The sequence below is a fragment of the Candidatus Bathyarchaeota archaeon genome, from assembly GCA_026014465.1.
In the GTDB taxonomy this organism is placed as follows: Archaea; Thermoproteota; Bathyarchaeia; order Bathyarchaeales; family Bathycorpusculaceae; genus JADGNF01.
Genome location: JAOZID010000010.1, coordinates 1420197 through 1535539 on the forward strand (window position 1 = coordinate 1420197; position 115343 = coordinate 1535539).

At 48.9% G+C, this 115343-nt stretch carries 110 protein-coding genes and 2 tRNA genes (1 of these 112 only partly in view); 63 read left to right on the forward strand and 49 right to left on the reverse strand.

Annotated features, from left to right (window positions below):
• On the forward strand, positions 1-248 hold the 3' end of the coding sequence (locus tag NWF04_09475; GenBank protein MCW4006801.1) for a hypothetical protein. 715 nt of this gene lie to the left of the window's left edge; 248 of the gene's 963 nt are visible here — the last part of the coding sequence; its start codon lies beyond the left edge, outside the window; its stop codon occupies positions 246-248.
• A 38-nt stretch (positions 249-286) separates the two neighbouring features.
• Here NWF04_09475 and NWF04_09480 read toward each other — a convergent pair whose 3' ends face one another.
• Positions 287-772, reverse strand: coding sequence for a ferritin-like domain-containing protein (locus NWF04_09480; protein MCW4006802.1), 486 nt, complete (start codon positions 770-772; stop codon positions 287-289).
• 27 nt (positions 773-799) lie between these two features.
• Positions 800-1243 (reverse strand): flavodoxin domain-containing protein, encoded by a 444-nt coding sequence (locus NWF04_09485; protein ID MCW4006803.1) that lies wholly within the window; start codon positions 1241-1243, stop codon positions 800-802.
• Positions 1244-1383: 140 nt separating this feature from the next.
• Here NWF04_09485 and NWF04_09490 point away from each other — a divergent pair, with 140 nt between their 5' ends.
• Positions 1384-2316 carry an FAD-dependent oxidoreductase gene (locus NWF04_09490; GenBank protein ID MCW4006804.1) on the forward strand — a complete coding sequence of 311 codons (933 nt, stop codon included), beginning with the start codon at positions 1384-1386 and terminating at the stop codon, positions 2314-2316.
• 21 nt (positions 2317-2337) lie between these two features.
• Here the strand turns inward: NWF04_09490 and NWF04_09495 are convergent, their stop codons facing one another.
• Both NWF04_09495 and NWF04_09500 read right to left on the reverse strand, forming a co-directional pair.
• Positions 2338-3939, reverse strand: coding sequence for a hypothetical protein (locus tag NWF04_09495; protein MCW4006805.1), 1602 nt, complete (start codon positions 3937-3939; stop codon positions 2338-2340).
• 104 nt (positions 3940-4043) lie between these two features.
• A complete protein-coding gene (locus tag NWF04_09500) occupies positions 4044-5336 on the reverse strand; it encodes an ATP-binding protein (GenBank protein ID MCW4006806.1) in 1293 nt (430 codons plus the stop codon).
• Between the two features lie 356 nt (positions 5337-5692).
• Here NWF04_09500 and NWF04_09505 point away from each other — a divergent pair, with 356 nt between their 5' ends.
• The 4 genes from NWF04_09505 to NWF04_09520 all read left to right on the forward strand — a co-directional run bounded on the left by NWF04_09505 (position 5693) and on the right by NWF04_09520 (position 10946).
• Positions 5693-6910, forward strand: a complete 1218-nt coding sequence (locus NWF04_09505) for a hydrogenase iron-sulfur subunit (protein MCW4006807.1) — start codon at positions 5693-5695, stop codon at positions 6908-6910.
• Positions 6907-7758 (forward strand): sulfide/dihydroorotate dehydrogenase-like FAD/NAD-binding protein, encoded by an 852-nt coding sequence (locus tag NWF04_09510; protein ID MCW4006808.1) that lies wholly within the window; start codon positions 6907-6909, stop codon positions 7756-7758. Before NWF04_09505 ends, NWF04_09510 begins: the two co-directional genes overlap by 4 nt.
• A 28-nt stretch (positions 7759-7786) precedes the next feature.
• The gene (gene gltA, locus NWF04_09515; protein ID MCW4006809.1) at positions 7787-9148 is read left to right on the forward strand and encodes an NADPH-dependent glutamate synthase; all 1362 of its coding nucleotides are present in this window, start codon (positions 7787-7789) and stop codon (positions 9146-9148) included.
• A 145-nt stretch (positions 9149-9293) separates the two neighbouring features.
• Positions 9294-10946: a long-chain fatty acid--CoA ligase gene (locus NWF04_09520; protein MCW4006810.1), complete on the forward strand. Its 1653-nt coding sequence runs from the start codon at positions 9294-9296 to the stop codon at positions 10944-10946.
• Between the two features lie 19 nt (positions 10947-10965).
• Here NWF04_09520 and NWF04_09525 read toward each other — a convergent pair whose 3' ends face one another.
• Positions 10966-11607, reverse strand: coding sequence for a class I SAM-dependent methyltransferase (locus NWF04_09525; protein ID MCW4006811.1), 642 nt, complete (start codon positions 11605-11607; stop codon positions 10966-10968).
• 142 nt (positions 11608-11749) lie between these two features.
• On the opposite strand from NWF04_09525, the gene hypF reads away from it, so the two are divergent.
• From hypF to NWF04_09550, 5 genes are all read left to right on the forward strand, one after another.
• Positions 11750-14029: a carbamoyltransferase HypF gene (gene hypF, locus NWF04_09530; GenBank protein MCW4006812.1), complete on the forward strand. Its 2280-nt coding sequence runs from the start codon at positions 11750-11752 to the stop codon at positions 14027-14029.
• A 49-nt stretch (positions 14030-14078) separates the two neighbouring features.
• Entirely contained in the window at positions 14079-14306 is a 228-nt protein-coding gene (locus NWF04_09535; GenBank protein ID MCW4006813.1) for a HypC/HybG/HupF family hydrogenase formation chaperone, read from the forward strand.
• The gene (gene hypD, locus NWF04_09540; GenBank protein MCW4006814.1) at positions 14270-15415 is read left to right on the forward strand and encodes a hydrogenase formation protein HypD; all 1146 of its coding nucleotides are present in this window, start codon (positions 14270-14272) and stop codon (positions 15413-15415) included. The genes NWF04_09535 and hypD overlap by 37 nt, the downstream gene beginning before the upstream one ends.
• A gap of 136 nt (positions 15416-15551) precedes the next feature.
• Positions 15552-16172, forward strand: coding sequence for a M48 family metallopeptidase (locus tag NWF04_09545; GenBank protein ID MCW4006815.1), 621 nt, complete (start codon positions 15552-15554; stop codon positions 16170-16172).
• Between the two features lie 104 nt (positions 16173-16276).
• Positions 16277-16353, forward strand: a tRNA-Thr gene (locus tag NWF04_09550).
• Between the two features lie 21 nt (positions 16354-16374).
• Here NWF04_09550 and NWF04_09555 read toward each other — a convergent pair.
• On the reverse strand, positions 16375-17148 hold the full coding sequence (locus NWF04_09555) for an ABC transporter ATP-binding protein (protein ID MCW4006816.1): 774 nt from the start codon (positions 17146-17148) through the stop codon (positions 16375-16377).
• A gap of 120 nt (positions 17149-17268) precedes the next feature.
• Here NWF04_09555 and NWF04_09560 point away from each other — a divergent pair, with 120 nt between their 5' ends.
• The 7 genes from NWF04_09560 to NWF04_09590 all read left to right on the forward strand — a co-directional run bounded on the left by NWF04_09560 (position 17269) and on the right by NWF04_09590 (position 24827).
• A complete protein-coding gene (locus NWF04_09560; protein MCW4006817.1) occupies positions 17269-18738 on the forward strand; it encodes an ABC transporter substrate-binding protein in 1470 nt (489 codons plus the stop codon).
• Positions 18739-18869: 131 nt separating this feature from the next.
• On the forward strand, positions 18870-19628 hold the full coding sequence (locus NWF04_09565) for a class I SAM-dependent methyltransferase (protein MCW4006818.1): 759 nt from the start codon (positions 18870-18872) through the stop codon (positions 19626-19628).
• On the forward strand, positions 19607-20707 hold the full coding sequence (locus NWF04_09570) for an iron ABC transporter permease (protein MCW4006819.1): 1101 nt from the start codon (positions 19607-19609) through the stop codon (positions 20705-20707). The genes NWF04_09565 and NWF04_09570 overlap by 22 nt, the downstream gene beginning before the upstream one ends.
• Positions 20708-20926: 219 nt before the next feature.
• Complete coding sequence (locus NWF04_09575) at positions 20927-23491, forward strand: hypothetical protein (GenBank protein MCW4006820.1); 2565 nt, start codon at positions 20927-20929, stop codon at positions 23489-23491.
• A 113-nt stretch (positions 23492-23604) separates the two neighbouring features.
• The gene (locus NWF04_09580; GenBank protein MCW4006821.1) at positions 23605-24198 is read left to right on the forward strand and encodes an Hsp20/alpha crystallin family protein; all 594 of its coding nucleotides are present in this window, start codon (positions 23605-23607) and stop codon (positions 24196-24198) included.
• A 42-nt stretch (positions 24199-24240) separates the two neighbouring features.
• Complete coding sequence (locus NWF04_09585) at positions 24241-24657, forward strand: hypothetical protein (protein MCW4006822.1); 417 nt, start codon at positions 24241-24243, stop codon at positions 24655-24657.
• A 44-nt stretch (positions 24658-24701) separates the two neighbouring features.
• Complete coding sequence (locus NWF04_09590) at positions 24702-24827, forward strand: hypothetical protein (GenBank protein ID MCW4006823.1); 126 nt, start codon at positions 24702-24704, stop codon at positions 24825-24827.
• Positions 24828-24841: 14 nt separating this feature from the next.
• On the opposite strand, the gene NWF04_09595 is transcribed toward NWF04_09590, so the two are convergent.
• Positions 24842-25150, reverse strand: coding sequence for a DUF131 domain-containing protein (locus NWF04_09595; GenBank protein ID MCW4006824.1), 309 nt, complete (start codon positions 25148-25150; stop codon positions 24842-24844).
• A gap of 10 nt (positions 25151-25160) precedes the next feature.
• Positions 25161-25421, reverse strand: a complete 261-nt coding sequence (locus NWF04_09600; protein ID MCW4006825.1) for a DUF131 domain-containing protein — start codon at positions 25419-25421, stop codon at positions 25161-25163.
• 144 nt (positions 25422-25565) lie between these two features.
• On the opposite strand from NWF04_09600, the gene NWF04_09605 reads away from it, so the two are divergent.
• On the forward strand, positions 25566-26726 hold the full coding sequence (locus NWF04_09605; GenBank protein ID MCW4006826.1) for an OB-fold nucleic acid binding domain-containing protein: 1161 nt from the start codon (positions 25566-25568) through the stop codon (positions 26724-26726).
• Here the strand turns inward: NWF04_09605 and NWF04_09610 are convergent.
• Positions 26719-27738: an isocitrate/isopropylmalate dehydrogenase family protein gene (locus tag NWF04_09610; protein ID MCW4006827.1), complete on the reverse strand. Its 1020-nt coding sequence runs from the start codon at positions 27736-27738 to the stop codon at positions 26719-26721. The genes NWF04_09605 and NWF04_09610 overlap by 8 nt on opposite strands.
• Positions 27739-28020: 282 nt before the next feature.
• On the opposite strand from NWF04_09610, the gene NWF04_09615 reads away from it, so the two are divergent.
• On the forward strand, positions 28021-29280 hold the full coding sequence (locus NWF04_09615) for an ATP-binding protein (GenBank protein ID MCW4006828.1): 1260 nt from the start codon (positions 28021-28023) through the stop codon (positions 29278-29280).
• 14 nt (positions 29281-29294) lie between these two features.
• Here NWF04_09615 and NWF04_09620 read toward each other — a convergent pair whose 3' ends face one another.
• The 5 genes from NWF04_09620 to NWF04_09640 all read right to left on the reverse strand — a co-directional run bounded on the left by NWF04_09620 (position 29295) and on the right by NWF04_09640 (position 32823).
• Complete coding sequence (locus tag NWF04_09620) at positions 29295-30140, reverse strand: metallophosphoesterase (GenBank protein MCW4006829.1); 846 nt, start codon at positions 30138-30140, stop codon at positions 29295-29297.
• 9 nt (positions 30141-30149) lie between these two features.
• The gene (locus NWF04_09625) at positions 30150-30986 is read right to left on the reverse strand and encodes a fructose 1,6-bisphosphatase (GenBank protein ID MCW4006830.1); all 837 of its coding nucleotides are present in this window, start codon (positions 30984-30986) and stop codon (positions 30150-30152) included.
• 64 nt (positions 30987-31050) lie between these two features.
• Positions 31051-31161 (reverse strand) — tRNA-Met (locus tag NWF04_09630).
• A 179-nt stretch (positions 31162-31340) separates the two neighbouring features.
• Positions 31341-32051, reverse strand: a complete 711-nt coding sequence (gene rpiA, locus NWF04_09635) for a ribose 5-phosphate isomerase A (GenBank protein ID MCW4006831.1) — start codon at positions 32049-32051, stop codon at positions 31341-31343.
• Positions 32041-32823 carry a hypothetical protein gene (locus NWF04_09640; protein MCW4006832.1) on the reverse strand — a complete coding sequence of 261 codons (783 nt, stop codon included), beginning with the start codon at positions 32821-32823 and terminating at the stop codon, positions 32041-32043. The genes rpiA and NWF04_09640 overlap by 11 nt, the downstream gene beginning before the upstream one ends.
• Positions 32824-33029: 206 nt before the next feature.
• Between NWF04_09640 and NWF04_09645 the strand changes: the two genes are divergently transcribed.
• On the forward strand, positions 33030-33338 hold the full coding sequence (locus NWF04_09645; protein ID MCW4006833.1) for a hypothetical protein: 309 nt from the start codon (positions 33030-33032) through the stop codon (positions 33336-33338).
• On the opposite strand, the gene NWF04_09650 is transcribed toward NWF04_09645, so the two are convergent.
• Positions 33335-33745, reverse strand: a complete 411-nt coding sequence (locus NWF04_09650; GenBank protein ID MCW4006834.1) for an Lrp/AsnC family transcriptional regulator — start codon at positions 33743-33745, stop codon at positions 33335-33337. The two genes, NWF04_09645 and NWF04_09650, sit on opposite strands and share 4 nt — an antisense overlap.
• 240 nt (positions 33746-33985) lie before the next feature.
• Here NWF04_09650 and NWF04_09655 point away from each other — a divergent pair, with 240 nt between their 5' ends.
• From NWF04_09655 to NWF04_09680, 6 genes are all read left to right on the forward strand, one after another.
• On the forward strand, positions 33986-34198 hold the full coding sequence (locus NWF04_09655; protein MCW4006835.1) for a lysine biosynthesis protein LysW: 213 nt from the start codon (positions 33986-33988) through the stop codon (positions 34196-34198).
• 105 nt (positions 34199-34303) lie between these two features.
• Entirely contained in the window at positions 34304-35476 is a 1173-nt protein-coding gene (locus tag NWF04_09660) for a hypothetical protein (protein MCW4006836.1), read from the forward strand.
• Positions 35477-35540: 64 nt separating this feature from the next.
• Positions 35541-36593, forward strand: a complete 1053-nt coding sequence (gene argC / locus NWF04_09665) for an N-acetyl-gamma-glutamyl-phosphate reductase (GenBank protein ID MCW4006837.1) — start codon at positions 35541-35543, stop codon at positions 36591-36593.
• A 13-nt stretch (positions 36594-36606) separates the two neighbouring features.
• Positions 36607-37416 (forward strand): [LysW]-aminoadipate/[LysW]-glutamate kinase, encoded by an 810-nt coding sequence (locus tag NWF04_09670; protein ID MCW4006838.1) that lies wholly within the window; start codon positions 36607-36609, stop codon positions 37414-37416.
• Positions 37409-38623, forward strand: a complete 1215-nt coding sequence (locus NWF04_09675; GenBank protein ID MCW4006839.1) for an aspartate aminotransferase family protein — start codon at positions 37409-37411, stop codon at positions 38621-38623. The genes NWF04_09670 and NWF04_09675 overlap by 8 nt, the downstream gene beginning before the upstream one ends.
• Positions 38589-39722: a M20/M25/M40 family metallo-hydrolase gene (locus tag NWF04_09680; GenBank protein ID MCW4006840.1), complete on the forward strand. Its 1134-nt coding sequence runs from the start codon at positions 38589-38591 to the stop codon at positions 39720-39722. Before NWF04_09675 ends, NWF04_09680 begins: the two co-directional genes overlap by 35 nt.
• A gap of 3 nt (positions 39723-39725) precedes the next feature.
• On the opposite strand, the gene NWF04_09685 is transcribed toward NWF04_09680, so the two are convergent.
• From NWF04_09685 to NWF04_09705, 5 genes are all read right to left on the reverse strand, one after another.
• Positions 39726-41135, reverse strand: coding sequence for an aspartate kinase (locus NWF04_09685; protein ID MCW4006841.1), 1410 nt, complete (start codon positions 41133-41135; stop codon positions 39726-39728).
• Between the two features lie 26 nt (positions 41136-41161).
• The gene (locus NWF04_09690; GenBank protein ID MCW4006842.1) at positions 41162-42193 is read right to left on the reverse strand and encodes a homoserine dehydrogenase; all 1032 of its coding nucleotides are present in this window, start codon (positions 42191-42193) and stop codon (positions 41162-41164) included.
• Entirely contained in the window at positions 42193-43446 is a 1254-nt protein-coding gene (thrC, locus tag NWF04_09695) for a threonine synthase (protein ID MCW4006843.1), read from the reverse strand. The genes NWF04_09690 and thrC overlap by 1 nt, the downstream gene beginning before the upstream one ends.
• Before the next feature lie 6 nt (positions 43447-43452).
• Positions 43453-44406, reverse strand: coding sequence for a homoserine kinase (locus tag NWF04_09700; protein MCW4006844.1), 954 nt, complete (start codon positions 44404-44406; stop codon positions 43453-43455).
• Between the two features lie 67 nt (positions 44407-44473).
• Complete coding sequence (locus tag NWF04_09705) at positions 44474-45055, reverse strand: ACT domain-containing protein (protein MCW4006845.1); 582 nt, start codon at positions 45053-45055, stop codon at positions 44474-44476.
• Positions 45056-45181: 126 nt separating this feature from the next.
• Here NWF04_09705 and NWF04_09710 point away from each other — a divergent pair, with 126 nt between their 5' ends.
• The 6 genes from NWF04_09710 to NWF04_09735 all read left to right on the forward strand — a co-directional run bounded on the left by NWF04_09710 (position 45182) and on the right by NWF04_09735 (position 54683).
• A complete protein-coding gene (locus NWF04_09710; GenBank protein ID MCW4006846.1) occupies positions 45182-46393 on the forward strand; it encodes an argininosuccinate synthase in 1212 nt (403 codons plus the stop codon).
• Between the two features lie 38 nt (positions 46394-46431).
• Positions 46432-47913 carry an argininosuccinate lyase gene (gene argH, locus NWF04_09715; protein MCW4006847.1) on the forward strand — a complete coding sequence of 494 codons (1482 nt, stop codon included), beginning with the start codon at positions 46432-46434 and terminating at the stop codon, positions 47911-47913.
• A 29-nt stretch (positions 47914-47942) separates the two neighbouring features.
• Positions 47943-49085 carry a glutamine-hydrolyzing carbamoyl-phosphate synthase small subunit gene (gene carA, locus NWF04_09720; protein MCW4006848.1) on the forward strand — a complete coding sequence of 381 codons (1143 nt, stop codon included), beginning with the start codon at positions 47943-47945 and terminating at the stop codon, positions 49083-49085.
• Positions 49085-52354, forward strand: coding sequence for a carbamoyl-phosphate synthase (glutamine-hydrolyzing) large subunit (carB, locus tag NWF04_09725; protein ID MCW4006849.1), 3270 nt, complete (start codon positions 49085-49087; stop codon positions 52352-52354). Before carA ends, carB begins: the two co-directional genes overlap by 1 nt.
• Before the next feature lie 161 nt (positions 52355-52515).
• Positions 52516-53727 (forward strand): cofactor-independent phosphoglycerate mutase, encoded by a 1212-nt coding sequence (locus NWF04_09730; protein MCW4006850.1) that lies wholly within the window; start codon positions 52516-52518, stop codon positions 53725-53727.
• A 65-nt stretch (positions 53728-53792) separates the two neighbouring features.
• Entirely contained in the window at positions 53793-54683 is an 891-nt protein-coding gene (locus tag NWF04_09735) for a hypothetical protein (protein MCW4006851.1), read from the forward strand.
• A gap of 10 nt (positions 54684-54693) precedes the next feature.
• On the opposite strand, the gene NWF04_09740 is transcribed toward NWF04_09735, so the two are convergent.
• From NWF04_09740 to NWF04_09760, 5 genes are all read right to left on the reverse strand, one after another.
• On the reverse strand, positions 54694-55434 hold the full coding sequence (locus tag NWF04_09740; protein MCW4006852.1) for a UPF0280 family protein: 741 nt from the start codon (positions 55432-55434) through the stop codon (positions 54694-54696).
• A gap of 30 nt (positions 55435-55464) precedes the next feature.
• The gene (locus NWF04_09745; GenBank protein MCW4006853.1) at positions 55465-55890 is read right to left on the reverse strand and encodes a 4Fe-4S dicluster domain-containing protein; all 426 of its coding nucleotides are present in this window, start codon (positions 55888-55890) and stop codon (positions 55465-55467) included.
• A gap of 16 nt (positions 55891-55906) precedes the next feature.
• Positions 55907-57382, reverse strand: a complete 1476-nt coding sequence (locus tag NWF04_09750; GenBank protein MCW4006854.1) for a homocysteine biosynthesis protein — start codon at positions 57380-57382, stop codon at positions 55907-55909.
• A 103-nt stretch (positions 57383-57485) separates the two neighbouring features.
• A complete protein-coding gene (locus NWF04_09755) occupies positions 57486-57791 on the reverse strand; it encodes a hypothetical protein (protein MCW4006855.1) in 306 nt (101 codons plus the stop codon).
• Positions 57778-58107: a hypothetical protein gene (locus NWF04_09760; GenBank protein MCW4006856.1), complete on the reverse strand. Its 330-nt coding sequence runs from the start codon at positions 58105-58107 to the stop codon at positions 57778-57780. The genes NWF04_09755 and NWF04_09760 overlap by 14 nt, the downstream gene beginning before the upstream one ends.
• A gap of 167 nt (positions 58108-58274) precedes the next feature.
• Here NWF04_09760 and NWF04_09765 point away from each other — a divergent pair, with 167 nt between their 5' ends.
• Positions 58275-59909 carry a hypothetical protein gene (locus tag NWF04_09765; GenBank protein ID MCW4006857.1) on the forward strand — a complete coding sequence of 545 codons (1635 nt, stop codon included), beginning with the start codon at positions 58275-58277 and terminating at the stop codon, positions 59907-59909.
• On the opposite strand, the gene NWF04_09770 is transcribed toward NWF04_09765, so the two are convergent.
• The 3 genes from NWF04_09770 to NWF04_09780 form a co-directional block, all read right to left on the reverse strand.
• Positions 59853-61427, reverse strand: a complete 1575-nt coding sequence (locus tag NWF04_09770; protein ID MCW4006858.1) for an APC family permease — start codon at positions 61425-61427, stop codon at positions 59853-59855. The genes NWF04_09765 and NWF04_09770 overlap by 57 nt on opposite strands.
• Before the next feature lie 16 nt (positions 61428-61443).
• Positions 61444-61677 (reverse strand): hypothetical protein, encoded by a 234-nt coding sequence (locus tag NWF04_09775; GenBank protein ID MCW4006859.1) that lies wholly within the window; start codon positions 61675-61677, stop codon positions 61444-61446.
• 123 nt (positions 61678-61800) lie between these two features.
• On the reverse strand, positions 61801-62712 hold the full coding sequence (locus NWF04_09780) for a hypothetical protein (GenBank protein MCW4006860.1): 912 nt from the start codon (positions 62710-62712) through the stop codon (positions 61801-61803).
• 516 nt (positions 62713-63228) lie between these two features.
• On the opposite strand from NWF04_09780, the gene NWF04_09785 reads away from it, so the two are divergent.
• From NWF04_09785 to NWF04_09840, 12 genes are all read left to right on the forward strand, one after another.
• Positions 63229-64602 (forward strand): hypothetical protein, encoded by a 1374-nt coding sequence (locus tag NWF04_09785; GenBank protein MCW4006861.1) that lies wholly within the window; start codon positions 63229-63231, stop codon positions 64600-64602.
• A gap of 9 nt (positions 64603-64611) precedes the next feature.
• Positions 64612-65763, forward strand: coding sequence for a hypothetical protein (locus NWF04_09790; GenBank protein MCW4006862.1), 1152 nt, complete (start codon positions 64612-64614; stop codon positions 65761-65763).
• A 263-nt stretch (positions 65764-66026) separates the two neighbouring features.
• Complete coding sequence (locus tag NWF04_09795; GenBank protein ID MCW4006863.1) at positions 66027-66818, forward strand: 2-amino-3,7-dideoxy-D-threo-hept-6-ulosonate synthase; 792 nt, start codon at positions 66027-66029, stop codon at positions 66816-66818.
• Positions 66815-67852, forward strand: a complete 1038-nt coding sequence (locus NWF04_09800; GenBank protein ID MCW4006864.1) for a 3-dehydroquinate synthase II — start codon at positions 66815-66817, stop codon at positions 67850-67852. Before NWF04_09795 ends, NWF04_09800 begins: the two co-directional genes overlap by 4 nt.
• Positions 67849-68511, forward strand: a complete 663-nt coding sequence (locus NWF04_09805) for a type I 3-dehydroquinate dehydratase (protein MCW4006865.1) — start codon at positions 67849-67851, stop codon at positions 68509-68511. Before NWF04_09800 ends, NWF04_09805 begins: the two co-directional genes overlap by 4 nt.
• A 3-nt stretch (positions 68512-68514) precedes the next feature.
• Positions 68515-69372: a shikimate dehydrogenase gene (locus NWF04_09810; GenBank protein ID MCW4006866.1), complete on the forward strand. Its 858-nt coding sequence runs from the start codon at positions 68515-68517 to the stop codon at positions 69370-69372.
• A 6-nt stretch (positions 69373-69378) separates the two neighbouring features.
• Positions 69379-70254 carry a shikimate kinase gene (locus NWF04_09815; protein ID MCW4006867.1) on the forward strand — a complete coding sequence of 292 codons (876 nt, stop codon included), beginning with the start codon at positions 69379-69381 and terminating at the stop codon, positions 70252-70254.
• A gap of 3 nt (positions 70255-70257) precedes the next feature.
• Positions 70258-71568 (forward strand): 3-phosphoshikimate 1-carboxyvinyltransferase, encoded by a 1311-nt coding sequence (gene aroA, locus NWF04_09820; GenBank protein ID MCW4006868.1) that lies wholly within the window; start codon positions 70258-70260, stop codon positions 71566-71568.
• A complete protein-coding gene (gene aroC, locus NWF04_09825; GenBank protein MCW4006869.1) occupies positions 71546-72655 on the forward strand; it encodes a chorismate synthase in 1110 nt (369 codons plus the stop codon). The genes aroA and aroC overlap by 23 nt, the downstream gene beginning before the upstream one ends.
• Entirely contained in the window at positions 72655-72915 is a 261-nt protein-coding gene (locus tag NWF04_09830; GenBank protein MCW4006870.1) for a chorismate mutase, read from the forward strand. The genes aroC and NWF04_09830 overlap by 1 nt, the downstream gene beginning before the upstream one ends.
• Positions 72916-72955: 40 nt before the next feature.
• Positions 72956-74026 carry a pyridoxal phosphate-dependent aminotransferase gene (locus NWF04_09835; GenBank protein MCW4006871.1) on the forward strand — a complete coding sequence of 357 codons (1071 nt, stop codon included), beginning with the start codon at positions 72956-72958 and terminating at the stop codon, positions 74024-74026.
• Positions 74026-74901 (forward strand): prephenate dehydrogenase/arogenate dehydrogenase family protein, encoded by an 876-nt coding sequence (locus NWF04_09840; GenBank protein MCW4006872.1) that lies wholly within the window; start codon positions 74026-74028, stop codon positions 74899-74901. The genes NWF04_09835 and NWF04_09840 overlap by 1 nt, the downstream gene beginning before the upstream one ends.
• 155 nt (positions 74902-75056) lie before the next feature.
• Here the strand turns inward: NWF04_09840 and pheA are convergent, their stop codons facing one another.
• From pheA to ilvB, 7 genes are all read right to left on the reverse strand, one after another.
• Positions 75057-75872 (reverse strand): prephenate dehydratase, encoded by an 816-nt coding sequence (gene pheA, locus NWF04_09845; protein ID MCW4006873.1) that lies wholly within the window; start codon positions 75870-75872, stop codon positions 75057-75059.
• Positions 75869-77395 (reverse strand): 2-isopropylmalate synthase, encoded by a 1527-nt coding sequence (locus NWF04_09850; protein MCW4006874.1) that lies wholly within the window; start codon positions 77393-77395, stop codon positions 75869-75871. The genes pheA and NWF04_09850 overlap by 4 nt, the downstream gene beginning before the upstream one ends.
• A gap of 7 nt (positions 77396-77402) precedes the next feature.
• Positions 77403-78440, reverse strand: coding sequence for an isocitrate/isopropylmalate dehydrogenase family protein (locus tag NWF04_09855; protein ID MCW4006875.1), 1038 nt, complete (start codon positions 78438-78440; stop codon positions 77403-77405).
• Positions 78437-78934 carry a 3-isopropylmalate dehydratase small subunit gene (locus NWF04_09860; protein MCW4006876.1) on the reverse strand — a complete coding sequence of 166 codons (498 nt, stop codon included), beginning with the start codon at positions 78932-78934 and terminating at the stop codon, positions 78437-78439. The genes NWF04_09855 and NWF04_09860 overlap by 4 nt, the downstream gene beginning before the upstream one ends.
• 3 nt (positions 78935-78937) lie before the next feature.
• Positions 78938-80203 carry a 3-isopropylmalate dehydratase large subunit gene (locus NWF04_09865; protein ID MCW4006877.1) on the reverse strand — a complete coding sequence of 422 codons (1266 nt, stop codon included), beginning with the start codon at positions 80201-80203 and terminating at the stop codon, positions 78938-78940.
• 224 nt (positions 80204-80427) lie between these two features.
• A complete protein-coding gene (gene ilvN, locus NWF04_09870) occupies positions 80428-80940 on the reverse strand; it encodes an acetolactate synthase small subunit (protein ID MCW4006878.1) in 513 nt (170 codons plus the stop codon).
• Positions 80941-82644: a biosynthetic-type acetolactate synthase large subunit gene (gene ilvB / locus NWF04_09875; GenBank protein MCW4006879.1), complete on the reverse strand. Its 1704-nt coding sequence runs from the start codon at positions 82642-82644 to the stop codon at positions 80941-80943.
• A 467-nt stretch (positions 82645-83111) separates the two neighbouring features.
• Here ilvB and NWF04_09880 point away from each other — a divergent pair, with 467 nt between their 5' ends.
• Entirely contained in the window at positions 83112-85727 is a 2616-nt protein-coding gene (locus tag NWF04_09880; GenBank protein ID MCW4006880.1) for a cation-transporting P-type ATPase, read from the forward strand.
• 26 nt (positions 85728-85753) lie between these two features.
• Here the strand turns inward: NWF04_09880 and NWF04_09885 are convergent, their stop codons facing one another.
• Positions 85754-87910 carry an ABC transporter substrate-binding protein gene (locus NWF04_09885; protein ID MCW4006881.1) on the reverse strand — a complete coding sequence of 719 codons (2157 nt, stop codon included), beginning with the start codon at positions 87908-87910 and terminating at the stop codon, positions 85754-85756.
• A 267-nt stretch (positions 87911-88177) separates the two neighbouring features.
• Here NWF04_09885 and NWF04_09890 point away from each other — a divergent pair, with 267 nt between their 5' ends.
• The 4 genes from NWF04_09890 (at position 88178) to NWF04_09905 (ending at position 91227) form a co-directional block, all read left to right on the forward strand.
• A complete protein-coding gene (locus NWF04_09890; GenBank protein ID MCW4006882.1) occupies positions 88178-88582 on the forward strand; it encodes a putative metallopeptidase in 405 nt (134 codons plus the stop codon).
• A 113-nt stretch (positions 88583-88695) separates the two neighbouring features.
• Entirely contained in the window at positions 88696-90324 is a 1629-nt protein-coding gene (locus tag NWF04_09895; protein ID MCW4006883.1) for a DNA topoisomerase I, read from the forward strand.
• Between the two features lie 5 nt (positions 90325-90329).
• Positions 90330-90614: a DUF167 family protein gene (locus tag NWF04_09900; GenBank protein MCW4006884.1), complete on the forward strand. Its 285-nt coding sequence runs from the start codon at positions 90330-90332 to the stop codon at positions 90612-90614.
• A gap of 79 nt (positions 90615-90693) precedes the next feature.
• Positions 90694-91227, forward strand: a complete 534-nt coding sequence (locus tag NWF04_09905; protein MCW4006885.1) for a hypothetical protein — start codon at positions 90694-90696, stop codon at positions 91225-91227.
• A gap of 97 nt (positions 91228-91324) precedes the next feature.
• Here NWF04_09905 and prf1 read toward each other — a convergent pair whose 3' ends face one another.
• The 4 genes from prf1 to NWF04_09925 all read right to left on the reverse strand — a co-directional run bounded on the left by prf1 (position 91325) and on the right by NWF04_09925 (position 96040).
• A complete protein-coding gene (gene prf1 / locus NWF04_09910; protein ID MCW4006886.1) occupies positions 91325-92602 on the reverse strand; it encodes a peptide chain release factor aRF-1 in 1278 nt (425 codons plus the stop codon).
• Between the two features lie 72 nt (positions 92603-92674).
• The gene (fhcD, locus tag NWF04_09915) at positions 92675-93646 is read right to left on the reverse strand and encodes a formylmethanofuran--tetrahydromethanopterin N-formyltransferase (GenBank protein MCW4006887.1); all 972 of its coding nucleotides are present in this window, start codon (positions 93644-93646) and stop codon (positions 92675-92677) included.
• Between the two features lie 153 nt (positions 93647-93799).
• Positions 93800-95563, reverse strand: coding sequence for a right-handed parallel beta-helix repeat-containing protein (locus NWF04_09920; GenBank protein MCW4006888.1), 1764 nt, complete (start codon positions 95561-95563; stop codon positions 93800-93802).
• A 249-nt stretch (positions 95564-95812) separates the two neighbouring features.
• The gene (locus tag NWF04_09925) at positions 95813-96040 is read right to left on the reverse strand and encodes a hypothetical protein (protein MCW4006889.1); all 228 of its coding nucleotides are present in this window, start codon (positions 96038-96040) and stop codon (positions 95813-95815) included.
• A 20-nt stretch (positions 96041-96060) separates the two neighbouring features.
• Here NWF04_09925 and NWF04_09930 point away from each other — a divergent pair, with 20 nt between their 5' ends.
• Genes NWF04_09930 through NWF04_09960 form a run of 7 tightly spaced genes read left to right on the forward strand, consistent with a single transcriptional unit; the run spans position 96061 to position 102546 of the window.
• Positions 96061-96222: a hypothetical protein gene (locus tag NWF04_09930; GenBank protein ID MCW4006890.1), complete on the forward strand. Its 162-nt coding sequence runs from the start codon at positions 96061-96063 to the stop codon at positions 96220-96222.
• 46 nt (positions 96223-96268) lie between these two features.
• On the forward strand, positions 96269-97309 hold the full coding sequence (dapA, locus tag NWF04_09935; protein MCW4006891.1) for a 4-hydroxy-tetrahydrodipicolinate synthase: 1041 nt from the start codon (positions 96269-96271) through the stop codon (positions 97307-97309).
• 28 nt (positions 97310-97337) lie between these two features.
• Positions 97338-98090: a 4-hydroxy-tetrahydrodipicolinate reductase gene (gene dapB, locus NWF04_09940; GenBank protein ID MCW4006892.1), complete on the forward strand. Its 753-nt coding sequence runs from the start codon at positions 97338-97340 to the stop codon at positions 98088-98090.
• A gap of 58 nt (positions 98091-98148) precedes the next feature.
• Positions 98149-99207 (forward strand): aspartate-semialdehyde dehydrogenase, encoded by a 1059-nt coding sequence (gene asd, locus NWF04_09945; protein MCW4006893.1) that lies wholly within the window; start codon positions 98149-98151, stop codon positions 99205-99207.
• A 52-nt stretch (positions 99208-99259) separates the two neighbouring features.
• Complete coding sequence (lysA, locus tag NWF04_09950) at positions 99260-100540, forward strand: diaminopimelate decarboxylase (GenBank protein ID MCW4006894.1); 1281 nt, start codon at positions 99260-99262, stop codon at positions 100538-100540.
• Positions 100540-101364, forward strand: a complete 825-nt coding sequence (dapF, locus tag NWF04_09955) for a diaminopimelate epimerase (GenBank protein ID MCW4006895.1) — start codon at positions 100540-100542, stop codon at positions 101362-101364. The genes lysA and dapF overlap by 1 nt, the downstream gene beginning before the upstream one ends.
• Before the next feature lie 18 nt (positions 101365-101382).
• On the forward strand, positions 101383-102546 hold the full coding sequence (locus NWF04_09960) for an aminotransferase class I/II-fold pyridoxal phosphate-dependent enzyme (protein MCW4006896.1): 1164 nt from the start codon (positions 101383-101385) through the stop codon (positions 102544-102546).
• A gap of 43 nt (positions 102547-102589) precedes the next feature.
• On the opposite strand, the gene NWF04_09965 is transcribed toward NWF04_09960, so the two are convergent.
• A complete protein-coding gene (locus NWF04_09965) occupies positions 102590-103027 on the reverse strand; it encodes a hypothetical protein (protein ID MCW4006897.1) in 438 nt (145 codons plus the stop codon).
• Between NWF04_09965 and NWF04_09970 the strand changes: the two genes are divergently transcribed.
• Positions 103020-103175: a hypothetical protein gene (locus tag NWF04_09970; protein MCW4006898.1), complete on the forward strand. Its 156-nt coding sequence runs from the start codon at positions 103020-103022 to the stop codon at positions 103173-103175. The genes NWF04_09965 and NWF04_09970 overlap by 8 nt on opposite strands.
• A gap of 424 nt (positions 103176-103599) precedes the next feature.
• Here the strand turns inward: NWF04_09970 and NWF04_09975 are convergent, their stop codons facing one another.
• From NWF04_09975 to NWF04_09995, 5 genes are all read right to left on the reverse strand, one after another.
• Entirely contained in the window at positions 103600-106200 is a 2601-nt protein-coding gene (locus NWF04_09975; protein ID MCW4006899.1) for a PQQ-binding-like beta-propeller repeat protein, read from the reverse strand.
• A gap of 136 nt (positions 106201-106336) precedes the next feature.
• The gene (locus NWF04_09980) at positions 106337-107245 is read right to left on the reverse strand and encodes a hypothetical protein (protein MCW4006900.1); all 909 of its coding nucleotides are present in this window, start codon (positions 107243-107245) and stop codon (positions 106337-106339) included.
• Positions 107246-107392: 147 nt separating this feature from the next.
• Positions 107393-107575 carry a hypothetical protein gene (locus NWF04_09985; protein ID MCW4006901.1) on the reverse strand — a complete coding sequence of 61 codons (183 nt, stop codon included), beginning with the start codon at positions 107573-107575 and terminating at the stop codon, positions 107393-107395.
• Positions 107576-107617: 42 nt separating this feature from the next.
• Positions 107618-109003: an RtcB family protein gene (locus NWF04_09990; protein MCW4006902.1), complete on the reverse strand. Its 1386-nt coding sequence runs from the start codon at positions 109001-109003 to the stop codon at positions 107618-107620.
• A 143-nt stretch (positions 109004-109146) separates the two neighbouring features.
• Positions 109147-110073 (reverse strand): MBL fold metallo-hydrolase, encoded by a 927-nt coding sequence (locus NWF04_09995; protein ID MCW4006903.1) that lies wholly within the window; start codon positions 110071-110073, stop codon positions 109147-109149.
• Positions 110074-110228: 155 nt separating this feature from the next.
• On the opposite strand from NWF04_09995, the gene NWF04_10000 reads away from it, so the two are divergent.
• Positions 110229-110882 carry a nucleoside monophosphate kinase gene (locus tag NWF04_10000; protein MCW4006904.1) on the forward strand — a complete coding sequence of 218 codons (654 nt, stop codon included), beginning with the start codon at positions 110229-110231 and terminating at the stop codon, positions 110880-110882.
• 5 nt (positions 110883-110887) lie between these two features.
• Here NWF04_10000 and NWF04_10005 read toward each other — a convergent pair whose 3' ends face one another.
• Both NWF04_10005 and NWF04_10010 read right to left on the reverse strand, forming a co-directional pair.
• A complete protein-coding gene (locus tag NWF04_10005) occupies positions 110888-111343 on the reverse strand; it encodes an archease (protein MCW4006905.1) in 456 nt (151 codons plus the stop codon).
• 105 nt (positions 111344-111448) lie between these two features.
• Positions 111449-112492 carry a M42 family metallopeptidase gene (locus tag NWF04_10010; GenBank protein ID MCW4006906.1) on the reverse strand — a complete coding sequence of 348 codons (1044 nt, stop codon included), beginning with the start codon at positions 112490-112492 and terminating at the stop codon, positions 111449-111451.
• Positions 112493-112619: 127 nt separating this feature from the next.
• Here NWF04_10010 and NWF04_10015 point away from each other — a divergent pair, with 127 nt between their 5' ends.
• The 3 genes from NWF04_10015 to NWF04_10025 all read left to right on the forward strand — a co-directional run bounded on the left by NWF04_10015 (position 112620) and on the right by NWF04_10025 (position 114775).
• Positions 112620-113552 carry a methylenetetrahydromethanopterin dehydrogenase gene (locus NWF04_10015; protein MCW4006907.1) on the forward strand — a complete coding sequence of 311 codons (933 nt, stop codon included), beginning with the start codon at positions 112620-112622 and terminating at the stop codon, positions 113550-113552.
• 168 nt (positions 113553-113720) lie between these two features.
• The gene (locus NWF04_10020) at positions 113721-114149 is read left to right on the forward strand and encodes a hypothetical protein (protein MCW4006908.1); all 429 of its coding nucleotides are present in this window, start codon (positions 113721-113723) and stop codon (positions 114147-114149) included.
• Positions 114150-114523: 374 nt separating this feature from the next.
• Positions 114524-114775 (forward strand): winged helix-turn-helix domain-containing protein, encoded by a 252-nt coding sequence (locus NWF04_10025; GenBank protein ID MCW4006909.1) that lies wholly within the window; start codon positions 114524-114526, stop codon positions 114773-114775.
• A 15-nt stretch (positions 114776-114790) separates the two neighbouring features.
• Here NWF04_10025 and NWF04_10030 read toward each other — a convergent pair whose 3' ends face one another.
• A complete protein-coding gene (locus NWF04_10030; protein MCW4006910.1) occupies positions 114791-115228 on the reverse strand; it encodes a hypothetical protein in 438 nt (145 codons plus the stop codon).
• Positions 115229-115343: the final 115 nt, after the last annotated feature.

Genomic DNA, 115343 nt, shown 5'->3' on the forward strand with positions numbered 1-115343 from the left:
ACATACCCGAGCAGGGTATCTCTGCAAAAAAACTCTCTGACGAAACCCAGCTTTCCCTAAGACGCACCTACAAGTACCTGCGCGGCTTAAAAGGCAAAAAACTAATCTTCACCCGAAAAACCCCCAAAACCTACAAGCTAACCCAAAAAGGCGAACGCACCGCCTGGCTGCTAAACGAAATAAACACCTTAGTCAACGAAACCATGTACTTCTCAGAACAATTCATCAAACACAAACAAAACACATAACAAAACACGTTAAAGCCAAAAACAAGATGTAGCGGGGTTTACCCGCCTGGGGCTCCGTGGAAAGGTGCGCCTTCCCATAGGACGCTCCACCATTCTTCTTCAGTTATGGTTTCGCCGTGTACGATGATTTCTAGTACTTTTTTGAGTAGTTCGTGGTGTCGGCGTTCGTCTTGGAGAATCGAGTTGAGTAGGAACGTGACTTTTTTGTTTTCGATGGCGGGGATTTCTTTTTCGAGTTTTTCGATGAGTTCAGTTTCCATGTCTATGTGTTTTTGTACGAGTTCTTTTTGTTTGTCAAGGTTTTCTTGGGTCATGGCTTGGGGGACGGTGGTTAGAAGTGCTAGGGCGGAGCCGTATAGTTGAGCGTGCTTGGTAGAATCCATCGAGATGCCTTTCAAAACTGCCCTCACTGGCGGGTTTTGAATGTCTTTTATGCCTTGGTTTACGGATTCCACAATTTTGTTTTCAGCTTCCATTTGCTGTTTGATGAAACCCAAAAGCTTACTGTCTGCTTGTTTGCTCATGAAATCTATTCCTCACCTAAATAGAGGCTATGCAGACTGAATAAGGGTTTCGGCGACCTTTTTGCCTAGTTCTTTGCATTGGTCAAGGGCTTTTTGGTCTGGTTTGTACTTGGCAAGCACGTGGGGTTCGATGAGTTTCATCTCGAACTTGTTTTTCATGATTTCCAGCACAAGTTTTGGGGCTTCTCCGCTCCAGCCAAACGAGCCAAACGCTGCGCCAACTTTGCCCTTCAAATCCACACCCTGCGCGGCTGCTTCCTCAAACAACGTCTTAATATCAACAGGCATGTCATGATGATACGTAGAAGTACCCACCACCACGCCATCATACAAACCCAACTCTTTCGCCGCCACATAATAATTCATCTCAACATCCACATCGCCCGCAGCTTTCGCGCCTTCCACAACAGCATTAGCCATCTTCTCCGTGTTTCCAGTTCGGCTATAATACAAAACAAGAATTCTCGTCATAACAACCACAAACTAGAACTAAACCACTACAAGAAAATATGAACTTTCCGCCACACCCCGACCCCAAAACATAACCCTGTTCACACCCGAATAGCTATAAACCGCTTAACCTAACCTTACTTTGGCGAGTTGAATTTATCATGGAACATTGGGACTTAATTATTGTAGGTGCAGGTCCTGCTGGTTTGGCGGCTGGAATCTATGGTGCCCGAAGCGGACTTCGAACCCTGCTCCTTGACGAAAAAATAGCTGGCGGAACCGCCGTAGAAGCGCCTCTTGTAGAAAATTATCTTGGCTTTCCTAGCATCAAAGGCTCAGAGTTAGCCGAGAAAATGGTGCTTCACTGCAAGCAAACTGGCGCAGTTATTCATGATTTGGAGGCGGTTTCGTCTTTGGAGCTTGAGGGCGAGAAAAAGATTGTGAAGACCTCGGTTTCTGAGTATTCGGCTGGCGCAGTTATTATCGCTACAGGCTCGAGCTACAAACAGCTTGGGGTAAAGGGCGAGAACGAGTTTCGCGGCAAGGGCGTTAGTTACTGTGGCGTGTGCGACGGCTTTTTCTTTAAGGGCAAACATGTGCTTGTGATTGGCGGCGGAAACTCTGCATGCGCCACCTCTTTGTATCTTTCTGGTTTAGCCTCCCACGTTACCGTTGTCCACCGCAGAGCGGCGTTTCGCGGCGAAAAAGCCCTCGTAAAAGACTTAACCTCCAAAACCAACACAACCGTCCTCTTCGACACCACCGTAAAAGAAATCAAAGGCGATAAAACCGTAAACACCGTTACGCTCTCTGACCTCAAAACCGGAGAAACCCGCGACATATCTGTGGACGGAGTTTTTGTGCAAATCGGCGAAGCCCCAAACAGCCAACTAGCCCAAGACTCAGGCATCCAAGTCAACGAAAGTACACATATAATCATTGATATCAAACAGCAAACCAGCATCCCAGGCGTCTACGCCGCAGGAGACGTAACCAGCCACCCCATCATGCAAATCGGAACCGCCGTCGGACAAGGCATAACCGCCGCCCTACAAGCCTACAGCTACCTAAAACGACCCTACTACAGAAAATAAAGAGTTTTTGGAGACGCCCAGTTAGCGTTTATCTTTTTTCTTCTTTTTTCTCCAAAAAACTAAAACGAGTACAATAATGACTGTTATTGTAGCGGTTAAAGCCGCAATTGTCAGGGTCGGGTCTGCTGGTTCTGTTTTGTTAGCGCCTGTGGGGGTTGGCGTGTTTGTAGGTTGAAGTGTCGGTGTTGAAGTTGCGGTGTTTGTTGGCGTGGCTGTATTGGCGGGTGTTTGTGTCGGATTCTCCGTTGCTGTAGCTGTTGACGTGACGGTTGCTGTCGGGGTAGGAGTTGCTGTAGGTGAGGTTGAGGGTGTGCTTGTCGAAGTGGCTGCGGTTTGGATTTTGCCCTCGTTTATTACGGTAATTGTTCCTTGTGGCTGGTTGAAGTTTGTGGGCGTTGCGGTTAACTCTGTTAGTTCTTGGCTAAGCACGCCTTCTATGAACGGGTCAACAAACGTGATGATACCTTGGTTTCTTAGCAGGGTCACCCCAGCGCCTTGGGTTTTTAGCATCCAACCGTCGCAGTATATATTTCCTTGATTAGTCACGTTCAGGCTGTTTTCTGATTTAAACTGGCTATCTTGTATTTGCATGTGCTGCGTATTTTCGATCCTAGTTGCTGCACTGCTTGTTTCTATATTGCAATTAGTGAACTCCAAGTTTCCCGCGTTTTGCAAAGTTTGCATATCTATCGCTTCACAAGCATCCACTGCGACGTTGCCCCTGTTGGAGTAGTTCCCGCCTGTCAAGGTGCAATGGGTGAGGGTTGTTTGTCCTGTTGTGGTGTGGTTTGAAACGTTGTTTAGGGTGCAGTTTTGCATGGTGCTGCCTGTCCCCGTGTCTGTTAGGCTAACGTTTCCTGCTGTGTTTTTTAGGGAAGTATTGACCCATGTGGCTTTGCTTGTTTGCACATTTATTGTGGAGAGTTTTCCATGGGATGCGGCGCTGCAATCCATGATGCTGTTTTCTACGTCCAAGTTTCCCTGCAGGCTGTCAAGGCTTATTAATCCGCCATAGTTGGCGTCGAAGATGCATCGAGTTAACTGCAGGTTTCCAGTGTTGACGATGATGTGCTGTGCTGCGGCGCCGTTTGCAACAAAAGTTGCGTTTGCCAAATCTGCGTTGCCGTTGTTGGTGAAGAAGGTTCCGTCGTTTTGGTCTTTAAGGTACCAGCTGTCTACGGTTAATGTGCCTTGGTTAGTGATGTATAGGTAGCCTGCGTAGACGCCTGCGGTTAAGTTTTGGGTTGTCATTGTTCCCTGGTTTACTATGGTTATGTTTGCCCAGCCACGTGCGTCAAATTTGGCATCTTGGAATGTGAGTTCTCCCCTGTTCTGTATCAGAAGCTCTGCGCTTTGGCAGTTCACCTCTGATTTTATCGTCAAGGAGCCATGATTGGTGATGGTAACAGTTGGCGTTGGCGGCGTCCCGCTTGAATGGATAAACATGTAGTTCTCTATGGTGACTACTTCGCCCGCGTTTACTGTGAACGAGGCGTGGTCTGTAATCTCTAAAGACCCTTGAAAATCACTCAGATTTAAAACATCGTCTGCATGAACTGGTAGTGCAAAGATTAACATAAACAAAATCAGCGTAAATGCATAAACAAGACTCTTTTTTCTCATTTTACTGCCTTCTCCAAAAACCTCTTTTCACTTTTTCTATATCTGTTTTTTGCCATAAAAATAGAAAATAACTTGTTGCCCTGTGCACAGTAACCTTGGAACGCCTAACTTCTTCTGTTTTGATATATTTCGTCAAGTTCTGTTCTTTTTATCTGTCTGTCCGAGCTTCCTCTTCTTATGAAGATGCCTCTGTTGTTAAGACTATATGGTTTATTTGCTCCCTCTGGTACTTCAACAATTGTAATGTGTTGGTGTACATCCAGTTTGACTTCTTTAATCTGAAATTCTACGGAGGGGTCACAGTTTCCATGAATCAAATCTTGAATGCGTGCTTTTACGTCTTGATTGAAATCCTTTACTCGGCAATGGTCATCTACGCCAATAATAATCCTTCCTCCCTTTGTGTTGGCAAAAGCTACTACTGATTCAAGAAACTCTCGACCGTTAACGTCTAATTTTTCCTTAAATTCAGTTGTTTCGTTTTCTCCCCTATTAATCATTTCAACTATTTGTTCTTGCGTGTTTTCTACGTAGATGTCTTCCTCAAATATTGAGTATCTGTAATTAAAACTTCTTTGATCTATACTGTCCCCCTCTATTGCAGACATTATGTGTACTTCAACTACGGAGGGTTCAATTTCAGACCTGAATTCTGTTGTTGTGCCTTGAAACGACAAATCTCCACTATTGACTGATTGGTTCTCCCCTCTGCAATAGACTTTTGCTCTCAATTCTTTTTCGGCTATCTCTTGCGTTTCAACAACAATTTTTATTCTGTTGCCTGACAACTGTAGTTTCTTGATTCTTGCCCTGAAATCAGGTATTAAGATTTCAATACGGTTATCTACATTGCGCCATCCATCTTCGGGTAAAGTAAGGTCAAAAAAGCCTTCAATTGCGTCTGTTCCATTTGGGAATAAAGGCAATCCAATTTTAGACAGAGGTTTCTGTGGAATGATTCTGTTTGTTTCTGAACTTATGGAGCTTTCAATATAGAGTGTAGGCCAATACGGCAATGTGTATCCATAACGTCTGCCACTTGGTAACACTTCTGTATGACCAAAACTGGCTTTTACTGGTGTTTCTTGGAAATTGCAAATTTTCAAAGCGTTTTTCTCAAAAATTGATCGTAATAATGTTATTGATTCGGGTATGTCGATAAAGTTTTTAATTAAAACAAAATTGCCATAGTCAAGCTTCTCGTTTATGTGCTTTTTTTCTCCTCTCCAAAGGAATGATATGCGACCAAAGTTGACTTTCCACTCCTCTTTTTCATCTTTAGATAATGCAAATGCTGTCATTACTTGACCATAATTGTTTTTCCGGTGTTCAATTGTCTTTATGGCGTCCTCCAGTTTTCTATTGGTGTTATTGGTCGACATTAATTTTACATCCAAACTAGACTCCACATTGTATTAGATATGTGTTGATTACTCCTGGCTATTTTGGCAATTTGTTGTGGGTGATTTGTATCTTATGCTTGTATGATGCTAGTTAACATCATGTATTTTATTGGGGGGGGGGGGAGTGGACTCAAAGAATTGTTTTTGTGTGGTATTTTTGAGTGTAGCGATAACTCTCAAGATGATGATCCTTTGGCGTCTTTGTGTTTGCTGGGATTGTATGGGATAATTCTTAAAGGTAACAGTAAACGTTATATCGTCCAAAGGCTCTCTTCATGCTTTCATAAGCACTAGCTGATATGCTTACGGTGCAAGAAGCATTAGGGAAATAAAATTAGAGGTCACTTAATATGAGTGAAAAGTGTCTCGCTGCAGTAAAAATCAATCAAGACCTGTGTAGTCGATGTGGAGTATGCTATTCTATATGCCCGTTTGAAGCCATAAACCGTGACGATGAAAGCGGTGAAGTGGCAATTGATGAACAAAAATGTCAAGTTTGCGGAATCTGTTACAGCGCTTGCCCCGTTTCTGCTATAGAAATGGCGTATTACGACTACAACCAATTATCTGACTACGTTAATTCTTTGAGAGAAAAAGTTAAAGGCGACACGCTTGTCGTGATGTGCCGCGGAAACTCTCCTTCCAACTGCGAAGTCGAAGAGATTCTGACCAACCACGGCTTAAGCATCGAAAACTATCTGCCTTTGCGTCTGCCCTGTGCAGGTAGAATCCCCACGGATTTTGTCTTTAACGTTCTCAACTCTGGCGTGAAAAACATTATTTCTGTTCAATGTGAAGACGCGTTTTGCCGCATGAAGGAAGGTACCAAAATCAACACGAAACGGTTCCTTCTAAGCAAGAACGTGCTTGAACAGTTAGGGTTTGACGAAAACGCCCTAAGCGTTGTCAAGTACTCACGCAAAGCCGTATGGGACACCGAAAAATGTGTTGGCTGCGACAAATGTGTCACCATCTGCCCCTACGACGCCATCGAAGCACAACCCTTCTCATCACCCAAAGTAATCGAGGACAAATGTGTCGGCTGCGGTGCCTGCCAGCTAGTCTGCCCACACCACGCCATACAAGTCAAAGGCTTCGAATTTGACAACGTCCTTAGCCGCTACACCCAAGCAGCACAAGCCCTCAAAGCCAAAAACAACGCACCCGCAGTTCTAGTCTTCAGCTGCCAATGGTCAGACTACTCCGCCTTGGACAACCCTGAAGATGTGCTCAAAGGCAAAAACGCAATCGTCCTTGAAGTACCCTGCTTCAAATCACTTGACCCCGCCCACGTCATAACCGCACTCAACTGTGGCTTTGACGGCGTCATGGGTGTCGTATGTGCTCCAGACGACTGCAAACTTGAAAAAGGCAGAGACACCGCCGAACGCAACCTTGGCGTCTTGCAAACTGCCCTCAAAAAACTAAACATGCTTGACCGCTTCGAACTCTTTGAACTCTCCCCCCGATGCGAAGGCGACTTCAAAACAAAGTTCGACGGCTTCTACCAAAAAATTTCTGCTCTGCCCCAGCAAAACTGTGCAGTAGCTAAAACCGGAGGCGAATAAACACGTACGAAATAGTAAAGAAAACCCAGCTTGGCCACAAAGAAACCCTCTTTGAAGTAAAGGCGCCCGACATTGCCGCTAAAGCTCAAGCAGGACAATTCATCATGGTGGTCCTTGCTGAAAAGAGCGAACGCATACCCCTAACCATCTGCGGATACGACCAAGAAAAAGGAACCATCTCCTTTGCTTTCCACGAAGTAGGCAAAAGCACCAAAGAGCTTGGCTTGCTAAAGGAAGGCGACAGCATCATGAGCATTACTGGTCCCTTGGGAAACCCCTCTGAAGTCAAAAAATTCGGCAAAGTCTTGTGCGTTGGCGGCAGCATCATGATTGCCCCCATCATGCTCCAAGTCAAAGCCATGAAAGAAGCTGGAAACCAAGTGACAACCGTGTTGGGTTGCCGCTCCAAAGAATTCCTGTTCATGGAAGACGAAGCCAAAGCATTAAGCGAGAAAGTCTACATCGCATCTGACGATGGCTCAACTGGCTACAAAGGCTTAGACTTCTTAGCGGACTTACTCAAAACCGAAAAGTTTGACCGCTGCGTCGTCATGGGTCCCGTAGTCATGATGAAACAAGTAAGCGAAATAACCAAACCCCACGGCATCCCCACAATCATCACCATGACCCCAATCATGATTGACGGCATGGGCATGTGCGGAGTATGCCGAGTAACCGTTGACGGCAAGATGCTCTTTGGCTGCGTTGACGGACCAGAATTTGATGGGCATCTAGTCGACTTTGACGAGTTAATCATGCGTCAACGTATGATGCTTCCTGAAGAACGATTAAGTTCAGTTTTGTGGGAAAACAGTGGAGGTTGTAAGTGTGGCAGAAACAAAGCCTAAACCCAAACTAAAGAAAGTAGCCGTTGATATGGCAAAACAAGAACCCGAGGTAAGAGCCAAAAACTTTGACGAAGTAGCCCTAGGCTATACTGAAGAAGAGGCGCTTGAAGAAGCCAGTCGCTGCTTGACATGTCCAAACCCGCAGTGCGTAAAAGGCTGCCCCGTCAGTGTTCCAATCCCAGACTTCATCAAATGCATCAAAGAAAAGAAATACGCCGAAGGCATCGCCACCATCAAAACCAAAAACGCCCTCCCAGCCGTCTGCGGACGTGTATGCCCACAAGAATCCCAATGTCAATCCAAATGTGTCATCGGCAAGATGGGCGACCCCGTAAGCATCGGACGCTTAGAACGCTTCCTTGCTGACTGGGAAAGAGACAACGGTTTCCAACTCCCACCCAAAGCACCCTCAACAGGCAAAAAAGTCGCAGTCGTCGGCGCAGGTCCCGCAGGCTTAACCGTCGCAGCAGACCTAGTCAAACGCGGACACGACATAACCATGTTCGAGGCGCTTCACTTAGGCGGCGGAGTGCTCAGCTACGGTATCCCAGAATTCCGTCTACCCAAAGCCATCGTGCAAAACGAAGTCAACTACGTCAAAAACCTTGGCGTTGACCTACGTTTAGGTAACCTGATTGGCAGAACCCACACCATTCCCGAACTCATGAAAGACGGCTACGACGCAGTCTTCATCGGAAGCGGCGCAGGCTTGCCCTCATTTACCGGCTGCCCCGGCGAAAACCTAGGCGGCGTCTACAGCGCAAACGAGTTCCTCATTCGCGTTAACCTCATGAAAGCCTTCGCGTACCCCGACTACGACACCCCCATACGCATCGGCAAACACGTAGTAGTCATCGGCGGCGGAAACGTAGCCATGGACTGCGCACGATGCTCAATGCGTCTAGGCGCAGACGTCTGCCTACTCTACAGACGCTCCCGCGACGAGCTGCCCGCAAGACTCGAAGAAATCGAAAACGCCGAAGAAGAAGGCCTAGTCTGCAAATTCCTCGCCGCCCCAATTGAATTCTACGGCGACGAACGCGGCTGGGTCAAAAGCATGAAATGCATCTGCATGGAACTAGGCGAACCCGACGAACGCGGCAGACGCAGCGTAAAGAAAATCCCTGGCTCCGAATTCACCATGGACGTTGACACAGTCATCATCGCCATCGGACAAACCCCCAACCCCATCATCCAACGCACCACCGACGGCTTAGAGAGCAACCCCAAACGCGGAACCATCACCGTTGATGACGTAGGCAAAACCAGCCTCGAAGGCGTCTACGCAGGCGGAGACGTAGCCACAGGAGCAGCAACAGTCATTAGCGCTATGGGCGCAGGCAAACGCGCAGCACAAGCAATGCACGAATACCTCGAAAGCAAAAAATAACCCCCTCCCCTATATTTAGCTTGAATTGCCCGTTTTGGGCTTTTCCTTTTTATCTAATTTAGCATTTGAGACTTTTTTGTTGTTGATTGTTTTCTGAAGGTTTATTATTTATCCTGTTGTTTTCTTGGTGAAAGGTTGAGTTCCCTTGACTGATGAAAAGGCATGGTTTAAGTTGTGGCCCTCCGATGTGCCCAAACAGTTGGATTACCCCCAAATTTCCCTACATGAAGTCTTAACCCAAACCGCCCAAAAACACCCCAAACAGGCAGCTATAGCTTTTCTGGGCGCTGAATACAGCTACGAACAGTTAGATGCGCTTTCTAGCCAGTTTTCTGCGGCGCTTGTTTCTTTGGGAGTAAAAAAGGGCGATTGCGTCGCGGTTTACCTGCCCAACGTGCCCCAATTCATAATCGCCTACTTTGGCATCCTAAAAGCTGGTGCTGCCCTAACCGCCATAAGCCCGCTACATCGCGAACGCGAAGTCGAACACCAACTCACAGACTCCAAAGCCAAAGCCCTAATCACACTTGACTCGCTTCTTCCAGTTGTCCAAGCCGTACAAAACAAAACCAGCCTCCAAAGCATAATACTCACCAACCTCACCCAATACGCCCAAAAACCCCCCACCCCAACAATACTCCCCCAAACCCCAAACATACAAGGCTTCCCCGAACTCCTCGCCAAAAACATCAACACAACCCCCACAAAAGTTCCCATAAACCCCGCTGAAGACTTAGCTGCGCTTCAGTACACAGGGGGAACTACGGGCACCGCCAAAGCCGCCATGCTCACCCACCAAAACCTAGTCGCCAACGCCTTCTCTTTTGCTTCTTGGATAAAAGGCGAAGTCACCAAAGAAACCTACCTCACCGCCCTGCCCCTGTTCCACATTTACGGCATGACAACTAGCATGACCTCCCCCATAGTTCAAGCGGCGAAGATGGTTTTGCTCCCCAAATTTGACCCCACAACCGCCCTGCAAACCATCCAAAAACACAAAGTAACCGTTTTCTGCGGCGTCCCAACAATGTACGCGATTTTGCTGAATAATCCTGAGCTTGGCAAGTATGATTTGACCTCTATTCGCGCCTGTATTTCGGGGGCTTCGCCGCTTCCACCTCAAGTGCAAAAAACGTTCATGGAAATCACAGGCGGCTTACTCGCAGAAGGCTACGGCTTAACCGAAGCGTCTCCTGTTACGCACTGCAGCCCTGTGGATAAAACCATGAAAACCGTCAAAGTCGGCTCCATCGGACTGCCCATACCTGGAACTGACGCCAAAATTGTTGATTTAGAAACGGGCACCCAAACGTTGCCGCCTACACAAACTGGCGAGCTCGCCGTTAAAGGGCCGCAAGTCATGAAGGGCTACTGGCAACGACCCGACGAAACCGCCCTAGTCCTGCGCGATGGCTGGCTGCTCACTGGCGATATAGCCCACATGGACGAATACGGCTACTTCTACATAACCGACCGCAAAAAAGACCTCATCAAATACAAAGACTACAGCGTCTACCCCCGAGAAATCGAAGACGTCCTCTACGAACACCCCGCCGTAAAACTCTGCACCGTAATTGGCAAACCCGACCCTATGGCCGGTGAAATCCCCAAAGCCTTCATAGTCCTAAAAGACAACACGCAAGCGACAGCCGACGAAATCAAGGCGTTTGTTAACCAAAAAGTCGCCCCCTACAAAGCCATCCGCGAAATCGAAATCCGCCCCGAACTCCCACTCAGTTCCGCAGGAAAAGTCTTACGACGAACCCTGCGCGACCAAGAAAAACAAAAACAACCTTAACCCTCTCTTTGTTGCGGCTTTAGGGTTTTTGGGCAAGAACCACATTCCACGCCGTCTCTTCTTTTTTGAAAACCTGAACTTTCACAAATCCCGCCGCTTCCAGCAGCCCCTTGATTTCCTCGAGCGCAACGAGGTGTACGTGGGCTTTTTTTATGGTTTCCGCGTTTTTCTTCTCGTAGGCGAGGTCTTTTATCATCTCGTTAATCAGGAGCAGTTTGCCCTGTGGCTTTAGTACCCTGTGGATTTGTTGGAAAGCGTCAAGCAGGCTGCTCCAGAAATAGTAGGTCTCAACCGCCGTGACCAAATCAAACGTGCCCTCTGGGAACTGTAGGTTTTCCACTGAACCTTCAATGATTTCTACGTGTCCCTGTTTAATTAGCTGTGCATTTACCGTTTTGGAGTACGTTACCATATCTTCTGAGTAATCTGTGCCTGCGATTTTTCCTTCGGGTGCCATGCGCGCTAAGCGGTTGACGGTTTTGCCGCCTCCACATCCCACGTCCAAGATTGTGGCGTCCTTAGGGATTTCTACGAACTGCAAGCCCCAAGTCGTAAGCGCCTCATGTTCCGTGTTCATTAAAGCCGCAACTTTCTTGCCCTGCTCTCCTTTTGGGCATCGGAACTGGCTCATGAACGCCGCGTCTTTCTCTTCAGGGTGCATCAAAAAACCACTCTTAAACAGCTTAATAACCGCTTGCCCACCAGACTTGCCAAAAAACTGTTCCTTGCCGCTTCTTTTGTGCTGTTTGGGTCATAATCTATATGAATTCTCTTTTTCCTAGAATAGCTTGAGTGTCTTAGGTTTGCGCGTCAAGCTTACTGTTACGGGGATTGTTCAGGGAGTTGGTTTTCGCCCATTTGTTTACCGCATTGCAGTCAAAAATGGTTTGGCGGGGTACGTTCTTAACCGTGGCGATGCGGGCGTAGAAATTCTTCTTGAAGGCGGTGAGAATGCGGTGGAGCGGTTTTTGGTTGACCTCCAAGAGTTGAAGCCGCCTTTATCTCAAATCCATAGTGTCATACAGACGCCTCTTGACGGAGGTAACCAGTACCGCGGATTTGAGATTCGCCACAGCTCGAGTGAATCTGAGCATTCCGGTTCCGTAGTTCCCCCCGATAGCGCTATCTGCAACGACTGCCTACGAGAACTGCGTGACCCAAAAAACCCGCGCCACGACTACTTTTTCATAACCTGCGTTAACTGTGGTCCACGCTTCACCATCATTGAGCAACTGCCTTATGACCGCGAAAACACCACCATGAAACAGTTCCCCATGTGCAGCTTTTGCCACAAAGAATACATTGACCCCCAAAACCGCCGATTTCACGCCCAAACTGTTGCCTGCCCCACATGTGGACCCAAAGCTTACCTAACCACCAACACAGGTGAACCCCTAAACGCTGCTGACCCCGTGCGCGAAGCAGGCAAACTACTTAGCGAAGGCAACATCCTCGCCGTCAAGGGCTACGGCGGTTTTCACATTGCAGCCTCAACCACAAAAGAGCCGCCCCTACGCAGACTTCGCACATCAAAGCATCGACGCGCCAAACCCTTCGCCGTCATGGCAAAAAACATACCCGCAATCCAATCCTTTGCCGACATTACCCCCAAAAAGCACGAACTGCTAACCTCACCCGCACGCCCCATCGTCCTGCTCAACAAAAACGACCATTACGGTTTGTCGGGGTTGGTGGCTCCTGAGCTGCACAACATCGGCGTTATGCTCCCCTACTCTGCCATGCATTACATGCTCTTTGACAACGTAGCTGACCAAGCTTTTGTCATGACCTCTGCTAATCCCCCTAATCAGCCCATAGTTAAGGATAATCAGGAAGCCCTCAAAATCTTGGGCGAAACCGTGGATTATTTTTTGTTCCATAACCGCGAGATTGCTTACCGCTGTGACGATTCAGTTATGCGAACCCACGGCAGCCGCAACGTGTTTTTGAGAAGAAGCCGCGGTTACGCCCCCGCCCCCGTGATGCTTAAGCAAAAAGCCAAGCGTTGCGTGGTGAGTTTGGGCGGCGAACTAAACAACACCTCCTGTGTCCTTAACGAAAACAAAGCTTTCATCAGCCAACACATAGGCGATGTAGAAAACGTTGAAACCAAACAGTTCCTTCAGCAAGCCACAGAGCATCTTATACGGTTAACAAACAGCCAACCCCAAGCCATCGCCTGCGATTTACACCCAAAATTCACCACCACCCAACTCGCCAAAGCCCTCGCAGAGCAAAACAACTGGCAACTAATCCCTGTACAGCACCACCACGCCCACATCGCCGCTCTAACCGCAGAGCACAACCTCCCCGAAATAGTCGGAGTTGCCTGCGACGGATACGGCTACGGCACCGACGGCACCGCATGGGGCGGAGAAATCCTGCTGTGCACCCAAAACTCAGCCAACTTCAAACGCCTAGCACACCTCGAACCCCAACCCCTCTTAGGCAGCGATCTAGCCACACGTTACCCCCTACGCATAGCCGCAGCCATACTCAACAAAACCACAGACATAACGTCTTGGCTCCAAAACCACGTTCAACATCTGCCCCACGGCGAAATGGAAGCAAACCTCATTTTGACCCAACTCAAAAACGGCAACTCAATTCCCCAAACCACTAGTGTTGGCAGGGTTTTAGATGCAGCCGCCGCCACGTTGGGAATATGCTACGAACGCACCTACGAAGGCGAAGCCGCCATGAAACTAGAAGCCGCCGCGGTAAACGGCAAGGACACCTTAGCGTTGGAGCCGCAAATCTACGGTGACCTGCTTAAGACCACGCCCCTAATCCAGAGCCTCCACGAAAACGCGGGTAAGCTGTCGGTTTCGGATTTGGCTTATAGTGCGCATAAGTATGTCGCGGGGGGGTTGGCGGTTTTGGCAGTGCAGTTTGCTCAAGAGCAGGGCGTTGGGGTGGTGGGTTTGTCTGGTGGCGCGGCGGTTAACGAGTTGCTTGCACGGATAATGCGCGAGGCAGTGGAGGCGGCGAGGTTGCGGTTTGTAGTTCACGAAGCAGTTCCCGCGGGTGATGGTGGCGTGTCTTTTGGGCAGGCGGTTGTTGGAGGCTTTACAGATTTTTAACCAATTGCTTTTTATCGCGGTTTTCGCCTCTTTTACGGGTTGATTTGTTATGTGTTTAGCTATTCCCGCGCGTGTTACAAGCGTTTCAGGCGACAAAGCTCAGGTGGATTTTGGAGAGGGCGTTTTGCGTGAAGTTAACATTGCCCTTGTAGACGCAAAAGTAGACGATTACGTTTTGGTTCACGCTGGCTATGCAATTCAAAAGATGGATCAAAAAGAAGCCCTTGAAACGCTTAGCGTATGGAACGAAGTCCTCGACGCCGCAGAAAACGAGTAGAGGCAAAAGTTTTGGAGCAACAAAACCTGTACCGCGACCCCACCATGGCAAAACGCATAGCCAAAAAAATCTCCGAGTTAACCCCAAAAACAGGCACCGTGAAAATCTGCCACGTCTGCGGCACCCACGAATGGACCATAACCCACTTCGGAATACGCAGCCTGCTCCCCAAAAACATCGAAGTCATTGCGGGTCCTGGTTGTCCTGTTTGTATTTTGCCTGCTTCTGAAGTGGATGCTGCTATAGAGTTGGCTAAACGCGGTGTGGTTGTGACATGCTTTGGTGATGTCCTGCGGGTTCCAGGCTCACATGGATCTTTGCTAGATGCCAAAGCCGACGGCATAGATGTGCGCATCGTGTACAGCACTAGCGACGCAGTGGATATGGCTAAACGTGAACCCGAAAAAGACTTCATGTTCTTCGCAGTCGGTTTTGAAACCACTACCCCTTCCACAGCTCTGGAAATAAACAAAAAACCCCCCAAGAACCTGAGTTTTCTGGTTTCGCACCGTGTGGTTCCACCTGCCATGGAGTTGCTTGCCAAAATGCCCGAACTAAACCTTAACGGCTTCATAGCCCCTGGGCACGTAAGCACCATCATCGGCTTAGAGCCCTACGCGGTTTTCCCCCAAAAGTACAGTTTGCCTACGGTAGTGGCGGGGTTTGAACCGTTGGATTTGCTTTTTGGCGTTTACATGATTGTCAAGCAAATGCGTGCGGGCAAGGCGCGGTTAGAAAACGAGTACTCAAGGGGCGTGAATTGGGAAGGCAACCCTAAAGCCCAAAAACTAATCGCTGACACATTTGATGTGGTGGATGGGAAATGGCGTGGACTACACACTATACCCGACTCTACTTTGGTTCTCAAGGAGAAGTATGGCGCGTATGATGCTTTGCGCAAGTACGGCGTTAAACTCAAAGATGGCATAGACTCACAACCTGGATGTCAGTGCCATTTGGTGGTGGTTGGGAAAATTAAGCCTGATGCTTGCCCCCTGTTTTTGAAGGCTTGCACTCCTCAGAATCCTGTTGGCGCCTGCATGGTCAGCATGGAAGGTACCTGCCGCGTGTGGGCAAAGACGGCTTCAGCAGATTTGCGAAAGAGTTAAACCTTTCATAGTGAATGAATGTTGGCTGTGGTCTGGCTTGGGGGCTTTGGCAGACAAAAAATAAAAGGTCAATATATAGAGGTATATCCGATGATGGCGGCAAATTTGTTTCAAATGTTTTGTGTGAGGTGCAAAATTGTATAGTTATGAATTGGCGTTTATACAGCGAAAACTTGGCGAGTTAGCTGTAAAAGCCAAACTGGAAACGCCGCCTCAACTGGAGATATCTCAAAATGAAAAACTGGCAAGCATCAGGGTTTTTCGCAGGCAGATAACGGTGGGTGAAAACTTTTTGCAGCACTGGCGCAGTGGCTCTTTTGACGAGAAAGATGTTGAAGCTACTTTGGCGCATGAACTTGGGCACATGATGGATTTTAGCCGCTTTTTCCGCTCCGCCAGTTTTTGGAGTTTGCTCTTAGAACGGTTCTATTTCGCTCTTGTCTTGGTTCCCGTGCTGGTCTGCTTCGCCTGTCCATCCATAACATCCCTGCTAGTTTCCTCGTTAATCTTCGTATGTTGGGCTTTGCTTTTGCCTTGGATAACACGCAACACTGGCATACTCATTGAAATAGAAGCCGACAAAAACGCTGCCACCTACCTAGTAGAACCCAAACAACTAGCAGATACCCTGCTGAAAATAAACGCGCTTGTTGTCCCCATCAAAAAATTCGGTTTAGCTGCCAGATTAGACTTTCTAGCAGGCATGCTAACCCAGCCTTCCTGTAGCGAACGACTAAAACACTTAGACACACTCTAACCTCCATGCAACCCTGCAGCGCCGTAAACCTGATTTTACAACCTGCAAACCGCAAGCGTTTTATGTCTAAGCACTTCTTTGTTCAAAGAAGAACCCACAAACATGCCTCGGTGGCCTAGCCTGGTGGGGCGTTACCTTGGTAAGGTAATGGTCGCGGGTCCAAATCCCGCTCGAGGCTCCATATTTCCTCAAAAACTCGTTTTTAGCAGAGGGCTTGTAGGGGTACGATGTAGGGGATTTTGTTGGTGTTGTTTATCATGACTTCGACGCCGTAGACTGTTTTTATGCTGTCGGTGGTTAGGACGGTTTGGGCGTCTCCTGCGGCGTAGATTTTGCCTTTTTCCATCATGACGATTTTGTCGCAGTATCTGTAGGCGAGGTTGAGGTCGTGTATTGCGACGACTGCTGCGAGGTTTTTTTGGGTAACGAGTTTGCGTGTTAGGTCCATGACTTCTAGTTGGTGTTTGATGTCTAGGCTGCTGGTGGGTTCGTCGAGGAGCAGGACTTGGGCTTCTTGGGCTATGCTGCGTGCAATGAGAACTCTTTGTTGTTCTCCACCGCTAAGTTCATAGAAGTCGCGTAGTGCAAGGTGTTCGATGTTTAGTTTTTTTAGGGCTGCCCAGACTTTTTCGTTGTCTTTTTCGCTGCTTTGCCACGTGAAGTGTGGTCTTCTGCCCATTAGCACTACTTCAAAAACTGGGAGCGCGTCGGAGTTGGCTACTGTGTTTTGGGGAACGTAGCCTATGTATTTGGCAACGTCTAAGCGGCTCATTTTTTTGATTTCTTTGCCGTCTACTGCGATTTTGCCTTGTTTGGGTTGGAGAATTTTGTTTATGCATTTGAGCAGGGTTGTTTTTCCTGAGCCGTTGGGGCCTATCATGCCTAAAACTTCGGATTCTTGGAGCGTTAGGGATACGTTTTGGAGTGAGGGGGTGCTGTTGTAGCTGAAGGTTAGGTCCTGTACGGTTATGTTCATTGCTTGGGCTTCTCCTGTAGTTTAACAGTGCGTTAGGGTATATGAGTGTTACTTTTTGCTAAAAAGTTAACACAACATATAAGTATTACTTTTCTGTAGAGGCGTAATACCGTGATTAGCATGAAAAAGTACATGTCTCTTGGCATAATCCTCATAATCATACTTGCATCCTCCATCGTGGTAGGCTATAGCCAAAACTGGTTCCAGCCCACACAAGAAACCCCCCAACCCTCCAAAAGCCCCACCCCAACCGCCACACCCGCTGCTACACCTTCCCCTTCACCAAGCACTTCGCCAACGCCCGTTGCCGTGGCTTCGATGGCTGTGGTTTTGGAAGTTTTTGGAAACGCCAACATGGATGATGCTGTAGACCAAGACGACGTAGATTATCTTGACCAGATAATTGCTGGTAGCGCAGATGCCACTGCCTTTGCCGACGCCAACAACGACGGCGCAGTTGATGAAGCTGACAAGACGCAGGTCACTGCCCTACTAAACGGGGAAGCATCTAGCATTGTCTTGCTTGACGGCAACGGCGCTACTATAACGGTTTCTTTGCCCGCAGAACGCATAGTCATCGAGTATATCCAAAACGCCGAGTTGATTCGAGTGTTGGAGCTTGAAGACAACATTGTCGGCATAGACTACTGCGTTGACGTGCTCAAGGACTTTTATTTCCCCGAGAACCCCGACATAACCTCTGTAGGTCAAATGTACACGCCCGACTACGAAGCCGTCCTAAACGTAGACCCCGACGTTCTGCTAACGTTCTCCTCAGCAACCGAAGAAAAAGCCCAAAAACTGCCTGGCGTTGACGTAATCTTCTTGGGCTTGTATTACCCCAACGTGACAAACCCTGAAACCTCCAGCTTCATCCAAGGCATACTCAAAGCAGGCTACATCTTCGATAGAGTTCCTCAAGCAAACGCGTATGCAAGCTGGCTTTTAGACCTAACCCACAGCATAAACTCCAAAACAAGCGACCTCGCCGACAAACCCTCCGTCTTCATGACCAACTATCCCTACGACCCCTCCTCGGCCACCGTCTCCGCCTACGCAACAATTGACACTCTAGGGCAAGTTTGCATCCTATCGGGAGGCGACAACATCGCAAGCGCCATCTCAGGATACGGCAACACCTCCTCCTTCAAAGTTGACGCCGAATGGATAATCTCGCAAAACCCCGAATACATCTTCCTGCACACCGTACGATACACCTTTAGCGGTGTCATGCGCGGCGACCCAGCTCAAGGCTTAAACGTTGACGACATAACCAGCATAAAAGACTGCCTAGAAACGTATCTTGCACGCCCAGAATTCGCAGAACTCGACGCATTCAAAAACGGCAACGTCCACATCATAGCAGGCGACTTTAGAAACAACGCCATGGGCGGCGTTTTAGGAGCTGTTTACTTGGCAAAGACGCTGCATCCTGACTTGTTTGCCGATTTGAACCCTGAAACCATACACCAGCAGTACCTAACAGAGTTCATGCACCTAAACTACGACTTGGATGAACACGGAGTCTTCCTGTACCCGCCCCTAACAATCGACAACGACACCGTGGGCATACCTAACGGTTCTGAGTAGAACCTTAGGCATCCCTTTTTTCCTCTTTGATATAACTATGCTTGAATAGTGCCTTGTTGGTTAATGGTTAAACAGGTGAGTGGTGAATGGCTGGTATAGTGAATTGGGTTGAGCTGTGGAAGTTTATGCTGTTGAGCACTCGCAGGCTCAAACTATGCAGCACTGATTACTGGGACAAACAAGCAAGCCGCTTCAACCAAAAAACGCTTCGCATGGATGAGTTAACCCAAGTCCAACTAAACAACCTGCCCCTACTCCCACAATATAGCGTCCTTGAAGTCGGCGCTGGAACAGGACGCATAACCCTGCCCGTAGCCAAACAAGTCAAACACGTAACCGCCTCCGAACCCGCAGTTAGCATGCTTGAATTACTAAAAACCGCCGCCAAAAAAGAGCATCTAAATAACATCACCTACCTCAACACAGACCTAGAAGCTCTCTCAACAAAAAAACTCCCCCTCCACGACATAGTTTTAGCTTCCTTCTCAGTTTTCATGCTTGACCTCAAAAAAGCCCTATCAACCATTGATGCCCTCGCCAAAAAAAGTGTCTACATCTTCTCCTCAGCTTCTGTTTGGCCTGACAAAGAAATGCAAAAAATCCTCTACGGCGACGTCGTCTCTTTACTTCCCGATTACCTCTACCTCTACAATATCCTTTTGGATTTAGAGATACTTGCCAACGTAAAAATCTTGGATTATACTTCCTCGCAAAGCTACGACAGTTTGGATGATGCTGTTTCACAGCTCACTGACCTGCACTGCATCTCTTCCTGGCAAGAAACGAAGCTGCGAAAATACTTGGATGCGACTTTGGTGGAATCTAACGGAAAGCTTTGGTCAAATCAGAAACGTAAGGCTGCGATGATATGGTGGACCAAAACCCAATAACCCCCTCGGGCAACCAGGGTTTTTTCGACGCTGAAGAAGAGAAGCGAAAATACAAAAAAATAGTTCTAAGAAGAGTTCTCTTCCTGATTTTCTGCGTGGTTTTGCTTTTTTTCATAGCGGGCATCTCTTTGGCTCTTGGCTCGGCTGACATGACTTTTCTGGACGCCTACGCCGCAATATTTGGCAGAGCCTTTCCCGACTGGTTCCAAGTAAGCACCATAGCTGACACTGTTGTTTGGCACCTACGCCTACCCCGTATCCTATTAGCCATCATGGCAGGTGCAACATTGGCAATGTCAGGCTCCACCACCCAAGCAATCCTAAGAAACCCCCTTGCAACCCCCTACACCTTAGGCGTTTCCGCAGGCGCAGGCTTAGGCGCAGCAATCGGCATCATCATGGGCAGCGGCATAACCGACGGGCCCTTCCTGATAATTGGCAACGCCTTCCTGTTCTCCCTAATCCCCGTCGCAGTAATCCTGCTGATGGTTAAACGCAAAGGCGCCGCACCTGAAACCATAATCCTAGCGGGCATAGCGGTTATGTACATTTTCTCTGCTTCCACCACGATACTGCAGTATTTTGCTGAAGCTAACGCCGTTAGCGCCACGGTGTTTTGGTTGGTTGGGGATTTGTCGCGAGCCGCATGGTGGCAGCTACCCTACATTCTAGCTGTACTGGTTATCTGCTTTACAATTAATTTCCGTTTGTCTTGGGACCTTAACACCATGAAAATGGGAGACGACTCCTCCAAGAGCCTAGGCGTAGAAGTAGACCGCGTCCGCACAATTACGCTGTTAACTGCCTGCTTCTCCACCGCCACCGTTGTTAGCTTCACAGGCGCCATAGGATTCATCTGCCTAGTTGCTCCTCACATCTGCCGCGCCATAATCGGCACTGACGAGCGGTTCTTGCTAGTTGCCTCCAGCCTCTTTGGAGCAGTTTTGCTGCTCTTCGCCGACATCGTAGCTAGACGCCTTCTTGCACCCATCGTGCTGCCCGTAGGTGCCATAACCGCGTTTCTAGGCGGACCACTGCTGCTGTATTTGCTCCTGAGAAAAAAACGAGCCGCTCGCTAAAGTGGTAAACCAAAGAGTACACCTACCCCTGCTCATTTTGCATTAAACTTGGCAATGTTTAGTTTGGCTTGGAGCCGTTTTTTCCTTGTTTTTTGGTGTGTTCGACCAGAAAAGGTCTGTTTTTCCACGTGTTTTTCAGTGAGTTTAAGTGTTTTTGGCAAAAATTTAAAAGCGTTTTTCGTGCAAATGAAATATTACGGCAAATAGGAGAATGAAATTGTGAGTTTTAATTTAGATAAGGGAACCCTACGTTTCAGTAAACTTTTCGCTGTTGCTGCTGCGCTTCTTTTGGTGTCTTCAATTTTTGCTGCTGTTTCCCCTGCTACGGCTCAGGATGGCGCTGATACCTATCTGGCTTTGGCTGTTTCTCCCGACCCTGTTGGCACTGGACAAACCCTCTACGTTGTCTTTTGGCTTACTGTCTATCCTCCGACTGCTGCAGGTGCTGGTGGTGACCGATGGCGAGGCATGGAAGTTACAATCTGGAAGCCTGATGGAAGCATGGAAACCCGTGGACCTTTCACATCTGACCCTGTTGGCGGCGCATACCTGCTCTACACTCCCGACCAAGTTGGCACCTACTCTTTCCAGGCTAGTTTTCCTGGTCAAACCTTAGAAGCTGGTGAGAATCCTCAACCCGCAGGATTGCCCTATGTTGGCACCTACTTTAAACCAAGCACAAGCGACGTTGTTGATGTAACAGTTCAATCCACGCCTGTCGAGTCGTGGCCCCAAGCTGATTTGCCCTCTGGATACTGGTCGCGTCCCATATCTGCAGATTTGCGTTCTTGGAGTCAAATCTCAGGTAACTGGCTTTTGGGCAGATCTAACTATGCTACCGCTGGACGCATCTACAACCCCTACACTACTGCTCCTGAGACCTCGCACGTGGTCTGGACAAAAGAGTTGTCCTTTGGCGGGTTAATAGGCGGCGATTTTGGCGAACAAAGCTACTACTCTGGCATAACCTACGAAAACAAGTTCTCGCCCCCCGTGATTATGCAGGGCAAACTATACTACAACATATACCCAGCTACGCCGCCCCTATCAGGTTTTGTTTGTGTAGACCTGAGAACTGGCGAGACCGTCTGGACGCAAAACGGCACGGGACCAAGCCCAGTTACGTTGTCGCTGGCTGGTTATGGACAAAATGAACCGCGGCTTGCTGAAGGCTACCCCAAACTATCTATGGGCCAAATCTTCAACCCTGACACACCCAACCAGCACGGAGGCATACCCTACCTGTGGACCAGCGGAGGAACAGGCGCAACCGCTAGATGGGACGCATACGACGCAGTTACAGGCGCATGGCTCTACAGCTTGTCAAACGTAAGCGGCTACACATCAACTTTTGGTCCTAAAGGCGAAATCTTAGGGTACTTGCTTGACGGCGCAGGACACTGGATAGCCATGTGGAACTCCTCCAAGGTTGAAGGTCTTTGGGGTGGAACACAAGGAACCGAAGCTTGGCAGTGGCGACCCCCAATAAACGAGATTCTTGACGCCAACACAGGCATCGAATGGAACACAACCGTAGCTGGTGTATCTGGACCTAGCGCGTTGAGCATACAACTTGTTGACCCTGAAACCAACATAGTCATAGCTGCAGGCGCTGAAGCACCCTTCATAGGCTTTGGCGACAAAGTCTGGTTCGTAGCTTACGACGGCGTAACAGGTGCTCAACTATGGACCCAAGAAGTCGACATACCCTTCTCGGCGACCCTAGGCGGTCCAGCTTATGGTGCTAACCTTGTTGCAGGCGAAGGCGTCTTTGCTATGTACGAGAAAGAGACCATGCGTTGGCACATATTTGATATACACAGCGGCGAACTGCTAAGAACCACTGATCCTCGCCCAGGCAGTGACTGGGGCAAATATGTTGAAGGTGGAAACATCGCGTATGGTAAGCTGTACTCTGCAGGTTATGACGGTTTGATGTGTTGCTGGGACTTGAACAGCGGCGACTTTTTGTGGAGCTACTCTGCAGGCGTTTCTGGTGAAGAAACCATCTATGGAACTTGGCCTTTGGTTACGGGTCCAATTGCTGACGGTAAAATCTACACCTACACCAACGAGCACTCCCCTGGTTCTCCGTTCTACCGCGGCGCTAAGCTACACTGCATAAACGCAGATAACGGCGATGGACTTTGGAGCTTAACAGGCTGGTGGGGACATAACCACTACAGCACAGGCACCCTTGCCATAGCCGACGGCTACTTGGTTGCCCCCAACTATTACGACGGCCAAATCTACTGCTTTGGCAAAGGACAAACAGTAACGACGGTTTTGGCTTCTCCCAAAGTTGCATCTAAAGACTCAGCAGTGCTAATCGAAGGCACCGTCCTGGATGATTCCCCTGGCGCTAAAGGCACTCCCGCAATTGCTGACGCATACATGGACGCTTGGATGGAGTATCTCTACCAGCAAAAAGCTTGCCCTGAAAACCTTGACGGCGTTCAAGTCAAGCTAACTGCTGTGGATTCAAACGGTAACTCGCAAGACATCGCAACCGTGACAAGTGATGCATACGGCAAATTCCAGACAATGTGGGCACCTCCAGCAGAAGATGCATACAGCATAGTTGCAACCTTTGAAGGCTCAGGCTCGTACTTTGGCTCTTACGACGAAACAGCACTTGGTGTATGCACAGCAACTGGACAACTTGCAGACAACAGTGACGCTGGATTCATGGACTTACCCACAGGCGCATGGGTGCTTGGCATAATCGTCATCATCCTGCTGCTCGTAGCCGTGGCAATGCTACTCCTAAAACGCAACAGCTAAACCCTCCCTTCTTTTTTGTTTTCTGTTCTCTTTTTTCGTTGCTGGGAATGCTTGTTTTTCATCATAAACCTTATTGGATTGGTTACCACACGTATTTGTGGTGATTTATAGAGATGTCTTCAGATGAAGATCCTGAATGGCGTAAACGACGGCGTTCTATGTTTGGCAATGACCCCTTCTTTGGTGATATCGACAGGGTTTTTCATGAGATGGAGAAGATGATGGAATCTGAGTTCAAGAATTTCACTGATAAGGTTCCAAAAGACTATGTTAAGGAACGTAAACTTCCTGATGGAAGCACTGCCAAAGAGTTTGGTCCTTTTGTGTATGGTTATAGCATGAAGATTGGTCCTGATGGTAAGCCTGAAATCAGCCAGTTTGGCAACATCAAAAAATCTTTGAAGGGTGCGCCGCAGGTTCGAGAAGAGCGAGAGCCTTTGGTGGATGTGGTTGATACCGAGCAGGCTATACGCGTGGTTGCTGAGCTTCCAGGCGTTGAGAAAACCGACATTAAACTGCACGGCACTGAGGATTCGCTAGAGATTACAGTGGACACTGAAGCTTACAAGTACCACAAAGAACTCGATTTGCCCGCCACCGTGAAGGTGAAAGAAGCCAAATCCACCTACAAAAACGGCGTGCTCGAAGTGGTTTTGCCTAAAACCCAAGCTTCCAAACCCAAAGGCGAAGAAATCGGCATAGAGTAAACAAACGTTTTTTTCTTTCTTTGCCCTTTTTTGTGCTGTGCCATGTCAAACAATAACGCTGCAGAGCTTGACACTTTAAACAGTATATGCCGCCAAGCCAAAGCCGAAGGCAAACTCAGCGGAACCAGCCTAACCGCGTTGTACGACCTTTTCGGAGCGCGCTTCACCAAAGCCTTAGAAGCCCTCAAAGAAAACCGCGTAAAAAAATACGTCTTCAAACCCAGCAACAAAACCGCATGGATAGTCATAGGCAGAGAACGCGAATACCTGCTCATGCCCGAAGCTGAATTTTGCACCTGCGACGACTTCTACTTTCGCGTACTAGACAAACAAGTCCACCTCTGCTACCACCTCATCGCACAAAAAATAGCCCGCAACCTAAACTGGTACCAAATCATAGACACACCCGACCAACTCTACCCCACCCTCATGAAAGAATGGAAAAAAGCATCAACTTAAATACCTAAACACCACATGATACTTCCTGATTAGGAGACAAACCAATGGAACTAGGAGCATATTTCCAGATTCTCATCGGCGTCTTGATGACTTGCACTTTTGCGTCTTTAGCCTTGATTTTCCTAAAAGCCCACTACAACAGCGAAGAAGAAAGCCAACGCGAAGACTAACCTCTTTTCCGTTTTCAGATTTTTCTGCGCAAAACCCCAAACATGACAGCCATAGCTACGGCTACCGCAACACCAATTAGGATTAGCCATGGCGCGTCAGGTCCACTGCCAAAAACCAAGGGTATGGGTCCTATGAAAATGACTGCTCCTGTGCTTACTGAGCTGCCTTCGCCACCGGCCATGCTTGAAGCAGCCAAAAGCGTTATGCCAACAAAGATTATAGCAAAACCCGCCATGAACAGTAGGGGCAGCTTGCTGTATTTTTCAAAGCCTTCTGGAGCTTGCTGGGTTCTTGCTGCTGTTGTTTGTTTGGGTGTTTGCATGTTTGTTTTTTCACCTCAAGAGGAAGTGGTAAATTATCATGGCGGCAATTGAAAGGGCGGTGAGGGCGACTGCGAGTTTTAGGATGGTTTGGGTGCTGGTTTTGTCTGAGCCAAAAACGATGGGTATGGGACCAATCATTATGACGCCTGCCGCTTTGGTTTTGTCCTCTCCTGTTTGCCTAACCGTCATCAGCACAGCCGCCACTACAACAACGGCGATGCCCACGAAAACCAGAAGCGTACCTAGACTCTGCAAAACCTCTGCTTCCACACTGTTTCCTCTCGCGTGTTCTTGTTACTTTATGTTAGGGGCGGTTTATAGGTTGAGCGAAACCTGTTGTTGTTTGATGGAATTTGTGTTTGGGGCTGCAAACAATTTTAAGTTAAGCTTTGTTTAGTTGTTGTGGCAATCTTGATGACTTTGGATGATATTATTGCGCTTATTCTTCAACAGCGTCCCGAGCTTACTGAAGAGCAAATCCGCAACCGACTCTCCGTGGCAAGGGACATGACAGGCGGCTTAATCGCCGACGAATCCTTAGGACGCATGATTGCCGCAGAACTAACCGTGGATATCCCACAAGAAAACGGCACCTTCAAACCCAAACTATCCATCGGGCACATGGTTGAAGGCTTATACAACGCCACCGTAACAGGACGCGTCGTCGCGGTTTATCCCGTGAAAACCTTTGATGGCGCACGTTCAGGCAAGCTGGCAAGCGTGGTCATCGTGGATAACGACGGCGTTTTACGCGTTGTTTTGTGGGGCGAAAAAACCGACCTAGTCGAGTCAGGCGATTTGCAGGTGGGCACTATTGCAAAGTTTGCTCATGGCTACACCAAAGCCGACCGATACACAAACGTGGAACTACACATGGGCGACCGCTCACGCGTAGACACCAACCTGGAACACATAAACCAAGACGACTACCCCGACATAACCAAATTCACCACCCCCCTTTCCGAGTTATCCGTTGACCAAAAAAACGTGCATCTAACAGGCACAGTTGTTGATGTTTTTGGTTCTTCAACGTTTGCTAAAAGTGACCAAAGCGAAGGCAAAGTCCTGCGCGCGAAAATTGCTGACGACTCAGGCGAGGTGGTGGTTGTTTTTTGGAACGAAAAAGCCCAAGAGTTAGAGTTATGCATCAAAAAAGACGCCAAACTGGTGTTGGTTAACGCGCGCCCAAAGCCCAGTCAAGACGGCGGCGTGGAAGTTCATGTTGACTCTTCCACTTGGGTAAGCATAATGGCAGTGCAAAAGCCCCCCCAAACAATAGTTAGCCTAACTGAAGGCGAAGACGACATCTGCGTTGAAGGCGAAGTCTCCACCCCGCCAGCCTGCAAAGAAGTAACCACCTCCAAAGGCGAAACCGTCAAACTCTGCACGTTTGATTTGCGAGATGAAACAGGAGAAATCACCGTCACCGCTTGGAGGCAACACGCAGAAACCGCCGACAACTTAGCAGCTGGAGACAAAATCCGCATAGACAACGTGTACGTCAAAAAAAGTTACATGGGAGAAAAGTTGGAGTTGTCGACGCGGTCAGCGACGACTATATTGTTGCTTAGCTAATTTTTGCAGCTATGGCATCTGCCATGTCGGTGGTGCTTGCTTCTCCGCCTAGGTCCTTTGTTTTGACTTTGCCTTCGCTTAGAACAGCTGTTACGGCGTCTTCGATTTTCTTTGCTGCGGTTTTTTCTCCAAGGTGGTCAAGCATCATGGAGGCTGCCATTATGATGGCGGTGGGGTTGACTTTGTTTTGTCCGGTGTATTTTGGTGCGGAGCCGTGGACGGGTTCGAACATGCTGTAGGTATCTCCGATGTTTGCACCTGCGGCTAAGCCTAAGCCGCCTGTGACTTGCGCTGCTTCATCTGAGAGGATGTCGCCAAAGAGGTTGGTGGTTACTATTACGTCAAAGTTTTCGGGTTTTTTGATGAGTTGCATGGCGGCGGCGTCGATGTGTTGGTCATCTACGGTTACGTCGGGGTACTTGGGGGCTAAGGCTTTGACTGCGTCTTTGAAAATGCCATCGGTGATGCGCAAGATGTTGCCCTTGTGGACGTATGTGAGGTGTTTTTTGCGTTTCTGGGCGAGTTTGAATGAGTATTCGGCTACGCGTGTGGAAGCTTCCGTCGTGATTATGCGGTACGCGACGCTAACGCCCTTGGCGGCAAGAAATTCTACGCCTGAGTACATGCCCTCAGTGTTTTCCCGCACCACCACAAAATCTAAGTCGGGCTTTAGGGATTCAAGGTTAGGGTAGCTTTTGCAGGGACGCACGTTCGCGTATAAGTTGAAGATTTTGCGGATTTTCACGGCTGCACTCACGGGCGCGCCGGGTTCTTCGGGGGTGGTCATGGGGCCTTTGAGGCATGTGTCGGTTTTTTTAAGCAAGTTGACTGTTTCGTCGGGCAAGTTGGTGCCATATTTTTCTATGCAGTGAAAACCTGCTTCTCCGTATTGGAGGTCTAGTTTGAAGTCGCTGGTTTCCTGTACTTTTTCAAGAACCTTCACGGTGGCTTGGGTAATTTCTGGTCCTATGCCATCGCCTTTGAGAACTGCTATACTGTAAGTTTTAGACATGGAAACGTTTCACCTCTGTTGTATTCTGCTGGCTTGTAGATATTTCTTTTTAGTAAAAACCGCCTGTTTGAAGCTAAGGCACGTTCGCGGTTTGGCTTTTTGTTGCAAGGTTCTATAGACCCCCCTCCCCCTATGGTTTCTGCATAGAATTAAAATTTGGAGCCTAATAGGCTGCTGATAGGTTGGTGTTTTTGGGTGGGTTTGTTGTTAGTCTGGATACATAAGTGTTTTATATTAATACATAATACTGCATCCTATGGTGCATGATGGAGAGCACATGAAATGATGGACAGTCAATCACAGGATCAACCAGACCTGCAGCCTGAGCATTCCAACTCAGCCTCATCCAACAGTTGCCCCCAATATCGTGCTCTCTTCGAAAGCATGACCAGCGGCTTTGTATACTGCAAAGTACTAACCGACGACAAAAACAACCCCACAGACTTCGTTTTCATGGAAGTCAACAACGCCTTCGAAAAAATAACCGGACTAAAAAAAACCGACGTCATAGGCAAGCGCGTCACCAAAGTAATTCCCGGCATCACAAAAGCCCACCCCGAACTATTCAAAATCTACGGAAAAGCCGCTTTACAAGGAAAAAACGCCTACTTCGAATCGTATTTGAAGCCTCTTAACGGCTGGTTTTCCATATCCGTTTACAGCCCCCAAAAAGGCTACTTCGCCGCATTATTCACCAACATCAGCGAACAAAAACGCAACCAGAAAAAACTTGAAGAATACTCTTTAGGTTTAGAGTTAACTGTTGCCGCTCGAACCCAAGAACTAAAAGAAGCCCAAAACAACCTGCTCAAAGCAGAACGCTTTGCGGCAATTGGCGAACTTGCAGGTATGATAGGGCACGACCTGCGCAATCCCCTAACTAGCATCAGAAACGCCGCCTACTACCTCCAAAGAAAACAACTCCCCAACGCCGACCCCACAAACCGCGAAATGTTCGAAATCATCGACAAATCCGTAATGTACGCAAACAAAATCGTAGATAACCTGCTTGAATACTCCAAAACCATCTACCTAGAAATCGAAGAATGCTCCCCTAAATCCCTCATTGACTACATCTTGCTAATGATAAGCATTCCAAGAACCATCAAAGTTGTAGACCACACCCATGACGAACCCACAATCTGGGTTGACGCCCACAAACTTGAACGCGTCTTCATGAACATCATCAAAAACGCCATAGACGCTATGCCTGAAAAGGGCATCCTAGAAATTAGTAGCCGACAAATCGGCGATACCGTCGAGTTCACTTTTGCAGACACCGGCATGGGCATGTCCGAGCAAACCATGTCCAAACTCTTCACGCCCTTATTTACCACCAAAGCACAGGGCATGGGTTTTGGCTTAGCCATCTGCAAACGCATCGTAGACGCCCACAACGGCAAAATCACCGTCGACAGCGCCCTAGGAAAAGGAACAACCTTCACCATCACTTTGCCCGTACAGCAAAAACTAAAAGTCAAAGCCGAAAACGAATGGCTACGCCTACGCGAAGACTCCCTCTCAACAATAATCAACACCTAACCTTTTTTGGTTAGCTAGCTAAAGCTTCGAAGCTGCTTTAAGGTTCCAACGTAGGTTCCGTCTAGCAAGTAAATTTCTGAATTCCCAATTTCTACAGCTTCAGAGCGCAGCACTGGTCCAAGTAGGCTGTCACGTTCAGCTTCCTTTTGCGCTTTAGCTTCATTTACTGGTCTGCCCCCAAGCAAATCGTTAAAGCTGGGCATCATAAAAATCTGCTTAACCCTAGCTTTTACCCCATACCGTTCAAAAAGCGTCTGCGCGGGGCTGCCTTGGATTTTAACGCGGTACTTACCCAGCAAAATCCTAGTTAACTCTTCAGCGTTGCAGTCTGCTTTCATCCACACCTGCTGTGTTACCTTAAAGCCTGCGGGGTCACGCAAAACCACCACTGGATGCAAATGCCCCATCACCAACGATTTGCAACCCAAAAGCTCAGGTGAAGGCCACTTATGCCCATGAAACAGCCCTACTTCACCCACAACTACCCCCGAGGCGGGAAACATCTGTACGCCTTCTGGCAGCATAGGCTCTAAATTCGCGTCATGATTACCCCGTACCACCCCAACCTTGGCTACGTGCTCTTTGGCTTGCGTAAAAAACCCCAAGATTTCACGCCACTCCCCTGGCTCAGCAGGAACCACCGTGTATTTTACATCACCTAAAACCAGCAACCTATCAGGTTTGTACTTTGCAAATAGGCGCAGTAGCTTGTCAAGCAGTTTGGGGCTTTGGCTTGGCGCATGAATCCCCCTTCTTTGCAAAGACATTTCCCAGCCCAGATGTGGGTCAGCAATAACCAAGGTTTTTTCCTTGGCATCTTCTATGATTGCTGCCGCGTGGGGAAACAGCAGCTTGAGCATTGTCTTTCGCTACTGCCCAGTGGCGGGTTTAACCAAACCCAGAAGTGTCTTGTGGATGGTTTGGTTTCCTGAAGCCACAAACTTGAGTTGCTGCTTAGGGTCTAAAGGCACATCTACTGCCTCGCCCGAAGGCGACGACACAATTCCGCCTGCCTCTTTGATAATGAGAAAGCCCGCTGCGATGTCGGTTGTGCGGATTTTTCCGCGTATGTCCAAGAAAGCGTCGGTTAAGCCGTCTGCAACAAAACATAGCTCCAAGGCGTTGGCGCCAAAATGTCGGATGTGACGTGCTACGGCGATTAAATCCGTCAGCTGCGGCGCAACTTCGCGGACTTTGTATGTGTTCAAGTCTAAGCCTATGACGGCTTCCTGCATCGACGTAACCGCAGACGTTACAATTTTCTTGCCGTCGCGAAAAGCACCTTTGTCCTTCACTGCAGTGTATGTCGTGCCATGATACAAATCCGTCACCATACCCGCAACAACCTGTGAGAGGACGGGTTTGCGTGAAACCGCTATGGATGAACAGTAAAACGGTAAGCCTCTTGTGAGGTTGGTGGTTCCGTCTATGGGGTCAACGGTTACGTAGTAGTCTTTGGGGGTGTCGCCGAATTCTTTGATGCCTGATTCTTCGCTAATTAGCGTGAAGGAGACTTGGTTTTTTTGCATGGTTTGTACGATGGCTTTTTCCGCGGCTAAATCCACCAGTTTCATGGCGTCTCCGCCTGCGCCCATGCCTAAATCGGGTTGAGGCGCCTTCAAAGTCTCTAGATGCGGCTCAACAGCAGCCTTCACCGCATCTCGGCACTCAACCAAAACCGCTACCCAATCAACCTCAAACGACAAACATCATCACATCAACGCCAATAATGCACAAACAACCTCATAAACCCACCCAAAAACCACATTGTGGTGCCGGGGGCGGGATTCGAGCCCGCGACTTCTGGACATGGGCGTTTGGCCGCTTTATGTTCTCCAGATTATGAGTCTGGCGCCCTAAGCCAGGCTAGGCTACCCCGGCAAACTGTTTCCCGTAGCCTATATCGGCGTCTCTTCGCGTCCAAACCGAGTTGACCGCGTTTTCTTGAGGCGTCATCTTTCAATGCACCGTAGTTTAATTAAAGTTTTCTTTAAAATCTCGCCGTCTGCTGTTGCGCTTAAACTGCGTCGAGCGGTTTTCCCAAAACGGGCGTTGGGTGGTTATTGTTTTCTTTGCAGCTTTTGTGTTTGGCTTTGGGTTCCCACGTAGACAAGGTCAGTTGTTCCTACGAACAGTCCTGTTTCAACTATTCCTGGTATCATCTTTAGTTTCTGTGCAAGCTTTGCGGGGTCGTCTATGGCTCCAAAGTTTACATCCATAACCGCGTTGCCGTTGTCTGAAATTACGGGTCCAAGTTTGCCCTTTACTTCACGCAGTACAGGTTTTACGCCCATCTCCAAAAGTTTGTGCTGCACCAGCCCGATGGCAAATGGCACGACTTCTGTGGGTACCGCTTGGTTGTTTTCGCCTAAAACTTTGACGATTTTTTTGTCGTCAGCTATGATAATGTTTACTTTGGCTGCGGTGGCTACGATTTTTTCACGTACTAAGGCGGCTCCCATGCCTTTGATGAGTTCAAGGTTGGGGTCTATTTGGTCGGCGCCGTCAATGTTTACGTCTACTTCTGGGTGTTCTTCGAGGGTGGTTAGGCTGATTTTGTTTTGTACGGCGAGTTGGAATGCTTGGTAGCTTGAGGGTATGCCCAGAACATGCAGGTTTTCCTGTTTGATTCTTTCGCCCAAAGCTTCAATCGCGTAAGCAGCGGTGCTTCCACTGCCCAAACCCACCACAAAATTATCCTCAACATGCTGTATCGCGGCTACGGCGGCTTCTTTTTTAGCTGCTTCAATCGGATTCAAATTAGCTTTCAACTTCCATCTGTCCTAGCTTGTTCATAACTTCGTCTATTTGGTTGCGTATGGCATCTATTCTTTGTTCTGCCTCAGTTTTAGAATGCTGCTTCTCTGAAGATGATTTGCGTTTGCGTTTGGGCTTCTCAGGAGCCTCTTCCGTAGCTTCGGTTTCCTCGGGCTCCTCTTCTTCGTATTCTTTTTCCATCTGCTCTGGAACCACGGGGATTTGCCGTTTGGGAACTTGTACTTTGATTTCTCTGACGGGTTTGATGTCGATTCTGCCCCTGAGCTCATCCACCTTGCTGCTTAACTCGCCAAAGCGGGAACTAAACATTTTCATGAGGTCTTCTTGCATGCTCTCCAGCTCGTGTAGCGCCACTATGGTTTCGTCTTTGGCTATGGATTCCTTCACCGACATCATGCGGTTCTTGTAGCTGCTTGCTAGGCGTTCTCTTTCCTGTTCGGTAATTTTTCCTTCTGCATGCGCCTCGTATAGGTGTCGTATGGCGTCGGCGAGAATTTCGCGTTCTAAATCTAAAATCCGCAGTTCATCCTTTGCGTTTGTGGCGTCATTGAACTTTATGCTCTTAGACAACCTAAACGGCAGCCCCGAAGAAAGCTGGGGGTCAAAATATGGGGGCGGGGGCTCGTTTTTTTCTGGAGTCGGCGCAGTTGCAACTGGTTTTGTTCTTTGCCGTCTTCTGGTGTAAATGACAATAACACAGCTCACAACGGCTATAGTCGCTGCTGCAGCTATCGCCATGATTGTTATGGGGTCGTCTAGAGCCATGTTATCCTCGGTAATCTGATAGCCTACGATGTATATAAAAATTAAACAACTCCGCTTAAGCTTTGAGTTTTTGCGTGGAACATGCTAGATTGCCCATTGCCTTTTGGCTTAGAACTCTGTTTTGTTCGGATTCTAAAGCCGCAAATGGTTTTATTTACTTCACTTTTTACCTGTGTTAGTCCATCAAAGGGTGTGTTGCTGTGCCTTTGTTTCAGACTAAAAAAGAAGTTTTCGGCTGGGTCAAAGAGGGCAAAAAAACCATAGACATACGCAAAGGACGCCCTTTTCGCGGTGACATGGCAGTTTTCCAGTGCGGAGCCCATCACCTGCGGTTGCCCATAATCAAAAAAGAAACCGGCAAACTAACCGACATCATCAACAAAGACAACTACCACCAAGTCATACCCCCAGCAAAAACCCTCCAACACGCGGTTGATTACCTGCGGGGCATTTACGGAGTTGAAAACGGCATCTTCACTGCTTACTATGTGGAGCCTTCAACGGTTTTGGTTTAGCAGTTGCGCAGGACAATCATGGTGTTAGTTTTTGTTATGCCTTCTACTCGGCGAATTTTCTCTATACACTCGTTAACTTCCACCACGTTCATGCCGCCTATAACCGCCACGATGTCATATTCGCCTGTGACTTCGTAGAGGGTTTCCACGTTGGGTATTTCCATTATCCGTTTGGAGACCTCTTGGGTAGGCAACGACGGATTCGTAGAAAGAAGTGCTATGGCTTCTGCGCCTTCTGATACGCCGATTTTGACGGTGAATTTACGTATGGCGCCTGTGTCTGTTAATGCTTTGATTCTTTTTCTTACGGCTCCTTCGGAGAGCCCGATTTGTTTGCCTATGTCTATGTAGCCTGCTCTTCCGTTTTCTTTGAGGATTTTGATTATTTCTCTGTCTTTGCCGTCCATTTGTTGTCCCTTATTATTTGGTGTTGTTTGGATTTAACGATTTCTAGAATCCGTGGCTTTGGTTGCGTTTTTCGTACCTTTTTGGGGTTATGCCTTCTGTTTTTGTTTTTCTTGCGCGGTTCTCTTTCCAGATTTGTTCTGTTTGAGACATTAGCAGTCCAAGATGTTACAGATAAGTCGCAATGTTTAAAAGAAAGGCGGCTCAATCAGGAAGTTATTTCGGATAAAAAAGTGATAACGATGAATAAAGAAAGTTTGGATATGCAAGAGGTGAAGGCGATGAAAGCTAAATGCCCTGATTGTGATGCTGACTTAGACGTTCCCAGCGACGCCGCCGCAGGAGAAATCGTAAGCTGCCCTGGATGCGGACTTGAGCTTGAAGTGAAACAGGTAAACGGCGACTGCGTTGACCTTCAAGAATTGACCCTTGAAGGCGAAGACTGGGGCGAATAAACGGTTTCCCCCAAAAACCCCACCTTTAACCTTCAAAACACTCAGTTTAAAACAATCCCCAACAAGTTTATTTAACCTAACTTTTGCACAGGAAGGCGGCTACACATGAGCATCGGTCTTTTGTATGAACGCTCTGAAAACGACGAAAACGGAATCAAACTAACCGCCCAAAACTTAGGCATAGACTTAACATTTATCCCGTTTCGCAAAATCGCCATAACCATAGGCAAAGACGCCTGCAACATCGCAAGCAAAGGAAAAAACTTCACCAACGCCCTCAAAGACGTCCCCGTCGTTTTGAACCGCGCCCAAAGCAAAAACCGACGCCTATATGCAGCCTACACCATAGAAGCCCTAGGCAAAAAAGTCATCAACCCCTCCATAATCGAAGCTACCTGCTACAGCAAATTCCGCACCCTCACGCACCTGTGGGCAACAGACCTACCCATACCCAAAACCACGTATGTCCCTTGTGACCCCACCGACACAACTAAGGACGGCAGAGTCATACACAACGAACCCGACATAGCCGACTTAATCGGGCAGCAACTTGGCAGCGAAGTTCTTGTCAAGCCTGACGCGGGAACCCACGGCAAAGGCATAGTTCTCTCCAAAAACCGCGATGAACTCATCAGCAACATCCAAAAAACCACGCCCTCCATCATCAACCCCATTGGCGTTGTCGCTCAAGAATTCATCCAGAAATGGTTCTACGACCTGCGCATAATCGTTAGCAAGGAGAAGGGCAAGGCGCCTGTTTGTTATCCTGTGGCGTTGGCTCGTGCGGGTTTTGATGATTTTCGAACTAACACTTACTTGGGTAACCTCGTATTTGACGTGAAGCTCCCTTTGCGGGTTCAGGAGTTGGCTGCTAAATGCGGCGTGGCTCTAAGCGGGGGCAGCGAGGCTTGGGTGTTTGCCATGGACGCCATGATAAATGTGGGCGAAAACAAAAACGCTTCAGACCAAGAGCTTAAAGCCGAGTTAGCCAAAGCCGCCGAGTCTTTTGCGCAGGTGCAAAAAGTCAAACGCGACCCTAATCGGCTGCGCGACTTCAAAGCATGGAACATTCAGCTTGAATCCGCAGTTAATAGTTATAAGGCAACCGCGCCCTATGCAAAAGTGAAAACCCTGATCGAGGAAAACGTGGACGCCAACCAACGCAGAGTCGTCTTCCACGAAGCCAACAGCTGCCCCGAATTCTGGGAGCAAACCCGCACCATAACAGGCATAAACGTGGCAATCCCCCTCCTAAAAGGCGCCCAAAGCCTCCTCTAACTAACAATCATAAAACAAGAATAACCAAACAAAAGACAACCCCTAGGAGAAAAAGAAGAGTATGATGCGAATTGGAATAATTGGCGGTTCTGGATATGTGGGCGGCGAGCTTTTACGTTTGCTGCTTATGCATCCTGAGGTAGAGGTGACTATGGTTACTAGTCGCCAAAGCGCAGGCGAATACGTTTTCAACTTGCACCCGAACCTGCGTGGGCTCACTCAGCTAAAGTTTGTGCCCCAAGACATATCTGAACTGCAAAACAACTGCGACTTAATCTTCACTGCCACGCCCCACGGCGGCTCAGTTAACTTGGTTCCTAAACTGCTCGAAGCCGGCTTAAAAGTCATAGACATGAGCGCTGACTTTCGCATGAAAAACCCTGCCGACTACGAGACGTGGTACGGCTGGAAACACGCTCACCCCGAACTGCTCAAAGAAGCTGCGTATGGCATGCCCGAGCTGCACCGTGAAGAAATCAAAAAAGCCCGCCTCATCGCGTGCCCAGGATGCATGGCAAGCTCCGCCATCTTCGCCCTGGTTCCTCTTATCAAAGCGGATTTGGTTGAGAAAAAACGCATTGTAGTAGACCTCAAAGTTGGTTCAAGCGGAGGCGGCAGCAAACCCACCCCAGCCTCGCATCATCCTGAACGTTTCGGAGGCGTGCGCCCCTACAAAGTCACCAACCACCGCCACATAGGCGAAGTCGAACAAGAACTCAACGCCTTCTCAGATGAACCCGTAACCGTCTCGTTCACGCCCCACGCAGTCAACATGGTACGCGGCATCTTAGCAACCGTTCACGCTTTTCCCACAAAACCCATAGCTGCCAAGGATGTCTGGAAAGCTTTGCGCTCCACCTACGTTGACGAGCCTTTCATACGCTTTGTCAAATACCAAAAAGGCATGTACCAGCTCCCCGACCCCAAAGTCACCATAGGCACCAACTTCTGTGACATAGGCTTTGAAATTGACCCCCGAACCAAACGCGTGCTCATGTTCTGCGCCATAGACAACATGGTAAAGGGCGCGTCAGGCCAAGGCGTACAATGCCTCAACGTCCTAATGGGCATAGACGAAACCACAGGGCTGAAAAGTACAGGTTTTCATCCGATGTGAGGTAATAACTATGTTGTTTGTAATCAAGATGGGTGGAAGCATACTCAAACAGGGCGCATCTGCTGATTTGGTCACCGACCTCAAAGAATTGTTGGGTGAGGGGCACAAGGTTGTTTTGGTTCACGGCGGCGGCGTTGAAGTTACTGAAATCGCGTCTAAGCTGGGTAAGGAGCAGCAGTTTATTGTGTCTCCTGATGGTTTTCGCAGCCGATACACCGACAAAGAAACCATAGAAATCTACTCCATGGTCATGGCGGGCAAGCTCAACAAGCAAATTGTTTTGGCACTGCAAAGCCAAGGCATCAACGCAGTTGGACTCTCGGGGCTTGACGGCAAAATCTTGCAGGCGGAACGCAAAAAACGTCTCATAACCGTGGATGCCCGGGGACGCAAACGCGTCATAGACGGCGGCTACACAGGCAAAATCCAGCAAGTGAACACGCAGCTACTCCAGCTTCTGCTAGAGCAAGGCTACACGCCCATAGTAACTCCCGTGGCGCTAAGCGAAGAATGCGAACCCCTAAACGTAGACGGCGACCGAACCGCCGCAACAGTCGCGGGCGCGCTTGGGGCTGATAAGCTGATTTTACTCACCGACGTAGAAGGCTTACTGCTCAACGGTGAATGCATAGGCAAAATCTGCGCCTTAGAAGTCAAGGAGGTTCTTGGCGGCATCGGAGCAGGCATGAGTACCAAAGTCCACGCAGCCCTAAAAGCTTTAGACAGCGGCGTAGACGAAGCCCTCATAACCGCAGGCGCAGGCAAATCCCCAATAACCCGAGCGTTAGCGCATGAAACAGGCACTGTGATTACCCATGAATGAGCAGCAAATAATTGATTTGGAAAACCAGTTGATGGCGAACGTTTTTGGAAAACGTCCCATAGCCATAGCCAAAGGCGAGGGTGCCCTGCTTTGGGATGTTAACGGCAAAGAATACATTGACTGTATGAGTAGCTACGGCGTAGCCCTTCTGGGTCATTGCCACCCCAAAGTCGTTGAGGCGGTTTGTGAGCAAGCAAAAACCCTGATTTCTTGCCACGGCAGCCTCTACAACCAAAAACGAACCGCGTTCCTACAAAAACTAACCAGCATGACCCCCAAAGGGCTCAATAAGGCTTTTCTCTCCAACAGCGGAGCCGAAGCCGTCGAATGCGCCCTAAAACTCGCCCGCAAACACACAGGCAAACCCGAAATCATCGCCTTCATGGGAGCCTACCACGGCAAAACCTTCGGAGCCCTCTCAGCTACATGGGACAAAAAATACCGCCAACCCTTCATGCCCCTAGTACCCGACATCAACCACGTGCCACCCGACAACCTTGAAAAACTTGAAGCCGCCATATCCGACAAAACCGCTGCAGTGCTTGTCGAACCTATACGTGGCGAAGGCGGAGTTCGAGTGCCTCCCGCAGGTTTCTTGCAGGGGCTGCGCAAGCTGTGCGACGAAAAAGGCGTTTTGCTGATGTTTGATGAAGTGCAAACCAGCTTTGGACGAACAGGCAAACTGTTTGGGTGCCAACACTGGGATGTTACTCCTGACGTTATGTGCCTTGCCAAACCCTTCGCAGGCGGCTTACCCATAGGCATAACCGTCGCCAAAGAAAACATCATGTCCTCCTTCAAAATCGGCGAGCATTCAACAACGTTTAGCGGAAGCCCCCTTGTCTGCGCTGCAGGCTGCGCCGCCATAGATGCCCTGCTTGAGGAGAACCTAACTGAACAAGCCCAAAAGAAAGGCGAATACTTCAAAGAGCGCCTTGAAGAGTTGCAGGGCAAATACTCGATAGTTAAGGAAGTGCGCGGCAAAGGCCTAATGCTGGGTATGGAGCTGCGCTTTGAAGTCATAAACGTCCTACTCAAATCCGCGCAAAAAGGCGTGCTCCTCTTAGACGCAGGACGCAACGTGCTACGCTTCCTACCGCCCCTAGTAATTACCACCGAGCAACTTGACAAAGCCATAGCCGTGCTTGACGCGGTTTTGGAGGAAGAACAAAATGCAAGAACAAACAGCAGTACGGTTCCTAACTAACCTGCTAGGCATCTACAGTCCCTCAGGCAACGAAGAAGAAATCGCGCTTTTCATAGCCAAAAAAATGAGTCAATTCGGCTTTCAAGTCGGCGTAGACACAGTAGGCAACGTCATAGGCGTTGTAGGCGAAGGCGAACCCGTGATTTTGCTGTGTGGGCACATGGACACGGTTGCGGGTTACTTGCCGCTGCGCGTGGAAGAAGGCAAAATCTATGCTCGCGGCGCCGTGGACGCAAAAGGTCCCCTAGCCTCTATGATTGTGGCTGCTGCTGAAGCCGCTAAAGACCCCGAATTTGAAGGAAGAGTCTTAGTTGCAAGCGTCATAGAAGAAGAAGCCACCAGCCGCGGTATACGCCACCTCATACACGAAGGCATAGAAGCCGACTACGCAATCTTTGGAGAACCCAGCGGCGTAGAAAACGTCACCATCGGCTACAAAGGACAAATCCAACTCAAAATCATCTGCAAAACCCTGCCCGGGCACTCTTCATCACCGTGGCTATACCAAAACGCCCTAGACGAAGCATACAAGCTGTGGACTCAGATAAACAGCAGCTACAAAGAAAAAGAAAACCCCGACAGCCACTTCTACTCAGTAACCGCCTGCCTAACCAAGCTCAGCGGAGGAAACGCAACCTCAGTTATCCCCTTTGAAGCGGAGATGTTCATCGACATACGCGTACCGCCACCCCTAACCACCACAGAGGTTTTTGAGCAGACCCAAAAAATCATCAACCAATACCAAAACACTCACCCGCAAGTCGCCATAAAAGCTTCCGTGCAAGATACCGTGGAGCCATTTGAAATTCATAAAGCCAACCCCTTAGTGCATACTCTGGCGTCTTCTATACGTCAAGCCACAGGTAAACCCGCCACGCTACTGCGCAAAACAGGAACAGGCGACATGAACATTTTAGGACTTACCATGAATTTGCCCATCGTAACCTACGGACCAGGCGACTCGCACCTTGACCACACCGTAGACGAGCACATCGACATCAAAGACTACCTAGACGCCATACAAATCTACAAACAAACCATACTCAAACTAGCAAAACTCTACAAAAGAAACAAGGAAAACGGCGAAGATAAAAAGTAACGGCTAGATTTTGTCTAGCTCGAATTCTTTGTGGATGGCTTTGACGACGGCTTCTCCGTCTTTTTCTTTGACTACAAAGCTGATGTTAAGCTCTGAGCTGCCCTGCGCTATCATGCGAATATTGATGCCCGCTTGGGCTACGACAGCAAAGATTTTTGAGGCAACGCCTAATGTGCCTTTCATGTTTGCGCCCATGACTGCGACTACGGCTACGTCGTCTTCGGCGGTGACTTCGTTTATGGTGCTTCTGCCAAGCAACGCTATCTCCAACGTACTAAGTGCCCTGCCAACGAGGCTTCGGCGCATAACCATCGAAATATTCGCTTCGGAGACGGCGGTTGAGACCATCATGATGTTTATGCCGTTTTTGCCTAGAATTTCGAAGACTTTTGCGTAGCTGCCTGGAGCGCCGACCATGCCTGCGCCATTAACATTAACCATCGCGACGTCCTTGATGAGCGCGACAGCTTTGACTGCTCCTGTGATTTTGGAGCCGTTCATGTCGGTGATGAGGGTGCCTTGGTTGTTTGGGTGAGCGGTGTTTCTAATCCTCACGGGGATTTTGGCTTCGATAATGGGTTCTAAGGCTCGGGGGTGCATGGCTTTGGCGCCAAAAATCGCCATTTCCGCGGCTTCCTGATATGAGAGTTTGGGGAGGGTTTTGGCTTGGGGCACAATTTTGGGGTCGGTGGTCATGATGCCGTCTACGTCAGTCCATATCCAGACCTCAGCAGCGCATAAGGCGACACCGATGATGGTTGCGGTGTAGTCTGAGCCGCCTCTGCCGATGGTTGTGACTATGCCGTCTTGGGTTGCGGCGATGTAGCCTGTGACTACGGGGACGATGTTTTGTTTGAGTAGGGGTTCGAGGCGTTCTTTGAGTTGATGTGTGGTGACGTTGAGCAGAGGGCTGGCTTCTCCAAAGTTTGCGTCTGTTACTATGCCTGCGTCTTTGCCTGTGAACCACTGCGTTTTAACTTGCAAATCCTTTAGGGCGCCGCAGACGATGGGGGCGCAGAGGCGTTCACCAAAGGAGACGATGAAGTCTTTGGATTTGGCTGTTAATTCGCCTACGTAGCTTACGCCGATGAGGACTTTTTCGAGTTCGGCGACTGCGGTTTTGGTTGTTTGTTCGGCTTCTTTTTGCAGCGATTTGTCGGTTATGGCGCCTTGTATGGCTTTGACGTGCTCATGTACAAGCTGCTTGGTAAACTGCTTAATCTCCTGCTCAGATGCCTTCTTAGCCTGCTCTGCAACGTCCAAAAGCTGATTAGTCACGCCTCCAATAGCCGAAACCACCACAACAACACGGTTCTCTTTAGCATTTGATTTGACTAACTCAGCAACGTGACGTATACTCTTGCCTGACCCAACGCTGGTTCCGCCAAACTTCATAACTACAGTTTTAGCCATCTCGATTTTCTCTCCAAGCTCTCTTTTTATTGTTTGGTGAGTAGTTGCTGTGCTAGACTACGTCTTATGTCTAATAAGTCTCTTAAAACTGCACTGGCAGTTTCCATGCCGCCCGCGCCCCTGCCTACTATGGTTTCTTCGCCTGCAAATTCCGAGGCAAACGTGACCGCGTTTAGGACGCCGCTAACGCACAGCGGATTGCGTTTGGAAACCTCAGTTGGTTCAACCTTGGCGTCCCCGTTAACTGCGCCTACGAGTTTGATAATGTTGCCCCTCTTCGTGGCAGCTTCCTGCTCCTTAGGCTTGACATCTCGGATTCCCTTCACTTTGACGTCTTTGAGCGTGATTTTGCGTTTCATTATCCAGTTAGCCAATATGACAACTTTGCAGGCAGTATCCAAACCCTCTACATCCATGGTTGGGTCAGTCTCCGCGTAACCCAGCTTCTGAGCATTCGCCAACGCCTCCTCAAACGTGGTCTGGTTTTCCGCCATCTCAGTTAGGATGTAGTTGGTGGTTCCGTTAAGTATGCCCTGTATGCCTAAGATTTTGTCACCTACTAAGCATTTTTTGGCAAAGTCCAAAACTGGGGTGCCTCCGCCTACGGTGCCGCTGAATTTGAGGAAGACGTTGTTGTGGTCGGCAAGCTCTGTTAATGCGGTAAAGGCGAGAGCGAGGGGACCTTTGTTGGTGGTGACGACGTGTTTGCCTGTTTTGAATGCTTTGGTTATGTAGGACAAGCCTGGTTCACCGTCTTTGACGTTTGTAGAGGTAGCTTCCACCATGACCTCAGCCTCCACTGACTCAATAACCTCCAACGGCGACATGTTGTGATGACCCGCAGCCGAGTCAAACGAGACTGAGCCCTTGCTTTTCTTCAATGTGAGCATCCGCTCCAAATCCAAACCCTTAGCATCCACTGCAGCGCCGCCCTTATCCACGATAGCAACGATGCGGGGGTTAAATCCGTACTCCTTGATGGTTTCCAGACGCCTGCGTAGCAAAATATCGGTTAAGCCCTGCCCGACGACGCCGTAGCCAACAAGAATTATCCTCATTAACTCACCCGTGCTGATGCAACTTGTTTTTGCAGACCCAAAGCCCGCTCAATAGCCTCAGTTTCGGCATCCACTTCCAAGGGTTTCTCGCTCATCTTCACTGCCGTATCAGGATCTTTAAGCCCATGTCCCGTGGTTACGCATACGACGCGTTCGTCTTTGTCTATGACGCCGTTGTTTACGAGTTTGATTAAGCCTGCAATGGAGGATGCGCTGGCGGGTTCGACGAATATGCCTTCTTGCCGGGCAAGCATTTTCTGGGCAGCTAAAATTTCCTCGTCGGTTACGGTTTCTGCGGTTCCGCCGCTGTTGCGTATGGCGTTGACGGCTTTTTTCCAGCTTACAGGTGCGCCGATGCGTATGGCGGTGGCGACGGTTTCGGGGGCTTTGACAGGTTCCATGGTGGTGCTTCCCGTTTTTATCATCTGCGCAATGGGTGCAGAACCCGCGGCTTGAATGCCTGTCATCTTGGGCAACTTGTCGATAAAGCCCAGCTTGTAGTATTCGCTAACGCCCTTCCATATCGCGCTGATGTTGCCTGCGTTTCCCACGGGCACAATTATCCTATCAGGCGCTTTGCCGTCAAGTTGGTCGCAGATTTCAAAACCCAACGATTTTTGACCTTCGACGCGGAACGGGTTAATTGAGTTTAGCAGGTAGATGCTTGGGTGTTTCTCGGCAAGCTGCAGTACCATGTCTAGGGATTGGTCAAAGTTGCCGCGGATTTGCAAGACTTTGGCGCCGTATATCATGGCTTGGGAGAGTTTGCCGTAAGCGATTTTGCCTGAAGGGATAAGGACGGTGCATTGCATGCCTGCTTTTGCCGCGTAAGCCGCCAGAGACGCGGAGGTGTTGCCTGTGGAGGCGCATATTACGTTTTTGGCGCCTAGCTCGTTGGCTTTGGAGACGCCTACGGTCATGCCGCGGTCTTTGAAGCTGCCTGTTGGGTTTTCACCCTCGTTTTTTACGCAAAGTTGCACGAGTCCGAGTTTTTTGCCTAGTTTGTGGCAGGAATGTAGTCCTGTGCCGCCTTCGTTGAGCGAGACAATTTTGCTGATGTCGTCTATGGGCATGAACTCTTTGTAGCGCCACACCGAAAGCGGGACATCTCGCCACTGGCTCTTCTCCAACTTGGCTTTAAGCTCGTCAAAGTCGTATTTAACCTCAAGCAGGTCTCTACATTTTCTGCAGAAATACACAATATCGTTTACGTCATACTTGGTTCCACAGTTTATACACTCTTGATGCGTCAAGTCAAACTACTCCTCTATTACTATACTAACTCCGCTGCCTGGCTTTGTCGCAAACGCTGTTGCATCAAAACCCGCAGACCTAAAACCTTCTTTCATGGCAACCGCCACGTTTTGTGCGTCCGCGTTTTCCTTGTTGACTACTGCTAACACGGCAGGTCCCGCACCGCTAATTGTTACGCCACAAGCTCCCGCGTTAACTGCGCCTTCTTTGACTGCTGCAAACCCGGGGATAAGTCCTGCTCGGGCGGGCTCCACTACTGCATCTGACATGGCTCTTCCAATCAAATCCACATCGCCCCTGGCAAATCCGCTAACCATCGCCGCCGCGTTTCCCACGTTATGCACCAGCTTCTTGGTGGAAACCATTTGGGGCACTACTAAGCGTGCTTTTTTGGTTTTGTGTGCAGGTGTTATCATGTGCGGGAACGCTACTGATAGTTCCATGTTTGCGGGCGCTTTCAAGCTGATGACTTCCAGCGGATTATACGAACGGATGATTATGAAACCTCCGCATATCGCGGCGGAAACGTTGTCGGCGTGTTCCCATCCTGCTGAGGCGACTTCTCCTTTGGCGGCTAATCGGATAAGCTGTTTGGTGTCTAGTTTGAGGTCAAACATGTGGTTGATGCCAACTGCCGCGGCTGCCGCTGAAGCTGCGCTGCTGCCCATTCCCCTGCTCGGGCAAATTCCCTTGGAAATATCTATGCTAATGCCTTCTTTGAGGGAGAACTCTTGGATCATGTGGGTTGCCACTATGCCTGCTGTGTTTCTGTGGGGGTCTTGGGCTATGGTTTCGGGTTTGAAGTTGGAAACTTGGATTTTTACGCCCTTCTCAGGAACCGCCGTTAATGTGACTGTGTCGTGGGGCTGCTCTAGTGCCAAGCCGAAAACGTCAAAGCCTGGACCCAAGTTGGCGCTTGTGGCGGGGGCTTTTACAGTGACTTGGCTAATTGGCGGCATAGTTTCATCTCACGTTTGCACAGACTATTCTTATAGGATTATTAATATTCTTGCGGTTGAGCATGGTTTAGCCTACTATGTTGCTTAGAGTTTCGTATGCTTTGAAGCTGTCAACTTTCTCCACAACGATGACGGTTTCTGTCCAGCACGAAATGAACTCGACAATGTTCACGTTCTGCTCCGCCAAAAGCGTTGTTAGGAACGCGACAACTCCTGGCGTTGCTTCGAGCTCCTCAGGAGAATTCACCACAATCATGGTGCAGTTATCATGCTTAACTAACGTGCTGATGCGTTCGGGCAAATCCGCTCGGTCAAGCAAATACACAAACTTTCCAGGCAAATCCACTTTCATGCCGCTTTTTGTGGCGATTTCTTTGGCGGTTATGATGACGCTTTTGCGGTCGTAGACGGCTATGCCGCTTCGTTTGAGCAGTTGCAGGACTTTTTCTTCTCTTTTCTGTTTGTGTTTTTGCAGTTCTTCGGCGTATCGGCGCAGCGCGGCTTTGGTGGCGGTTGTGTTTCCTGTTTGCAGTTCTTGCTGTATTTGCCGTGAGAGTTCGCTAAGGTTAACTATGCCCTTCTCAAGCGCTTCAAGCAGGTACGGCTTGTTTTTTAAGTAATCACGCACGTTTTTGGCGGTGGTCGTCATGATTCACCGATGTATCATTTGGTACATTTAAAGATTCTTATGTTACAAAAAAGTCGTAAAGTTTAAAAACACAGCCCTGAAGGTAAGGGGAATAATTTCCGTTTCAAAAATGGGGGAGCAACGTGCATGGCTGAAAAATATGTCTTAGCATACAGCGGCGGACTAGATACGTCAGTTCTGGTCAAGTACCTGCAAGAAAAATTCAACGCCCAAGTCATAACTGTAACTGTGGATGTAGGGCAGCAAGAAGACCTCAAAGCAGCAGAGGAAAAAGCTCACAAACTTGGTGTTCTCAAACATTACTCCATAGACGCCAAAGAAGAATTTGTTACCCACTACATCTACCAAGCCATAAAAGCCAACGCGCTTTATGAAGGCAAATACCCCATAAGCACAACCCTTAGCCGTCCCCTCATAGCGAAAAAGATGGTTGAAATCGCCCAAGCTGAAGGCGCCACAGGCTTAGTTCACGGCTGCACGGGCAGAGGAAACGACCAAGTTCGCTTTGACATTACCATGAGCGCTTTAGCTCCCAACAAGCAGGTTCTTGCACCCATACGCGACTGGAGCCTAACGCGCGACGAAGAAATCGAATACGCCAAATCACAGGGTATTCACGTTTCTGATTCGGCAAAGAAATACAGCATTGACGCAAGCGTTTGGGGCAGAGCCATAGAATGCGGTTTGCTCGAGGACGCCAGTGCCGAGCCGCCTGAGGACGCCTACGAATGGACAGTTGCGCCCGAAAAAGCCCCCGACAAACCCGAATACGTAACCATCCAGTTCGAATCAGGCATACCCGTAGCCGTCAACGGCAACAAACTTACACCCCTAAACCTCATCGAAACCCTAAACGAAATCGCGGGCAAAAACGGTGTAGGACGCATAGACCATATCGAAGACCGCTTAGTGGGCATCAAATCCCGCGAAGTTTACGAGTGCCCCGCCGCCGTCGTCATCTTGGAAGCCCACAAGGACTTGGAGAAGATGGTTATGACCCGCCACGAAGTCCTCTTCAAACAAACTGTAGATGCTGAATGGGTTTTCCTTGCCTACGCTGGGTTGTGGGTTGACCCCTTAAAAGATGACCTTGACGCTTTCATTAACAAATCCCAAGAAAACGTGACAGGCGAGGTTCGCTTAAAGCTCTACAAAGGCGCCGTCCAAGTAGTCGGTCGCTCCTCTCCGCTGTCACTGTATGATAAGAACTTGGCGAACTATAACATCAAAACCTCATTTAACCAGTGTTCTTCAAAAGGCTTTATTGAACTGTGGGGCCTGCAATCACGAATGCACAAAGCCCTAAAAAATTCAGTAAAGCAATCTGAGGACACATAAAAACCAAAGTTTGGAGTGAACAGAAAACGTCTAAACTACTGCGCGGTGGAAGACTTGGATCAATGCGAGAAGACGTCGCCCAGTTCACTTCATCAATCAAAGACGACACCCGACTACTCAACGCCGTTTTAGCCATAAACAAAGCCCACATCATCATGCTCACTGAACAAAAAATCATAACCCAAAATGACGGCGCACAAATCCTAGCTGCTTTGGATAAGCAGTCTGATATGGTTTTGGATTCTTCTATGGAGGATGCGCATTTAGCGGTAGAAGAAGCTGTTCTTAAGGAAGCAGGCGCAGACGTCGGTGGTAACTTGCACATTGCCAAGAGCCGAAACGACCAAGTCGCAACCGCCATACGCATGGAACTGCGCACCGAAATCCTCAACCTCATGCGCGCCGCCTCTCATGTGCAGTCTCACTTAGCCGAGGTCGCAGAAGAAAACCTAAACACCGTCGTTCTCGAATACACCCACCTGCAGCCTGCACAACCCGTAACGTTTGCTCATTATCTTCTCTCTTACATTCAAGCTTTAGAGCGTGACTTGCAACGGCTCCAAGACCTCTACAAACGCGTCAACCAGTCACCTTTAGGCGCGTGTGCTTTGGCTACAACGAGTTTTCCAATAAACCGTGAACGCACAGCCGAGCTTTTAGGCTTTGAAGGCTTAGTCGAGAACTCGTTAGACGCCGTGGGCAGCCGCGACTTCATAACCGAAACCCTAGCCGCCCTGACACTTATCGCGGTTGATTTAAGCCGCTTAGCTGAAGACCTAATCATCTGGAGTTCTCCCGCGTTTGGCGTCGTGGAGCTTCCTGACGAATTCACCAGCACAAGCAGCATCATGCCCCAAAAGAAAAACGCTGAAGTCCTCGAAGTCATCCGAGCCCGAGCCAGCGACATTTTAGGCAACTTTGCCGCCTGCATCGCCACAGTAAAAAACCTGCCCTCCACCTACAACTTGGACTTTCAAGAACTCACCCCCAAACTCTGGGCATCCACAGCCAGCGTACGCGCCTCCTTAGACATGTTCCACAAGCTTATCCCAAAAATCAAGGTAACCAGCGACGTTTCCAAGCAAGCTTCAGAGAGCTTTGTAGCCGCCACTGAACTGGCAAATCTGCTGGTACGCAAATGCAACGTCTCGTTTAGGTTAGCCCACAAAATCGTAGGCGCCTACGTTAAGTCCCTTGTAGAAAACAAGCAAACGTTTGCTGATGGCACCCCCCAGTTGCTCCAAAAAGCTGCCCAAGAAGCCGCAGACCTTGCCCTAACCGTTAACGCCAAGGATCTTTCGGGTTTATCTGACCCGCTCACACTCGTTAAAGCCTGCAACGTCGTAGGTGGTCCTGCGCCTGAAGTGGTTTTGGGGGCGTTGGCGGCACATGAAAAGCAGCGGTTTGTAACCAAATCCAATATATCTCAGATGGACAAGAAACTTGAGGAGGCTGAAAGTGAACTGGAAACTCTTCTTCAGTCATATTTACCCGCGAGCAATCGCAACGGCACATCATAGTAATTCAACTTTGTAGGTAGAGTAGAGCTTTGGTTCAAGAAAAAGACGGTACAAGTAAAAAAGCGGTTTTAGTTTTAGAAGACGGCACCCTCTTTGTGGGAAAAGGATTTGGCGCTCCAACAAAAATAAGCGGAGAAGTAGTTTTTTCAACTTCCATGGTGGGGTATCCTGAATCACTCACGGACTCTTCATACCGCGGACAAATCCTCGCGTTAACTTATCCGATGGTGGGCAACTACGGCGTTCCCCCCTACGAAAAAAACCTTGGCATCCCAATTTATTTTGAGTCTGACTGCATCCAAGCAAAAGGATTGGCAATTCACGAGTTATGCACTGCGCCCTCACATTGGGCATCCACGCGCACCTTGGACAAATGGCTCGCCGACGAAAACATCCCTGGCATCAGCGCAGTTGATACGCGCCGCTTAACTAAGAAACTGCGAACCCACGGTGTCATGCTTGGCATCCAGCAAGTCTGCAAAGAAGGCGAAGAACCCAACCTTGACACGTTGCTCCAAGAAGCCAAAAACATAGCTGACCCAAACCTCACCGACCTTGTCAAAGAAGCCACCGTAGCTGAACCCGTAACCTACAACGTGGACGGCAACAAAACTGTAGTTCTTATCGACTGCGGCGTAAAATATAACATCATGCGCAACTTGCTAAAACGCGGCGTAAACGTGATTCGTGTACCGTATGATTTCTCTGCCAAGGAGGTCATGGAGTATAAGCCTGACGGCGTTTTCTTAAGCAACGGACCAGGTGACCCCAAACGATGCATCAAAACCATCGAGAGTGCCCGCGAGTTAGTTGATAGGATTCCTGTTATGGGTATTTGTTTGGGCGCTCAGATTCTGGCTCTTTCTCAGGGCGGCGATACGTACAAGATGAAGTTTGGTCACCGCAGCCAAAACCAGCCCGCCTTGGACTTGAAAACTAACCGTTGCTACATAACCACCCAAAACCACGGGTACGCCATAGATAACCAATGCTTTGAGAAGACCGCTTTGGAGCCTTGGTTCATAAACGCTAACGACAAATCCGTCGAAGGCGTCAAACACAAAACCAAACCCGCATTTGCGGTGCAGTGGCATCCTGAAGCCTCACCTGGACCCTACGACACCGAATTCCTCTTCGAACACTTCATACACAACATGGAGGCAAAACAGTAATGCCAAAGCTTGACTGGATAAAAAAAGTCCTCGTTCTGGGAAGCGGCGCCATCAAAATCGGAGAAGCCGCAGAATTTGACTACTCAGGCAGCCAATGCCTAAAAGCCCTCAAAGAAGAAGGCATAGAAACCGTCCTAATTAACCCCAACATAGCCACCATCCAAACCGACCCACGACTCTCAGGCAAAGTCTACCTGCTGCCCGTAACGCCCGAATACGTCGAGAAAGTCATCCAAAAAGAACGTCCCGACGGCGTACTTTTGGGTTTTGGGGGACAAACTGCACTTAACTGCGGCATCGAACTGGAAAAAACTGGGATACTGGCGAAGTATAACGTGAAGATTTTGGGTACTTCGATGGAGGCAATTGAGAACACGGGTGATCGTCAGCGTTTCCGAGAAGAAATGCTCAAAGCAGGAGTTCCGCCTCTGCGCAGCAAAGCAGCCATTACAGTATCTGCCGCGTTGGAGATTGCCCACGAAATTGGCTACCCCGTAATCGTGCGTGTTGCTTATACGTTGGGCGGCAAGGGTGCCGGCGTAGCTCATGATGATTCTGAACTTGAAGAAATCGTAACTTTAGGGTTGGCTCAAAGCCGCATACACCAGGTCCTTGTTGAAGAGTATGTGGGTCACTGGAAAGAAATAGAATACGAAGTCATGCGCGACTACAACGACAACTGCCTAACTGTCTGTAACATGGAAAACTTTGACCCCATGGGCATACACACAGGCGACTCCATAGTCGTTGCCCCCTCACAGACCCTAACCAACCGCGAATACCACCTAATCCGCGCCAAATCCATAGACGCCATCCGCCACCTAGGCATCGTGGGCGAATGCAACATCCAATGGGCACTCAACCCCCAATCTGAAGAGTTTCGCGTCATAGAAGTCAACTCACGCCTGTCACGCAGTTCAGCGCTTGCAAGCAAAGTCACCGGTTACCCCCTCGCGTACATAGCCACCAAACTAACCATCGGCTACACGCTAACAGAGCTCATAAACAAAGTCACCGAAGTCACCACCGCCTGCTTCGAACCCGCCCTAGACTACATAACCGTAAAGATTCCCCGTTGGGACTTGCAGAAATTCAAGAACGCCGACCGCCACGTTGGACCCCAAATGCGCTCTGTAGGCGAGGTCATGGCTATTGGGCGCTGTATGGAAGAAGCCCTGCAAAAAGCGGTTCGCATGCTCGATACGGGCAAGATTGGTTTGGTCTGTAACCCTGAAGACTCCGAGCATGAATCCATAGTTCACATCAAATCTGTACTGGCTAAACCCACGGATGCACGGCTTTTCAAAATCGTCAAAGCCCTAAAAATGGGGCTTAGCATTGACGAGATTTACCACATCAGCGGCGTGGACCCGTTCTTCCTAAACAAAATCCAAAACATACTTGATATGGAAACAAAACTCCGTAGCTTAGAACTTAAAGACAGCACCGCCAAAGAAACAGTGCGCGAAGCCAAACGCTTAGGCTTTTGCGACGAACAAATCGCCATATGCACCGACAACACTGAACTTGAAGTGCGCCAGTTCCGCAAAACCGCAGGCATCATTCCCGTCATCAAACAAATAGACACACTAGCCGCAGAATACCCCGCCAAAACCAACTACCTCTACCTCACCTACGGCGGAGACGAAGACGACATTGAATTAAGCAGTAGCAACAGCAAAGTTCTAGTTTTGGGCGCAGGAGTTTTCCGCATCGGCTCAAGCGTAGAATTCGACTGGTGCGGAGTCAACACCGTTTTAGCACTCAAAAAATACGGCATCCAAGAAGCCATCATGGTCAACTACAACCCCGAAACCGTCTCCACCGACTACGACGTCTCCGACAAACTATACTTCGAAGAACTCACGCCAGAGCGCATCCTTGACATCTACGAAAAAGAGCACCCACAAGGGCTAATCGCTAGCGTCGGCGGACAAATCCCCAACACGTTAGCCATGAAACTCGCGCATTCAGGCGTCAAACTTTTAGGAACCACAGCCGAAGACATAGACCGCGCCGAAGACCGCTCCAAATTCAGCGCGCTCCTTGACGATTTGGATATTCCCCAGCCAGCATGGAGCACCCTAGGCTCAATTGAAGGCGCTAAACTCTTCGCCGAAAAAATCGGGTACCCCGTTATCGTGCGCCCCAGTTATGTGCTCTCGGGTTCTGCTATGCGCGTTGCCCACGACGAAGCTACGTTGGAGAACTTTCTGAAGTTAGCCGCTAAGGTTTCGCGTGATCAGCCTGTGGTTATTTCCAAGTTTGTGGAGGGCGCCAAAGAAGTTGAGGCTGACGGGGTTTCTGACGGAGACACCTGCCTAATTGGCGCAGTAATTGAGCATGTTGAAAACGCGGGGGTACACAGCGGTGATGCGACCATGACCATACCGCCCCAGACCCTCTCAAAGGACGTACTCAAAAAAGTCGAGGATGCAACGCGCAAAATCGTCAAAGCCCTCAACATCAAAGGACCCTACAACATCCAGTACCTCGTCAAAGACGAAGTAGTCAACGTTATCGAATGCAACCTGCGCGCGTCGCGCTCCATGCCCTTTGTAAGCAAGACTCGTGGCGTAAACCTTATCGAACTTGCCACTTTGGCTATGCTGGGCAAAAAATTCACTGCGTACCTTAAATCCTGTGATTTGCCCCCTATTCGCCACGTGGGCGTAAAGGTTCCCCAGTTTAGCTTCATGCGTCTAAGCGGGGCTGACCCTGTTTTAGGCGTAGAAATGCTTAGCACCGGAGAGGTCGCGTGTTTGGGCGAAAACTTTGCCGACGCATTCTCAAAAGCCCTAAAATCCGCAGAATTTCGTATGCCCCCTGTGGGCGGTTCGGTTCTTATAACTGTGGGCGGTGAAAAACCCAAACGCCGCGCCGTAGCCCTAGGCAAAGCCTTCGAAGAAATGGGCTTTAAAATCTACGCCACCAAACACACCGCACAAGTCATGCAATCCCAAGGCGTAAACGTAACCACCCTACACAAAATCAAAGAAACCAACGCCGACCCAAACATCCTAGAATACCTGCAAAACCGCAAAATCGACCTCGTCATCAACGTCCCATTGCCCAACAAGAAAACCACCTACGCCGATGTCCTAACTGACGGCTACATAATACGCCGCCAAGCCGTAGAATTCAACATACCCGTCATCGTCAACCTAGAACTCGCCTCCACCTTAGTCAAAGTCCTCAAACAACACAACGGCACAACCATCCACTCCCTAAACGAATACATGGCCGCCCTACCATGGAAATTCTGGTAAATTCCGTCTTTTCTTTTAGGTGTCTCTTTTTGTTTTCTTGGAAATTCTGGGTTGGAAAACGGTAGATAGATATGTTTGTTGTAAATCCTCTTTACTTTAACCGTGGCAGTTGCCTGTTGGCTTAACTGCTTGGCTGTTTGAAACTAATTTGGGTGTTGCATGTGAAGTATGTCTTGCTGGTGGGTGATGGCATGGCTGATTACCCCGTTCCTGAACTTGGCGACAAAACACCGTTGCAGGTAGCATACAAGCCAAACATGGATACCCTCGCTGCTAAAGGACAAAGCGGACTCATAAAAACCGTACCCGACACATTAAACCCGGGCTCTGAAACCGCAATTCTCTCCGTTTTAGGCTACGACCCCACCTTGTACTGCACAGGCAGAGGACCATTAGAAGCTCCCGCCCGTGGCATTCACTTAAACGAAAACGACGCCGCGTTTAGATGCAACTTGATAACTGAAAAAGACGGCTTGCTAAATGATTACTCGGCAGGGCACGTGACCACTGCAGAAGCCCAAAAACTCATCGCCGCCGTTGACCAAGCCTTTGGAAAACCTGGCGAGCTGGAGTTTTATTCGGGACTGGATTATCGGCATTTTCTGGTTCTGCGCAACGCTCCCGATTGTCGCCTCATAAAATCCACGCCGCCCCATGACGCCTCAGGAGTCGCCGTTTCCACGGTCATGCCCCAAGCCAAAGCTCTCCAAACCCAACAAGCCGCTAAACGACTCCAAGAAGTTACCCTAAAATCCAAAACGGTCTTGGAAAACCATCCCGTAAACCTCGCCCGCATAGCAGCAGGCAAAAACCCCGCCAACATGATCTGGCCATGGGGAGGCGGAAAAAAACCCTCTATGCCTTTGTTCAAGGAAAAGTATGGTTTGGCTGCGGCGGTTATTTCGGCGGTGGATTTGGTTAAGGGCATTGGCGTGTATGCGGGTATGGAGGTTGTTGAGGTTCCAGGCGTGACGGGTTTGCATGATACTAACTACGAGGGCAAAGCCGACTACGCGCTTAAGGCGCTGGAGCGTAGTGATTTTGTGTTTGTGCATGTGGAAGCCCCCGACGAAGCAGGACACGTTCAAGACGCCCAGTTAAAAGTCAAAACCATAGAAGACCTCGACAAACGCCTCTTAGGCAGGCTGCTTGCAGGACTTAACGAACCCTACACCATAGCCATACTACCCGACCACCCAACCCCAATCACCGTCGGAACCCACACCCGCGACCCCGTCCCCTTCACCATCTACCACCCAAACGCCAAACCCGACAACGTCACAAAATACGACGAAACCTCGGCAAAAAACGGCGTCCACAAAACCATAACAAACCAGTACCTGCTGCCTATATTCCTTAGTTATGTCCGTTAGCGGTGCAAACTTGGTTGTTTTAGCTTGTTTTAAAACTTAAATTGTGGCTTTAAGATTAATCGTATATGAATAGAAAAGTTCTGCTGTTGTTACTCCTCATGACAATGTCCTTGTCTATCCTTTTGCATTTTTCTACGAATATTTCTAGGTTACCTTGGACTCTTATGTTTCTTGAGAGTGGTTATTCTTTTGGGTTAATCCCTTTTGAGCTTTTTTTGGGACGTATTGATTGTATTTTTTTGATAATTTTGGGCATATCCAGCTTATTATTTTCAATTGGTTTTTATTTATCTTTCAGAAACAAAATAAGCACAGAACATTTTTTAGTTAAATTAAATAAGTCAATCCCTGATGTTTTTTCGGTGTTTTGTCTATCAATACTGATTTGTGCTGTGTTGTATTTAGCACCTTTAATCGTTTTCCTTCCACAAGTTACCGCGGTTGGAGCTAACATTGATCAATTTGTAACTGAAAACGAGAAAACTAACTTGCCAGATATAATTACTCATCTGCGTAACTTTTTGACTGATAATAATTATCAATGTTCTTGGGAAAAGAATGAAAGTGTTTTTGAAATAGATAGATTTGTTTTTACCAACTATGTGGATAAACTATTGGTTGAGAGTTTTGGGATTAGTCGAGGAGATTTAATATTGTTTCAAGGTTGGGGTGCATGTGGACAGACAGCAATTCTGACAGAGGAAATATTATCCAAATGCGGCTATGAGACAAGACGTGCCTCCTTTCTCGGTCTTGACCATTCATGGGCAGAAGTTATGTATAATGGAAACTGGACAATAGTTGACCCTGGGTGGTCCAAAAGTGTTGTGGATATACATAATTTAGGCGAATATTACCCCGAATATCGACTTGCAACAGGCGTTAAAATAATTTTTGCAAACGGCACAATAATTAACGAATATCTCGAATATGGGTACACACAAGTTCAACCATGAAATCTACCTGTTATGCCCCGCGATTCTTCGTATTTTCATGCTTTATGCTATTTGGATTGATTTTAATTATTTCTGGGATTTTGCCCCATGTGCCTACGGTTCCTTTGTAGACGATGAGTGCGCCTTCTACGCCTTGGATGGTTTTGGCTGTTTTTATGCCCCGTGCTATGGCTGCGTTGATGTCGTCTCCTTTTATGGTGTTTGCAACTGCCGTGGCTGCTGCGTCTGCCAGTCCCGCGTTTTTGCAGAAAACCGTTGCGGCTTCAGCATCTCCAAAACTAAAGGCACGGCTAAAGCACCCTGAACTCGTAGCCACCGCCACTGGAAATTCTGTAAGCCGAAAACCAAAACGCCGCGACAATGGCTCATCACCAAACCCAACTGCCACATCGATTGGTATGTCTGAAATAACTGCGATTTCACCGCCGTCTTCTACAACTGCGACTTTGCAGCCCGCCGTGGTCATGTCTGCTGCTGCTAAATCGGCTAAAACGCCTGCGACGGCTGCCATGGGTCCAACTTGGGCTTTTTGTGCTGCCTGCGCCATGAGCTTGGCAACCAAAGGTTCCTCGGGGGTGGTTGTGGGTTTTAGGGTGTGCTCAAAAATTGGGTGTTTTTGGATGTAGTTTTCGAGTTGGGTGTAGTGGTTTTTGAGGGATTGTTTGGCGGTTTCTATGCCTTCTTTGCGGTCACAAATTATGGTGCATTGTGAATCTTTGTAGCTGAATTGCTCTTTGAACAGCTTGTTCATGGCTTCTCCTACCCGTGAAAAAGAGGTGGGTTAGTTGGGGTTGCCGTTGAGTTCGTGGTTGGTTTGCTTTATGGATTTGATGGCTTGCATGGGGCATGCGTCAACGCAGGCACTGCAGGTGCTGCCTACGCATTTGTCTTGGTCAAATATGACTTTGCTGTCTTCGTCGAGGGTGATGGCTTCTACGGGGCATAGTGAAACGCATGAACCGCAGCTGATGCATTTATCCGCGTCCACTTCGATAAGCTTTGGCAAACTTACCCGAACGCCTTTTTCGCGAAACGCCCTAACCACGGTATCCAACGCTTCCTGCGGGACCTCGGCTAAGACTTCGCCGCCCTTATTGTTCACGTGCGCAGTTAGGATGTTCGCGGGAATTTTCAAATCCAAGATTATCTGGGAGACGATGGGGTCTTCAACGATTTCTTCTGAGAACCTAAGCAGTATACGTACCATACCTTGTTTCCTCCTTTTACCTCCCCAGCAGTTTGGATACGTCCTCTGACGTGACGATTCCTAACACTTTGTTTTCGTTGTCAATGACGGGCAGTGCGGATATGTTGTGCTGCGCCATTCTTTTGGAGGCTACGTCTAAGGGTTCGTTGGGTTTGGCGGTGAATACTTTGCGGGTCATGATGTCTGAGAGGACATGTTTGCCTTCTGCCATGGCGCGTGTGATGTCCCATGAGGTTACTATGCCGTTTAGTTTGCCTGCGTGGTTGGTGACTACTATGTGGTTTACGGATTTGGTTACTATGCGCTCTGCGATGGCTTGCACTTCCTCGTTGGCGGTGCAGGTAACTGCGTTGTGCATGACGTTAACCACAAAAGGCGTGACCTGCGTTTGCCGCATGGGCTTGCATGTGGTCTCTAAGGGCAACCGCTCCACGGGTGCTGACAAGAAGAACTGTCCCTGCTCAATCCACGTTTTCAAGGTAGCAGAGATTTCCCGTGCTTTTTTGAGGCTTGAGAGCGAGCTGACCCGTATGCGTTTGCCATCCACCGTTATCGCGCCTGACTTGAGGTCTTTGTAGCTAACCTTAGCTAACTTGGGGCGGTCTCTGCGTGGAACCCCATAATCCACCACGTTGGTGAACAGGTCTTCGTCGCGAACCGCAGTTTTCCTTGCCAAGCCTTCATTTAGGATGGGAATTGGAACACCTAAGCCTACGTATAGGGTTGCGCCGTATTTGGTGAATGTTGCGCCGCGTAGGAACTCGGGTGTCATGTTTTTGGCGTTGCCTCTAACCATTAAGGTGCCGTCTTGGCTGCTGGGTTGATGTTGGGTGCCTTCCCCAATGATGTAGCCTTGACCGCCGCCTAGGAAGATGCGGGTTCCGATGCCTATGGTTTCGTAGTCGGGGTCGTTCATTAGCGGGTTTAGTTCGCCTGCGCCTGAGTATGTAGCGTTTTTTAGTCTTGGGAGTAGTTTGCCCATGTAGGTGTGGATGATTTCGTCGCGGCTGTTCACGGCGCAGTTGTATTTTTGGTAGCAGTTGCGGAAGTTAAGCAGATAGAACTGGTTGAGGTCGTCTTTGCTTAGGCGTGTGTGCAGGTGCGTTCGGGGGTAACAGTCGGTTCCGGGACTGCTGGCTTCAAAATCTACTTCCTTGCCCGCTACTAAATCTTCGATGAGGTGTCCGCCGCCGTACTCGTAGGGTTTGGTTTCAGACATTGTGGTTGCGCCGATGTAAGCGTCCACCGCGGCTCCAGGATGACAAAGAGGCACATTGTTCATTGATGCCTTATCGATTTTGATTGGTGGATCTGAGTGTCCCAGGTTTATGATAGCTCCTGAAGAACACATGGCTCCAAACGTGCCCGTGGTGACAACATCGACTTCTTTAAAAGCAACTTCTACGCCGCTGCTCTCCACGAGCCGCTTCATTTCCTCGGCGGTTAAAATTTGGGCATCGCCCTTTCTAATTTTCGAGTTTATTTCTTCGATTGTTCGGGTATTTTTTTGGTGGTTTAGCGTTTATACCTCCAGCCAATGGCACTTGAGACACCGAACAATTATTAATAGCTTTTGCTTGAACCCCAAAAACTGCCTATTTGCCGTTTGCCTGCTTGACGCAACAGTTATCTCTAACCTTTATCCTTGTACGTATGAGGTATATGCCGACTTTCTCGACAAGGCAACGGTTAAAGATTGCGCTTGGAGGCTTTGTTTCCTTCACAGGATTTGTTGTTTTGGTATCGGCAATTATGACGGCAACGGGAGCTGTAGACCTTAGTGTTGTTTTCACAAACGAGTTCATGATGGTTTTTGTGGCTGCTATTGGCGCCTTAACTTTGCTTGGCGGGGTTGTTTTGGCGTTTGGTAACAAGGAGATTCGTTTATCATTCGCTTCCAATCAGGAGAAAACCCGTGAGGATGCTGATTCCTCCGATGACAAACCAAATCCCTAAACTCCAAAGTGGCGTTTCTGCGGACAAAAATAGCCAGTTAGCCTGGAATATGCTTGTGTAGAACAAAAGCGCCATCAAAACAGCACCTACAGCCGCCGCGCAGGCTCCCATATACTTCCCAATTCTCTTGGGCACCTGAAGTATGCCATAACGTTCTTCTTCTAGGGCTTTTTGCGTGGTTTTCTCTGCTTTCTTTTTTGGAGATACAACCGGTTTAGACGGTGCTTTGACTGTTATTTCCTTGTTTTCTTTCTTGGTCAACCACGGTTTCCCTCCACGTCCGACTGTTGTACACCCATTAGTATTGTCTTGATTGTTAAATTACTTTTTATATAACCTCTGTTTCTCTTTGGCTGAGCAGTCGTAATTTATAAATCTGCTACTGCTCTAATAAGCAGTTAAGCCTATTCAAACTGGAGATGAAAACTTTGTCTAGTAAAAAACCAAAAACGCTGCTTCCGTTCTCCTCATTCCAGCAAGGCGAAAACGGCAAAATAACTGAGATTGAAGAAGCCACAGTTTTCTGCCTAGCCGAGATTGAACGAAAGAAAGCTAAAGGCTTTCTAAGGAAGCATCCTCCAGAAAAAACAGTTTTCATTTCCAAAGTATACTACCCTTTTTGGGTAATGCCCTGCAGAGACCTTACCTGCGTTTTTGACGGCTTGAATTTGTCTTCTCACAAGTTGACGTATCTGACTTTTCCTGACCCCGAACCTTTCAAGTCTGGCATAGAGGATAGCTCTTCAACACGCCACACCTTCGCAAGCTTTCTTTCAAACAACCTTAACTATTTTGAAAAACCCGAAGGCGAGCAAACCAAAGATATCGAGGGTTTAATATCTGACCGCGATTTTCTTGCAGAATTCATTGCGTATTTGAAGGAAGCGAAAACTACTGAGTCATCCGTAACTGGAAGCGTGCTGGTTTCCCCTGCGTATTCGGAAACGCAGATGAAGTCAACCATGGCTGATTTAGAAAGCTTCTATGACCAACTCGTCAAAGAATCCAAAGAACTAAGCGCCATAATCAAACTTGTAAACCAGAAAAGTCAGCATTCCCTATCCTGCCTCAAAAAAGAAATCAAATCCTCCGAAGACGAATTCAGCCTACAACTCGACGAAGCCAAAAAAATCCTCGAATACAAAAAAGCACAAATAAACAAAGAGTACTCCGACAAGGTCGTTGAGGTATCAAACAAGTTTGAAGATGAAATCGTTGCTATCCGAAAAGAGATTATCAAGCTAGAAAAGCTAAAAGAGCTCATTTCTGCTGAAATCGTGAAGGTTGAAAACGAAATAAAATCTTCTGTAGTTAACAAAGATGAAGCCGCTGAGCAGAAATGGAAAGAAAAACGCACTGAACTCAAACGAGACCTCCCTGACATAGTTGGGAAAATAAAGACTTTGGAAGAGCAAATCCAAGGGATTGAGGAAAACAAGAAAAAAGAGCTTTTCCAGCTAAAAGAAGACGCTGACGTCAAAGTCAAAGAAGCCTCCTCGGGTCTAATGGAAATTGAATCCTCCCGCGACGCCGAAACCAAAATCTGCCAAGACGAGATGGAAAAAATCGAAGAAATGGCTTCTGTTATAATCGGCAAGATCGATAATCTGGCAAAGATGCGTGATGAAACTATAGAAGGTTTTGATAAAGTGGGGGTTAAAAAGGAGCAGTCCTCGCCGTTGCTGGTTTATTTGCCGTTTTATCTAATTTGCTATCAGCAGGGATCAAATCGCCGTTACACGTATGTGGCTCCTTCAATTATAAACAGCGGTGGAATTGGCTTACGGCTAAAAATCATGGGTAAAAAACGAATCACGCAGCTTCTTCAAACGCGTTCTCAAAAGATAATCTCTTTACTGAACCGTTTTATTACTTTGCTAGAGGAGAACGTGGCGTTTAGCCGTGAAATAAGCGAAGCCTGCGTTGACGCTAATTTGTTGCAAACAAAGAAATCCCTCAAAGAAATCAAAAGCGGATTAGACACCTTAACGTTAGAGGACTGGCTTTCAGAAAGCGAATTTGAACTTTTTACTCAACGCCTCAACCAGTTTACTAACCCTTGATTCTTTTTGTTCTTCCTGTTTTTTCTGGGAACCCGCTTTGAGATTAAAGTAGCCCGTAACAATTAAGACAACGCCAAAAAGCGCCTGTGCATAATTAGGGATAAACGGTATTATAGACCCAACAAGACCTGCTATGTTCATTACCGAAAGCAGCCCTAAAACGATGCCTACGCCCATTCCGATGCCGCCTACTGCTATTTGTAGCCTGAACCGTCCTGCCATTCTCAAATAGTACGACCCTAAGACTATGGCTATGATGCCTGCGCCTGAAGTTAAGGCGTCTGTGGCGTTTCCGTCTCCAAAGAACACGGGGAAAACAAGCAAGAACACTGATAGTATGAAGCCTAAAATTGGGATTATGGGGAAAAGCGGGGTTTTGAAGGGGCGGTCCATGTGTGGCTTGGTTTTTCTTAGTTTGATAAGCGACAAGTTGACAAGGGCGAAGACTATTAGGGAGCCAAAGCTGGCGGCGTATCCAAGAAACGGCACATCTCCTAAGGTGCTTAACCCCATTATGAAAACTGAACCTACGATAACTGCTATGTAGTGGGTTCCAAAGCGAGAATGCACTGCCGTTAACAGTTTGGGGAAGTATCCGTCGCGGCTCATGCCTCGTGAGATGCTGGACTGCACCGAAAGCGATGTTCCCAAAGCTGATAAGCAAGCTACCATGCCTGCAAGCGCGAAGACAATACCTCCGTACCCGCCAAATATAGAATCCGCCGCAAAGTTCAACAAAGAAACCTGCTCCGTTGTCCCCGAAGCCGCCACCGTCGACATCGCAACCACCGCCAACAAAACATACAGCGGAATAACAAAAAGAGCCGACAAAATCAAGCCCCTAGGCACATTCTTCTCTGGATTCTCAGCCGTAGTAGCCGTAGCAATCAACGATTTTGTCCCTATAAACATAGGAAAAGTATAGACCACCGCCGCCAAAACTCCTGGTAACCCTTGCGGAGAGGGGAAATCAAACATGCCCGATGGGTTTACGCCTTGGACAAAGCCGCCTATGATGAAGACCGCGAATAAGGCGATGAAGGCAATGACCACTATGCTTCCTACTTTTTGGCTGCCGCGTATCTCAAATGCGCTCATGACCACTATTATTAGGATGGATAGGAGCCATGCCCAGTTTACAACTGTTGCTTGAAGCTGCGGCGAGAAAATTGAAAGCAAAAACGCAAGCTGCAAAACAAACGTAACCGCCGCTAGGGACGCTGCAAAGATGCTGGCAAGCCACCTAAAACAGCCCGCTATAAAGCCGATGTAGCCGCCGTACGCCGTTTTGATGTAAGTGTATTCTCCGCCTACAAGAGGCATGGCTGCGCTTAACTCGCAGTAACTAAGCATAATTAGAAAGTTTATGCCGCCGCCCAACAGCAAAGCAAAGACCAAGTATGGTCCTGAAAGGTTAAAGTAAGCATAGTTGAGCAGGACAAAGATTTCAAAGCCTATAGAGCCGCTAAGACCCGCAATAACTATATCAAAAAGACCTGAACGCCTGATTCTCTTCATACGGCTTCACTTCCCCTCATCGCAGACTCTCCCACGAATCATACAACACAAACAAGCCGCCAATTAACAAAACCACGCCAACCCCCAACAAAACTACCACGTAAAAATCCAGTGCATCCTGCGAAATACTCCACACTTGGGGGTCAAAAAATCCAAACTGAAGCGCCAAAGCCAACGCTATCGTAGAACAAGCAAGCAAAGCCTGCGCCGACCCAAACAGAAACTTAATTGTTCTTGTCTCGTTAACCATCAGACGCCAACACTTTGTTTCAACAACTTAGATATATAATCAATTCGGCACAAACCCCGCCTTACCGCACCCGCAAGGCACCACAAAAAAAGCAGGAAATTTGGGCGGGGTTAAAAGGTGGGTTTACTTGACGGTTTTTTCCCAGCTTGCGATTTTGTCGAGGTATTCTTGGACAGGTTTTCCGCCGAAGTTTCTTAGGCGCTGGCGCAGTTGGGTTTGGTTGACGGCTTCTTTTTGGAAGGCCTGCATTTCTTTGGCTCCATTTGCCATGTACAAGACGCCTTCGACGCCGCCAACTCGCAGTGCCCGCGTGCTAACCGTGAGCAACTCTGCGGCTGTGGGGGTGTCTTTGGGGTCGTCTCCTGGACCAAAAACGTAGAGGCTGATGTAGAAGGGTTTTTTGAGCAGTTTCTTAAAGCCCCTGGTTAGCATTTCCCAGTACCACGGCGTCGCATAGTTTTTGCTAAACATAACCACGTTGAAAGCGTCGGCGTACTGGGCAAGGTCGTCAAAGTCCACACCATAACGCTCCAGCGAGTTTATAGGGTCAGGCTGAATGCACATAACCAAATCCTTTTTCACGCGTTCACGCATCTGTGCAACGTAGCCTGTGACTTCTTTTCTGCGCCACTCTATCCAACCCAAACCGCTTCTCTTCCAACGCTCAATACACCGCGGACAAGTACAGTGCCCATGATCCGCAAAATACTGGCTATTAGGCCAAACCCCAAGAGACTTCTTATCCAGCATCTCTATGTACTCGAGTTGCTCGGCGCGGTGCTCAGGCTGCGTAGCACACACGATATTCCAGTAAATGTTAAAGTTGCTATTGCCCAGCTTGGCAGGACCCAACGCCGACTGACTAATCCAGTCTGGGTTATCTCGAACCGCAACGTTATCCCCAAAAATCGACAAATTACTGTACATATCAGGCTGCGGCTCAATTCTGTTACCCAACTCAGTTTTCACACGCAACAAATGAAAATCAAAACCCGCAATCTTCTGCGGCTCATACACATAAGCACCAAACTTCACACAATACACCTTCAACTACTCACAAAAAGCGAGACTGGAAAATTATAATGTTTCGCAAAGCAGTTCACTGTGGTTTGGTTTGCTGCTTTTGTTGTGTTGTTAGCTTGTGGTGTGTTTGCCTTCTTTGTCTGTGAGTTGTGTGGTTTTCTTTTGTTTTTTTAGGTTTGAATTTGGATTTGGTTTTTGACTTGTTTTAGTCACTTTGATGTTTGCTTTTTGTGTTTTAAATGGTAAGGTTGCGTTTTCGATTTGGGAAAAAATATATTCGGGTTTCTTAAGATGCCTGTTTAGAGCTTTAGTTAAGCTCTTAAACATTGGGAGAGAAAAAAAGTGCATAAAAAACTTGTAACTACAGGTTTGCTTTTACTTTCGCTTCTATTTTTTTCGCTTTTCATTAGCATTAATCCTGTTGCAGCGGCTCCCACTGATTTGTACGATGTATTTGCAGTGAAGGAATACAAACAATGGAGTTCTTACAATCCTTCCTATTCTTTTAGTAAAGCTTCTGGTACTGTTATGCAGGCAATGTCTACTCAGTCTGGTCTTGGTGACGCATACGTGTACTTGCATATTGACAAGGACTATCTTGATGGAAAGAAACTGCGTGTTTACTGGCAGTGGTACTTAGACCGTTCTGGTACATCTCACACCCTCAATCAACTTTACGTTGTGGATCATGAACATGACCGAAAGCTGATAAACTCTGGAGAGTTCCGTACGCAAAGTGACGCTGAACATCCCGTTACCGATTACACATACATAACTGCTTGTAGCTATACTGCAACCTGCAATGGCGGCTGGGTAGGCTGGAGAAGTGACACATCTGGTGTTTTAGATTTGTCTGGTTTCTCTAGTGATGTCGTTAGCGTTATGATCAAAAATGTTGACCCTTGGGTAGCTTACACTGCTGGGCTTCAAGTATACTACGTTCAAGTTCTGGATTCAGGCAACAACGTGCTTAAAGACTACCGTTTCACCGGTAACGTTTTCATGGAAGAAACAGGCACCTACTACGATTACGGGTTGATACGCGAGCCTAACATGATATCTTGGGGAACCACAGATTACCCTAATGCCTCTGGTGGTGCTGATGAACTGAACCTGTCTGGGAACGTTTCAGAATATGTTTGTGGTCTTTTTGACTCCACAGGCGTGTATGATGTTGAAGACAATTGGGGTGCAAGCACTCAGCCAGGCACCGTTTACAGCAGCATAGAAGACAGCGAAGCCGACTATGACTACTCTGTTATCCTCTACAAAGGGCACTTTTGGCAAGCATCAAGTCCTGGCGACTGTGGAACTTATGGCTGCGATATTTATCACTGGGGCGTAGCTGACAATGAAGGCTACACAGGTGGCACATGGGAATTCATCAAAGACTACAACGTTTACAGTAGCGTAGTAGATGGCAAAGACGACGCAGACAAAACTAGAGGAACCCACGACTTCATCTTTCTGTGGTCCTGTCTTGAAGGAGACAGTAGCCGTGCAGGTGAAATATCAGGTTCCCACAGTTGGGGCATGTTAGCCTCTTGGATGGATATCGATGACCCAAATAGTCAACTCGAAGATTACGGCTATGCTGACCCTGATGACCGTGATCATGTCTTTATGAGTTTCAGTTGGATTTCGCCTTGTTACCTTTACTATGGTCAAGCTCCTGACCGCTATCTGTCTCAGTTCCTTTATCAATTCTTCAACTACGCCTTGCAAGGAATCACTGTAAACGACGCTCTTGACGACGCATCAGAATTCATAAACGGCTTTGGCGTATCCTTTGGCAGCAGCGACCTGTACAACAACCAACTAGTCTGGAACCCTCAAACAGACGAATGGGATTACACCCAGATGCGTGTTTGGGGTGATGGAGACCACGTAATGCCTGGGTAGGTGAATTTGGTGAACAAACTTGTTTCAAAAAACCTTTCTTTGGTCTTTCTTTTTGTAGCTTTGGCTGCGCTTTTGGTTTGTGCTTTGCCCTGTGTTGCGGTTGCAGGCTTGGATGATTCACCCGCTGAAGTCGATGAAGTTCTGGTTTTCCTAAATGACGTCGTTGGGTTAGACATGGAAAAATATGAGGCTACACTGAAAACAAGCTTCATACAAAACTACTCTGACATAGCCTTCATCGGTGATGTTGGGTATGTTGAAACCTCTGGTAAATACACTTTGCAGTACTGGGACGTGAAAGAGGAAAGCTACAGCCTCATCGATGCCGATTTTACTTTTGCTGACGACAAATTGGTCTCATGCCGTTTGAAGTTGCGTTCTGGTGAACCTTTGTATGCTAAACCCTTAGCTGTTGACCTGCCTGATGCTGCCTCCACGTTTTTAGACCGCTACGAAACATTCACTGCTGACGCCAACCTGCTCGACATGCAGAACATGCTAGACGGCATTGAAGCAAAAACAAACAAAACAACAACAAGCGATAATCTGCAGCTAGACATTGCTGTAACAGATTCTTCAACATCTTTTAGCTGGAACCCCTTCTTCAACGGCGTTACGTATCCTGGGCTTATCCTAAACTTTGAAGATAACATGTTCAAGTCCTTTGGCGATAACCGCTACACATACGAAATCGGAGACCCCACAGTAAACGTGCAAGAAAAACAGGCGATAGAAACCGCGTTAAACTGCGCCGCAGAATACTCATACATGTACGACGGCAAAGAAGTCACTGACTTTGAAATAGTTGAAAAACAAATCCTATCTGAACTGCGTACTCAAAGCCGCTATGCTGTGAATGATCTGTATCCGTTCTGGGCAATTTATCTGCCTTTGGCTGATATGTACCCCGGATTTGTCAGTGTGCTGCGCGTTGAAATTTGGGCTAACAACGGAGAAGTCATCACTTGCCAAGCACTAAGCTACGGCGGTCCAATTCCAGACAACTCCACCTCTGATCCTTCCGCTTCAACTGCGCCCTCGCCAACGAGCAATCAAACCAGCGCACCTGTTCCTTATGCAGTTTACATTGCAGCAGTTGTTGCCTTGCTCGCAATCCCCATAGCTCTCATCGCATTTGTCCTCAAAAAGAAAAGCCGATAGCATCACATCCCCCTCTTTTTATCTCTTCTCACGGCTTTCTAAATGCAGCAGTTGACATGGGGTCGGTGCGAGTCATTGTTTGAGCTGGTTGGGGCATTGTTTTTTCCGAAATGCTTTTCTTCAACGACATGTACAGGTCGTTTTGGGCGCGTGGTTGGGCTGAACGTGGAAAAGCGCTTGGTTTATCAGAAACTCCTTAAGGAGCCAAATGGATGAACACACGTCAACCCTTAAAGTAATGGATGTTAGGAGATTGGATTGCTATGAATGAGGGCAAGAAACGCCGTTTAAAACGAATCTTTAGGCAAGATAGCCGCACTGTCGTAGTGCCCATGGATCACGGTGTCACTATTGGACCTATAAAAGGTATAGAGGATATGCCGCGTATTGTTAAGTGTCTGTTGGAGGGTGGAACTGACGCTATTGTGGTGCATAAGGGTATAGCTAAGTCTGTGGATGCGGGCGCTGCAGGGCTTATTGTGCAGCTTTCAGGCGCATCTAACTTGAGTCCTAACTCTAACAACAAAGTACAAGTCTGCAGTGTGCAGGAAGCTGTGCGGCTTGGCGCAGACGCGGTTTCAGTACACGTTAACGTAGGCGCGCAAGACGAAGATAAAATGCTTGTGACATTAGGCAAAGTCGCCGAGGAATGCGACCTCTACGGCATGCCCCTGTTGGCTATGATGTACCCCCGTGGGCAACGAATCGCAAGCGAACACGCTCATGACGTGGTAGCTCACGCCGCGCGGCTAGGCGCAGAACTGGGCGCAGACATCATTAAAACCAACTACACAGGCGATGTTGAAACCTTCAAAACCGTCATCGAATGCTGCCCTGTTCCCGTTGTCATAGCAGGCGGAGCCAAAGCCACAACCCCAACTGACATCTTGGACATAACTTTCGAGTCTATTCAAGCAGGCGGCGCTGGCCTTTCCATTGGGCGTAACGTGTTCCAGCACGAAGACCCAACCGCCATGGTCAAAGCGCTCTCAGCAATTGTCCATGAGGACATGCCTGTGGCGAAAGCCAAAAAACTGCTCGGTGAAGAAGAATGAAAGAACTTTGGAGTCAAATCCCCCAAGACGCAACCGACAAAGACAAACTGCAAAAACTAGCCCAGCAAGTAAGCAACGTCATCGTCGACGGAGCGCAAGCAACAAACACGCAGACCTTTGAGGTTATCGCGGTTCTTGACGGTTTTGACCCCGAAGCAATTGTTGGGCTTAAACGTGACGGCAAACAAGTCGCCCTCAAAATCACCATAAAAGGCAAAGAAGACGAAAACAACGCCGTCAAAGCAGCAGACCTCAACGCGGATTACATCATCATAGACTGCATGGACTGGCGAGTTATCCCCTTAGAGAACCTTATCGCCAAAACCCGCGGTAAAAGCCAACTCATCGCCCAAGTTTCCAACGCCCAAGACGCCCAACTCGTCCTAGAAACCTTAGAGCTAGGAACCGACGGCGTCTTACTAGTTACCTCTGACCCTGAAGAGCTAAACAAAACCGCCGCTGCCATACAAAACCAAACCCCCACCCTAGAGATGGCAACCGCCAAAATCATATTATCCAAACCCATCGGCACGGGCGCGCGGGTCTGCGTGGACACCTGTGACCTCATGGTGCAAGGCGAAGGCATGCTAATTGGTTCACAATCGGCGGGGCTGTTCTTGGTAGAAGCTGAAGTCCACGAAAACCCCTACGTGGCGTCGCGTCCCTTCCGCGTGAATGCTGGCTCGATTTCAATGTACACGTTGGGGTCGCTTCAAAACACGCGTTACCTCTCCGAACTCAAAGCGGGTGATGAAGTCATCATCGTAAACCGCGAAGGCAGCACCCGAACCGCCAACGTTGGACGAATAAAAATCGAATTCCGCCCCCTCATGCTCATCGAAGCCCAAACCCCAGACGGCAAAGTAATCAAAACCATACTGCAAAACGCCGAAACCATCCGCGCCGTAACCCCAAACGGCTCCACCCCAGTCACCCAACTCAAAGCGGGTGATGAAGTCATTGTCCACTTAGCCGCAAAAGGCGGCAGACACTTTGGCATATCCGTTCCCGACGAAACGGTGATAGAAAAGTGAAACCTCAAATCTGCGTGTCGACTCTTCCCAAAACCATAGCTCAAGCCCTAGCGGCAGTTGAGGCGGCAGAAGAAAACGGCGCAGATTTCGTGGAAATCCGATTAGATAACCTGCAAACCTTAGATGGGCTGCCTGATATTGTGGCGTGTGGCAAGTTGCCCAAGATAGCAACCGACAAAAACGCTGACCTCACCCCTGAGCAGTGGCAGAAGCGTTTGTTTGCGGCGGCTAAAGCTGGCTTTGACTACGTTGACGTGGAACTATCCACCCCAGAACCCGCAGAAACCGTCAAGCAGCTCAAGACGTTGGGCGCAAAATGCATAGTCTCGTCCCACAACAACCACGCCTCATTTCCAGTTAACCAGCTAAACAGCATCCTCGAAAAACAACTCTTGGCGGGCGCGGATGTATGCAAAATCGTAACCACCGCAACCCACACAAACGACAACCTCGAGTTGCTCCAGTTCACCTCAGAAGCCTCCAAAAACGCCAAGGTCGTCTGCTTCGCGATGGGCGAGTTGGGCAAGATTTCGCGTTTGCTCTCCCCCGTGTTTGGCGGCTACTTCACGTTCGCAGCGTTGGAGGGGGGTAGCCAAACGGCTCCTGGGCAAATGTCCCTGCAAGAGATGCGGTCTGCTTACTGTTTGCTGGGTCTTTAGCTTATGAATTTCACTGGGAAAACCCGTTTGTACGGCGTTATAGGCGACCCCATAGAGCACTCGCTAAGCCCTGCCCTGCAAAACGCCGCCTTCCACGCCCTGCAGCTCGACAGCGTCTTTTTAGCCTTCAAAGTCGCCCCAAACCAAGTCTCGGAGGCTCTTAACGGAATGCGCGCCCTAAACCTTGGCGGCTTAAACGTAACTATGCCCCACAAAAACGCGGTCATACCCTGCCTTGACGAGGTGGATGCTACCGCCGAGTTTCTTGGTTCCGTAAACACGATACGAAACGAAGCGGGCAGGCTTAAGGGTTTTAGCACCGACGGCGAAGGAGCTAAGCGGGCGCTTTTGGAAAACGGCGTGGAGCTTGACGGCAAAAAAGTGGTGCTGCTTGGAGGGGGCGGCGCAACCAAAGCCATAGCTTACGAGCTTGCCAAAGTCGTTGACCAACTCGTCGTGCTTAACCGAACTGCCCAAAAAGCCCAAGCCATAGCCCAAAACATCACCAACGCCTCAGGCAAACAAATCACAGCCAACTCACTAACAAATAGCAGCATCAAAACTGCCCTCCAAGACGCCCACATCCTAATCAACGCAACCTCCATAGGCATGCACCCCAACCCAAACCAAACCCCCGTTCCCCCCGAGATACTCAGGTCAGATTTGGCAGTCATGGACATTGTTTATAATCCTGTGGAAACCCAGCTTGCCAAAGCGGCTAAGGCGGCGGGCGCGAAGGTGGTTAGTGGAGTGGAGATGCTTTTGTATCAGGGCGCGGCAGCCTTTGAAATCTGGACTGGCAAGACAGCACCCGTTGAAGTTATGAGGCAGGCTGCGTATCTTCAACTTAACAGTAGGTGACACAACGTGGGGGCAAAACAAGCTAAAGCTGTAGCGCATGGCGCCGCAACCATAATCAACGCCATAGCAACAGGGTCAGGTGCAGCTTTTGGCGTAGATTTGTGGACACAGGCAACAGTCAAACTCACAGACGAGCCCCATGTCGTTACGGGAAAAATTCTCTCTGACGCCAACGAAAACACCGCGCTAATTGAACACGCTACGCGCAGAGCCCTAAAACACTTTGGCGCGCAAGAGCAGTTTGGAGCCAAAATCGTCACGGAGTCAAACATTCCTGTAGCGCGTGGACTAAAAAGCAGCAGCGCAGCCGCCAACGCCACCGTCCTAGCCACCATCGCCGCTTTGGGTGAGGAGTTGGATGATTTGTCGGTTGTACGTTTAGGCGTAGACGCCGCGTTTGACGCGAAGGTTACGGTGACGGGCGCGTTTGATGATGCTTGTGCGTCGTATTTTGGCGGCGCAGTCGTAACCGATAATTTAGCTCGCGAGCTGGTTTCGCGTGTGGAGTTGCCAGAGGATTTGCAGGTTTTGTTTTATGTGCCCGCCAAGAAAGCTTACACCATCAATTCTGATGTTGCTAAACTCAAAACCGTTGCGCCCCTCGTCCAAGTTGCCTACAAAGAAGCCCTCAACGGTAACTTTTGGACTGCACTCTCACTTAACGGGTTAATCTATTCTTCTGCGTTGGGTTTTGATGTTTCTGTTGCGTTGGCTGCTCTTGACGCTGGAGCTGTCGCTGCTGGGCTTTGTGGCAAGGGTCCTTCGGTAACTGCGGTGGTCTCCAAAGATACGTGCGGTGCGGTGCGGTCTGCTTTTGAGGGTTTTGATGGTGAAGTTGTTTTGGCGGGGCTAAACAGTAAAAAAGCACAGGTTGTTGGTTAGTTTATGACTGATATGATTGTTAGGCGTACTGAGGCTTTGCGTGGTGAAGTTTGTGCGTCTGCTTCGAAGGCTTATACGCAGCGTATGCTCATAGCGGCGGCGCTTTCACAGGGAACCTCCAAAATCTCTAATCCCTTGCTCTCCGAGGATACCCAAGCAGCTATACGCGCCGTTACGGCTTTAGGCGCTAAGGTGAAGACTTCTCAGGCGGACTGCTGGACAGTAGAAGGCGCCAAAGAACTCAAAGGAGCCTCCAAACCCATTAACTGCGGCGAATCAGGCGCAACACTGCGTTTCATGATACCCGTAGCCGCACTAGCACCTACGCCTTCCACCTTTAGTCTAGGCAAGGGCTTATCCAAACGTCCCGTTGAGCCGTTGTTGGATTGCCTCAAACAACTTGGCGTCAAATCCGAAGTCAAAACCGTGCGCGGCAGAGTCTCTATTCACGTTGAAGGCGGCGGCATACAAGGCGGCAAAGCAACCCTGCCTGGCGATGTTAGCAGTCAATTTGTTTCAGGCTTAATGTTTGCCTGCCCCCTAGCAAAAGCCGACACCGCCCTTACGCTTTCCACGCCTCTTGAATCCAAGAGCTACGTGCTCATGACAGAAAACGTGCTCTCCAAACATCAAATCACTGCCGACATAGCTGAGGACTTTAGCAAAGTAAAAATCCCCGCAAATCAAACCTACAAGCCCCAAGACGCAAGGGTGCCAGGTGATTTTTCTTCCGCAGCTTTTCTGCTCTGCGCAGCCGCAGTAACCAACTCAACTGTTACCGTGAAGAACCTGGATTTTGCCTCCGTGCAGGGTGATAAGGCTATTATGCGTATACTGCAGCTTATGGGCGTTAACGGCAAAGTCTGCCAAGACTCTATCGAGATAACTGGGCAAGGAGAAGAGGGCTTGAAAGTTTTAGATGTAGACGCTCGTGATATTCCCGACCTCGTACCCGTATGCGCGGCTTTAGCTTGCTACGCCAACGGCGTCTCTAAAATTCATGATGCGCAGCGTCTGCGCCTAAAAGAGTCCGACCGCCTCAACTCTTTGTTTGTGGAGCTGCAAAAAATGGGTGCCGTCATCGAAATGGACGAGAGCAGCCTAACCATCAAAGGTCCCTGCAAGCTTCACGGCGCAACCCTAGACCCCCACAACGACCACCGCATAGCCATGGCGTGCGCAGTCGCCGCTTTAGGCGCAAAAGGCGAAACCGTAATCCAAAACGCCCAATGCGTTAGAAAATCTTATCCGCAGTTCTTCACAGATTTACGGTCATTAGGAGCTGATGTTGATGGCGGGGAATTCGATAGGTAAAGAATTCGTGGTTTCTTCTTTTGGGGAAAGCCACGGCAAACAAGTAGGCGTCCTTATAGACGGCTGCCCAGCGGGACTCGCGTTTGCTGCTACGGATGTTCAGGCAGATTTAGACCTGCGAATCCCAAAGCAAAACCCCAACCTCTTCTCTAGCCGCGTAGAAAAAGACACCGCGCAGATTCACTCAGGCATTTTTAACGGCTTCACCACAGGCGCCCCCATCTGCATAACGGTTGAGAATCGGCAAACTAACTCCCAAGACTACAGCCAACTTAAAACTCTGCCCCGACCCGCCCACTCCGACTACCCTGCAAGCATCCGCTACGGCGGCTTCAACGACTACTGCGGCGGAGGAAGATTCTCAGGCAGACTCACCGTAGCCCTAATCATGGCAGGCTCTCTAGCTAAAAAACTGCTCAACCAACACGGCATACAGGTTTTAGCTTACACAAAAGCTATCGGCAAAACCGAGTTAACCCAATCAGCAACGCCCGAACAAATCAAAGCTGGAAAGTTTGATTCTGCGGTTAGGTGTCCTGACTTGACTGTTTCAAAGCAGATGGAAGAGCAGATTCTGCAAGCGCGTGAAGCTGGCGATAGTGTGGGTGGCGTGGTTGAGTGCGTGGCGGTGGGTGTTCCTGCTGGCGTGGGTGAGCCTTTGTGTGATGCGTTGGATGCTGATTTGGCAAAAGCGTTGTTTGCAGTTCCAGCCATAAAGGGCGTTGAGTTTGGCGCGGGGTTTGCAGCCGCAAAAATGCTTGGCTCACAGCACAACGACAACTACACCGTTGCAGACGGAAAAGTCTCAACGGTTACCAATAATGCAGGCGGCATCCTTGGCGGCTTGTCTTCGGGCATGCCTATTGTGGTTCGAGTCGCGGTTAAGCCTACGCCTTCAATTGCCAAAGAGCAGCAGACCGTGGATTTATCAAACCTAAAACCGTCAACGTTGCGAGTTGGAGGACGCCATGACCCTTGTGTGGTGCCTAAAGCCGTGCCCGCAGTGGAAGCGGTTGTGGCAGTAACCTTAGTTGACCACCTAATCCGCGCAGGAGTTATGCCTAAAGTTGTGGGGGCAAAGCCGTAATGGCTGACCTCAAGCAGTTGCGCATTAGAATTGACGCAGTGGATAAGCAGCTTTTGGATTTGTTGTGCGAAAGAGTAAAAATCTGCCGTGATATAGGTTGTGTGAAGAAAGAGCAGGGTATACCCGTGAGGGATGCTGAGCGTGAACGTAACGTTTATCTGCGCATCCGCGAGCAAGCCGAGGTTTTGGGTTTAGACCCCATGCGGGTTGAAGCGATGTACCGCGAAATAGTTAATATGTGCAGTTCTGTTCAGGAATAAAGAACCTGCAAATTTACTCTTAACGGAGAATCAGCCAAGAATGTTGTATGAAATAAATGAGAAAGCCCTAAAACTTGAAAGTGAAGGAAAAAAGATAATCCGACTAAACTTGGGCGACCCCGACATGCAAACGCCCCCCCAAATCGTAGAAGCCGCCTACGACGCCATGAAACAAGGCAAAACCAAGTACTCCTCCTCGTTTGGCGAAAAAAAACTACGCGAAGCAATTGCTCAAATCCACGGTGTCTCAGCCGACAACGTGGTGATTATGCCTGGTTCGAAAATGGGTATCTTCTCTACCATGTACTTGACCATGAAAAGCGGCGGAAACATTGTTGTTCCCACTCCTTACTGGACAGCTTATGCTTTGATGGCGAAAACCTTGGGTGCAAAAACCAAGCTGCTGCGCGCTGAGATGCAAGATGGCTGGAACGTGGATTTAGAGAAACTCAAAGAAACAATTGACAGCGAAACCCGCATGATCATACTAAACAACCCAAACAACCCCACCAGCAAAGTCATGGACACCAAAGTTTTAGACGGCATCGTAGACATCGCCAACGATAAGGGCGTTACGGTTCTCTCCGATGAGGTTTACAGTTCTATAGCTTTCACCCAAACCAAAAGCATCACAGAGTATGAGGGTAACCACGTGCTTTCCAGCGGCTTTTCCAAAGCCTTCTCCATGACCGGCTGGCGAATTGGCTATATCATAGCAGACAAAGACCTCGTAGGCAAAATCACCAAACTCAACCAGATAACCATAAACAACGTGCCCCTATTCATCCAAGAAGCCGCCATGAAAGGTTTAGAGTTGCGTGAGCAAATCGCCGCAGACATCAGAAACGAATACAAACAACGAGCCGACCTAGCCGCCCAAACCTTATCCAAAGCAGGCTTCTCATTCACACAACCCGACGCGCCCTTCTACGTGTTCCCCAAACGCGACGGCTTAAACTCAGAAAAATTCGTCTTCAGCTTACTTGACAAAGGCGTAGCCATAGCCCCAGGAACCTCCTTTGGCGACTATCCTGAGCACTTTCGCATCTCGCTAACCGCCCCCATTGACGAGCTCAAAGTGGCGTTAGACAAAATCTGCGAGGCGCCTTGATGAAAACCGCGGTTTTAGGCGCGGGAAAGATGGGTGCTTGGTTCGCTAACTACTGTAAACAAGCTGGAGATAGCGTCGTTTTGGCTGACCGCAAACAAACCAAACTCGACGCGCTTCCCCAAGACCTTGGCGTGGAGTTGGAAACCGACTTTACCCAAGCCATCCAAGGTGCTGACCGCATCCTCATCTGCGTTTCCATTAGCGCGTTTGAGGAAGTCATAAAAAAAATCAGCCCCGCCCTAAAACCAAACCAAGTCGTCATGGACATCTGCTCGATTAAAGATTACCCCGTCAAAGTGATGCATGAAAACATCCAAACCGCCCTTACCCTTGGTACGCATCCCGTTTTTGGACCTGGCAGCCACGGCTTAAAACACAAAGCCTACATCCTAACACCCACCAACGATGCTGAGGCACAGTACGCAGAAAAATTCAAGAACTGGCTACAGAAAGAGGGCGCCAACGTTTTTGTCATGTCCCCCAAAAAACACGATGAACTCATGTCCATGGTTTTGGGGTTGCCGCATTTTCTGGGGTTAGTTGCCTGCGAGACATTGTTGGAGCAACCAGCGTTTTCGGAAACCAAGCAGGTCGCGGGAACCACTTACCGCATGCTCTTCACCTTAGCCGAAGCAACTGCCATGGAAACCCCCGACGTCTACGCCAGCTTGCAAACCAAACTCCCCGAACTTAGCGCTTTAGAAGACCAGTTCATAGCCAAAGCCCAAGCATGGCTAGACATACTCAAACAAAAAAACCCAAAAGCCATAACCGAGCACATCGAACAAATCAAAGCTAAACTGCTCCAAACCGACCCCGAATTCGCAAAATCCTACCAAACCATGTACAAAATGCTCGAATCCACCGAAAACTAACCGCCGCAAACAAGACTTTTTACGACTTTCTACACCTTTTTGCGCCTTTTAGAGACGCAACTAAACCCCAAAACAGGCTTAAAAACAAAAACACAGCCCAAAACGAGTGGTTCTGAAAACGGGGGGAGGGGCTATAGAAACGCGGGAAAGAAGGGTTAGGTGGCTTTGGGGTAGGAGCCTAGGATTTTGATGAAGGCGCTGTGTTGTTTGAGGGCTTGGAGGGCTTGTGCGCATTGGGGTTCTGTGTGGTGTCCGTTGAGGTCGAGGTAGAAGTTGTATTGCCAGGGGGTTTGTTTGGTGGGGCGGGATTCGATTTTGGTTAGGTTGATGTCGCGTTTGGCGAATTCTCCTAGGGCGTGGTAGAGGGAGCCTGGGGTGTCGGAGGCTGAAAATATGATGGAGGTTTTGTCTTTGCCTGTGGCGGGTGCGTCTTTTTGGGAGAGTACGAAGAAGCGGGTATAGTTTTCTTTGTTGTCGGCTATGTCGCATTTGAGGATTTTCATGTTGTAGAGTTGGGCGGCTCTTTGGCTGGCGACTGCGGCGGCGTTTTGTAGTTTGTTTTCTTTGAGCATTTTTACGCTGCCTGCGGTGTCGTAGGTGGGGACGAGTTCGCGTCCAAGCTGTTCAAGGTACTTGCGGCACTGCGCTAAGGCTTGGGGATGAGAAAAAACCGTCGCTACCGCGTCAATTTCTACGGTGGGGTTAGTTATGAGGCAATGGTCGATTTTGACGATGACTTCGCCGCAGACCTTCAAATCGTAATCCAAGAACAAATCATAGTTTTGGTTTACGCTGCCTTCCAAACTGTTCTCCACAGGAACCACGCCAAAGTCTGTTTGCTGTTTTTGGACGTTTTCGAACACGTCGCGAAATTCGCGGCACGGTTTCGCCTCTGCTTGGGCACCGAAGAACTGGTAAACTGCGCTTTCACTGTATGCGCCTTGTTCACCTTGGAAGGCTACCTTTGTCACTTTTTGTTTCCCTGCTTACGATTTTTAATCAGGCACTTGTTTATCCCGTTAATCATTGCTTCTACGCTTGCCATAACGATGTCTTCTCGGGCGGCGCGCGCCGAAACTACTCTGCCATGTTCGTCTTCAACTTTGATAACGACCTCTGCAACGGCGTTAGAGCCTCCTGTTATGGCTTCTATACGGTACTCGTTTAAGCGGATTTTTTCCATGCTCTGCGTGACTTTAGTTATGGATTTTAACACGGCGTCTACGGGACCAACACCTGTTTCTGCTGCTACGTACTCTTTACCATCAAGCGACAGCCGAACCGACGCGGTGGGCAAGACTTTCACGCCTGTCATGACCGCCAAATCGCATAGGTCAACGATTTTTTCTTCAGCTATAACCTCACCCATGACTGCGGACGTTAGTGCGAGTAAGTCAGCGTCAGTAACCATCTTGCCTTTATCGCCTAGGTCTTTGACGCGTTTGACAATTTCTTTGAGTTGCTCTTCGGTGGGGCGAATGCCAACTTCTTCTAGCTCCGCTTTGATGCCCCGCGTGCCTGCCAGTTTGCCTGCAACGAGTTTTCGGGTGCGTCCTACGACTTCGGGTGCGATGGGTTCAAACGTTAGGGGTTTTTCGGTTACTCCGCGGGTGTGGATGCCTGATTCATGCGCGAAAGCGTTTTCGCCTACTATGGCTTTGTTGGCTTGTACCATCATGCCTGTTAGGGCAGCGACCATGCGAGAGGTGCTGTAGAGCAGCTTCATGTTGATGCCTGTTTTGTACTTGTAGAGCAAGTTCAGGGCAACGGCGACTTCTTCTAGCGAGGCATTTCCTGCGCGTTCGCCTAATCCGTTTATGGTGCAGTGAACTTGGGTTGCGCCTACCTCCACCGCAGCTAAGGAATTCGCGACTGCCATGCCAAAGTCGTCGTGGCAGTGAACGCTAATGGGAACAGACGTGACGGTTTTGATGTCCTCAATGAGTTGGCTCATGGTTTTGGGTCGCATGGTTCCGACGGTGTCGGGCACATTTAGCCTATCCATGCCTGCGTCTTGCGCGGCTTTGCAGACCTGTTTGAGGAACGGTAGTCCGGAGCGGGTGGCATCCATGGGGGAGAACTCGCAGGTTAAGCCGTGGTCTTTAACGTACTGCACAGAATCTGCCGTTGCGTCTAGCACCTGCTGTGGTGTCATGTTTATTGCGTACTGCATCTGCACAGGAGAAGTTGAAATAAACACGTGAACCGTATCCACGTCGCAGTCAAGCGCCGCGTCAATGTCTTTTCGGTTACATCTGGAAAGCCCACAAACTTCAGAATCCAACTTGGCTTTCATAATCTCTTTGATGACCTTTTTTTCACCATCAGATGAACCTGGAAAACCCGCTTCTATAGCATCCACGCCAAGCAAACTTAGCTGCCGTGCAATTTCGATTTTATCTTCAATGGTAAGCGAAACCCCCGGGGTTTGCTCGCCGTCTCTTAAGGTTGTGTCAAAAATTCGGATATAAGGGGGGGAGGTTTTGGGATTCATTGTTTATTCAACCGGTCTTTTGCACTATCGCTGCGGCGATTGCTTCTGCCATGCCCACGGTGGTCTTGTTTCCACCTAAGTCGGGAACGGTGTTGCCGCTGCGTAGTGTTTCAACTACTGCATCTTCTATAGCGTTCGCTGCGTTTATGCATTTAGCATCACTATGTTTCTTGCCTAGCCACTGTAGCATCATTTTGGCGGCTAGAATCATGGATAGCGGGTTTGCGGTTTGTTTGCCTGCGCGGTTGGGTGCGGAGCCGTGGATGGGTTCAAAGAGTGCGAAGTCGTCGCCTACGTTGGCGCCTGGAGCCATGCCTAAGCCGCCGACTAGCTGGGCTGCTTCATCGCTGAGTATATCGCCAAACATGTTACAGGTGCACAGCACATCGAAGGTTTGGGGTTCTTTGATTAGGCGCATGGAGGCAGCGTCGACGTATAGTTCGTTGAAGGTTATGTCGGGGTACTGTTTTGCGACTTCACGGCATACACTGGCGAAGAGGCCGTCGGTTACGCGCATGACGTTGGCTTTGTGGATGGCGGTGACTTTCTTTTTGCCGTTGCGTAGCTTGGCGGTTTCAAATGCTTTCTTAGCGATGCGTTCGCAGTTTTTGCGGGTAATAACCCTAAGGCACAAGGTAGTGTCGTTGCCTATGGTGGTTTCTAAGCCCTTGTAGACGTCCTCAGTGTTTTCCCTAACAAACATCATGTCGATGTCGGGTCGGGCTGCGGCTGCGGCGGGGTATGTTTTGATGGGACGCAAGTTAGCGTAGAGGTCAAACATTAACCGTAGTTTGACGATGACGTCTGCTGCGGTTTCGCCTACGGGGCCTTTGAGGCATGCGTGGGATTCTTTGATTTTCTGTACGCTGTCCTCAGGTAGGGGAACGCCTCTTTTTTCGTTGCAAATGTCGCCTGCTTCGGCGTAGATGACTTCAAGTTTTAAGCCGAATTTTTGTTCTACGGCGTTTAGGATTTTTAGGGTGGCTTCGGTTAATTCTGGTCCGATGCCGTCGCCTTCGATTACGGATATTTTGTATTCATTCATTGCTTGTTCAACCTCTTTCGTAGATTTTCAATTAAGCCTCCGTCAGTTAGAATCGTCATGATGAACGGAGGAAGCTTTGTTCCTGAAAGACTCTTATTTTGGGTCACGTTTTGGATTTTGCCTTCTTCTAAGTCCACAACTAAAACGTCGCCCTCTGCTACCGCCTCTGAGATGCCTTGGCATTCAATCACGGGCAAGCCGATGTTTATGCTGTTTCGGAAGAATATGCGCGCAAACGACTCTGCTAACACACATTTGACGCCTGAGTGCTTCAAAGCTATGGGCGCTTGCTCTCTGCTTGAGCCACACCCAAAGTTTTTGCCGCCCACAACTATAACGCCTTCCTTGGCTTTTGCGGGAAACTCCGCGTCCAAACCTTCCATGGCGTGCTGGGCTAACTCGGCAGGGTCAATTAGTGAGAGCCATTTGCCTGGCAAAATCACGTCTGTGTCAATGTTAACTCCGAATTTTATGGCTTTTCCTTTAACTTGCACCTTTTATGCCTCCAATTTGCGCGGGTCAGATATTTTTCCTGTTAACGCTGAAGCGGCAACGGTTGCGGGCGAGGCTAAGTAGACGCTGGCGTCTTTGCTGCCCATTCTGCCAATAAAGTTCCTGTTCGACGTGCTCACGCAAGCTTCGCCTGCTGCTAACAAGCCGATGTGACCGCCTAGGCAAGGTCCACAGGTTGCGCCACAAACCAGTGCGCCTGATTCCGTGAAGGTTTCAACTAGGCCTTCTTTGATTGCTTGGGCGTAGACTTCTTGGGACGCGGGAATTATCAGTGCCCTGACGCCTGATTTGACTTTTTTGCCCTTCATGATTTGCGCGGCTGCTCGTAGGTCTTCTATGCGTCCGTTGGTGCAGGAGCCGATGAATGCTTGGTTAACTTCTATGTTGCCAACTTCCGAGACAGGCTTGACGTTGTCTACTGAACTTGGACAGGCAACTTGAGGCTCCAAATCTGCTACGTTGATTTCCACGGTTTTCTCGTAAACCGCATCCGCGTCGCTTTGCAGAGATTTGATGGTTTCTTGTGCATCTGGGATTCTGCCATTTAGGAACTCGACGGTTTTTTGGTCGGGTGCTACGATGCCGTTTTTAGCGCCCATCTCTACTGCCATGTTGCACACAGTCATCCTGCCTGCTACGCTCATGTCTTGCATGGTTTGCCCTGTGAATTCTGCACTTCGGTAAATGCATCCGTCTACGCCGACTTTGCCAATAATGCTTAGGATGAGGTCTTTGGCTGTGACGTATTTGGGGAATTGTCCTTCTACGTTAAATTTGATGGTTGGAGGAACTTTGAGCCAGATTTTTCCTGTAGCAAATACGGCGGCTGCTTCTGTGGAGCCTATGCCTGTTGCGAATGCACCAAATGCGCCGTAAGTGCAAGTGTGTGAATCTGCGCCCACCAGTAAATCGCCTGGTTTTACGTGTCCTTTCTCGGGCATGACTTGGTGGCATATGCCGCCTTCGCCTACGTCGTACATGCGTATGTTTTGCTCTTTTGCGAACTTGCGTAGCATCTTGTGCAACTCTGCCATCTTTACCGATTCAGCAGGGATCTGATGATCTAGGATTATGACTACTTTTTTGTTATCCCAAACTTTGCTTACGCCTATCTTCTTGAAGGATTCAATGGCTAAGGGTCCTGTCAGGTCGTGAACCATGATGACGTCGACGTTTGCGTCTACGATTTCATCTGGCTGCACCAAGGTTTTGCCTGCAGCTTTAGCCAAAATCTTCTCGGTTATGTTCATTTGTTTTCCTCTTTGGTTTTTTCTAAAGTGAGTGTTCACTTTCTCTCTCTGTGTTTTTCTTTGTTCTTACGCCGTGGAATTAAGTGTTTCTCTGAATAATAGCATGTTGAGATGTTGTATTCGCTAATCTTACGACAAACACGCTGCCGTAATGACCGCGCCTGCTCAACGCCTAAGAAATAGTGGAAACAAAGGAAAGAGATGTTGGGTGTTGTTTTGGTGGCTTAGATGTTGTTTTTGATGGGTTTGGGTCCTCGTGACAGTGCGGTTATGCCTGTTCTTGCGAGTTCGATGACGCCAAAGCTGCTCATGAGGTTTAGGAAGGCGTCGATTTTGTCTGGGGTTCCTGTGATTTCCACCATCAAGCTTTCGCGGGCAACGTCTACGACGCGTCCTCTAAAGACGTCTACGCAGCTGGTTATGTTGGGTATTTCTTTGATGTCAGGCACGTGGACTTTGACGAGAGCTAACTCGCGGATGACGATGTTGCTTAAGTCTAACTCGGCGACTTTGACTACGCACACGAGTTTGTCAAGTTGTTTTACGACTTGTTCAAGGGTTTTCTCGTCGGCGTTGACTGTTATGGTAATTCGCGAAAGCTCGGTGTCTTCGGTTACGCCAACTGTTATGCTTTCAATGTTAAAGTTGCGTCTTCTAAACAGGTTCGCGATGCTGTGAAGAACGCCTGGCTTGTTTTCCACAAGCGCTGAAACTACTCGGTTTTGTGTGCTTTCCATTTAGTAGTCCCCCATCTGTTGTGGCAAACCGCAGCCCGGAGGCACAAATGGCACCACGTCCTCTTCAGAGCCAATGGGTACATCAATTACTGTGCTGACTTTGCTTTTTAGTGCTTCCTTAACCGCTTTCTGGAACTCGCTAATGGAACCCACGCGGATGCCCTGTGCGCCGTAAGCTTGAGCTAGTTTGACAAAGTCGGGTGTTTTGCCTAGGTTAACTGCCATGTAGCGTTTCTTGTAGAGCATTCGTTGCCACTGCGCGACCATGCCCAGCACTGAGTTGTTTAGGACTATGACGGTTACGGGTATGTCTTCTGCAACTGAACAGGCAAGCTCTTGCTGAGTCATCAGGAAACTACCATCGCCCGCGATGTCCACTACCTGCCTGTTTGGGCAAGCTACTTTTGCGCCCAAAGCTGCGGGGAAACCAAAACCCATAGTTCCCAAACCGCCAGAGCTAATGAACGTGCGCGGCTGTAGCGATTTGAAGTACAGCGCAGACCACATCTGGTTTTGCCCTACCTCAGTTGTGATGATGGCGTCGTCAGGCAACAAACTGCGTAGCTTGGTTAGCAAAGCTTTGGGCGTTACGTCTTTGGGTATGTCAACTAGCAAGGGGCTAAGCTGCTCTTTAGCTTCTTTCACGCGCTTAGACCATGCAGTGCCCGCTGTTTTCTTTAGCTTCTTAGATAACGCCGCATGTATCATCTGCATGACTACTTTTGCATCTCCAACCACAGGCACATCAACATCTATGTTCTTGTTAACCTCTGCGGGGTCTATCTCTACGTGGATTTTCTTTGCGTCAGGCATAAACGTGTCTAAGTTCGTGGTGGCTCTGTCGGAGAAGCGGGTTCCAACTGCCAAGAGCAAGTCGGCTTCGCACAGGAGCTTGTTTGCAGCTGGGTTTCCATGCATACCTATTGAACCTACCGAAAGTGGATGGATTTCAGGGAAACTGCTTTTGCCCATGAACGTCGTGGCCACAGGCGACATCAGGAGCTCTGCCATCTGCAAGAGTTCATTTGAGGCTTCAGAGCTTATAACTCCTCCTCCCGCAAGTATGATGGGTCTTTCGGCGTTTAGTAGCAGGTCTACGGCTTGGCTGATTTGCGCCATGTCAGGTTCAACTTTGGGGTTGTAGCCTTGTGTGTCAATCTTGTTGGTGAACTCAACCTCTGCGGTTTCTGCCTGCGTATTCTTTGGCAAATCAATCAGCACCGGTCCTGGCCTGCCAGTGGTTGCTATGTAATAAGCGGTGTTTACGATTTTGGGAATTTCCGCGGCTGCTCGGACTTGGTAGTTGTATTTGGTTATTGGGGTTGTTATGCCGATGATGTCTGCTTCTTGGAAGGCGTCTTTGCCTATCATGTAGGTGGTGTTTACTCCTTTGGAGGGGACTTGACCTGTGAGTGCAATGACGGGGGAGGAGTCCATGTGGGCGTTGGCTATGCCCGTGACCAAGTTGGTTGCTCCGGGTCCTGAGGTTGCCATGCAGACGCCTACTTTTCCGCTGGCTCGGGCATATCCTTCGGCGGCGTGAACTGCGCCTTGCTCATGCCTTGAGAGTATGTGCCTAATCTTTGAGCCACATAAACCATCGTAGATGGGCAGCACAGCTCCTCCTAATATGCCGAAAATATGTTCTACATTTTTACGTTCTAACGATTCTATTAGGGCTTTTGCACCTGACATTTTAGACATACTTGTTGCACCTTCTGTTACCTATGACAATTTGTTCTTCTGGGGCGAATGATTCAAGAAATAATGCTGTTTTGTTTGGTTGTTTAGAGGAAAGCCTGGACAAAACGACGAACGAATACTGTATTGAGGTGACAATCCCTCACGTTCTTTCCTCCAATTAACAGGGTTTTCCTAAATAACACCCCCAGATGAAAAATAAAAAGATTTTGGTTCCCCATTGGAGCCCTGCTGCTTTGGAGGCGCTGGTTATGGGTAAACTTTATGCTTTGCTTTTCAATTTGTTACGGGTGGTGCTTGTTGGTTTTGTTTGGCGAGATGGTTTTTCAAAGAAAAGTTGCCGTGTTTTTCTTTTACACATCTGCTTCTCGCCAAAGCCGTTTTTGGTTCTATAAAAAACTCTTCTGCTGGCTTGTGGAGCAAAAACCTAAAACCTCTGCACAATACAAAAAGCATAGGCAGGTGAGCAAATGAGCGGTGGTTATCATGCAAAACAAAAACACAAAGTTCTCGCGGAGGCAGGTGTTGACCCAGAGCGCGGACTAAGCAGCCAAGAAGCCGCCGCCCGCCTAAACCAGAACGGACCCAACCTCATAGCAAAGGAGCACCACATCCGTTTCCTAAGCATCTTGCGTGAAGAAATCACCGAGCCCATGATACTTTTGCTCATAGCCGTAGGCGTACTCTACAGCATCTGGGGCAGCATAACCGACACCCTAACAATCCTCTCAGTCATAGTTATCCTTGTCTTGGTAGAGGTCTACAACGAGTACCGCGCCAAAAAATCCATAGACGCCCTCAAAAAACTTGCTTCCCCAACCGCCACCGTGCTACGAAACGGACAAGCCACCGAAATCCAAACCGCCAACATTGTCGTGGGTGACGTTTTGCTTCTTAGAGCAGGTCAGAGGGTGCCTGCGGATGCGCGGCTTTTGGACGCTTACGGCTTAGAAGTTGACGAATCCTCCCTCACTGGAGAGTCCTTCCCCATAGCTAAAGACGCCCAAGCTGTCATGTCCTCAAAGACCATTGTGGCTGAGCAGCAGAACATGGTTTTCTCAGGAACCATCATAACCAAAGGTCAAGCCAAAGCTCTTGTAATTACAACCGCCGCCCAAACAGAGCTAGGCAAAGTCGCCGACATAACCAAAGCCGCCAAGGAACCCAAAACACCCCTGCAACTAAGCATGAAGCAACTCTCCAAAGCGTTGGTCTGGATTGCCCTTTTCTTTAGCATACTCGTCCCTTTGCTGGCGTTCATACGCGGCTTACCCGCTGAAGAAGCCATACTCTATGGACTCTCGCTCTCCTTTGCCACCATACCCGAAGAGCTCCCCATTATAATCACCATGGTGCTGGGCGTAGGCGCTTTCACGTTGTCACACAAGAACGCCGTAGTTAAACGCCTCAGAGCCGCCGAAACCTTGGGCAGCACAACCGTAATTGCTTCCGACAAAACAGGCACCCTAACCCAAAGCAAAATGAACGTAGACAGCATGTACTTTGACGGCAAATTCACCCGCAAAAGCGAGTTTGGAACAAACCAAAACGAGGCTCTTAAAACCGCCTTGCTCGCCAGCGACTCACTGCAAAACGTTACTGGCGGCTCGTTGAGTAATCCGATGGCGCAGGCTCTTCTGGAAACTGTGCAAGCAAACGGCGCAGACCTCAAAACGCTCCAGAAGACATGGCGGCTGCAAGGTGAACTAAGCTTTGATAATAAACGCAAACTTGCCTCCTACATCTACCAGTTAGGCGCCAACTCTTTTGTGCTCCTATCCAGCGGTGCCCCCGAAAACATCCTAGCCAACTCTTCCAAGTTGCTTCTACGCGGCGAAGAAACCAAAATCACCCCCGAAATGCGCAGTTACCTTGACAAAGCCGTCTTGGGCATGGCAAAAATGGGACAGAGGCTCTTAGCATTTGGCTACCGCAGAATCACCCCCGAACAAGCCAAAAAACCCCAAGACCTCGAACACGACTACGTGTTAGTAGGAATCCTTGGCTTTGTTGACCCTCCCAGAAAAGAAGTCCAAGAAGCCATCCAAACCTGCAAACGCGCAGGCATCAAAGTCTTGATGATTACAGGCGACCACCCCGAAACCGCCCGCGCCATCGCAGGACAAGTTGGCATAAACAACGCCAAAGCCCTAACGGGAACCCAAATCGGCGCCCTAACCGACACACAGCTTAAGCAGGCACTGCAAACCATACAAGTTTTCGCCCGAACCACTCCGCAAGACAAACTCCGCCTCGTTAGGTTGCTGCGGGAAAACGGCGAAATAGTCGCAGTCACAGGAGACGGCGTAAACGATGCCCCCGCACTCAAAGAAGCCCACATAGGCATAGCCATGGGCATACGCGGAACCGACGTAGCAAAAGAAACCGCCGATATGGTTTTGGCTGATGATAACTTTGCAACCATAACAACCGCCATCAAGGAGGGCAGGAAAATCTTTGCGAACCTGAAAAAGGGCGTACGGTACTATCTTGCCTGCAAAATCGCGTTAGTCCTAAGCTTTTTGCTGCCGTTGATGCTTGGGGTGCCTTTGCCGTTTGCGCCTATCCAAATAATTGTGCTTGAACTCTTCATGGATTTAGCTGCATCCGCAACGTTTGTAGCTGAACCCCAAGAACCCCGCGCCATGCAGACCCCACCCCTAAACCCGCGCGATCGCTTCCTAAACCGTAGCCTGCAAAAAACCCTCCTAATAGGCGCCCTAAGTCTGTTCACGGCAGTTTCCATTAGTTACCTTTACACATGGTACACCACGCAGGACTTGGTTGTGGCGCAGACAGCCGCGTTTGCCGCTTGGATGATTGGACACATATTCCTTGCTTTGAATTTGCGTTCTGACAGTGAACCTTTGCTGAAGCTGGGCTTTTTCTCAAACAAGCTCATGCTGATCTGGGGACTGCTCGCGGTATCCACTCTGCTCGTAGCAACCAACCTGAGCTTCATGCATGAAGCCCTAAAAATAACCAGCTTAGACCCCGCACAATGGCTCTTAGTCTTTGGCGTCGCATTCGCCGCAACATTCTGGATGGAACTTAGAAAACTCCTAACCAAAAACAAGCCCAAATAAAAAAAGAAAAAGGAAATGGGTGGGGTTTAGGGGTAGACGTAGGTTCCTTCTAAGTCGGTGTTGAAGAATCTTTGGAAGAGTTCTTGGTGTACGGCGACGGGGTCTATGTCGGTGAAGAGGTCGGGTTGGAACCATTTTGCCCAGTATAGTAAGCCGACGGGCCATTGGATGCCGCTCATGGTGTCTGCGTCGAATACGTAGACTTTGCCTTGTTGGACGGCTTTGGTGTCGACTAGGCCTGTGCGGGTTTGTAGTTCGTTGACGGTTTCTTGCATGATGGTTAGGTTGCAGTCGGCGTGGCTGATTCTTTTGACGATTATGTCGGGGTTTGCTTCAAGCACGTATTCGGGGCTTAGCGAGGGGTAGGTTACGTCGGCGTTGTTGGCGAGGTTGAGTCCGCCTGCGATGTAGATGTTGTCATGTGTTGCGGTTCCGTTGGATACTGACTGCCAGGGGTTGCGCCATTCCATGTACACTACGGGTTTGTCTTCGTCGGCTACTTGGCTTATGCGTTCATTAATCAAGTTGACGTAGTGCTGTGTGAACTCTGTGACTTCGTTGGCTTTGCTTCGGGCGTTAAAAATCATGCCCGCATCTTCTATGAAACCCGTGACCTGCGCGGGGTCAGCCGTGTTGACCTGAACCACTTTGATGCCTGCGTCCTCTATGATTTGCCTGTTCTCCTCTTTGAGCATCGAGTCCGCGAACACCAAGTCAGGCTCCAATTCAAGTACTAGCTCTAGCACGGGCGAGTATGAGCTTCGTCCTACCACGGGCAAATCCAGCACCGCGTCAGGAAAAACAGAGTTTTCATCGCGGCCAACAAGGTAGTCTTCACATCCAAGCGCCGCCGTGATGATGGTCATGCCTGAGTTCATGGTGACCACGCGGTCTACTGGCGCGTTTAGGGTTACTTCGTAGCCTAAGCCGTCAACGAGCGTGAGCAGGTCGGGGTACGCGTAGGTGGTGTCTGTGGTTACGTTGAAGAATTGCTCTAGCAGGTCATGGTTGACGGTTGCGGGGTCAATATCTGCAAAGAGGGTGGGGTGGAACCATTTTGCCCAGTACAGCAACCCTACGGGGTAGCGTAAGCCTTGGAAGACTACGGAGTCATAGGTGTAAACGCGGTCGTTTTTAACGGCATTCACATCGCTTAGCACGTTGCGTCCCATGAATTCGTCGCGGGTGGCTTTGAAGCCTGTGAGGTTGCCTTTGTGTTCTTTGTTAATCATCAAGACCGCTACGTCGGGGTTTTGCTCCACCACGTATTCTGCATTCAAAGTTGGTGAGGAACCTGAAACGTTTGTTGCAATGTTTACTCCGCCTGCGCTGATGATGTTTAGGTTTGCGCCGCTGCCTTCACCAAAGCTTCTCCATGTGCTGTCCCACTCAATATACACCAAAGGTTTCTCTTCTTCTGTTAGGGTGGCTATGCGTTCGTTTACGAGGGTTTCGTATGACGAGATGTACGCGGTGATTTCGTCGGCTTTGTCTTGTTTGTCAAAAATTAGGCCGAAGCTGTTTATGCACTGGTTTATTTGGGTGAGGTTGTTGGTTAACTCTATCATTACGGGTATGCCTGCGTTTTGTAAGGCGGTTAGGGCGTCTTGGTTGTATGAGAGCATGGTGTCTGCGATTAGCAAGTCAGGCTGTTGCTCTACTATTAACTCCAAATTCGGGCTATACGAGCTAGACGCCACAACAGGCAACTGCGCGATGTCTGCGGGGAAAAGCGAGCTTTCATCACGCGCAACAATTTGCCCCTCACAACCCAAAGCACACAAAAGCTCCGTCAAGCCAGGGTTCAAACTAACCACACGCTCCACAGGCAAAACAACCGTAACCTCAGCGCCCGTACCATCCACAACCGTCAACGTCTCAGGCTCAGGAGGGCTGGACGGGGTAGCTGACGGCGTGGGTGAAGCTGCAGGTGTGGCTGAGGGCGTAGGCGTTGCTGTGGGTGTTGGTGTCGCGGTTGGCGTGGCTGTTGCCGTAGGCGTTGGGGTTGCTGTGGCAGTTGGCGTAGGCGTTGCTGCTGTGGTCGCTGTGGGTGTAGGTGTGGCTGAGGGCGCGGGTGTTGGTTCAGTTTCAACTGAAGCTAACCAGCTGTTTGCGCCGTAAGCGGCAACGCAGACAACAATTAACGCGGCTACAACTGCCAAGACTTTGACGTCTCTTTTCAAGAGTTGTCGCCTCCGTATTGGCTCCAAAACGTTTTGCTTTCAAAACAAAAGCCTTTTCCAGATGTGTCCTTTAGCTTTATCATTTCTAAATCTCCTTTGTGGTTGGATTATCCAACCTTAACGGGGATATAAACCTAGCTTAACCCAAAATCAACAGAAATTGAGAACCCGTTGTGTAGCTGGCTTCTTCACGTTTCTGCCCTTTGTGGTTTGGGATGGAAAAGTTTTAACTTTGAAGCGGGTACTCCATATTCAAGAGGATGTGGTATGCCTATCAAGTATTATCCTGCTCCTGAAATCAAGAGGCAGGTGGATCAGTTGGCGGGGGAGTGTGGGTTTTTTCATGTGGTTCCTCAATTTGTTTTTTGTGTGCGTAGCAAAGGCAGCAAGGCTAAGCGTACGATTGCGCGGATTCACGGGTTGGGTAAGCTGTGGCAGGGCGTTTTGAATATGCCTGCCGCGTACACTATAGAGGTGGTTTCTGAAATCTACGATAAACTCTCTGATGAGGACAAGGAAAAAACTCTTGTTCACGAACTCATGCACATCCCCGGCGGCTTTTCAGGGGGCTTTCGTCCCCACAAAGGCTACGTGGAGCGCAAAATGGTCGAGGAAGTCTACGCCAAACTCAAACTTGAACGCGCCCGCAAACGCTCCCAAACCCAACTATAACCAGCTAACCCCAATTACATACTGAAAGTTTTTAAGCGAGAACACCAACAAGAATGAAAAGAGCCCAAAAACAGCAAAGTTTCCACACCAACTCCTAGACGAGATGGCAACAAATGAAACACGTTCTAAAAAGCCTAAAACACAACGGAATCTACGTGCCCCCCTACGACTACAAAGAATTCAAAATAACCATCCAAAAAACCCCCATAAAACTCACCCCAAAAAGCGAACAAATGGCTCTAGCCTGGATACGCAAACGCCAATCTGTTGCTTCCCCGCCCGACAAGGTTTTTATGAAAAATTTCATGCGAGAGTTTTTAGAGCAAATTAAACAGGAAAACCCTTCCCTGCAGTTTCTGGAAAACTTTGCCTCAACTTATCTAGAAAAAATTGAAAATTACGCGGGCACTGACTTTTCCGATGACAGCGCCCCTATTCATAAGGACATAGATTTCTCTCAGGTTTCCCGCTATGTGACGGAAGAGCGCGAACGTAAAGCTAACATGCCCAAAGAAGAAAAGAAACAGTTGGCTGCCCAGCGTAAAGAGCGTCGTGAAGCCCTGCGTGAAAAATACGGGTTCGCCGAAGTAGATGGGCAACGATTGGAGGTTGCTAACTGGACTGCTGAGCCCTCTTGTTTGTTTGCTGGACGCGGCGACCACCCCCAGCGCGGCAGATGGAAAGAAGGCCCACGTGAAGAAGACATCATCTTGAACCTCTCGCCTGACAGTCCCCGTCCTGCGGGAAACTGGAAAGAGGTAGTCTGGGAAAAAGACAAGATGTACGTGGCGAAGTGGCAAGACAAACTCACTGGCAAAATCAAGTACGTCTGGTTTTCGGATACGGCGTTTTTGAAGCAAAACCGCGAGAAAGAAAAATTCAAGAAAGCCGACACTTTAGGCAAGCAAATTGCCGCAGTTGAAGCTCACATCCTAAAGAACCTTAACGCCAAGGATGAGACCCGCCGAAAAGTTGCAACGGTTTGCTGGCTAATTTTCAACCCGAACATGAGGGTAGGGGACGAAAAAGACCCCGACGAAGCTGACACTGTTGGCGCAATTACCCTGCGGGCTGAGCACATAAAAATCGAAGGCAACATCATCCACTTCGACTTTTTAGGCAAGGACTCGGTGCGTTGGGTCAAGCATGTTCCTGCTCCGCCTGAGGTCATCAAAAACATCCAGTATTTCGCCAAGACCAGCAAGGAGTACCTCTTTGAAGGCATAGACTCCAAAAAAGTCTCACGGTTCCTTAGTGAGAAGATGCCTGGGTTAACGGCGAAGGTGTTTCGTACTTGGCGTTGCACAAAAACCGTGCGTGAGTACCTCAAATCCAGCAAAGTCTCCAAAAAAGATGCTGAGCACATCAAAAAATTCCACGCCAAAATGGCTAACCTCAAAGTCGCCGAAGTCGCCAACCACAAACGCAAAATCCCCCCCACCTTCGAAGACCGCCTAGCCAAGAAAAAAGAGAAACTCCAAGACCTCCAAAAACAACTCAAAGAAAAGAAAGCCCAAGGCAAAAAAACCGACTCGTTAGTAACGCGCATCGAAAAAGCCAAACTCGACATCGAACTAACCGAACTCACCCGCGAATACAACCTAGGCACCTCACTAAAATCCTACATCGACCCCATGGCATACGTCAAATGGGCAAAAACCGTAGACTTCTGCATAGACAAATTCTACCCACAAACACTGCGCAAAAAATTCAGCTGGGCCATAAAAAGCAAAGACGAGTGAACAGTGTGAGCTTAACCCAAACCAAAGACGGCGCTCTCTTAACGGTTTACGTGAAGCCCAACAGCCAAAAATTCCAAATAACCGCTGAACCCGAACAAATCGTAATCCACTGCACTCAAGAACCCGTCAAAGGTAAAGTCAACAAAGAACTCCTCAAAAACCTCAGCAAAATCTTCCAAACCCAAGTCGAACTCGCCCAAGGTGCAACCTCCAAACAAAAACAACTCCTCCTCAAAAACCTCACCACCGACCAAGCCCAACAAATCCTCTCCGAGCAACCCAAAACGTAACATTTACTTTGCAAAGCACTTCATTTCTGGGTTGGTTTGGGTTGAAGGTTTTTCGCCTGCATTATGAGAAGTGAATGTTATGGAATCTGGGAAGCAGCAAAAGATACAGCCTGTTGCGTTGGCGTATGAAGTGCGTAGAGCTGTTTGTGAGATTTTAAACAAGCCTTTTACAGAGCGAATAGACCATCAGGTTTTCAGACCCGACAAGAAAGTTTTGGCTCTTTGGGCTGCAGACTGTGCTGAGCATGTGCTTTCCTATTTTGAAAACGAATGCCCCAACGATAACAGACCTAAAGAAGCTATTCAAACATGCAGAACCTATGCAGATACTGGAGTCTTTAAGATGCAGGTAATACGCGGAGCTTCCCTGTCAGCTCACAACGCTGCCAAAGCCGCAAAAAATGCCGATTCAAAATTCGCTGCCCACGCTGCTGGCCAAGCCGTAGCAACCGCGCACGTTCCAACCCACGCCTTAGCCGCCTCCGTATACGCCATAAGAGCCGCAGCCTCCCATTCAGGCATCGCAGACGATGGCTTGGTCAAAGAACACAACTGGCAACTAAACCGCCTGCGCAAGTACGCCTGCAACCCTCGAGGTACATTCGCGGATTAGTGATTGATTGCTCTGAACGCAAAATATAGACCCCCTCCCCCTATGGTTTCTGCATACAATTAAAATTTGGATCCTAATAGGTTGGTGAAAAGTGGGGTTAGTTTTGGGTTTTGAATCGTAGGAGTGCTGCTATGCCTCCGAAGGCGTTTTTGAGCATTTGTCCTTCTTCGGTTTCGCCGCTAATGACTTCTACGTCGGTGTTGCTGTATTCGGCGATTTGGGCTAAATCTTCGACGATGTCTGTTTTTTCTTCTATGGTTAGGCTTGGGGCGGTGCATTTGGGGCAGGGTTTGTTTGACAGTTCTGTTTCAAAGGCTGCTATGTTTGGGTTTTTGACGGTTTGCTGCTCTTGGTATTCGCATGCGCTGCATTTGATTTTGACGCGCGTAAACTCTACTCCTTCTGAAAGCAGCAACGTGCGCACTGCGCCTGACTCCAAAGCTCTTCGAACCTCAGCTTCTCCATACGTAACAAACCCACTATCACGCCCAACTTCATAGAGGAACTTTTGCATAATCTGCTTCTCTTCGATGTAGCGGACTTTACGCATAATCTCGGGTGCTTTTTCTACGACCTCTTTTACGCCTTGCTCTTCAACGTACGCGGTATCTACGACCTCTAGAATTTTGTTTTTGAGTTGGTAGTTGAGGTATTCGCCTTTTTGGAAGTCGTATTTGGTTGGTCCTGGTCCTCCTAGGATGATGCCTTTGAGGGTGTCGATGTTTAGGAAGATTTCGTTGGCGTTTTCTCCTACGCGGTCAAAGTATTCGTTAAGCTGCATGTCCCGCAATCGTTCGTATCGTCGGGCGGATTGTCCTCCTGCGCGGGTTTTGCCTGCTACGCCTGAGTTCATTTCCCGCACGATGTCTAAGCGTTTGCCTTGCAGTGTGGCTATGGTGGCTTGGGATGCGTCAACAAGGAGTATGCCGTAGGTTTCTTTTGCCCGAAGCATTTCCTGCAGGTGCTCTGTGTGGAAGCGGGAGTCACAGCGGTACAGGAAAATCTTGATGGGTTCTGGCGGTATGATAACGTAGGTTTCCATGCGTTCGGTGCCTGGTCCGCCGCCTTCTTGGGGTAGGGCGCCTGCGAAGATTACGATGCCTTTTTCGCCTGGGTCTTTGAAGAGTTTGAGTTTTTGCTGGACTTTGATGATGGCGTCAAGCACGTTTTTGCGGGTAACGTTGGATTTGATGTTGCTGGCGGTTCCGTATTCTTCGCGCAGCATGTTCACGGCGTCGCTGATTTGTTTGCCTGGCGGCACGTAAATGGTGATAAGTTCAGTGTGGCTGCCCTCTTTGTTGGCTAGGGTATCTAGGGTTTTTCGGAGCCGAAATAGCTCAAGAGAGGACTTTTTGGCGGTGCTCACTTTATTCACTAACTACGCTTTAAGCATAAACTACGCGGGTTCAAATCAAATAAAAGTTCTGGAAAAGAAAGAAGGAAGGGTTTAGGGTGCGCCTATGGCTTCTTTCAAGTATGCCTTGAAAGGTCCTAGTTTGCCGCCGTAGTTGCCTGACGTGATTTTTACTACGCCTGGGACGTTTGCGGCTGCAGCTACTCCTTGTTTCATGCCGTTTTTCACTGCATCAAGTGTCAAACCGTTCATGACAACTTCGTAGACGCAAGTTACGCCGTCGGGAACCACAGAGTCAGGCACAAGGTCTTTGAGAGTGGGGCAGTAGGGGTGGTTGGTTGAGGCTTTTAGTTTGTATTTTAGTGAACCTGCTTTGCTTCCTGCGCGGCAGATGCCTCCGGGGAACTGCATGATGACGTCGGGGGCGTTTTTGCGTATGGCGTCTGCGGCTGCTTCGGCTGCTTTGAGTCCTTCTTCTTGGGTTTTTGCAAATATCATAAAGTTGCCGCCTGCGACTGCGTGTGTGGCACCAAAGCCGTCTTCAACGATAAAGTTGCCTTCCATGACTGGGATTTTCCAGCATCGCCTGCCGCCGACCATGGCTTTCTTTTGGTAGCCATCACCAAAGTACCTTAGGCTGCTGCCTACGTTAAGGGTGCGTTTGCCCTGCAAGCCGTTGAAAGCTGAGGTTGTGGGACAAGTAAGAGTACATTGACCGATACGGTCCATAAGTTGCTGTTTGAGTTCGAAGCGGTCACGGTTGTAAATTTGGATAAGTATTCCAGGTCGTTTGTCAGGAGTCTGGTCTGCTGGAACAGTTCGCTCGATTGCGGCTTCTGCAGTTGCCTCGATAACGCTTGTGGCAAAACCTGTAGTTAAACTTGCGGCGATTTGTGCCCATTTCTCGTTTTGAGCCGTAATGAGAACTCTTCCTGCCCAGAGAGGAAACATTTCGGCGAAAGTGTCTACGATCTGCAAAGTATTCCCCGAGGGAGTTTTCACGTTGAACACTTTCTGTTGTTCGTCGTAGCCTAAAATTTCCAGCTTGATATTGTCGCTTGACATGAGTGAGACCTTTGTGTCTGTTATGTTCGGTCTGATTTAAGAGTTTTCATGACAGACACTGCAGTTTAAATGATTCTATGCGGCGCTTTCTTTGTTTCGAAGCGTCTTTGATGGCGTGGCGGGGCGCAGTTGCCTGTTGGTGGTGGGTGTTTGCTAAAAAGGGGTTTTTGAGTTGGGTTTTTTGTGTTTGTATGCTGTTAAGCCCGCTGCGGTCAAAGCAAGCACTGCAAGAGTTGCCCAGATGGGAAACTCGGGGATAGACGGCGAAGGCGTTGGGCTTGTGGAGGGCTTAATGCTTGGGGTTGGCGATTGGGTAGGCTGCGATGACGGGAGAGGCGAAGTGGGAACAGCTGGAAACGGCAGGGGACTAGTGAGGGGGTAGTGGTCGATGTTGTTTGGGTTTACTTCAAAGAATGTGTCGCCTATGCCTGAGTTGCCGATTTCAGAGGCGTTGGGGTAGCGTGTATAGTAGTCGCTCCAGTAGTTTCCATATGTGCCGTTATCCCACAAGTTAGATTCAGGTCCAAAATACCATGGGTTTGAAATCTGCAGGTTTCCTTTTGTGGCGATGTTGTCTAAAAAGTTGTTGTAGTAGATGAGGTTGTTGTTTGGTTGCGTTTGGCTGCTGCTAAGCTGCATAGCCCACATGCTGTTTTCTTGGAAGGTGTTTTGGAAGATGACGTTGTTGCCGCCCATGTAGATGTAGCTGCCAAAGCTGTTTTGGGCGATGTAATTGTTGGAAACAAGGTTGTCTGCTGAAGAGGCAAGGCTTATACCGCGGTCAAAGCGGGTTATGTTGTTACCGCTAACCTTGCAGTTGTTGGTGCTTAATAGGCTAATGCCCAAAGACGGCAAAATATTCGAGTTAGAACCTGAAAGAAAATTTTGGGTAACAGACACGTTGCTTGACACGCGAAGAGTTATGGCTGCGCCGCCGTTGCTTATGATGGTGTTTTCAGTTACGGTCACATTTGTGCAGGCATCCAAAGAAACGCCAAACCCGTTACCGCTTAGCCTGTTTTGGGTGATTGTTGTGTTTGTTGTAGAATGCAAAATTACTGCCTCACTGTTACCTGAAATGTCCAAGTTCTGCACGATAATGTTGCTGCAGTTTCCCAGCCCAACAAACCCCGCATCCAAAGGAACCGCCCTGTCATGCACGTTAATCCAGTAGTAGATGGGTCTTTCGCGTATTGTGTTGGAGGTGTCTATTTTTTGGTAAAAGTCCGCGTAGGAGTGGTAGCTGATTTCTAAGTTGTTGTTTGCGCTGTTGAGTTGGTTTCCTGTGAGGGTGTTGTTTGCGCAGTAGCCGATGTAGAGGTCGATTTTGTTGTCGGCGAAGGTGTTGTGGAGAATTTGGTTGCTGGTTGACTCTGATTGGAAGAGCATGCCGTACTCGTTAAAGCCCGTTACGCTGTTGCCCTCAATGCGGTTGAGTTGGGAGTTGCTAACCCAAAAACCCGTCTGGAACCCTTCGCTACTTGGAGCAACCACCGTGTTATTCAGAGCCACATTGCCCATCGAGTCCCACAGGTAAATGCCATGAACAAAACCGTCGACGACTAAGTTTTTGACGGTAACGTTTTGTCTTTCGGTGAGGTCTACCCCTCTATCAATGTAACCATACGCCCGAATATAGTGACCCGCACCGTCAATTACGATGTTGTCTTTTTGCACAGCGATTGCCGCAAAAAAGTTGTTTTCACTGCGTACAAGGTCTAGGTCAGCGGTTAACGTGTACAGGTTGCCTTCCCGTTTGATGTTGTCTGTTCCATCGACGCTGCCGTCTGGCAGGATGTTGATGCCTACTGGGGACGTGGATGCCCAATTAATCTGCGCCAAAGCAGGAGCAACCCCAATCAAACCAAAAACAGCAAAGGCAACTAGCAAAACTGTGAGAACCGAGAACTTTTTCATTTAACATTCACTCCCCGCTCGTAAACAACAATAAACAAAAACACTACAGTCACAATAACCCCCGCCATAATCACGATGGAAAACTTTGCGTTGCGGCTGCAACCGCCACTGGGGTTTTTCTTTGCCTCCATACAAAAACTAAAGATAGGCTTGTCCTAAGAGGGTTTTTGTCAGGGTTTCTTGACCTAAAAAAGCAGGCTGCTCTTTATTTTTACGTCAAAATTTCTTGACTAACACGGAGCATACGTTCTAGCTGGTGTTGTCCTTGTTTTCTTGAATTCTTCTTTGTTGTTCAGGCGTAAAAATTTCTTCTTGGCATACGGGGCACTTGAGCATAGCAACGTCTTTTATTACTGCGCCGTCGAATTCAAAATCGCCTTTAATCTCTAAATACTCCACACAGCACGTGGGGCACAGTAGCGCGCCTGCTTTTACGGTTTCTGTTGGGGTTTGGCGGCTTTGGCTGTGGCTTTTCATTTTGCTCACTCAAAACAAGTTTGGCGGCGCTAATAAACATCTGCTGCTCTTGGGCATGGTCTGCATTGCTTGCGGAAACAGGTGTTTTGCGGAAAAATCCTGTATCAGTAGGTTTTACCCTTTTTGCAGGTGGTAAAAATACGGAAAACGTAACAGAATTTAAAGAAAACGGAAAACCTTAAATAATCACCCCGATAACTTCTATTTGCTCTATAGGAGACCATCAAAATGACACATTTCAGTGGATGCTACACCGCCCTTGTAACCCCCATACTTGCAAACCGAGAATTAGACTACGAGGGCCTGCGCAGATTAGTTGAATTCCAAATAAACGAAGGCGTCAGCGGTATACTCGCCTGCGGCACTACTGGCGAAAGCGCCACTTTAGACTGGAACGAACATAACAAAGTCACAGAAAAAATAAACGAGTACGTCGGAGACGACGGATTAACCATGGCGGGAACGGGTAGCAACAGCACCCAAGAAGCCATCGAAGGCACCCTGCACGCCCAGCACCTAGGCATCAAATGCGTCCTGCTAGTTGACCCCTACTACAATGGTCCTAGCAGCTTAGAAATCCGCAAAGAATACCTAGAGCCCGTAGCAGAGCAGTTCCCCGACATCCAAGTCATCCCCTACGTCATCCCAGGCCGAACAGGCACCCAACTGCTCCCCCAAGACTTAGCCATGCTCCACAAGCAATGCCCAAACAACGTACGCGCCGTAAAAGAAGCAACAGGAAACTTTGAAAACATGCAGCTAACCCGCAAATTCTGCGGAGCCGACTTTGATATCCTCTCAGGCGACGACGAAAAAACCTTCCGCATGATAACCTCCCCTGACATCAAAGCCGCAGGCGCCATATCCGTTACTTCAAACATTGCCCCCCGAGCCGTCTCAGACATGATACGTTTTGCGCGGGAAGGACAAACCGAGCAGGCACAGCAACTCTTTGATGCTTTGCAGCCGCTTTTTGGCTTGGTCACCGTTAAAACCCAAGAACCAACCCCCTACGGCGAAGTGCTAGTTAAGGCACGCAATCCTTTACCCTGCAAGACGCTCATGAACATTTTAGGCATGCCCTCAGGATCCTGCAGGCAACCTCTAGGCAAAATGACCAAAGCAGGCATAGAAGTTGTCTTGCAAGTCGCGCGCACCGTCTACGAGGCTAACCCTGAAATCCTTGAACCCATCGCCGAATACTTTGACGTAAACCTGCAAACCCGATTAAGCGACCCAAAGTACTTGGAGGGTCTTTACTACGATTAAACTATGCATCGCAGGCGCAGCAGGCAGAATGGGCAGAGCCCTCATCAGTGAAGCAACTGCAAAGGGTCATCAAGTCGTGGGTGCCATAGAAGCTCCCGATAACCCCTGCATAGGCAAAAGCCTTAGCGAGTTGGGTATAAGCCACAGCAAAACCTGCATCGTTGGACCTGACCAACTCAAAATGGCTTGCGCAGAAGCCGACGTCTACGTTTCCTTTACTTTACCCCCTGCGGAAATGCGAAACATACCCACCGTCGTGGATATGGGCAAACGTGTCGTTCTTGGAACCACCGGCTTTACCGCCGAGCAAAAAAGCAAAATTGAAAGCTTGCTCTCCAAAGTGCCTTCAGTCTTTGCCCCCAACTACTCCGTAGGCGTAAACATTCTCTTCAAACTCGCCGAAGTCCTCAAAGCCTTCCCCGCCGAGTACACCTGCAGCATAAACGAAATCCACCACACCGCCAAAAAAGACGCCCCCAGCGGAACCGCCCTCAAACTCGGAGAAATCGTCTCAAACGTTCGCGGCTACACCAAAAACGTGTACGGCAGAGAAGGAACCAGCATACGCCAACCCGAAGAACTAGAAATCGCCGCTCTACGCGCAGGCGGCGTCCCTGGAATTCACGATTTAATCGTTGCGGGTCCTTACGAGATGCTTAAAATCCAGCACACCGCGTTCTCGCGAAACTGCCTATCCCAAGGCGCTATCTACGCGGCGGAGTGGGTAAGCAAACAACAAACCCCTGGAGTTTACAGCATGGCAACCGTGCTGGGGCTCTAATCAGAATCAAAGTATTTATCCCAGAAACTAATCAAACTGAAAAAGGAACGCGAAATAAATGTCCTCTAAACGAAAAGTAGCTATATTGGGTGCCACTGGCGCCATTGGTCAAAGGTACATTCAGCTCTTGCAGGAGCATCCGTGGTTTGAAATCTCGGTGCTTGCCGCTTCTGAACGCTCCGCAGGCAAAAAATACAAAGACGCCTGCAACTGGACCATGGAATCCGAACTGCCCCAAGAAATCTCCGATATGACCGTAGCGGACGCCAGTGTAGACTCTGTTGAAGCAACCGGCAATGTTGATTTGGTTTTCAGTTCCCTGCCTGGTGGTCTTGCAGGTCCTGTAGAAGAAGAATTCGCCGCCAAATACCCAGTGTTTAGCAAGGCTTCTGCGCACCGCATGGACGCCGACGTGCCCCTGCTAATCCCCGAAGTTAACCCCGACCACCTCGCAATGGTTCCCGTTCAGCAAAAGAACCGCAACTGGAAGGGCTTTATCACAACTGACCCCAACTGCAGCACCATCCAAATGGCTTTGACGCTAAAGCCGCTTATGCAGTTTGGACTTAGCCAAGTCATGGTCACCACAATGCAGGCTCTTAGCGGCGCAGGCTACCCCGGCGTGCCCTCACTGGACATTCTGGATAACGTTGTGCCCTACATCGGTGGCGAAGAAGAAAAGATGGAAACCGAATCCAACAAAATCTTGGGTTCGTTTAGCGGCAACTCCGTAAACGATGCGGGTTTTGTGGTTAGTGCAAGCTGTAATCGTGTGCATGTCAAGGACGGTCACTTGGAGTCTGTCTTTGTTACGTTGGATAAGAATCCTTCACTGCAAGAAGTTGAGGAAGCGTTTAGAAGCTTTAAGGGTGAACCTCAGCAGCTAAAGTTGCCCAGCGCCCCTCCGCAACCCATTGTCATTCGTGAAGAGCAAAGCCGTCCGCAGCCCCGCTTTGACCGCGGCGCAGGCAAAGGCATGAGCGTAACTGTTGGGCGAATCCGCAAAGACCCCCTCATGACACTCAAATACATGTGCCTAGGACACAACACCATCCGCGGCGGCGCAGGCGCAGGCATCCTAAGCGCAGAACTCGCATTAGCCAAAGGACTAGCCTAAAACCCAACCCACCTTTCTAATGCACACTAACAGGTGAAAAACAGTGAACCCCATTAGTGAACCCCTACAAAACCAAAACGGAAACCTCTACATCGACAACGTCTCAGCAAAGACTCTAGCAGAAAAATATGATACCCCCCTCTATGTGGTTAGCGAAAGCCGTATTCAAAATAATTACCAACGCCTGCACCAGGGGCTTTTGCGTAACTACGGCAAAATCAAGTTGTTCTACGCCATTAAAGCCAACTCCAACCTGAACGTGCTCAAAATTCTAGAATCTCAGGGCGCAAACGTGGATGCCGTAAGCCCTGGCGAGGTTTCTACTGCCCTTAGCTGCGGCTTTACCCCTGAGCGTATATTGTTTACGGGAACCAGCGTACGCACTGATGAGCTCCAGTTCCTTGTGGACTCAAAAGTTACCCTGAACTTGGATTCTCAATCCCAACTGCGCAGGCTCCTAACCATTGCGGTGCCTGAGAGGGTTTCGTTTAGGATTAACCCTGAAGTCGGCGCGGGTCACCATGAGCACTGCATAACTGCGGGCAAGCAATCCAAGTTTGGGATTTGGGAACAAGACGCCCCCCAAGTCTACCAGCAAGCCAAAGACGCGGGCATACAACGTTTTGGCATACACATGCACATAGGCTCAGGCGTGCTCGACGTGAAACCGTTTTTGCAGGCTCTTGAAAAGTTCTTGTCAATTGCCAAGCGCATCCACGACGAAGCAGGCATCACCTTTGAATTCATTGATGTGGGCGGCGGCATAGGTGTACCCTACAAGCCCCAAGAAGAAATCTTAGACCTGCAAGCGTTCTCACAGCAAGTACTGAGTTTATTCAAGACCAAAATCGCAGAGTACGACCTTGGCGAACCCTTTTTTTGCATGGAACCAGGCAGATACATAGTAGCAGACGCCTCCATCCTCCTCACAACAGTTAACACCCTAAAGCCCACGCCATTCAAGACTTTCGCAGGCGTAGACGCAGGCTTTAACACGCTAATGCGCCCCGCAATGTATGGCAGCTACCACCACATCCTCGTCGCCAACAAACTCGACGCGCCCCCAACAGGCAAGTACGACATCGCAGGTCCCATCTGCGAATCAGGCGACCTATTAGCCAAAGACCGCAGCTTGCCCGAGCTTGAAGAAGGCGATTTGCTGGCGGTTCTAAACGCGGGTGCCTACGGCTACAGCATGAGCAGCCCCTACAACACGCGCCCCCGAGCAGCCGAAGTCATGGTAAACAACGGCAAATACAAGCTAATCCGAGAACGCGAACAACTCTCCGACCTAATGCGCGGGCAACCCACTGCTTCGGAGTGGCAACACTGATGAATTTTTGGAAAATGCACGGCTTGGGCAACGACTACATAGTCATCGACAACCGCGACGGCAAAATCAGCGAAGCCAAAGCCGCAAAGATAGCCAAGACGCTGTGTAAGCGTAGGTTTTCTGTAGGCGCGGATGGGTTGTTGCTTGTTTGTGCTTCGCAGACGGCGGATGTTCGCATGCGAATTTTCAACGCGGATGGCAGTGAAGCTGAAATGTGCGGTAACGGCATACGCTGCTTTGCCAAGTACTGCTACGAAACTGGCATCGCCAAGACCTCAGAGTTTGACGTGGAAACTGGTGCAGGCGTAAAGCATGTCTGGCTGACCGTGGAGGACGGCGAGGTCGCCTTGGTTAGGGTAGATATGGGTGCTGCGCGCTGGGAACGCGCCGCGTTGCCAATGCTTGGAGACGGCACCTGCATAAACGAGCCCCTTGAAGTTGACGGGAAAACCTACAACGTAACCTGCCTTTCCATGGGCAACCCCCACTGCGTCCTATTCGTAGACAACACCGACACCTTCCCCGTAGAAACCATAGGTCCATTGATTGAGAACCATAAGGCGTTTCCTAACCGCACCAACGTGGGTTTCATACAAGTCGTAAGCAAGGACGAGGTTAAGGTTCGGGTTTGGGAACGTGGCTGCGGCGAAACCTTAGCGTGCGGAACAGGAACCTGCGCGGCAGTAGCAGCAGCTAACAAGCTTGGCAAAATCCAAAACAAAGTGTCCGCGCACGTGTTGGGCGGCGATTTGCAAGTTGAAGTTGCGGGTACTGTGTTTTTGTGTGGGGCTGCGGCGAAGGTTTTTGAAGGAAGACTGTTCTAGCCTACGGTGTGATTAAGTATGGAGTTTGAGTTTGCAGACCGTGTGAAGCGTCTTCCCCCTTACTTGTTTGCCGAAATTGAACGCCAAATGAACGAGAAAAAAGCGCAGGGCGTAGACCTGATTTCGTTAAGCATTGGCGACCCTGACTTGCCCCCTCCAGATTTTGTCCTTGACACTCTCAAGCAAGAAGCAGGCAACAAGAAAAATCATAATTACTCCTTTAGCCAAGGCGAACCCACTTTCCGCGCTGCTGTTTCGCAGTGGTGCAAAAACCGATTCAACATTGACATGCCCTCTGAACAAGTCGTTGCGATGCTGGGCTCCAAAGAAGGCATAGCAAACATCGCCCGCGCATTCATCAACCCTGGCGACCGCATCCTTGTCCCCGACCCCGCCTACCCCGTATACGCCAACGGCAGCACCATCCTAAACGAAGCCACCGCCGTCCCCATGCCCCTCTTAGCCGAAAACGACTTCAAACCCGACTTCTCCAGCCTTGACCCCAAAGGGGCCAAAATGATGTTTCTCAACTACCCCAACAACCCAACCAGCGCCACCGTCAACACCGCTTTTCTCAAAGAAGCCGTGGATTTCGCCAAAGACAACAACATTATCCTGTGCTATGATAACGCTTACTCTGAAATCACCTACGACGACTACAAAGCTCCCAGCATCTTTGAAGTTGACGGCGCCATGGACGTAGCCATCGAATTCCACTCCCTCTCCAAAACCTTCAACATGACAGGCGACCGCATCGCTTTTGCCGTAGGAAACAAACAGCTCGTTGCAGGTTTAACTAAAGTAAAATCCCAAGTTGACTCAGGACCCCCAGTGTACATCCAAAACACCGCCGCCAAAGCCCTCGCCGTCTACAAACAAGGGCAAACCCCCGAATTCCTCAAAGCCAACAACCAAATCTACAAAGAACGCCGCGACCTACTCGTGCAGACCCTAAACGAAATCGGCTACCCCTGCCAAGCCCCCAAAGCCTCCTTCTACGTCTGGGTAAACTGCAAAGGAGACTCCATAAAATTCGCCAGCAAACTCCTCAACGTCGGCGTCGCCGTCACCCCAGGCATTGGCTTTGGCAAAAACGGAGAAGGCTACACCAGAATAACCTTCACCCAACCCAAAGAGCGCATAAAAGAAGCCTGCCAAAGAATCAAAAGCCTCTACCAATAAGCCGCAGCTGGCACACCCAGTTTTTCTCCTTTTTTTTTGCTTTTTATTTTGTTGGTTTTTCGTTGGAGCCAAAGAGCTTTTTTTCGTAGCGTGATTTGGGTTTGAAGCCGCTGATTTGGTTTCCTGCTTTTTTCTGGCGTTCCAAGTTGAGTATGCGGGCGTAGAGTTTGGAGGCTTTGGTTTTGGAGGGGATTTTGGATTTGAAGGGGCGCACGGGGACGGGGGTGAATGGTTGTGTGATTTCAAGTTTGGCTTTGCGTTTGCGCCGTTCGCGCGGTTTAGCTGGTGGCTGAGGTGTTTTTTTGAAGTAGACGTAGCCTTCTTGGAGGTTGACTTCGTGGACTTCCCAGCATGCGTCTAGCCAGCCTTTTGCGTGGGCGCTGCCTTTTTTGTTGCTCCACCACTCCGTGTTGCGGTACGCTGCCATGGGCAAGTTGCTGCCAATCAGGCCGTCTATACGCGCAAAAGACAGTTTGACCATGCTGGTAAAAGCCGAGCGAAAACGTAGATGCATAGTTAACCCCTCATATTTAGAGCGAACCCGCGGAGAAACCACCCTGCGGGCACAATTCAAACAAAGCATCGCGGTAGGGTCGCCTGTAGCTACATCGGGAGTCATGCAGTCATAGCAGTACAGTTTTTTGCACCGCTCACATTTTCTTAAACGACTAATCGACAGAACACGCTTGCAAATCCCGCATTCATCCTTAAATGCTCTCACCAGCACAAGATGTTTCTAAAACATACTAACCTAATTTTTGAAGAGACTATTAAAATTCACCCTCAAAACTAAGCAAATCCTGCGTGTTAACTGCAGAATTTGAAGTATTTTGTTTTGCTTGGCTGTTTGTGGTCTGTTTTGCTGTGGTCGTTGGCGGCTGGTTTAATGTTTATGGTTGTTGGGTTTGCTGGGGCTTTGACGGTACCAAGAGGGAAGAGAATGAAACTACACGGGACTTAACTACTGACGCAGAAAAACCCGCCAAAGCCCACTCAGCCCCATTTTACTCGTTTTTTGTTTTATAAAAAAGGAAAGGGAGGTGTTTTGTTGGTTTATTGGCGTTTTCTAAGTACTAAGGCTGCTGCGGCTATGACGATTATGATTGCGGCTACTGCTATGGCTATGTAGGTGGTGGTTGGTGTTTCGCTTGTTGGTGGGGGTGCAGTGGAGGGTGCGGGTGATGCTGTTTGTGCTGGTGGTGTTGGTTGGTCTGTTGTTGTTGGTGTTGGTGTTGCAGTGACGCTGGGGTTTGCTGCGTTTGCTTCAGTGACAAAGAAGTACGTTCCTGCTTCGCTGCCGTAGTAAGAGTTGGTGCCTTCAAAGGTGGCTGTTACTGTGTATAGTCCTGGTACTGGGGGTTCCCATGTGATTGCGTAGTTGCCTAAGGAGTCGCTGGTGGTGTAGCCTATGTCTTGGGTGTTGCAGTTGGGGTCAATGGCTGTTAAGTGTACTGTAACGCCTGTTGTGTCAGTGGGTTTTGTGAAATGCTTGTAAACGTAAAGCATCCAGTCGCTCATGCTTTCATCAGAAACCGCTGGGACTCCGTTGGGGAACCGCGCAGTCAACGCGTATTCGCTGGTTCCAGGCGAAATATCCGTCACGGTGCCGCTTATGACTACCTTGTTTCCTAATGCTAAGTCTGTCATGGGGGCATCTACAGTTGTTGCGCTAGGACCTTTTCCTATGGCGTAGACGCGTTGGTCGTAGGTGTCCATTGTAGCTATGATGCTGTCGCCGATAATGGCTCGTCCGCCCCATCGGGTTTGACGGAACATTCCGTCTACTGTCCATACGACGTCTCCGGTTTCTGCGTCAACGCATATGAAGGGTGCGCCGCGGGGTCTGGGGTCAATGGCTGAGTGTTCGTAGTGTCCAACGTAGATTTTGCCGTCGGTTGCAAATAGTGGTCGCAGCCACCAGGTGTTAGCCCAGAGGATTTCGGTGTAGGTGTCGTTGGCTTCGTATTTCCATTTGAGGACGCCTGTTTCGATGTCGTAGCAGTATAGGATTCCGCTTACGCTTGCTGAGTAGAGGTTTCCGTAGGCGATGATTCTGGCTCCAGCTTTGGTGTCGTCAAGAGCGTCTAAGTAGTGCTGTGGCGTAGTTGGTCCCCACATGTACTCGCCTGTTTCCAAGTTAAAGCCATAGTTCTGGCAGGTTTCCTTTGAGAACATAACTCCAACGTTTTCTATTTCACTTCCAGTCATCCACTGGATGGTCTGGTTTCCATCTGCCCAAGCTGCGGGTGCATTCCATTTCTCGTTGTAAAGCACTGTGCCTTCTTTTCCAGCTTCTAAACTCAAAGCCCACATAGTAACATCAGTTGGAGTAATTGATGCTCCTACGACCTTGTTTTCAGGGAAAGTCGCAACGACACTTCCTGGAAGGTTTGTGGGTATGGTTACGTTCCATTGGATTCCTCGTTCAGCGGGGAACACTCGGGGATAAGCTGCTGTGTTTAGGTAGCGTCCCCAACTGCCGTCTTGGCTGCTGCTTGTTTCTTGTGGGTTCACGGTTCTTGTCGAGTTCCAAAGGCTCATCCAGCCGTTTCTTAAGTCAACTGTGTAACGGTAGATTTCGCCTTTTGCGCCGTAAACGTTGCTGCCTGAAGGTACATCTGTAACAGTGTAGGACCAGTCTCCAGTGAATGCGTCAAACGCGTGCCATGTGCTGCCGCTGGTCGCCCAAAGATACGTGTAAACACCGTGCACGTTAAATGCGTCCCAATAGAATGTTTGACCAAACGATAAGCTTAGAACATCACCGTCGGGAGTTACAAGTGGCTTCATCCATAGTTCTTCGCCTGTGTGCAGGTCTACTGCAATAATCTCTTGAGCTTCAATAGGTACACTTCCTCTGCCCTGAGTGTTAATCTTGTTGTAGTAAAGTACGCCATCAATGATTACTGAGTTGATGAATTTTCCTTCGTATGCATCGCCCATCTCCATGGAATGACCATCAAGGTCTCCACCGACCAAGCCGCCCATTTCTAGGGGTCTGGTCCATAGTATGTGTGCGCTTTCAGGTCCGTCGTTGTAGGGAGCGTACAGGTTAGGCGGTGAGGCTACCCAGCTGCCTGCAATAGATGACCATTCTCTGATTTGTGAGTCAATGGGTCGTGTCCAGTATTCTGAGGGCATCGAAAAGCCTGGATATGCTGGCGGCATTTCTTCTTGTACCGTAAGCTCCAGTACGTCGCTGCTACTGCCTAAAAGCAACGTGCCCGCATCTGCCGTGCCTCGTATGGTCGCTATTAGAGGACCTTGGTCAGGACAGTGCGTTTGGAACTTATAGGTGCCAACCATTTCAGGATTGTAAACTGCACCTGTTCCGCCTGTAAGGTCAGTCGTGAATGGTCCCAGGGTTTCTTTGGAACCATCAGGTTTGGTAACTTCTACAGTTAGCCCTGTCCATGGTCCCTGTTCCCAGTTTGAAGCATCAGTTATTCCAACGTGCAACAGTACGTCTTGACCTATACCCGCGGGGTTAGGCAACGCGCCAATGTATGCGTATGTTTGTTTTTGAGCGGTAGCAGCGTTAGTAGTAGGTAAAACGGCAAGTGGCATAGCTATGCAAATCATCAGTAACAACGCGATTGTTCGGTATACTTGTGTTTGATTCTTTAGGTTTTTCGGATAAAATTTGGTAGACATCTAATTTTCTCCGTATTTGGTGGAAGCATCTCGCCGTTTTGGGTACTTAGCATGTTGCGTCCATGTTTCCGACCTGCAAAAAACATAAACCTCAAAAGCCGCAGCGTAAAAGCTGTTTTTCCAAATCTGGCTGTAATTAAAACTGTTTAGCGGTCTCAAGGTTTTTTGCTTGTGCCCATGTGTTGTTAAAGAATGCCTTAGCTAATGAGACTATGCTGGGGTTATTTGACCACAGATGCGGACCTTTTTTCAAATCTGCCGTTGTGTCAAGAGCTACGCAAACTGTGGTGTTGTCAAAAATCGTTACTGCTGCAGATGGTTGGTTTGGAAGGGTTTTTAGTTTAAGGCGTGAGGGTTTTTTGAATGCTGCATTTGCTGCCCAGTTGGGAAAAAGCGTTTGCGGCGGTTTTTCCAGTATGAACCGTATGTTTATCGCGTTTTTGAGGATTTTTTCTATTTGGGATTCAAACAAAACCAGTTGTCTGAACCTGTTCCATGTGGTGACGCATTCTATGCTTTCCTGAACATTTTCAAGGGCGCTCTCGTATTTTTTGCCGCGGTCGTTTTCTGAGATAACTCCTAAGCAGCATTCGTTAGCACGAGTTGTTGAGTTCGGCGCAAGCATGCCAAATTTTTTTATGACCCCTCTTGTTTTTTGCCGCGTAATTTTAAGCTCGTTTGCCTTTTTCTCCAGCAGCATCTTTAGGGCTTCATCAACAGGGGTTGGTGTAAAAGTTGTTGGAGCCGTAACTTTTCTTTGGACTAACCCTATTTCTTGCAGGCTGTCTAATATGCGGTAAATCTCTTGACGGTTTACTAAAGACAGTTTTGCTACGGCGTTAGCTTTGTTGTCGCCTATTTTCAGTAACGCAAGATAGACTCTGGCTTGCCGCCCAGTTAATCCTAAGGACATTAAAGTTTCTATATCCTCAATGCTGCCCATGCTTGCTACTTTTTTGTGGTTCTTCTGATGATTAACCGAAAAACCTGCTTCTACAGCGCCTTGGCTCCTGTTAGGTTGACCGACCTTAGAAGCTTCCTGCATACAATGCCCCCTTTCCGCTATTAGCTTCTATCAATATTTAAGATTTTGCTGAAAAACTGGTGACAACGCGTCGTAACAAAAATACATGTGATTACTTTATGCGCGCCATCACGCCCTTGGCCGTCTGCAGCAGCTCACTTTGCCCTTCTAGTACGTTATGTTCCCGACCCTTTTGAAGAGCAGGTTTGCTATGACCGCAACTATGACGTCGGCGATTATCCACTCCATGGTTGAAAGAACCCCTAAAATGCCCAGAACCGTGAAAACCGCAAGCAAGGCTATAGCAACTGCGCCGATAAGTTTTCTTGTCCTCAAAGCATCACTTGACATCCTACTTCGCCTCTGCTGTACTATATGGATGACCCGCTCTTTTTAACCTTTGACTACCCCTATGGGAACAAGCCGCGCAACCTTGGTGGCTATGCCGACTTTGTCGCTAACCTCTGCCACGGCATCCACGTTCTTGTATGCTCCATCTGCTTCTTCAGCTAAAACCAACGCGCTCGCTGCCCGAACCGCAATTCCCCTTTTTTCCATCGCGGTTTTTATATCACCGCCCCAGAACCTGCGTTTTGCTGCTGCCCTGCTCATCATGCGTCCTGCGCCGTGTGCTGTGGAGCCAAAGCTTAGCTGCATGGATTTTTTTGTGCCAACCAGCACCCAAGAGCTTGTGCCCATGCTGCCGGGGATAAGAACTGGCTGCCCGTAAGGCTGATAATCTTGAGGGATTTCAGGGTGATTAGGCGGGAAAGCTCGGGTCGCGCCTTTTCGGTGCACCCAAACCTTCCTGTTGACGCCATCAACATCATGGGTTTCAGTTTTGGCGATGTTATGTGCCACATCGTAAACCAGTTTCAACCCAAGTTTTTCAGCATCTTGCTTGTAGACCTGCTGGAAGCTTTGCCTAACCCAGTGCATAATAGCTTGACGGTTACAAAACGCGTAATTCACTGCGCACGCCATGGCTTGAACGTAATCTTGGGCTTCGTTGCTGCTTCCTGGCGCACAGGCTAACTCGCGGTCAGGCAAATCCATCTTGTACTTGTGCACGGCGCGTTCCATGACTTTAAGATAGTCACTGCAGACTTGGTGTCCGTAGCCGCGTGAACCACAATGAATCGTCACCGTAACCTGCCCCTCATGGGTCAAACCAAGCGCCTTCGCCGTATCGGGATTGAAGATTTTGTCTACTTTTTGGATTTCCAAGAAATGATTTCCTGAGCCCAGAGTGCCTAGCTGGTTGAGTCCTCTTTTTTTGGCGGTGTGGGAGACTTTGTCGGGGTTGGCATTTTTCATATGCCCTGACTCTTCGCAGTGCTTTGCATCTTCAGGCCAGCCCATGCCCTTCTCTATAAGCCACTGTACACCCTCTGTGGCGACGCGGTCTTGATCAACAGGGCTTACCCTAAAGTCTTTGCGGCTGCTACCCAAACCCGAAGGAACATTATCAAAAATCGCGTTAGTCAAATCATGTAGTTTGGGGCGTACATCCTCTTCTGACAAGTTCGTGGACAACAGGCGCACGCCACAGTTAATATCATAACCCACTCCGCCAGGGCTAATTACACCCTCATCATAATCCGTTGCAGCAACGCCTCCAATAGGAAACCCATAACCTTCATGCCCATCAGGCAACGTTATGGCGTTCTTGTAAATCCCCGGCAAATACGTAACATTAGCACACTGATTCAACGTACGGTCAGTTAACATCTTCTCCATCAAAGCATCATCCGCGTAAACAACACCTGGAACCTTCATACCCTGCTTAAACTGCGGAATACGCCAAACACAATCGCCAACCTTCTCAACAGGAACCTTCTCAGATTGACCATAACCCTTGTTAGCAACCATAATCTAAACCTGCATAAAAAGGACACCAAGCTCGATATAAACAGTTTTGGCTATGGCTCCTTCAAAGATTGTTGCTTCTTTTTGGCGTAGTTTATGAAGCCTTGGGTGCTGTTTTTTATGAGGGTTTTGTTGTGGATGGGGTTTGCTTGTAGGTTGGCTGCAATTTTTTGTGCGACGGGGTCTTGGCTGAGGATTTTTTGTCGGATTTGCTCGTCGGTGCAGCCTTGTTTGAGTGCTTTTTGGGTGATGTTGAGCCAAAGCTTGATTTGCTTTGCGTAGCCTTGCAGGCGTTTGACTGCGTTTTGTGCCTTGCCAAAATGGCTATAATACAGGTATTGAGGGTTCAAGTTGACGAGTTTTTCTATGGACGCCAAGGCTATGTCGGGGCGAAACGGCGGCGGCGTGGTTGGAAAAACGGTGTCAAATTCGCTTAGGTAAGCTCCTGCTGAGTCCCCCGTGAAAATGCCCTGATTCAGCGGTTCGTAGTAGCTCAAGTTATGTGCTGCATGCCCTGGTGTCTCCACAGCCCGCAACTCAACCCCTTCCCCTGCGCTGAACACGTCGCCGTCGCCTGCTATGATTATGCGGTCTTTCTCTACGGGTTCGGGTTCACCAAATAACTGCGCTATATCTTCGAGGGTTTCTTGGGAGGCTGCCCAAAGTTTGGTGGGGTCTGCAAGGTGCGAGGCGCCTTTGGCGTGGACTATGACTTTGGCGTTTGGAAGGCTTTTTAGCAGGGTGCCAACTCCGCCGCCGTGGTCTATGTGGATATGTGTGAGGGCAACGTATGTGACATCGGCGGGGTTGACTTGTAGTTCTTGTAGTCCTGCGAGTAGGTTTGGGGTTGAAGAGGCGGGTCCTGTCTCGACGATTATGGTTTTTTGGCCTTTTAGGACGTAGCTGGCTATGAGGTTTGAGTGGTTGCCTGTTTGCAGGTCAATTTGGAACAGTTTTTCTCCAATTTGTTTGGTGTGCATCTGGCTACTTCGCCTTTGATTGCTGCAAAGACTTTTGTTTGAAGTGCCATAAACGTTCTTGTTTTAACACTTTCCTGTTGCCTTTTTCACGTAACCTTTAACAGTGAGAGTCTATTATTTTCATAGCCCGTACCAAACTGGTAAGGCTGGATTTAATGAAAGCGATAATCTTTGGTGCCCCAGGCTCTGGAAAAGGCACCTACGCCGCGAGGCTCAAAGAGAAGCTGGACATCAACATTATATCCATGGGGGACATTTTCCGGGAAATGCTGCAGGAAGACTCCATTTTAGGGCGCATAATCAAAAGTTACGTGGAGGCGGGGCTGCTGGTTCCCGATATCATCGCATTAGAAGTTCTCAAAGACCGCATTGCCAAAATTCCTAACGGCAACGGCTTCATCTTAGACGGTTACCCACGAACTCTGGCGCAGGCTGACTCCCTAAGCGACATAGCCGAAATCGACGTCATCATACAACTCATCGTGCCCGACTGGCTAATTATCGAACGCCTAACCTCTAGGCGCATATGCAAAAAATGCGGCGCCGTCTACAACCTCAAATTCTTAAAACCCAAAACCGAAGGTGTCTGCGACAAATGCGGCGGTTCACTGTATCAGCGTCCCGACGACAACGCGCAAGTCATAAAGATGCGTCTAGACATCTACGAATGCGAAACAAGCCCCCTCATACGCTACTACAAAAACCGCAAAGTCCCCTTCATCGTACACACTGCCTCTACAACACAAACCCCCCCCGAATCCGTAGTCGACAAATTCATCGCAGAACTAAAAAACTACAACCTCGTCTAATCAGATCAGATATCCAACAGAAAAACCAGCTTCACTTTCCCCTCTTCTTTACTAATTTCCATCTGGTGATACGTCACTGCTTTCACGCCAACTTTTTGCGTGTGCCTTTGCGGGTCAAATGCTTCGCCCCAAACTGACGCCTCCACCCTAAAACCCTTCTTTGTTTGTTGGATGCTGTGCACCTTGAACTTGGAAAACAGTAAGCCTTCAACTTCAGCTTCCACCAGCAGCTTCTCAAGCCAATTATAAATCAACGCATACTCATCCTGCGCCTCAACCACAACCTCCACCCTCTGCTCTGCAACAACCCTCTTTGTATCCGTCATAACCTCAAACATTGCCAACGCCGCATTCCCAAACGCCTCCTCCATAGTCTTTCCATACGCTGCAACAAACGCATCTGCTGTATGCTCCAAAAACTCAAACTGCCCCGAAAAATCACCCATTTCTTTAGCCTCCAACTGCTACACCAACTGAAAACGTAGCTGCGCTAAAAAAGTTTCTTCACCGCCAAATTTACAACTTGCTCAAAAAAAGAGAGCCTTCAAAAGGTGGAAAGATGTGGGTTAGGGGATGTTTTGGATTTTTTGTATGGTGGCGGCTGCTAGTTTGGCTGCGTTTTTGCTGTCGTTGAGGTTGATTAGTCCTGTGGGGCTGTGTATGTACCTGGCTGGTATGGATATGGTTCCGCTGGGTATGCCTTGTCTTGTTAGGGATATGCGTGCGGCGTCGGTGCTGCCCATTAAGCCTGTTTCCAGTTGGTAGTCGATGTTGTTTTCGGCTGCGGCGTCCATGAACCACCGTAGAACTTTGGGGTGGGTTATGAGTCCTGCGTCGGTGACGGTTATGGCGGGTCCTTTGCCCAGTTTTACGGAGGTGTCAAATTCTCGTACGCCGGGGACATCGCCTGCAACGGTTACGTCTAATGCTATGGCTACGTCGGGGTCTACTCCAAAAGCGGCGGCTCCTGCCCCTCGCAGACCTACCTCTTCTTGGATGGTGCCAACTGCATACACCGTGCAGTTCGTGTCGCCCAGTTGCTTCATAGCTTCCACCATAGCGGCGCATCCCACGCGGTCATCAAACGCTTTACCCATGCCTATATCCTTGCCGACCTGCACGTACTTTGCATCAAACGCTACAGGGTCTCCGACTTTAACCCCCATCTTTTGGGCTTCTTCTTTACTTGACGCACCGATATCTATGAACAGGTTATCGTAGGTGACGATTTTTTTGCGTTCATCTTCTTTTTGTATGTGCGGGGGTTTAGCGCCTACAACACCTGGTAATGTGGCGTTTTCAGTGTGCACGTTGACCTGTTGGGCTAAGAGTATGCGGTCGTCTATGCCACCCATTTTTATGAACTTCAAAAAGCCCTCTTTGGTTATGTTTTTTATCATCAAGCCAACTTCGTCCATGTGCGCTGCCAGCATAACTTTGGGCTTGCCTTCCTTGCCCTTTTTTACGGATATTACGTTCCCAAGCCGATCCACGCTGACCTCATCAACATACGGCTTTAGCATCTCTATCAAAAGTTTTCGTGTTTCCTCTTCTCTGCCCGCCACGCCGCAGGCATTAGAAAGCTTCTCTAAATTCTCAGTAAACGACAACAACAGTCCTCTCACTTTTATGGTACATCCACGCAATTATTAAACCGTTACATGTCCACCTTCCAACAGGCGTGGTAATTCTTAAATGTCTAAATTGCGTCAACAGCTTATTCAGGTGCAAGATAAAATGGCACAACCAAGTTTCAAAACAGTTTTTGTTTTCTTAGACACCGACAAGTATTGCAGTCCCTTTGACATGCTTGTCGCCATAGACGCATTCCCAGACTCCATGATATTCAAATACGAAAACGTCAACGGCGAAGACGCAGCAAAAATCGTCTTTGACGCCCTCTTTCCACGCGGACCTATGGGAGCAGCACACACAAAAATCTTCATCAACGGGAGCAACTTTGACATGGTCAAAGAAGTCGTTGAAGCAACCCAAAAATGCATGGCATCGGCTCCTTGGGGAAACAGCATCATCGTAGACCCCCGCGGCGCCTACTCAACAGCAGCTGGCGCGGTCGCTAAAACTTTGGGTCTTTCCCTCTCTAAAGGTCTAGGTGAGTTGGCAGGCAAAAAAGTCACTGTGCTCGCAGGCACTGGTCCTGTCGGTCAAACAGCAGCACGCATCTACGCCGCAGAAAAAGCAGACGTCACCATAACCTCACGCACCATGGCTAAAGGCCAAGCAATCGCAGACAAAATCAACGCCGAAGCAGGCGAAACCCGCGTCAAAGTCGTGGAAGTTAGCAAGCCTGAGCAAACCGCCGCTGCCGTAAAAGACGCCGAAATCATTCTTGCCGCAGGCGCAGGAGGCATCCAGCTACTAAGCGCAGCCGACCTGAAAGCAGCACCAAACTGCAAAATCGTAGCCGACATCAACGCGATTAAACCCCTAGGCGTAGAAGGCTTAGGCGTAAACGACGACGGCAAAGACCTGCCCTCTGGTGTATTTGGCATAGGTGCACTAGCAATTGGCAAACTGAAAATCAAAATCGAAACCGCCATGATCAAGCAAGCAGCAGAAGCCGCCTCTGGACTCTTCGACTACTCCATTGCTTATACCATAGGCAAAAAGAAAATCCTCAAACAACTAGAAAAAGCCAAGAAAGCTTAAACCGTCCCGTTAGAGTTTGTTGCCGCCCTAAAACGCGGCTTCTTCTTTTCTTTTTTGCTTGTTTTTATTTGTTTGCGCTGTTGTTTGTGCTCTAAAAGTTGTGGTGGTTATGGAAAACGTGAAATACTGCGTTTTGGATTTGTAGATTGCATTGTGAGGAATTCAGGTTTGGATGAAGTTCTTGAATTGATGGAGAGGACCTCAAAGAGGCTTCAGAAGGCTTTTGATGAAAGCAGGGAGCTCTCTGAAAAGCAAAAAGCATCTTACGAGCGGCTTTTACAGTCAAAAGACGCCACAGAAGCACAACGGCTACAAGCGTTCACCCGCAGAATGATAGCCTACGAACGCTTAGACCGCATATCCTCACAACTCACCCTACTCTACACCCTACAAATCTTCGCCTTCAAAGTCAAAGTCCTAGAAGTAACCCTCAAAAACATGAACGAACAACTAGCAAAATCCGGAGCCCTAACCAAAGTCAACGAAATCGAAGACATCCGCAAACACATCGACTCACTAAAAATCCTCGTAGAAGCCCAATACGAATCATTAAAAGACATAAAAGACAAAAGCAAAGACCTGCCCTACGTCTTCTAAACCCCAATTTTGATTTCCCTTTTCCCTATTGCCTAAAAGCGTTAAACGCGGCAATCAGAGGGTAGATTTGGTTTAGAAACGGTTTTAAACTGTCAATATCTGAGTTTTGCTGTAAAAAGTCTGATTTTTGGGTGTTTTGGCTAAAAACGGCTTGAGTTGGGGTTTTTGGTTTTGGCTACATAGTTTATGGAGTATATGTGGATAATCACTAAGTATCGCAGTTCCACTTGATTGTTTCGTGAACCAGGCTGATGAAGACTTGCTTGGGCTCAATCCGCCATCGTGGCAGATGCCCTTGCTTGAAATTTATTCTTCAGTAAGGCTGGGGAGCGATAGGAGAAGGCTTCGAAATGGAAACTGCATGTGTTACACTGTTGTCAAGTAGGAGAGACAGATTGCATATCGTAAACGAAATCCTAAAGATGACAAGAGTAGGCGCTTCAAAGACCCGTATAATGTACAAAGCAAACTTGAACTTCAAACTGGTTAACCAGTACTTGAATTTCATGCTCAAAAATAATTTGCTACAGGAAAACACCGAAGACCGCCGCATACTCTACCGCGCCTCTGAAAAAGGCATAACCTTCCAACGCAACTACGACAAACTAATTCAACTGCTCCACTAACAACTTTTTTTAAACCTACTTTCTAAGCCACGTACCCAAACTGTACGCGGTTAACGCAAGTAAACACACAAGAACCGCGGCTTCAAAAACGTTAACTGACTGCATCAGGGAAACAACCAAAACCGCAACTGGAATCGGCGCCAGCAGCACGTAAATAAAGCCAACAAGCAACCGTCTGTTCCCTACACTGCCGTTTCTTAGGTATCCGCGACCAAAAAACGCGCCTGCTAACCTGCCAAACCCACTAGTGCATGATTTACAGTAGTAGCAACTGCTGCAGCCCAGCCTGCGCAAAATCATATACACCATAGCCGCCGTGAAGGCAAAGAAAACCCAGCCGTAAACCACATTGTAGAGCCAAATGCTAACTGACGCCAAAACAACCCAAGCAAACAACGCCAAATTCCCCAACACAACAAACGAACGACTAAAATCAAGCTTCTCTTCACTCAAAACCCAACAACTCTAACAACCATTATTCTACCTATGCCTTATTAACCAACTGCTACCAACCCGCGTTCTAAACCCAATTTAGCTTCAACCACTTTGCTTGCTGTCGCCTACGCTT

What these genes read in the sequence shown, in the direction of transcription:
- NWF04_09480 (MCW4006802.1), bottom strand. Translation starts at nt 772, where the DNA reads ATGAGCAAACAAGCAGACAGTAAGCTTTTGGGTTTCATCAAACAGCAA.
- NWF04_09485 (MCW4006803.1), bottom strand. Translation starts at nt 1,243, where the DNA reads ATGACGAGAATTCTTGTTTTGTATTATAGCCGAACTGGAAACACGGAG.
- NWF04_09490 (MCW4006804.1), top strand. Translation starts at nt 1,384, where the DNA reads ATGGAACATTGGGACTTAATTATTGTAGGTGCAGGTCCTGCTGGTTTG.
- NWF04_09495 (MCW4006805.1), bottom strand. Translation starts at nt 3,939, where the DNA reads ATGAGAAAAAAGAGTCTTGTTTATGCATTTACGCTGATTTTGTTTATG.
- NWF04_09505 (MCW4006807.1), top strand. Translation starts at nt 5,693, where the DNA reads ATGAGTGAAAAGTGTCTCGCTGCAGTAAAAATCAATCAAGACCTGTGT.
- gltA (MCW4006809.1), top strand. Translation starts at nt 7,787, where the DNA reads ATGGCAAAACAAGAACCCGAGGTAAGAGCCAAAAACTTTGACGAAGTA.
- NWF04_09525 (MCW4006811.1), bottom strand. Translation starts at nt 11,607, where the DNA reads ATGCACCCTGAAGAGAAAGACGCGGCGTTCATGAGCCAGTTCCGATGC.
- NWF04_09535 (MCW4006813.1), top strand. Translation starts at nt 14,079, where the DNA reads ATGTGTTTAGCTATTCCCGCGCGTGTTACAAGCGTTTCAGGCGACAAA.
- hypD (MCW4006814.1), top strand. Translation starts at nt 14,270, where the DNA reads ATGGAACGAAGTCCTCGACGCCGCAGAAAACGAGTAGAGGCAAAAGTT.
- NWF04_09555 (MCW4006816.1), bottom strand. Translation starts at nt 17,148, where the DNA reads ATGAACATAACCGTACAGGACCTAACCTTCAGCTACAACAGCACCCCC.
- NWF04_09560 (MCW4006817.1), top strand. Translation starts at nt 17,269, where the DNA reads ATGAAAAAGTACATGTCTCTTGGCATAATCCTCATAATCATACTTGCA.
- NWF04_09570 (MCW4006819.1), top strand. Translation starts at nt 19,607, where the DNA reads ATGGTGGACCAAAACCCAATAACCCCCTCGGGCAACCAGGGTTTTTTC.
- NWF04_09580 (MCW4006821.1), top strand. Translation starts at nt 23,605, where the DNA reads ATGTCTTCAGATGAAGATCCTGAATGGCGTAAACGACGGCGTTCTATG.
- NWF04_09585 (MCW4006822.1), top strand. Translation starts at nt 24,241, where the DNA reads ATGTCAAACAATAACGCTGCAGAGCTTGACACTTTAAACAGTATATGC.
- NWF04_09590 (MCW4006823.1), top strand. Translation starts at nt 24,702, where the DNA reads ATGGAACTAGGAGCATATTTCCAGATTCTCATCGGCGTCTTGATGACT.
- NWF04_09595 (MCW4006824.1), bottom strand. Translation starts at nt 25,150, where the DNA reads ATGCAAACACCCAAACAAACAACAGCAGCAAGAACCCAGCAAGCTCCA.
- NWF04_09605 (MCW4006826.1), top strand. Translation starts at nt 25,566, where the DNA reads ATGACTTTGGATGATATTATTGCGCTTATTCTTCAACAGCGTCCCGAG.
- NWF04_09610 (MCW4006827.1), bottom strand. Translation starts at nt 27,738, where the DNA reads ATGTCTAAAACTTACAGTATAGCAGTTCTCAAAGGCGATGGCATAGGA.
- NWF04_09615 (MCW4006828.1), top strand. Translation starts at nt 28,021, where the DNA reads ATGATGGACAGTCAATCACAGGATCAACCAGACCTGCAGCCTGAGCAT.
- NWF04_09620 (MCW4006829.1), bottom strand. Translation starts at nt 30,140, where the DNA reads ATGCTCAAGCTGCTGTTTCCCCACGCGGCAGCAATCATAGAAGATGCC.
- NWF04_09640 (MCW4006832.1), bottom strand. Translation starts at nt 32,823, where the DNA reads ATGGCTCTAGACGACCCCATAACAATCATGGCGATAGCTGCAGCAGCG.
- NWF04_09650 (MCW4006834.1), bottom strand. Translation starts at nt 33,745, where the DNA reads ATGGACGGCAAAGACAGAGAAATAATCAAAATCCTCAAAGAAAACGGA.
- NWF04_09655 (MCW4006835.1), top strand. Translation starts at nt 33,986, where the DNA reads ATGAATAAAGAAAGTTTGGATATGCAAGAGGTGAAGGCGATGAAAGCT.
- NWF04_09660 (MCW4006836.1), top strand. Translation starts at nt 34,304, where the DNA reads ATGAGCATCGGTCTTTTGTATGAACGCTCTGAAAACGACGAAAACGGA.
- argC (MCW4006837.1), top strand. Translation starts at nt 35,541, where the DNA reads ATGCGAATTGGAATAATTGGCGGTTCTGGATATGTGGGCGGCGAGCTT.
- NWF04_09675 (MCW4006839.1), top strand. Translation starts at nt 37,409, where the DNA reads ATGAATGAGCAGCAAATAATTGATTTGGAAAACCAGTTGATGGCGAAC.
- NWF04_09680 (MCW4006840.1), top strand. Translation starts at nt 38,589, where the DNA reads ATGCAAGAACAAACAGCAGTACGGTTCCTAACTAACCTGCTAGGCATC.
- NWF04_09685 (MCW4006841.1), bottom strand. Translation starts at nt 41,135, where the DNA reads ATGGCTAAAACTGTAGTTATGAAGTTTGGCGGAACCAGCGTTGGGTCA.
- NWF04_09690 (MCW4006842.1), bottom strand. Translation starts at nt 42,193, where the DNA reads ATGAGGATAATTCTTGTTGGCTACGGCGTCGTCGGGCAGGGCTTAACC.
- NWF04_09700 (MCW4006844.1), bottom strand. Translation starts at nt 44,406, where the DNA reads ATGCCGCCAATTAGCCAAGTCACTGTAAAAGCCCCCGCCACAAGCGCC.
- NWF04_09705 (MCW4006845.1), bottom strand. Translation starts at nt 45,055, where the DNA reads ATGACGACCACCGCCAAAAACGTGCGTGATTACTTAAAAAACAAGCCG.
- NWF04_09710 (MCW4006846.1), top strand. Translation starts at nt 45,182, where the DNA reads ATGGCTGAAAAATATGTCTTAGCATACAGCGGCGGACTAGATACGTCA.
- carB (MCW4006849.1), top strand. Translation starts at nt 49,085, where the DNA reads ATGCCAAAGCTTGACTGGATAAAAAAAGTCCTCGTTCTGGGAAGCGGC.
- NWF04_09735 (MCW4006851.1), top strand. Translation starts at nt 53,793, where the DNA reads ATGAATAGAAAAGTTCTGCTGTTGTTACTCCTCATGACAATGTCCTTG.
- NWF04_09740 (MCW4006852.1), bottom strand. Translation starts at nt 55,434, where the DNA reads ATGAACAAGCTGTTCAAAGAGCAATTCAGCTACAAAGATTCACAATGC.
- NWF04_09745 (MCW4006853.1), bottom strand. Translation starts at nt 55,890, where the DNA reads ATGGTACGTATACTGCTTAGGTTCTCAGAAGAAATCGTTGAAGACCCC.
- NWF04_09770 (MCW4006858.1), bottom strand. Translation starts at nt 61,427, where the DNA reads ATGAAGAGAATCAGGCGTTCAGGTCTTTTTGATATAGTTATTGCGGGT.
- NWF04_09775 (MCW4006859.1), bottom strand. Translation starts at nt 61,677, where the DNA reads ATGGTTAACGAGACAAGAACAATTAAGTTTCTGTTTGGGTCGGCGCAG.
- NWF04_09785 (MCW4006861.1), top strand. Translation starts at nt 63,229, where the DNA reads ATGCAGGCAATGTCTACTCAGTCTGGTCTTGGTGACGCATACGTGTAC.
- NWF04_09795 (MCW4006863.1), top strand. Translation starts at nt 66,027, where the DNA reads ATGAATGAGGGCAAGAAACGCCGTTTAAAACGAATCTTTAGGCAAGAT.
- NWF04_09800 (MCW4006864.1), top strand. Translation starts at nt 66,815, where the DNA reads ATGAAAGAACTTTGGAGTCAAATCCCCCAAGACGCAACCGACAAAGAC.
- NWF04_09810 (MCW4006866.1), top strand. Translation starts at nt 68,515, where the DNA reads ATGAATTTCACTGGGAAAACCCGTTTGTACGGCGTTATAGGCGACCCC.
- aroA (MCW4006868.1), top strand. Translation starts at nt 70,258, where the DNA reads ATGACTGATATGATTGTTAGGCGTACTGAGGCTTTGCGTGGTGAAGTT.
- aroC (MCW4006869.1), top strand. Translation starts at nt 71,546, where the DNA reads ATGGCGGGGAATTCGATAGGTAAAGAATTCGTGGTTTCTTCTTTTGGG.
- NWF04_09830 (MCW4006870.1), top strand. Translation starts at nt 72,655, where the DNA reads ATGGCTGACCTCAAGCAGTTGCGCATTAGAATTGACGCAGTGGATAAG.
- NWF04_09835 (MCW4006871.1), top strand. Translation starts at nt 72,956, where the DNA reads ATGTTGTATGAAATAAATGAGAAAGCCCTAAAACTTGAAAGTGAAGGA.
- NWF04_09840 (MCW4006872.1), top strand. Translation starts at nt 74,026, where the DNA reads ATGAAAACCGCGGTTTTAGGCGCGGGAAAGATGGGTGCTTGGTTCGCT.
- NWF04_09850 (MCW4006874.1), bottom strand. Translation starts at nt 77,395, where the DNA reads ATGAATCCCAAAACCTCCCCCCCTTATATCCGAATTTTTGACACAACC.
- NWF04_09855 (MCW4006875.1), bottom strand. Translation starts at nt 78,440, where the DNA reads ATGAATGAATACAAAATATCCGTAATCGAAGGCGACGGCATCGGACCA.
- NWF04_09865 (MCW4006877.1), bottom strand. Translation starts at nt 80,203, where the DNA reads ATGAACATAACCGAGAAGATTTTGGCTAAAGCTGCAGGCAAAACCTTG.
- ilvN (MCW4006878.1), bottom strand. Translation starts at nt 80,940, where the DNA reads ATGGAAAGCACACAAAACCGAGTAGTTTCAGCGCTTGTGGAAAACAAG.
- ilvB (MCW4006879.1), bottom strand. Translation starts at nt 82,644, where the DNA reads ATGTCTAAAATGTCAGGTGCAAAAGCCCTAATAGAATCGTTAGAACGT.
- NWF04_09880 (MCW4006880.1), top strand. Translation starts at nt 83,112, where the DNA reads ATGAGCGGTGGTTATCATGCAAAACAAAAACACAAAGTTCTCGCGGAG.
- NWF04_09890 (MCW4006882.1), top strand. Translation starts at nt 88,178, where the DNA reads ATGCCTATCAAGTATTATCCTGCTCCTGAAATCAAGAGGCAGGTGGAT.
- NWF04_09895 (MCW4006883.1), top strand. Translation starts at nt 88,696, where the DNA reads ATGAAACACGTTCTAAAAAGCCTAAAACACAACGGAATCTACGTGCCC.
- NWF04_09905 (MCW4006885.1), top strand. Translation starts at nt 90,694, where the DNA reads ATGGAATCTGGGAAGCAGCAAAAGATACAGCCTGTTGCGTTGGCGTAT.
- fhcD (MCW4006887.1), bottom strand. Translation starts at nt 93,646, where the DNA reads ATGTCAAGCGACAATATCAAGCTGGAAATTTTAGGCTACGACGAACAA.
- NWF04_09920 (MCW4006888.1), bottom strand. Translation starts at nt 95,563, where the DNA reads ATGAAAAAGTTCTCGGTTCTCACAGTTTTGCTAGTTGCCTTTGCTGTT.
- NWF04_09925 (MCW4006889.1), bottom strand. Translation starts at nt 96,040, where the DNA reads ATGAAAAGCCACAGCCAAAGCCGCCAAACCCCAACAGAAACCGTAAAA.
- dapA (MCW4006891.1), top strand. Translation starts at nt 96,269, where the DNA reads ATGACACATTTCAGTGGATGCTACACCGCCCTTGTAACCCCCATACTT.
- dapB (MCW4006892.1), top strand. Translation starts at nt 97,338, where the DNA reads ATGGGCAGAGCCCTCATCAGTGAAGCAACTGCAAAGGGTCATCAAGTC.
- asd (MCW4006893.1), top strand. Translation starts at nt 98,149, where the DNA reads ATGTCCTCTAAACGAAAAGTAGCTATATTGGGTGCCACTGGCGCCATT.
- dapF (MCW4006895.1), top strand. Translation starts at nt 100,540, where the DNA reads ATGAATTTTTGGAAAATGCACGGCTTGGGCAACGACTACATAGTCATC.
- NWF04_09960 (MCW4006896.1), top strand. Translation starts at nt 101,383, where the DNA reads ATGGAGTTTGAGTTTGCAGACCGTGTGAAGCGTCTTCCCCCTTACTTG.
- NWF04_09965 (MCW4006897.1), bottom strand. Translation starts at nt 103,027, where the DNA reads ATGGTCAAACTGTCTTTTGCGCGTATAGACGGCCTGATTGGCAGCAAC.
- NWF04_09975 (MCW4006899.1), bottom strand. Translation starts at nt 106,200, where the DNA reads ATGTCTACCAAATTTTATCCGAAAAACCTAAAGAATCAAACACAAGTA.
- NWF04_09980 (MCW4006900.1), bottom strand. Translation starts at nt 107,245, where the DNA reads ATGCAGGAAGCTTCTAAGGTCGGTCAACCTAACAGGAGCCAAGGCGCT.
- NWF04_09985 (MCW4006901.1), bottom strand. Translation starts at nt 107,575, where the DNA reads ATGTCAAGTGATGCTTTGAGGACAAGAAAACTTATCGGCGCAGTTGCT.
- NWF04_09990 (MCW4006902.1), bottom strand. Translation starts at nt 109,003, where the DNA reads ATGAAGGTTCCAGGTGTTGTTTACGCGGATGATGCTTTGATGGAGAAG.
- NWF04_09995 (MCW4006903.1), bottom strand. Translation starts at nt 110,073, where the DNA reads ATGCACACCAAACAAATTGGAGAAAAACTGTTCCAAATTGACCTGCAA.
- NWF04_10000 (MCW4006904.1), top strand. Translation starts at nt 110,229, where the DNA reads ATGAAAGCGATAATCTTTGGTGCCCCAGGCTCTGGAAAAGGCACCTAC.
- NWF04_10015 (MCW4006907.1), top strand. Translation starts at nt 112,620, where the DNA reads ATGGCACAACCAAGTTTCAAAACAGTTTTTGTTTTCTTAGACACCGAC.